Source organism: Novipirellula artificiosorum, from assembly GCF_007860135.1.
GTDB classification, from domain to species: Bacteria; Planctomycetota; Planctomycetia; order Pirellulales; family Pirellulaceae; genus Novipirellula_A; species Novipirellula_A artificiosorum.
The window spans coordinates 1-115343 of record NZ_SJPV01000006.1; the positions used below are offsets into that span (position 1 = coordinate 1).

Genomic DNA, 115343 nt, shown 5'->3' on the forward strand with positions numbered 1-115343 from the left:
ACTTGGGCCATCAGAGCTCGGATAGAAGAATGGGGAACCGGATCGTTTAAACGCAAACTCAATCAACAACCACCCCAACACAACAGTCACTTGACAGCAGCAAACATTTCATAGAAGTGGACGAGGCCACGAGTCCTGCAACACGGGACTCGTGGCCTCGTCCACTACCAAAGTCGTCACTTGTTGTTCACGCGATGCTTACCGTTTTGTTGCGGTCACGATGGCTCGCAGCGGCGCGGGATGGCCTTCGACGGTACGGGAAGCATCGTCCGGGTCTAAGAAATCCGCAAGGGATTCAAAGGTCATCCAGTCCGTCCGACGTTGCTCGTCGGACGTCGTTAGGGTGATATCGATGCATTGGACATCGACGTAACCGCACCGCGTCAACCAGCAGCTTAACATGGGCACCGACGGGATGAACCAGACATTACGCATCTTTGCATAGCGACCGGTCGGGACGAGGACTTCGGGTTTGCAGGAATCCACCACCAACGTTTCGAGCACCAATTGGCCGCCCGGGCGTAGGGTTTCCGCAAGCGTCTGCAAATGATCAATGGGACTGGTCCGGTGATACAGCACGCCCATGGAAAACGTCGTATCGAAAGCGCCGAGCGATTTGGGTAACTCGGTATCGGTCAAGGGAACGACAAAATGCCGTTCCGGCATCGGTGCGAACCGACGGATCACTTCGAATTGCATCACGTAGAGCAAATAGGGGTCGCAGCCGAGGACCCATTCGGCTCCAGCCTCGAGCATTTTCCAGCCGTAGTAACCATTGCCGCATCCGACGTCCAAAACCGACTGACCCCGCAAATCGATCGCCGAGCCGATACGGTCCCATTTCCAATTCGATCGCCATTCTGTATCGATGGGTATCCCCAAGACCTCGAAGGGGCCTTTCCGCCAAGGATGAAACATTTTGAGCGTTTCTCGCAGGTCTTCACGTTGCGTTTCGCTACAGTTGCCGAGGACCTTGACGACATCGCCGCGGGAGTCGAGGGTTACATCGGGACCGTCGGGAAGCTGTTTCCATGCTCGCTTCCACTTGTCCAGGTTACCATGCTTTGCTGGGAAAAAACGATCTTCACATAGCGATCGAATTTCATCCGCGCAGCACGACCCGTCACGTTTTCGGAGCAGCTCGTACAAGGCGTTGCGGTCGAATAAGGTCATGTGGGCTGCTCCGACTTGACCGCCAAGACGGAAACGAAGTTGAAGCACTGAAACCACGGCGCCACACAACCGAAACCGACATCGCGAAGCCGCGCGACGTGTGAATCGGTCGTCTCGGGAAGCAAGCGGTTTTCCAACGCCGTTCGTTTTTGTGCGATTTCCAAATCGCTGTACCCGTGTGCTCGCTTGAAGTCATGGTGCAGATCGGTGAGCAAGGCTTGTTGAAGCGGGTCTTCAAAACAGATCTTCTCGGACAACAGGAGCGCTCCGCCCGGAATCAAGGCGTCGAACACCGATTGCATCAAAGCCGTGCGATCTTCGATGGGAACAAATTGCAAGGTCAAGTTGATCACGACAAACGATGCATGGTCCAAGGCGAACTCACAGATATCCGCTTCGTGAACCTGAATGCGACAGCCGCTCGGCGGTTGTGCATTGACGATGCTGCGAAGCCGCTCAACCATGGCGGGGGCATTGTCGATTGCATGAAGGATGCAGTCGGGTGGCGCCTGGGGCTGCATCAGCAGGGTCGCGGCTCCCAAAGAGCAACCGAGGTCGTAAACATTGGTGTTTGGCAGGATAAATCGACTCGATAACTGCTCGATCATGGACAAGATCGAAGCGTAGCCGGGAACCGATCGAGCGATCATGTCTGGAAAAACGTCTGCGACAGCATCATCAAACGTGAAGTCGCCGACACGTCGTTGAGGAAGCGAATAGATCTGGTCTTTCGTCACGGAGCTTATCCTTAAACGCACTTACCGAGTTGTACCCACATGCTCTTGATGCACGCGGTTGCCAATTTTGAAGGACAAGCTGACCGTTGCGGTAGCCACCAACACCGCAGCGGCAATCAGCTGTGTCGTTTGAATCGACGTGTGCTCGGCAAGCTGCCCCCAGAGGATCGATCCGGAAGTCATTGAAAATGCCATTGCCGTCAAGAAGCATCCCATTCCCCTCGCTCGCATCCGGCCTGGAAGAGTCATTTGTGCGGTTGCGTTCAAAGTTGTCAATGTCATCATCCACGTTGCCCCCATCAAGAGGGTCGCCAAACAGACGATCCATCCCGTTGTGGACCAACCGGTGACCGCCAACCCAAGTGCAAAGAATGCCATGGCCACCGCAATGGTCCGATCCGCTCCAAACAGACGATGGAGCCGGGGCAAGATCCACGCGGCAACAACGGCTCCGACACCAACGCATCCTACCAGGAAACCAAACCCCCCAGCGTCCCAGCCAAGTCGTTCCTTGGCCACCAAAGGAAGGAGTGACCATAGCGCATTGGCTGGCAGGATAAAGAGAACCACGCCGATGATCACGTGACGCATGGTCTTGTTGATGACAACAAAACGAAGCCCTTGATACATCGCCATGCGGAACGACAACCCGCGAGTGGATTCGCGTCGGTCGCGTCGCCACATCACCAGCACCGCAACGACTCCGGCGAACGACAACGCATTCATCGCGAACGCGATCCAAGCTCCTGCGGCGGCAATCAAGATACCGCCAATTGCCGGTCCCACAGCGCGGGCGAGGTTAAAACTGATGCTGCCCAACGCCACGGCACGCGACAGTTGATTCCTGGGTACCAATTCTGGAACCGCGGCTTGCCAAACCGGAACATGAACCACCATTCCGATGCCCATCACCACAGTCAGCGACAAGAGCATCCACGCGGTAATGACGCCAGAAAAGGTCAGCAGGGATAACGTGGCGGTCGTGGCGCAAAGGACCAACTGCGTCAGGATCAACAGCCGACGTCGATCCACACGGTCTCCCAGCACACCGACGGGAATTGCCAAAAACACGATCGGCGCCGCCATCGCGGTCCGTACGGCCGCGACCATGGAAGGGGAAGGATCGAGCGAGGTCATCAGCCACCCCGCGCCGATCTCGTGAATCCACGTGCCAAGGTTGGACGCCAAGGACGCGATCCAAAACGCTCGAAAGAGAGGATTGGCAAGCGGTTGCCATGCAGATCCCGCGAGACGATTGGATGAGGGGGGGGGAGTCAAGAAAGAAGGCGGGGCAAGCGAGAAACAAGCGGGGATAGAAACCAGTGAATACCATCGCGACCACTTTACGATCTAGGATGGGAACTTGGCTAGGCCCTGCGAGCAGGTTGGAAAACGCGTCCACTAGCTATTCTCTAAGACCCAGTGAGTCGCAACCCTTGCCAATTCAGCGGTATGGCTGAGCGCCAATTTATCCTTGATTCGTGATCGATAGGTCTCGATGGTGTTGGGGCTCAGCCGCATCCCTTCGGCAATTTCACTCGTCTTCATCCCTTTGCCAATGTTAACGAATACCTCTAATTCGCGATCCGATAGCACGTGCGACGGGGATCTTAGCTCGGCCTTTCCCCCCTGAGACAACCGCTTCAGAATCTTCGCAGAGAACTCGGGGCTGAGAAAGACCTCACCCGCCAAGATGGTCCGGATCGCATCAATCATCGTTTCATGAGCGTGTCGTTTATTGAGGTATCCGTTGGCGCCGGCATGTAACGCACGTTCGGCGTACAACGAATCGTCGTACATCGACCAAACTAACAATCGCACATCGGGAAATCGAGTTCGAATTTCTTTGACCAACTCAATGCCGTTTCCCGATTTGAGCGAAACGTCGATGACCGCAGCATCTGGCTTTTGTTGCTCGATCACCGCGAGTGCATCCTCAACGTCTTCGGCTTCGCCACAGACTTCCAAATCGGGTTCCAGCCGGATACGCATCGCCAACCCTTCACGAGTAATCGGATGGTCGTCGACGATCATCACCGTAGACATTGCTTACCGCCCTTTCTAAACAGAGCCTATGGATCTGGCACGATACAAGAGACAATTGTGCCTCGATGAGCTCCCGATACAATGGACATCCTACCACCAATGACGCTCGCTCGGTATCCCATGGATCGCATTCCGCTGCCCAGGCTTTCCCGATCCCTTGGGTCAAAGCCGGCGCCGTTGTCGGAGATCCTCAGCTCACAGAAGCCATCCTCACACTGGATTGCGATTTCGATTTCGGTCGCACTGCCATGCCTGACAGCGTTCGTAATCGCCTCCTGGGCAATTTGGTACAAGTGGGTTGCTGTTTCGCCGCTCGAGAATGCCACCGCCGGGCTGAGGGCCATTGAGCATTGGATCGGGTGCAACTCGGAAACTTGGGATGCGAGTTTGGATAATGCGGACACAAGACCTCGGGGGTCGATACAGACGGTGTTCAGCGGCCGGTTCGCTACTTGCTGAGCATGTTGCGATACATGTTGATGCCGGCGGGGCCGACCAAGACGACGAAAATCCCGGGAAAGATGAACAAGACCAGTGGAAAGATCATCTTGACCGCGGTCTTGGCTGCCTTTTCTTCTGCAATTTGTCGGCGTTTCGTTCGCATCGAATCGCTTTGCACTCGAAGTGCGTTTGCGACACTCGAGCCAAACTTGTCCGCTTGGATCAAAATGGAAGCGAGTTGCTTCAGATCGTCCACACCACTGCGTTGGCCGAGAGCCTGCAAGACCTCGGAACGAGGTCGACCGAACTGTAGTTGTTGGTTGGCAACGCTAAATTCTTCACCAATCGATTTATGGCTCTTGGACATCTCTTCAGCCACTTTTCGCAGCGCTTGGTCCATTCCCAATCCCGCTTCGACACAAACAACCATCAAGTCAAGTGCGTCCGGTAAGCCGAGGAAGATGGACTCCATCCGCCGCTTGGCCAAGAAGCCCAGGATGAATTTGGGAAGCATGAAGCCAACCACCAGCCCCCCCAGCAGCTTGAGCAACATGGGCTGCGTCAAACCATCCGCGAGAATTCCGAAGACTCCCCCAAAGAACAGGCCCACGACAGCAATGATCAATTGGATGCCCTTGAACACGATCGGCGCGGACTCGCCACGGAAACCGGCATTCATCAAAATCTCCCGCAGCGTGCTCATCTCCTTTTCGCTACCGCGAACCGTATCGGCAAGGGGGGAGGTGGCCTTTTCCAACGCGGCGGCGAGCGCCTGGTTCTTTCTCTTTTTTAGATCTTCTTCCGAAAAGACCTCGTCGCCGCCTTTGCGGCGGCGCATGGCATCGAGTCGTGCTTCGGCACGAGGTTTATCGTCACCACTGACTCGTCCTAAGATGAACCAAGCAAGAGCGGTCACACCAAAAAAGATCGCGATCGACGTGATCGTCACTGGGCTGAATGCAAGAGCGAACATGGCAAAGGTATTCATAAGAGGGCGTTCCTGATAGAACGATCGGCGGACAAAGTCGAGGTTAGTTTGGTGCAGGGATGGCGTTGGGAGATTCGTTAGACCTTGATCGTAATGATCTTCTTGATCACCAAGGCCCCAATGATCTGAGTCACCAGTGCGATGCCGAGCAAGTATCGACCAATTTCATCGATAAACAACATCATGACGTAGTCGTAGTTCAATTTGAGCATCACCAGGAACAAGACCGGTGGCAGCGCTAACAGTACGGCACCACTCATTCGGCCTTCACCCGTCAGCGCTTGGATTTGCCCATGGATTTGCAGTCGCTCGCGAATGATGTAACCAATCTTGTCCAAGATTTCGGCTAAGTCACCACCGGTTTGACGCTGCAAAACCACGGCGGTTGCAAAGAACCGAAGGTCCATGTTCGGGACGCGAGCCGCCATGCCTTCGATGGCTTCGTCGAGCGGAATCCCAAAGTTCTGTTCTTCAAAGGTCCGGCCGAATTCGGTTGCCAACGGAGCTTCCATTTGCTTGGCAACCAAGTCAAAACCGGCATTCAGCGAGTGGCCAGCGCGAAGCGATCGACCAAGCAGCTCAAGTGCCTCAGGCATTTGTAAACCGAACTTCGCCAAGCGACGTTTGCGCTTCATCAACAACCAGCCAACCGGTACGGTCAGGAAGGCCAAACCGACGAGTGGAGCGAGTAACTTGGGTACTGGCGCGAGGATGCACAAGCCAAGTCCCGCCGCAAACGACACCAAGCAGATGAAGGCATACTGGGTTGCCGGCATCTTGATGTCGGCTTGTTCCAAGTAATCGCTCAGCCCCGGCAATTCCTCCAAGAACCTGGCGAATCGATTTCCCGAGCCTTCCGAACCGGAAAGCAGCAACGATTTGTACTCGGATTCTTCGACGCCGCGACCTCCGCGTCGCGATGCCATCGCGGCCAGACGATCTTCGGCCGACGTCGAATCGGTTCCCGGCATCATGATGTTGATTGCAAACGCAACGAGCGATGCAACAAACACACCGACGGCGATTACGATGACGATTCCGCTCATGACAGTAACGCTTTAAGACTAAGGGGAGATTTCTTGAAACTCGAGGAGAAACACCACGCGGCCCAGGTCTTCACCATGGGCCACGTACGAAGAATGCCTACGCCGGCATAATGACTCGCTCACGAAATGCACTGCTCGGCAACCGAACACCGGCGGACTCCAATTTTTCCATGAACGATGGACGAACGCCGGTGCACTCGAAATGCCCGAACGCTTTGCCTTCGTCGTCGATGCCCTTCTGCACGTACCGATAGATGTCCTGCAGCACAATCGTGTCTTGTTCCATTCCGACCACTTCGGTAATCGCCGTGACACGCCGCGGGCCTCCCTGCAAGCGGTTGGCCTGGATCAGGACGTCGACAGCACCTGCGACTTGTTGGCGAATGGCTTTGACTGGTAATTCGAATCCCGCCATCATCACCAACGTCTCCAAACGAGCGATCGCATCGCGAGGGGTGTTGGCGTGAATTGTCGTCAATGACCCATCGTGACCGGTGTTCATGGCTTGCAGCATGTCCAACGTTTCCCCACCGCGGCATTCGCCGATGATGATACGCTCAGGACGCATACGTAAGGCATTCTTGACCAAGTCGGTTGCCGTAACCGCACCGGTTCCTTCGATGTTGGGTGGACGCGTCTCTAACCGAACCACATGGTCTTGTTGAAGCTGCAACTCCGCAGCGTCTTCGATCGTGACAATCCGGTCGTCATGACCGATAAACGAGCTGAGGGTGTTCAATAGTGTTGTTTTCCCCGAACCGGTACCACCCGCGATGATCATGTTCAACCGTGCTTTGATACATCCCTCGAGCAGCATCACCATCTCAGGCGTGAAGGCTCGGTAGTTCAGCAGGTCTTCGAGTTTCAGTGGATTGCTACCGAAACGACGAATGCTGACCGCCGCTCCGTCGAGCGCCAGCGGTGGAATGATTGCGTTGACACGCGAACCATCTTCGAGACGAGCATCCACCATGGGACAGGTCTCGTCGACTCGACGGCCAACCTTGCTGACGATCCGGTCAATGATCTGCAGCAGATGTTTCCCGTCGCGGAATTCGACGTCGGTCTTCTGCATCCGGCCGCCTTTTTCCACATAGATGTTCTTCGGGCCATTGATCAAAATGTCGCTGACCTGCGGGTCCTTCAGGATCAGTTCGAGTGGACCGAGGCCAAGCACCTCGTCGAGCACTTCATCGACGATTCGTTCCCGCTCTTGACGATTCAGCAGGGTATCTTCGGCGTCGCAAAGGTGCTCGACGACCAAACGGATCTCTCGAGTGAGCGTTTCGCCCTTGAGGTCGCCGACACGTGAAAGGTCAAGCTTGTCGACCAACTTGCTGTGGATGCGACGTTTAATGTCCTCAAATTGCTGTTGACGATTGACTTCAGGTCTTGCTGTCTGTGTGCCAGTTCGCATAGCTGGAAAATCCCCGGATAAAACCGATTGCTTTGTTTTGATCAATTCTGCGCGTTCCCCCGGTTTCCAAAACAAGCGGCCAAACGCAGAGCACTCGTGCAGGGTCGCTTTCCAAGCTGTCGCTCACCATCGTGATGGCGAGGTTTCCTCAAGAAAGTTTGCTCGGAATCCAACGACCCAAGCAAACATAGAACACAATTAAGGTACACAACGCCCAACCGGTACATATTGACGCAAGAAGTGGCAGCAAGCGGATGATGCGGTTGCGGAGAGGCGGAGGGGCAGCGCTACGACCGATACCACCGTCAAAGTCGCACGCAAGAGGAGATCCATTGAGTCCATTCGCAAGCATCATGGTGACGCACTGATTCTGCGGACGAGCCCTATTTTTTGGCAAACACCCGTTTAAGTTCATCGAGGCTGGTCAAGCCTCGTGCGACCGTCAGCACGGCTTCGGCTTGGATGCCGCGATGCCCTTCGGCCTTGGCGATCGCATTGAGTTGGCCGATGTCACGGGTTTTGATGATCGCATCGCGCAGTTTTTCTCCCGGTTTCAACCATTCGAAAATTGCGATGCGGCCCATGTAACCCCGAGCGTTACAAACATGGCACGGTGTGATGGGGGCTGGTTTACCATTGGCGTCCACTTGTTCTTCAATCGGTGGCATGACAAACGGTTGATACAGCGCGGCAACTCGCCCTGCGGGAATGCCCAATTGTTTGAGAAGTTGGGGCGGTGGTTCAAACCCCACTTTGCAGTTGTCACAAAGCCGACGCACGAGTCGCTGGCAAAGGACGCCGCCGGTCAGCTTGGCGATTGCCTTGGACGACTCGGGATACTTTGCAACCAATTGAGACAAGGCTTCCATCGCGGTGGGTGCATTCAATCGCGTCAGCACGCTCTTGCTGTGCTTTTCCGCCTGCTCGAGCGAAATTCGCATCGACTCGTTCTCAGGAAGCTCCGGGAAGACCAATACGTCGGGCTCTTTCAGGATCATCCGCTTGAGCAGTGCCAGTTGCTCGATCTTGGTATCGCCACCGTAGAAGTTCGCACTGACGTTAATGATTTCGGGTTCGGGTTTCAACTGATCTTCGAAGGATTGGTAGTCACGTACGAATTTATCCGCCGCATCGACCGCGATACTCCAAGTGGTCGTGAGTCCTTCGCTCTTGGGAGTGCTGATCACCACAAAGTTACCGGGGCGGTTAAGTTGTTCTTTGAGCGACGCGATCATTTTGTCACGCATGCCAAGATCGGCCAGGTTCGAGAACGGAATCTTTTCCGCTTCGATTTTTGCCAGTACCCTTTCGCCTGTGGGGACGCCTTGCGATTGAATCGACAACTTGAACTTGTCCTTGCCCATCTTTAAGCCCATTTTGCCCGTTTGTGAACTGCGGCGGTCAGCCGGGTTCATTAAGCAGAGCTGCTTGATGGCGTGCAACATTGCGTCACCCGATTCTCGATCCAGCGGCGGAAGCTGTTCCCAGGTTCCATCAATTTGGTATCGCAGCGCACAGGCGGCTTGCGAGAAGTCCATCAACACGTGGGTCGCACGCATTTGGATGGCATGGGCCAATTGGCCACCTGCGATGGGATAGCCGGCACCTTGACGAGACGTGATCAGCAGCGACTGCGATTGCGTTTTGTCTTTGATGTTGGGAAGGAAATCGACGGGAGCGACCGTTTGCCAAAGTTGCAGTTCGGGTTCTTGTGCCATGGTGGCTTCTAAGCCTTTTTAGAAAATCGTAGGGCGGCGTGGCCGCAAAGAGCGAGCTTCCGCTCGCAGACAAAATCGCCGCACCAAAACAAGCATTCGCCCGATAACGGATGCCGTCGGGATGCGCGAGTGAGACTTAAATGATCCCCGGTGCTTTGACATCGATGCCCTTGAGGGCCATCAACAAGGATTCTTTGTTCGGTGCGACGGCGAACGCGGTGGGGCGGTCGATCAACTCATCATCGATCAACTGCTTCAAGCTCATCGTAAAGTCTTGCATGCCCTCTTCGGCACCAATGCGAATGGCGTCTGGCAACTTGTTGTCGTTCCCTTCGAGTACCAACTTCCGGATCATCGGAGTGAACGTCATCACTTCGCAGGTGGGAACCCGCGAGACGCCAGGCTTGATACTGCGGAGCAACTTCTGGGCCACGATCCCTTTCATATTGAACGCAATGGCCGAGCGAATCGCGCCGTGCATTTCTTCGGGGAACAAGTCCAAAATACGACCGATGGTCGTCGCGGCACTCGACGCGTGAATGGTTCCGAACACCAAGTGTCCCGTTTCCGCCGCATGAATCGCTGTCATGAACGTTTCTTCGTCACGAAGTTCGCCCACCAGAATGATGTCGGGGTCTTCGCGAACCGCGTGTTTCATTCCGATCGAGAAGTCTTTGACGTCCTGACCGATTTCTCGTTGGTTGATCAGACTTTTGTCTTCCGTGAACATGAACTCGATCGGGTCCTCGAGCGTGAGGATATGTTTGCGATAGATGCTGTTGATGTAATTGAGCATCGAGCCGATCGTCGTACTCTTCCCGCTACCGGTCACCCCGGCTAGCAGCACCATGCCTTGGTCATAGTGGCACAGGCTTTCCATCGAATCGGGTAGGAAAAGGCCGCGAAAATCGGGGATCCAGTTGCTAATCCGGCGGGCCACCAATCCGATATTGCCGAGTGATTTGAGCATGTTGACGCGGAAACGCCAACGAACGTCATCGACGACGCATTGGTGGGAAAAGTCGGCACCGCCCTCCTCTTCAAAGATATGCAAGTTCCGATCGTCCATCATCGGGATCAGCAAGTCGACCATCTCTTCGTTTTCGATGGGCGGACGGTTCAAGGGCTTTAACTCGCCACCAACACGCACCATGGGGGGTTGCCCGACCTTGAGGTGCAAGTCAGAACCTTCCAGCTTCACAAGCGCTCGGAAAATCTTGTCCACCTCCAGTTCTTCGTTTTCATGAAGCAGGCTCGATTTGAGCCGGGCCATCGTGACGGCACGCTTCAACTCGGCCTCGGCTTGAGCCGAAGGTGGGATGGGAGCCGGCTTGGGACCTTTCGAATGGGACATCAGCGTCAGTCAAATTGAGAAACGAGGGAAAATCGCTCGCCGCCAGCGTTCGTCGTGGCGCGAGCGTGGATTGTAAGCGGAAGACGATAGAAAAGAAGAGTGAGCCTATTTTAGGTAGGTCGTGAAATCGCTCAAAGTACTTTTTCGGATTCGGCAGCCAGTCGATCGAAATCAGTACGAGCCAAACACCGGTTTTCGCGACAAAAACGTCTGTGTTGGCCCCACCCAGGCGGTCAAAAAGAAGCTCGCTGGGGCAGGCAGGCTCAAAAATCACCGGCAATGCTCTTTCGAGATTTTTCAAATTTTTGCTAAAGCATGGCAATCGATTCAATTTCCTTGACTTTTTCGGTGTTCGAAATGCGACGAATCTGCCTCGCAGCCTGCTGCCTCGCAATGGCTTTGACCCTTGCCGGCTGTCGCCAAACCTCTTCCACGACTGCTGGTAGTCCGCTGACGCCCATCGGACCGCTCGCTCCCGTGGGCCTGACTCCGGTTGGAACGCCAACGACCCCGTCCTCGGCGATGGGCTCCTTTAGCGCCCCGACGCGTGTCCCGCCGCCACCGAGCAATTCGGCAAACACACAAGCGGGTGGTTTTGTTCCCTACGGACAAACGTCGTCGATTGCTGCACCCCCGGCGGCTGCCTACGATTCGTTTGCAGGGAATGCAGCGACCCGTTCAACCAGCACCTTCTCAGCCGGAACACAGCCGATCGGTTCCGGAGTCGCGACCGTGGGCTGGACCGAAACGAACACCGACATCCGCTCTGCACCCGTCCATCCCAACGCTTACGCACAACCCGCTTTGCCGCAGTCGCCATCAACTGCCCCCCCATCCAGCGGGCTGCAGTTTAGCGGGATGCGAGTGAACGACTTGACGGGGGCAACCTCTTCCCCATCGTCCTACGCGGCGGCCCCGATGGTCGCAACCGGTCCTACCTCAGGCTTTGCACAAGGTTACTACCCACCGTCGGTCGATCCGGCTGCCAGCGTGGCCTACCCGCCGAACCAGCCGTCTTTAGCACCTCTGTCGGTACCGGTGTCGGCACCGCTGTTGCCACAATCGGTCGGCACTCCAGCGAGTTTCCCTGCCAATGGGCCAACCACCGATCCGATTGTCACCCGTTCGAGCAGCTCAACGGGGACGCCAACCAGCGACAATGATCTGCCGTGGCGTCGTCCTGCCGCACAGTATTGAGACGCCTTACCAAATCATCTTCAAGCCAGCGTGCAGGCCGTGCCAGGTGATGTCATGGAACGCAGGCGTCTGCGTTGCCGAGTCAAAGAAGGATTGCGAATTCGATTGCTCCACGGCGCCCACGGCGTCGGAAAGGAATAGGCCTTGGTAAGCGATTTGAAGTGATGCCCAAGACGACACCCATGCATGGCCACCGATTTGCAAGTCGACCAGTGAAGTGTTGGTGTCGATGGTGGACTCGGCAATCATGCCACCGACGGTAAAGAATGCAAACTCGGTGTCAATCCCTGGCACTTGTCGACTCAGATTGAAAAAGGTGGCAGCGACGCGGTAACCCAGTTTCATTTCAGGTTCAACGATGTCACTGGTCGCCATCAACTCGCTCGAGTCGCTGTACACCATCGGAAAGGCATCGGGGGCAACCCGCAACAAGGCTAATCCGCCGACTTCGGCGCCAAAGGTGGGTTCGTAGCAATAGGGGGCCGGCAAATCCAAGTTATGAAAACTGTTGATTGGCGACGCGTGGCGGGTGTAGCTCAGATCGTTTTGAACCGGTTGGGGATCCGCGTAAGCCCATTGTCCAAGTGCCGGGCTCGAATGGGTCCCTAACCCGAACAGCATCAGGCACGCGAACAGGTGCGACGCCGGTTTGAAATGAAAACAGCATCGCGCCGCAGCGGTTTTGCATCCGTCCATGGATAGGCAGCCTTGCATGAAGGCCCCTTTGTGGTGGCCCCTCGATTAGGATTGTTGATTCATACGCATTCAGTATCGTGCGAGAAAGTACTGTCGGATTTCCATTGGTGAACGGCAAGAAGCCAGGTACCGATTTGGCGCTAGAAATCCCTCTCCTCGTTCATCGGTGGCTAACGCCATTCCGCTCACGTCTTCCCCACGCGGTTGCTAGGAGTTTCGGCAGCAAAGAATGTGCCGATGAACATGTTTTCCCTCGGAGCAGGGGATATACTGATCGCCAGCGTCGGTATTCCGTACAGCCCTCAGAGCCTGACATCGCCCCTTACAAAGAGAACGATTTTACGAGTTGCAATGACACTCTTCTATTCTGACCCGATTTTTCAAGAACACGAGACTGGCGACCATCCCGAGAACGCGGGTCGCATCATGCCGGTGCTGCGCTACATGCACTTCGTCTCGCTCGACGCACTTTGCAAGCGGCCCGCATGGGACGGGGCGACACCCGAACAATTGCAGCTTGTCCATACACCCGAGCACATTGCTGGGGTCGAACAGATGGCAGCCAGCGGTGGGGGTCAGTTGGATCCCGACACGGTGGTCAGCGCGCGTTCTTATGACGTGGCCGTGAAGGCTACGGGGGCGGTGGTCAACGCGGTCGAGCGGGTGGTTCGTGGTGAAGACAGCAGCGCATTCTGCTTGTCTCGGCCCCCCGGCCACCATGCCTTGGCAGACAAAGCCATGGGTTTCTGCTTGTTCAATAACGTTGCCGTTGCAGCTCGCGTGGCTACCGAGGTGTTGGGTCTCGAACGTGTCCTGATCGTCGATTTTGATGTTCATCATGGCAATGGAACCCAAGCGATTTTTTGGGAAGATCCCAAGGTCGGTTTTTTTTCGATGCATCGATCGCCTTTTTATCCTCACACCGGAATGAAGGACGAAACCGGTGCGGGGGCGGGTGCCGGAACGACTTGCAACTTGCCGATTCAGTTCGGTACCAACCGAAAAGAGCAGCTCGAACAATTTGCCGCGGCATTGAGGAATTTTGCCGAGAAGATCTCGCCACAACTGGTGCTCGTCAGCGCAGGATTTGATAGCCACCGGCTCGATCCGGTTGGATCCTTGGGGCTCGAAAGCGAAGACTTTGCGACGATGACCGATGAGATCATTCGCATCGCTCAGCGGCACGCCGATGGCCGAATCGTCAGCGTCCTCGAAGGAGGATACAACCCCTTGGTTTTGGCGGAATGTGTTGGGCAGCATCTCGAAGAACTCGTGCAACACGACTAGTCCTTGCTTATCCCTGACTGCGGACCGATGTAGTAGAATCGACGTTGATTGCTGAAATTTGAACACTGACCTGATCCTTACTCCGTGAACGATTGAACATGAGAACAAAACGCCTCTTCACTGCTGCTGTGGCGGTCTTTTTTCACTTCCTTTGTCTTGCCCACGGCAACCACGCGGTCGCGTCCGAAAAGCCGATGAATATCGTCGTGCTTTACGCCGACGATTGGCGACACGACACGCTGGGTGTTGCTGGAAATCCGGTCGTGCAAACACCCCATATCGACAGTCTGGCTCGGCAGGGCATCCGCTTTACCCACAATTGCGTGACGACATCGATCTGCGGTGTCTCGCGAGCAACGTTGTTTACCGGCCAATGGATGGCTCGCCACGGCAACCGTGCCTTCAGTGCGTTCAAGACCCCTTGGGAAGAAACCTACCCCGGGTTGCTGAGAGAAAACGGTTACTACGTCGGGCAAGTCGGCAAGTGGCACAACGGTAAATTCCCCGCAGACAAATTTGACTTCGGAACGTCCTATTACGGAACGCACTGGATCACCGAGCCGGACGGCAGCAAGATCCATGTGACGCAGAAGAACGAAAAAGATGCGATGCGTTTCCTCAAGACACGCCCCAAGGACAAACCGTTCTGTTTGACAGTCGCGTTCTTCGCAACGCACGCCGAAGACAAGAATCCCTTGCAATTCTTACCGCAGCCCGAAAGCATGAGTCTGTACCAAGATGTGACGATTCCCGTTGCACCGAACGCAACCGACGAATCGTTCCGCAGGTTGCCATCCTTCATCGCCAACGAAAAGAACGAAGGTCGAAACCGTTGGCATTGGCGTTTTGATACGCCTGAGAAGTATCAAACGATGATGAAGAACTATTATCGGCTTGCCACAGAAGTTGATTCGACTTGCGGCGAAGTGCTCGAGGAATTGAAGAAGCAAGGTGTGTTGGACGACACGCTCGTTATCTTCACCACCGACAACGGTTACTACCATGCCGAACATGGCTTGGCCGACAAATGGTACCCGCATCAAGAAAGCATCCGAGTCCCGCTTGTTATTCGCGATCCGCGAATGCAAGCCACGAAAGCAGGTCAGACAAACGACGACTTTACCCTGAACGTCGATTTGGCTCCGACCATCCTTGCCGCCGCCGGTATTGAAGCACCTGAGCGAATGCAAGGACACGACATGTCGGCACTTTACTTGGCGGACCAGCAACCCGAATGGCGGACCGAGTTTTTCTATGAGCACCCGACGTTCAAGAGCATTGATTTCATCCCCTCCTCCGAAGCGCTGGTGCAAAAGGAGTGGAAGTACTTCTATTGGCCCGACTTTGATCGCGAGCAGCTATTCCAGCTGATTCAGGACCCGCGGGAAGAAAACGATCTTGCCGCCGATCCGCAATACGCCGAGCGTCTCGCAAGCATGCGAAGCCGCTTCAACGAACTCAAAGCGGAAGCCCCTTAGTTTTGGCGGATCCGGATGAATTGGACCGACATAGGTGGGATGGTGTAGTCAAAGTCCTTTGCGACTTTGATTTGGCTTTCCTCGGGCGCCACGCGATCAGGAGTTTCGCGGTCATTCTCTTCGTCTTTCTTCCCGGTCAACAACGTTAAGGTCGCGATGGGATTGACCGCGTCCACTCCTTCCAAATGGATCCCTGTCGAGCAGGACTGGTTGGTGGGATTCACAACCTTGACGATCACGTCTCCTGTCGCATCCTCATGGCTGGCGGCGACATGAAGGGTCGGCTGGGTTTCTTTGACGTCGTGAATCCGTTCGCCATTGAGGAAGCATTGGATCCGACCTGGGGAGATTTCGACACGGACGTCATACCAAACGCCCGATTCGACGCGGCCTGGGCAGGAGGCGACCATCATCTTTCCGTCCCGTTTGCCCTGGACCGCTCGTTCAATGCCATGCCGAGTGTTGTTCCAACCCGCAATGTTCCACCAGTAATGGCTGCCCGATTCCTTGTTTCCAAACAGGATCAAGAAACCCTCGTTGCCTCGGATTTTCTTGGCTCTCAGGCTGTAGACAAGGTTGGGTGAATGGAATCGGGTTTGGCTAAGACTCGTTGCCGGTACTGCAGCGGAGTCCGATTGCAAGTAGCCTCCATCAACGATCGAAAAATCACCCTCCTCGACGACCCAGTTGGCTGACCCGTTGGAAAAATCGTCGCTTAACAGCGACTTGTTTCCGTCGCTGACTTGAATATCGTCGTAGATCGATTCGGTTGCCCAGGTGCCGACCCCCACTTGGCCGATGGCGGGAGGGTTGTCTTCGCTCGGTGCCAACGTGAACTCGGATTCGTTCTTCAAATAGTGATCGCCTTTGTTCACGCTGAACAACTGCTGCACGTAGTAGTTTGGCGTTCGGACAACCGATTTCTCGTCAAACCAAATCAGATCGGCTGCCTGCCACTGAGTGAAGCCGTAACGGGCAAACAACGGAGCATAGGCGGTCATTTGCACGATGTCGGCGTTTCGCTCAATCCCGGTCAAATAGACCGCTTCGGCCACGGCGTTGTACAGCCGGTTGCCACGCGAGGCATACTCGCCGACGAAGATCTTCGTCTTGCTGCGATCGAAGTCATCGAAACGATCGGCGTTGTCGATGAACCATTCAGGTGATTCGTAGTAGTGCTCGTCGGAAAGCTCACATCCTTGGCGATTCATGAACTCATAGATCGGGATTTCGTGCCCTAAGCCCGAGGTGCCAACAATCTTGATCTCCGGAGCTTGCTCACGAAGTGCACGGACAAAGTGCGGAAAACGTTCTTCGAATTCCGCGGTGTGGTGGTCTTCATTGCCGAGGCCAATGTACTTCAAGTGGAACGGTTCAGGATGCCCCATCTCGGCTCGGATCTTGCCCCACGTGCTGTCCACCGGACCGTTTGCAAATTCGACCAAATCGGTTGCGTCATCGACCCACTCTTGCAGTTTGCCCATCTCGGCATTTTGAAACGGTTTGCGGAATCCACAACTCACACCGACGGGCAAAATGGGGAGCGGCTCCGCACCGATGTCTTCACACAGCTGAAAGTATTCGTAGTAACCGAGTCCGTAGGTTTGGTGGTAACCCCACAGATTCCAATTCGGTTTCCGCATCGCCACATCACCGACGGTGTCCTTCCATCGGTAGGCGTTGTCGAGTCCTTGGCCGTGGGCGATACAGCCACCCGGGAAGCGAAACACCGCAGGTTTCAAGTCGACCAGTGCTTGAACCAAATCCGCGCGCAATCCGTTTTTGCGACCGTTGTATGTTTTGCGCGGGAACAACGAGATCATGTCCATGCAGACGTCACCGGTGCCACCGAGAGTGAGCAGCAAGCGAGCGTCGTTGACGGTCGCCGAAGGCGAAAGGGACACCTCGTAGCGGGCCCACTGATCGGTCAGTTTGGGAAGGATTGCTTTTGCAATCGGAGCTGACTCGGACTCAAGCGAAATCGTCACGGGCGAATCGAAGTCGCGGGTCCGCTTTGCATAGAACGAAAAATCGTAGCGATCGCCCTCGACGACGTAGATGCCATCGAAACCTCGGTTGGCGATCCCAACACCGTCGCCAGGTTTTTGAATGCGAATCTGCACGTAGTTCGTGTTGTGAGTGTTGAGCGACTCGGAATGCTCTACCGACAGGTCGCATTGACCGCCCCCCGTTTCCACCTTGTCCCAAGCGTAAAGTGGGCGAAACGAGTCCCGACGGTTATTTCGTCCCTGCACCGGATAGTATTCAAAGGACCGGTTTTGGACCAATTCTGCGTACAACCCACCATCTGCTGCATAGTTGATGTCCTCGTAGAACAGGCCATACAGCGATTCGGACAACTCGACCGTTGGCTGATCGACGTGAACGGTGATTTGACCCACGTTCGCTTCGCTGGCGGCCACGGGATCGTCAGCATCGACGAGGCCAACACCGGCAAGCAGAAAAGGGTAGACCAAAAGCAGGAGGGGCGGAGTCAGTCGTCGCATGGCTCTTGTAGGCTCGCTTTGAGTTGGAAAGCTGGGGAGGTGTGAGTCGCCGGGAAAGACGATCGCCCCTGAATGGCTTCCAAGATACCTACGAAGGACCCGCTGGATAAGTTAAACCGTGCGCAAAAAAGTATTGCTTTTGCGCAGGGCGACGCTTTGCTTTCAGCGCATGCAAAACGCCCTTAGAGAGTCGCAACTTCGAAGGGCGTCTGGGTCGTCTTCGCGTGGGCGAACTATTCGCGTGGGCGAATGGCTCCGGTCAAACCGCTGTAATCGACACGGTCGGTGGTATGCCATAGCGGTTGACCGAGTTCGACTCGGCGACGCAGCACTTCGATTTTCTCACGGCTGCCTGCGGGGGCATCGGTGGGTTCGAACTGCTCGTCTTGATGCGGGACGAAATCTTCATCGTGCCCGTATCGCAAGATGGCCTCAAATACGTTCTTGCAATGACTCATACTTTTGTTCTCTGCTCCCAACGGTCCCGTATGTGAATCCCGAACAATACGAAACCAATAACAGTTCAAATCTCAAAATGTCCAAATCCAATGGACGACGGCTTACTTCACGACGTGATTATTGACTTGATCGCGAAAGAGTCAAGAATTTTGTGTAAACAATCCCCTAGTGTGACTCGCTGCGAGGCTCTGCCGGTGGCGTGTCGCGACCGAATATCGCAAAAAAACGGCAAGGATTGAGATTTCGTCACTCCGGGGGACGACTTCGCGGTGGATCTGTCAAGGGGTCTTAGTCTTGCCTTGCGCGTCGATGACGGTCCTTGGTCAGACTTGCCAGCCGATCGAGTGTTGCCCAGGAGGCCCTTGCCAGCATGGCGGCGGGTTGGCCCGACGTGCTCTTGCGTCACAATGGCGGACTTGTAGTGAGCATGGAAAATATTTTTTTGCCGCTCGACATTTCCTCCCTCTCTCGGAGTGTACGTTCTGTGTGGATCCAGCAAACCCTGCGGCTTCCGGCCGCCCGACGTGGTTTTCACTTGGTCACTCGCCACATCACCGACGCGATCCCTCAGCTTTCGACGGTTCGCGTTGGATGGATGCAAGTGTTCCTTCAACACACCAGCGCGTCGTTGACGATCAATGAAAATGCCGATCCGGATGTCCGCGTTGATTTTGAAACCGCTATGAACCACGCGGTGCCCGAGACATTGCCGTATGTTCATACCTTAGAGGGCCCCGACGACATGCCGGCGCATGTCAAGGCATCGATGCTTGGCGCCAGCGTGATGATTCCGATCGCCGGGGGACGCCTGCTACTTGGCACATGGCAGGGAATCTACCTTTGTGAACATCGCGATCGCGCCAGCGGCCGAAACATCGTGATCACGATTCAAGGGGAAACGGAGGGATAGTCTCACCCCTCCGCTTTGCGGTGATCGATCGACGGCTTCGGCACTGCTGCGAGGAACACCCTATTGGTCTTCGTCTTCTCGGAGGTATTCAAAACCGGTCCGCTTGTCAACGGATTCATAGAAACCCCGCAACACCTCGTTCGCAGAGCCTCCGCCAGCCAACATCGCCATCATCCGCTCACGAGGCTCTTTGAAGCGGGCCTTGAGTGCGTCCAAGTCTGGTTGGAAGCCGGTGGTTTTGACGACGTAGACGACCCGCTCTGGCTGGTTTAACGCAACGCCGCATGCTCCCACTTCGGACTCAAAGACGGTTTCCATAAACGCCTCGCCGACGCTGTCCAACTCTGGGACATTTCCGATCGAAGCACCTTGGAAGCCGAATGAATCCATCCAGCTGAAGGGGCCGAGTCCCGTCAATAGTTGATCTTTTTGATCCTCTGGGAGGAAATCGACCAAGTCCTTGCCTGCGGCAGCATTCGCATCCGCAGCCAATTTCTCTGCGTCGGCGATTGCCAATTTGCGAGCTTCCTGAAATCGAATGGCCTCGATCACTTCCGCGCGGACCTCGTCGAGCTCGGGCGTGTAGGCGTCGGTCTGGTCGTTTTTCCAAGAAACATAGATGCGTCCCGCGCGATCATCGACCGTGCGAAGGGGGGAATGTATTTCTTGCCGCGGTACCGGTTGGCCTTGTTGCGTGACGCCGCCGTACATCATGGTCACGAACGAGGGGCCCCGCTGCATTTGCTGCGATCCAACCTCCAATGAACTGGCGATCGGTTCGTCCGCAATCGTCAGTTCGCTATGCGGACCAATCGCAGCGTAACGGAACCCAAGCGCTTCCCCCATAGCCTTCAGGTCGAGGGGGGTCGGCGGGTCTGATTTTTGTCCAATCGAAACATTGCTATCGTGGATCGCTTTCTGACCAAAATAGCGACGCATTTTGGAATCGAGCTCGATCACGGCCGAATTCATTCGCTCCATCGCAATTGGCCGCGCTAAGGAATCCGCGATCTGGTTGCGGACCTCCTCAAACGATTCGACCTCCGATACTTCTTCCGTTTCTGCTTCTGCAGGTGACTCATCCGAAGTGTCCGCTTCCTGCGCCATCGGAGCATCGGATGGCGAATCGAGTTCGGCCGATTCCACAGCTGGTTCCGATTCCGCATCGGCCTGTTCGGCTTCGGCGGGTTCCGCAGCTGGCTGCTCCTCCATCTCCGGTTCGGCAGCGGGTTCTTCGTCTTCTTCTTGCATCGAGACCAAACGGACCCCATTGGCATGCATTGATCGAATCCGATCGCGGCTTGACTGATCCTCCTCTACCGGGGCGGGCGCATCGGCAGCGGGCTCTTCGGCGGTTGCTTCTTCAGCGGTTGCTTCTTCAGCGGTTGCTTCTTCAGCGGTTGCTTCTTCAGCGGTTGCTTCTTCAGCGGTTGCTTCTTCAGCGGTTGCTTCTTCAGCGGTTGCTTCTTCGGCGTTGGGCTGCTCGCCGTTTTCCGCGGCAGACGCCGGTTCCTGTTCGGTTGGCATCGCAACATCGACCGTTTCGGATTCCAAAACCTCTACTTCGGTATCCAAGCCTCCCCCCATCGCCGCCTCGGCAGCCGTATCGTCGGGAATCTGGAACTCGCCGCCGGCCAATCGACGTTCGTATTCGGCTCGTAGTTCCTCTTCGCTGAACTTGGCCGCCTCTTCATCGATGAAGGTTTGCAGGTCAGCCACCAGGTATTCGAAATTCGCCGTGTACCGGCGGTGGAACGCGGGATCGGGCGATTGGTCGTAGGAGTCAACGTCTTTGCCCGCTTCGTAGACCTTCTTGATTTCCGCCTCGCTTGGTGACGCGTTGGTCTTGTCGACATAGTCGCTAACCAAAACGCCGTAGGCGTCGACCGTCGCTTCGCGGTTGAGTTTCAAGAAATTGTGCCATTCCTCGGCGGGGGTCATGATTGGCATTTGTCCTGCCGCCACCGTCGCAAAGCCGCTGCGTTGGTACAGGTCGGCAAGCAGATGGTTGCGCAACTGTTCGTACAAATGCACTCGCCCCATTTGGTTCCGCGTGCTTTGCATCAACATCGCGTCGATTTCCCCGTCGCTCATCAAGCCATCGGTGAACGAGGACAACCAGGAACTGATGGCGGTATCGTCCAGCTCAAAGCCAGCCTTTTTGGCTTCCGATGCGAATTGCAGGGTTTTCACCGATAGCCGTTCACTCGGCATTTCGCTGATTCCCAATGCGGTGATCTGGCCGTTCTGCGAGTCATAGCGAAACCCGGGTGTTTTGGGGATTCCACTGCGACGAATCGTTTCTTCGGCCAATTCACGTAAGAACCGGACGGTGGATTGGTGGTTTCGTGTCAGATAGGCAACACGCCCCTCCGAAATGGTTTTGCCGTCAAAGGTCGCCAATTTGATTTGGTCACCAACTCCCTGGTTGCGTTGCAGGTAGGTCTGCAGGGCTGGGAGGACGACGAACGAGAACATGGCCAACCCGATCAGCACGACCATGAGTGGCTTGAGGTTTCTGCGAAAAATTTCAAACGGACTGTTGTTCATGACGTTTCTTTCTGAGCAGCCGAGGGGCAACGGTCAAAATCCGTGTTCCGCCAGACTGTCTAACAAAATGTTTTTTTGTGAAATATCTTCAAAACTGCGGGTTGGGGAACGCAAAACGAGCGTTTTTGTCTCTTCAGTGATCTTGACAATCCGCCGCGATCGACCAACTCTCTCTCAGGTCAGAACCAGTCGAGAGGCTGGAGAAGTGGCAAATCCACGAAACGAAAGCGTATCGCCCCCCTTTTTCCAGGGTCAAGGCGAGAATCGCCGACAATCGTGTTTTGTACTTTGTTTTGGTCCTTTTCGTCTAACCCACAACCGCGTCGATTTTTGTATGGCTAACAGCACGGGCAGGAGTTTGGTGATCGTCGAATCACCAGCAAAAGCGCGCACGATTTCAAAATACCTTGGCAAAGGGTACCAAGTCGAAGCGAGCATTGGCCATATTCGCGACCTTCCCGGCGGTGCAAAAGAAGTTCCGGAAAAATACAAAAAAGAGCCGTGGGCCTATCTCGGAGTGAACACGGAAAACGACTTTGAGCCGATCTACATTGTCCCCGCGGACAAGAAAAAGCAGGTGAACAAGCTCAAAGAGGCGCTCAAAGGCGCCGACAACCTCTATCTGGCGACCGACGAAGACCGTGAAGGAGAGGCGATCAGTTGGCACTTGCAGGAGATTCTAAAACCAAAAGTTCCAGTCCACCGACTCGTCTTCCACGAGATCACCAAAGAAGCGATCCAAACAGCGATCGAATCCCCGCGACAGATTGACGCAGGACTTGTTGACGCTCAGGAAACGCGCCGGATTCTCGACCGTCTTTACGGCTACGACGTTTCCCAATTGCTCTGGAAAAAAGTCGGCCGGGGATTAAGCGCCGGCCGTGTCCAAAGCGTCGCGGTCCGTTTGATCGTAGAACGTGAACGGGAACGGATTGCGTTCCATGATGCCACGTATTGGGACCTCGAAGCGGCTTTCGAGACCAGCGATCGCGAATCGTTCACCGCAATGCTGACAAGTGTCGATGGGCGCAGAATTCCAGCCGGAAAGGATTTCGATGCAACCAATGGCAAACTAAAAAATGCCGATTTTTTGCAACTGAACGAATCCGAAGCGACCGAATTGGCCGCACGGCTTCGGACGGCCGAATTCAACGTCACCAAGGTGGAGGTGAAGCCGTTTAGCGAACGACCGAAAGCGCCGTTTACGACCAGCACGTTGCAGCAAGAAGCGAACCGCAAGCTTGGCTTCACGGCAAGGCGTGCGATGCAAGCCGCCCAAAAACTGTATGAAAACGGTTACATCACCTACATGCGTACCGACAGCACGACGCTCAGCAAGGAAGCAATCGGTGCTGCTCGCGATTTGGTCCGAAGTGAATATGGCGACTCGTTCTTGCATCCGACGGTCCGGGTGTATGCGAACAAGGTCAAGAATGCTCAAGAGGCTCACGAAGCGATTCGGCCAGCGGGGACTCCGTTTCGCGTTCCCCAAGCGGTTCGCGGTGAACTCGATTCCGATCAATTTCGTTTGTTCGAATTGATTTGGAAACGAACGGTTGCTTGTCAGATGGCAGATGCGAAGAAACAACGCATCAGCGTCACGATCGAAGGGGATGGCGCGGTTTTCACTGCATCGGGAACCAGTATTCTGTTCGAGGGTTTTCTACGTGCTTACGTCGAAGGCAGCGATGACCCCGAAGCGGAATTGGCCAACAAGGAACGACTGCTACCGGCGATGAGTCAACAGGATCGCTTGATGGCCAGCAACATCGATCCCAAGAGTCACACCACGCAACCGCCGTCGCGGTACAGCGAAGCGGCGTTGACCCGAACGCTTGAAGAAAAGGGGATCGGCCGACCGAGTACGTTTGCGTCGATTATCGACACGATTCAAAAACGGGATTACGTCTACAAAAAGGGGACCGCGCTGGTTCCGAGCTGGACTGCTTTTAGCGTAATTCGCCTGCTCGAAACTCATTTCGGCCCCCTGGTCGATTATGAATTCACGGCCCAAATGGAGGATTTCCTCGATACGATCAGCCGCAAAGAGGCTGAGCGACTTGAGTACCTGAAGCGATTCTATTTTGGCGATGACGGGGCGGAAGCGAACGGCGAAGCGATTGGATTGAAACCACGTTTGGAAAACAAAGTCGAGGAGATCGATCCGCGGACTACGGCGAAGTTTACGCTCGGAACCCCGACCACAGGCGAGCATCGTGAAGAGGTCTTTGTTCGGGTTGGAAAGTATGGCCCGTTTATTGAACAAGGGGAACGCAGAGGGTCGATTCCGGACGGTCTTGCGCCGGATGAAATGAACCTCGTCAAGGCACTCGAATTGCTCGAGCAAAGTGCTGTCGAGGAAGAGCCCTTGGGGATCCACCCGGAAACTCAAAAACCCATCTACGTCAAAGTCGGCCGTTTCGGACCGTACATTCAATTGGGTGAAAACGACGACGAAGAAAAACGAAATCAGTCGCTGTTGAAGGGAATGGCGGTCGAAGATTTGACACTGGAAACGGCTTGCAAGCTGCTCTTGCTTCCGAGGACCCTCGGGACGAATCCTGAAAACGGTGAGCCCGTGCAAGCGTTTGATGGACGCTATGGACCGTACGTCAAATGTGAAAAGGAAACCCGCTCGCTGCCGGCAGGCGTCTCGCCATTGGAAGTGACCTTCGACGAAGCGATCACGCTGCTGAAACAGCCCAAGACCCGTGGCAGGGCTGCACCAAAGGAACCGCTGCGAACCTACGAAAAGCCCTCGCCGGTGACCGAGCAAGAGGTCAAGATTTTGGACGGTCGCTACGGTCCCTACGTGACCGACGGGGAAACGAATGCATCGTTGCGAAAAGGCATGGAGCCGAATGAAATGACGTTCGAAGCGGCTTTAGATTTGCTGGCGGAACGTGCAGCCAAGGGGCCGACTAAGAAAAAGAAGAAAGCGACCAAGAAAAAGGCGACCAAGAAGAAGGCCGCGAAAAAGAAGTCGGCGAAGAAAAAAACGACCAAGAAAAAGGGCACCGTGAAGAAGAAGTAACTCCCGCTCTCGCAATCCTCCCCACCGATTGCTAAACTCCCGCTGACCGGAACTGAATTTTCTATTTCCCCTGAGAACCCTCTTTGAGACGTGTTCTCCTTTCCCCAAAGTGAGCTTCCTACGATGGCAGGCATCGAACGTGTTCGTGAAATCCGACGGCTTCGTAAACGACGAAAAAAGACCCGTAACCTCCTCGACCGTGCGAAAAAGGGGACGATGGAGAATAGTGAAGTCATTCGCAAGCTACGCAAGTTGACCCCGGGATCCGAAGTGATCATCGAGCGAGAAGGATTGAAGGGCTAGGCGTTTGAAACGGTCGCTTCCGGTCGCCGATTGCAGCGGGTGCGGGGCCTGCTGCATGCATATGGGCTACCCCGCCTACCTTCAAGCGACGGAGCAGCGTCCAGCGGAAGAGCACTGGGTGAGCATGCCAGCCGAGTTGAAGTCGCAGTTGATCGAGTACATGGCATCCTACACCGTGCCGGAGGACCAGATCGATGGCCCCTGCATTTGGTTGGATCTGGAAACGCGACGCTGCAGGCATCACGAGCATCGACCACGGGTCTGTCGTGATTTCCAGGTGGATGGCAAAGGCTGTCGCGAGTGGCGAAAGCACTCCGCCCGTTATCTATCGGCTGCGACCTCCGACGTGTTGTTGTAGAGGACCAATTTGTCGAGTCGTAGGTTGCGGTCGCCGCTCGGTGAGCTGTAGTCGTTGACGAACTTTAAGGCCAAGTCATGTTTGCCGGAGGGCAACTCGACTTGAAGCGGGTAAGATCGCCAACCTTCGGTGGTGAGTTGAACCTCGCCGATCTTGGATCCATCCAGATGGATTTCCACAAGCGGGCCGATTCCTTCGGAAGCGTCTCCTGCGGCGACCAAATCTCCGCGGTACACTCCCGCACGGGCCACTTCGATGCCCGTGGCAATGTATCCGTTTGACCCCATGTAGGCGGTGCTACCATCGGCCGAATACCACGAGATGCCCTCTCCAGGCGTCATCTGTTCGCATTCCAGTGTGATTGCCGATCGTGGGGTGAAGTCGCCACCGAGTGCGGTCAATAAGGAACATACGTGACGCGATGCCTTGCGACCGTTGTCCGTTTCGGTATCCCAACGGATGCGGTCAAACACGATACGTCCCTCGCCGATATCTTGCGTCACCACCGCAGCCGGCGCGGTCAAGAAAATCGTGTCGTCTGCCCGTTGATCACGCGCAACCAACACCTTGTCGATCACCAGATTCCGATCTTCGTCGGGGGGGGCAGCGCCATCGTTGACGAAGGACACGACCACGGGATGCCGTCCCTTTTCAACATGGCCGACGATTCCATAATCCTTCCAATCCTCGCTGTCGAGTTGGACGCTACCGAAGGGCTTCCCGTCGATTGAGATTTCCGCGATCGGATAGACACCCTCGCAGACGGTTCCTTGAGCTCGGATCCCCACGGCATATTTGCCTGACTCGGGGAACTCGAGCTCACCGCTGGCTGAACCGACGGTGGCAAACATGATTCCCGACTCGACCGAATGCACAAATTGGCCCACAGTCTTCCAGGATTCAATTTCGTGAGCTGTCGCTTTCGCTGTGTCAAACGACGATCCGAACACGCCATCGACCATGTCGCGCGATGGCGGTTGACGTGTCCAGCTCTCACCGGGTTGCTTGATGGTCCAATACAGATCCTCTCGCGTAAAGACTTCCGAAAGCGGGTGGTCGCTTTCGGCCTGTGAGACGGCTCCTGCAAAGGGTTGCATCACCAACTCGATCCCACTGGCTTGGCGGACCAAGCCCATCGTCTGGGCGTTGGGTCGATGCACCAACAGGTTGCCACCGCGTTGGACAAACTCGCCGATCTGTCGCGCGAGCGGTTGGTTGTTCGGCAACTCACCATGCAGAATCAGCAAAGAATAGCCACCCAAATCGATGCCGTCGGTGTTCGTGGGAGCCACAAAACGGAGTCCGAGGTTGGAGAGCGATTCGCGGTAATCCGCATCGCTGCCTAGGACCAGGGTCTTCCGCTCCGTTGGCTTGTAGTGATCGAGATACCGAAGCAGGTTGCCAAGGATTTCGCCTGCGGCCGGTTCGCTGCGTGCTTTTTCGATCAGTTTCAATTGGCAGTGCACGATCGACCCTCGTCCGAGTGGGCGATCCAACAGCGGTGCGTGAGCGATTCCGGTGTCGGAACCCGAAACCACGACCGAAATCGCTGATCCGGTGGAGGGTCGAGGCAATTCGTGATCGGCCACCAAATGGTCACCACGCCAAAACTTCAGATCATCCGCCTCGACGCCGTCCAGTGCCGGGTGGCTCGGACGTTGCGGAAACGTCATCGTCGAAGTCTGGGGGGTGGGTTCTAAATCAAACAGGCCCTCGGGGTAAACATCTTGACGCAGCACCAGGACCCTCCCTCCTCGTCCCACAAAATCCATCAATGCACCTCGCTTTGGATTGACGCGACCGACGACCGGGGCCGTTTTTTCGGCCTGATCGAGCGACCCGGCGCCGATCACCAAGACATCGACCTCGGGTGCGATGGATTGAATGGAATGGATGTCAACCACCTCGATCTTCGATTCACTTAGCAGCTTCGCCGTATCACCCTTGGGGTCATAGAGTCCCAGCGTCGATTGCGTTTGAGGCAGTCGCAGTTTTGGAAAGACAGCATAGTCATGAGTCTCGTCAAAGACCCTTGTTCCACTGTGCGAGAGAGTGACCTGCCAAGCCAAGGGTGTCCGAGAATCCACCTCTGGCATTGGAAGTTTGACCGTTAGCATCTGCTTCTCGCCCGCCTCGACGGTAACCGTCTTGCGATCGGAAGCCAGCGTTTTCTCACCTTGCTTGAGCGTCCACTCAAAACCAAGCGACTGCGCATCCATGGATTCGTTGAAAATCTCTACGCGGCGATTCACTTTCTCGTTGCTGTAAAACCGTTTGTCGTAGTCCAGGCAGTACGCGGCGAGCGGTTGGTATGCAGTTTGATGAGCTCGATAGAGCGGGTTGCTCTCATCAAGTTGGTTCTCACCCACGGTCCACGGGCACATCCCCCCTGCTTCCTGATGCCGGAAGGCTAAGACTTGCATCTTCCATGCTTCCGCTTTCCCCAATTTCTCGTACTGGTCCAAATCGCGGTAAGCTTCGTCCCCGAAAAAAACCGTGTGAGGGGCTGGCGTTCCCGACGGCACCCACAAGAATTCGCCGATGTACAAGGGTTTGTCTTTCTTCCAAACATACGGTTCGGTCAAAAAACCCGACCATGTGTGCGGGCTGAACGGCTTGTCAAGCCAATACGCTTCGTTGGGCCAGCACGTGTACTTTGGGTACTCGTGGACGTAATGCATCCCGATCGCATCCGCGACACCCTCGGGATCTCCATCGGATTCGAAATAGATCGGACGCGTCGGATCCCATTGCTTGGCCATCCGTCCGACTTTCGCCAAACCAGCAACGGCCAGTTTGGTCTTGTCGGCGCTCGAATAGGCTTCGTTGTCCATGCTCCACATGATCACGGAGGGACGATTCTTTTCTCGCTCGATCATCGCGTGAATCGAGTCAGCGTAGTTTTTCCAATAGCGGGGGTCGTCATAGCAGATGCAGTAGGGGTCGTGCCACATCGGCCCTTCGATGATCATCAGCAGTCCGAGTTCATCGGCCACGTCATAGTGAACGCGTCGCCAAGGTTGTGTGTGCGTTCGAAAAACGACGATGCCCGCTTGCTGAAGTGCCTGCCATTTTTCGCGGACTTGTTCGGCTGTCATCGGTTCGGTCGGAGGCCACCAAGAGGTGCCGAGCAAATTGATCTTTGAACCATTGAGAATGTAGCGGTGCTCTTCGATCCAAAATTCACGGAAACCGAATCGCGTCCGCAATGCATCACCTGTCGAGAGTTCAGTTCGCAAGTGATAGAGGTGCGGATCTTCCGGTGACCAATAGCGAGCGTCGGTCCATGGCTGCGTCAACGTGATGGAACGTGTTTGACCGGCGGGGATCGTCAGTTTCTCCGTGCCAAGCCGCAGCACCTCGTGTTGCCCTTCTTCAACGATGGCGTTTATCTGCACCTCGACGGCGTCCGTTGACTCATTTGCCAGTTCGTACTCGACCACCAATTCCTGGTTTCGAACCGACGGTTTGATGAAAACGTTTTTGATGTAGACGGCGTCTTGAGCGGTTAGCGTCACATCGCCCCAAATCCCATAGTGATCGTAATAGCCTCCGATCGGAGCGATGACTTTATCGGTCACATAGCGTCGAGGCCGCTGCCATGACGGAAGCTCACTGAAATCGAATCTGCCTTCGGAGAAGACGCCCGTCCAATCATGAAGTCCGACCGCGATCTCGTTAGGTTGGTCAAAGCGAATCGCATCGGTCACATCCAGATCAAAAGCGTCATAGCCGTTGAAGACGCCACCCACATGCTGACCATTGATCCATACACGGCTGTTGTACTTCACGCCGTCAAAATGGATCTTAATCCGTTTGCCTTGCATCGAAGCCGGCATCGTGAAGGTGCGGCGAAACCAAGCGCGTTCGTAGTTGTAACCACGGAGCGTTCCTGGGACGATGGTTGGCTGCCAGACCCCAGTTTGTGGCGGCGTGTCGAGTTCCTTGACCTTCTGGTAACTCCAGTTGCCGTCGAGCGTCATTTCGATCCGTTCCGTTGCCAGACCGGACGCGAGCATCGACAGTAGAATCGACAGAGTGATTGATAGCCGGAGCATTGGCCAGTTCCATGGTGGGTTTGGGGCAGGAAGACAGCGTTAACCTAGCCTATTCTGGCCACACTTGCCCTGCTATGGGCGGCAAAAACAATAACTTCCGCATTTGACTAACCTATAAAAGCAAGGGAGTTTGTTTGAATCGCGGTGGTTTTGCTGCCGTCTTTGATGTGGAATGATTCAAACGAACTCCCTTGCTTTTGTAGGTTATGCGGCCTGATGCTACGACCGCAAACCCTGTTTGTCGTGGTCTTTTTTGGCATCGAAACGAATTGGTATGCGGGATACAATGACAGCCACATCAATTCGATCCCTTCTCTTTTTTCGCGTGAGGCCAAGGATGGCAGTTGGTTTTTCTGAAAAGTACGATCCTGAGATTGAACCGTCGCTCTGCAAGTTCTACCACACCTTGTCGGAGAAAGATCGACGACGCTACGCAGCGATTGAGGCGAGATAACTAGGGCATGGTGGCATCAAGTATCTTGCCGACCTCTTTGGCTGTCATCGATCTACGATTGCAAACGGACTCGCGGAACTCGATACGATGGACTCTTCCGAAACGGATGGACGAATTCGTCGAAAGGGCTTTGCGATGCAGGTGGCAGCAACAATTGTCGTCACCACATTTTCAAGCAAGATTTGCAAGAGCTTGTCGACGAGATTGGCATTGAGATACGAGTCGCTCACTATCCGACATACTGTTCCAAATTCAATCAATCAAGTAAGTCAAATGCGGAAGTTATTGTTTTTGCCGCCCTATGCAACGTAGCGATAGGCCGTCGATTTGGGGTACCCGTCGTAGAAACGGCGAATCCAATGTCGTCCCGACCAGTTTTCGAGATGACGTTGCCAACCGAGTCGCTCGAGCAATCGATCGCTGATGGATTGGTTGGTCACATGAGCGACGATGGCGGACGTGCCACGTATCCGCGCGACTTCGTTCAACAATTCCACCGCTCCAAGGAACGACTTGTATCCGGATCGATAGCCGCTGCGGATATAGTCGAGCGTCAAAAAACCGGACATTCCCATCGGCTGGTGATAGTCGAGCCAGCAAACGTCGTCGTCCATGCGGCCATACTTGGCTTGCCACCAAACCTGGGCGACCGAGACATTTCCGGCAGAGAGTCGATGCTGAATTTCGACGAACCGTCCTCCACACATGACGATCCGCGCGCACCGCCAGCGACGAAGTTGGTCTGCGCCGGTGGTCAGGTTTGTAACGGTTCCGAGGCGAAACATGAGCCCTTTCTCAGCGTGGGAAAGCGATGGATGCGAACGGACATGCAAACCTAGCACATCTTTTTGGCAACCTTTTTGCGCAAACACGACGATTCGCAAACTCTTGATTCAGAATCGATTGGCGGCGTAGGGTGCTGCGGGCAAATGCGTCGGCTCACCGGCAATCATTTCGCCAATCATCCGGCCGGTCGCTGGCGCCATGCTGAGACCGAGCATGTTGTGGCCCGCCGCAAGGTAGACATTCGAAAAGCTGGGGCAACGATCAATGATCGGGGTGCTGTCGTACGTCATCGGTCGCCACCCGCACCACGTTTCGCTGAACTCCGCCGGAAAATCACTCTTTAAGTACTGCTTCGCAACGCTTGTCAGCAATGCGACTCGCTTCGGGTTGATCGTTGAATCGTACCCAATGAACTCCATCATTGATCCAAGTCGCAGTTCGGATTGCCAAGGCGTCACCGCGACTTTGTGCTGGGGGAAGATCATGGGAGTGTTTGGGCACACCTCAGGCCGAGGCATGGTGATCGAGTACCCCTTGCCCGGTTGGATCGGGATCGCAAGACGCAGCATCTTCTCAAGTTGAGGCGTCCAAGCGCCGGTTGCAATCACGAAGTGGTCGGCAGCAAGCTGCTGGGTCGACAGCGAGACATGATCGACCCATCCCCCCGAATCATGCATCGCCGTCAGTGTTTGTTGTTCGAGAAACTCGACCCCTCGCTCACGCAGCGAATCACGCCAAGACGCGACCAGCCGATCGGGACGCAGGTGTGCATCCCGCTCGAAATACCACGCCCCCGCAACGTTGTCTCGAAGCGCCGGTTCGAACTCCAGTAGTTCTTTTGCCGACATTTTTCGAGCGGGTTCCTGAAAGTCACGTCGCAACAATTCGTCGGTAGAGGTGTAGGCGTCCCATGCATCTCGATCTTGGTAAACAAACAACAAACCCTGTTGCGTCCATTCGCACTTTAGTTGGTGTTTGTCGATCAACTCGTGGTAGAGTTGCATTGCCGAGGTTAGCAGCGGATGGATCGCTTGTGCGGATTCGATGCAGTTCGTTTGGTTGCAGCGCCGAGCAAAATCGAGAAGCCATTTCCATCGTTGCGTGTTCAAGCCAGGCCGGATGCGCAGCGGAGCATTCGGTTTCAGCATCGCCTTGAACGTTTTTAGTAGCGCGCCCGGTTCCGCCAGCGGCAACGCGTGACTCGGGCTGATGTAGCCACAATTGCCGTGCGAACAGCCGCCACCCACTCGGTTTTTGTCAACGACGGTGACGCGATAACCGCGAACATTCAGGTAGTGGGCGCAGGCGATGCCTACCACGCCTCCACCGACGATCGCGACGTGACCGGTTGCCTTCAAACTGGGATTCCGTAACAGAAGGGATCCTCGGGGTCGAGGATCAATTGGGTTTCAGACGTTACCGATGCGGTGCCGGTAATACTGGGAAGGATCACTCCGCCCGATGCTGCAACGTAGTCCGACAGCGAATCATCATGGGCAATCCCCAGGTTACCGAGCGATTTCAACTCGGACTCCGTCGGCAACCGATAGCGAGTTTCAAAGTGGGTTCCAATGATACTTTCTTGTCGCCACTTCTTGCCCGGTTCGAGTTTGCCGCTCGCCGCCAAACAGGCCGTTCGGGCACAGGTTCCCGTCCCGCATGGTGATCGGTCCCATTGACCACCAGGACAGAGAACAAAGTTGCGCCCATCGACCGGAGAGGTTTCACAATAGAGTTCGACGTGATCGATGGTTTGGCCAGCGTGCCCTGTGATGCCTTGGTCTTCGAGGGCTTGCCGGATCGCACGCGTGAGCAAGAGAAGGTCGTCGAGATGCTGGGGCCGGATTTCATCGGGTTCGCGGCGGACCAAAAAGAACCAATTGCCCCCCCAAGCGATATCACCAACGACTTGCCCGTGTCCAGGAACATCCACCGCCACCTCGGTTCGATACCGATAGCTAGGGATGTTCTCAAAGGTGACGCGGTTCATGTCCTCGTCGAGGTCGAAACCGATGACCCCAACCGGAGTTTCCAAGCGATGTTTTCCAGGTTCGATGCGGCCCAGATGAGCCAACGTCACGGCAACGCCGATCGCGCCGTGGCCACACATGCCAAGGAAACCGACGTTATTGAAAAAGATCACGCCAGCGACACAATCGGGGGCGGAGGGTTTGCAGAGTAGGGCACCGACCATCACGTCGCTGCCGCGGGGTTCATTGACAATCGCACTGCGGTAGTGGTCAAACTCGTTCTCAAACCGTTGCCGCCGCTGCAGCAGCGTCCCTTTTCCGAGGTCCGGTCCGCCGGAAACAACCAATCGTGTCGGCTCCCCTGCGGTATGAGAATCAAAAACAGAAATGCGTTCAACGCGTTGGACAGTGTCTTTCATGTCAATCGAAAAAAGGAAACACCTAGGGCGAATCGTCAATGCCGGTAAAACGAAGCTTACTGAGGTTGCGAATGCGTGTAAATAGTCCTGCCGCGGGCATCCCATTGAAGAGCCCGCGAGCGAATCCAATTCTATCGTGCAGCAATGGGCACCCGCTTTTCGCGATGAACCAGGCTGTAGACGCAGGGAATCAAGATCAAGGTGAGTAGCGTTGATACGGCCATCCCGCCGATGAGTGCCCGAGCGAGCGGAATCATCGCCTCGTTCCCTGGACTCAAATAGATCGCTAAGGGCAGCATCGATGCGATCAAGGTCAGCGAGGTCATCAGGATCGGACGCAACCTGACCTGGGCGGCGCTGAGGGCCGCATCGATCGCGTTGAGACCCTCGGCCCGACGCCGGTTCGCGAATTCAACCAAGAGAATGGCGTTGTTCACTACGACGCCAATCATCATCAACGTCCCCATCAAGGACTGGATGTTCATCGTCGTGTCCGTCAAATACAGAATCAACAACACGCCGCCGAGCCCCAGCGGCACCGACAAGATGATGATCAAGGGATCGAGGAAAGATCGGAACTGAGCCATCAGCACCAGGTAGACCAAGACGGCTGCGACCATCAATCCTGCTCCGAGCATTTGCATGCCATCGTGCATGGTCACGGTCGGCCCGCGGAGCGATACGGACACGCCCGAAGGCAATTCCAGGGCATCAATCGCCGTTTGTACGTCTCGGGCAACCGACCCCATGTCACGTCCGACCACATTGACGTGGACGTCGTTCACGCGGCCAATGTTGTAATGACTGATCTCGGCCGGAATCGTCACGCGTTTGACCGTGGCCACATTCGAAAGCGGAATCGTGACCGGACCCTTTGGGGTCGTTAATGACAAGGGGATATTGCGTACCTCGTCGAGTGACCTCAGTTGATTATTTGCATATTGGACGCCCATGAAGAAGTCGGTACCCGACGCCGGATCAATCCAAATCGTTGGAGCGTAACCGACGCTCGATCCCATCGCGGTCAGGATCGTTTGGGCGATTTCCTGCTGGTCGAGCCCCAGGTACTTTGCTCGCGTCCGGTCGACCTGGATATCAAGTTGCGGGTAGTCCAGTGATTGAGCAATTTGAACATCGGCGGTCCCGGGAATCAGCGCTACCGCTGCAACAACCTGTTCGGCGACCTCACGACATTGCTCGACCGTTCCTGCTCCAATTTGAACGCTGATCGGTGTCGGAACTCCCTCGTTCAACGCCATGTTGACGATGCCACCGGAGACAAACAGAAACTGCTCTAACGGGTAGGATTTCGCGAACGTTTCTCGTAGTTCCGCGACATACTCCGAAGTGCCTTTGTCACGGTTTTCTTGTTTGAGATTGACAATGATGTAAGCCGTATCGGGGCCTGAGTTCGAACTGAGCACCGTTGAGAATCCAGCGCCTTTGCCCACGGGCATCCCAATGTTCGAGATGATCGTCTCAATCTTCTCTGCGGGAATGATCTCCTTGATCGACTCCTCGACGCGCGCTACCAACTCTTCCGTTTTCTCAAGTTTCGTTCCCGGCACGGTTTTGAGTCGAATTTCGAATGACCCAGAGTCGACGGAAGGAAATAGCTCAGTGCCAACCTTTGGCCACAGTAAGAAAGATGCCCCGACAGCGACCAGAATCACCAGCGTCACCAATCCCGGTGCTTTCAACAACCGACGAAGCAGTCGTCCATAGGCGTTTGGCGTTGCGACGCGCGACGAAGTGTGCGGTTCCGAATGCTGATGCTTTTCACGAACAAACGTCGCACAAAAAGCGGGGACGACCGTGATCGCCAAAATATACGAGGCTCCAATGGTCATCGTTGCCGCCAACGACAGCGGTTCGAATAGGTATTTGATCATTCCGGTCAAAAAGACCGCCGGCAGGAACACGGCAAGCGTCGTAATCGTTCCGGCAAAAATGGCGCCCGATACTTCCGCGGTCCCATCCATGGCCGCGTCCGCCGGGCTTTTGCCCATCCGTTGATGTCGGATCACGTTCTCGACGACCACAATTCCGGCGTCGACCACCGTGCCGATCGCCAAGGCAATGCCGCCAAGCGTCATCACGTTGATCGTGTTGCCGGTGAAGGCAAAGCCAAGAGCACCGATTAAAATCGAGAGCAGAATGATCGAGACAATGACCAGCGTCGGCAGAAAACGTCTCAAGAAAATGATCACCACCATGGCCACCAACAAGGTACCCAAAAGCAACTGGAAATAGAGATTTGAAATCGCTTTTCGAATGTAGCCCGACTGATCGGAAACCAAAGTCACCTCGGTGGCCTCTGGAATGTCGCCACGTTCTTTCATCTTCGGGATCTCGGCATCCATCGCAGCGTAGATCCGGTCGACGGTCGCAATCGTGTTCTCGCCAGGTTCGCGGAGCAGGGGACAATACACGCTACGGTTGCCGTTAACGCGGACAATGTTGTACTGAATCGCAGCATCGTCCACGGTCTGCCCCACATCACGTACAAAGATCGGCTTGCCATCGCGAACGGTGATCGGGATGGCATCAATTTCAGCCGGAGTGGGCAACGTATTGATGGGATGAAGAAGGAAATCCGAATCGCCGATCACGGCGGTCCCTGCGGAAAGCACCAAATTGGACTTGCGAACCGCTTCAACGACATCGGACGCGCTGATCGAATAGGCCTGCAATTTGACCGGATCGACGTAGATCATCATCTGCCGAAACTTACCTCCAAAGGGGTGAGGAATTTGCACCCCCCTCAATCCGCCCATTTTATTGCGGACCGCGTAGTATCCAATCTTGTAGAGCTCCGTTTCACTTAAACCTTCCCCGCCGATCGCGGCGAGCACCACCGGAAGATTTGCTGGCTCGCTGCGGAGGGTGAATGGCCATTCGATTCCAGGCGGCAAGTGAAACATATCACTGGCTTCCAAGTTGACGATGTCATTCATCGCCGAGCTCGGGTCGGCACCCGGTTGGAAAAAAATCTTGATCACGGCTGCACCCGGCAGCGTGCGAGATTCTTGATGCTCGATATGTCCAGCCAGCGTTAACGCACGTTCGACTCGCGAAGTGACCGACTTTTCCATCTCGCCGGTCGGCAAGCCTGGGTACGAAAAGAAGCTGACGACGACAGGCTTCTTGAAATCAGGCAAGATGTCGACCGTGATTCCGGGGATCACGGCAGCACCCAGCAAACACAATGCGATCGCTGCCGCTAAGACAGCGTAGCGATTGGCAAGAGAAAAACGGATCAGACTCATAAGGTTGGGTTCTTTCGTGCCGTTTTCAGTTGATCACGACGACCTGTTGGCCATCGACAAAGCGTTGCAAATGAGCGTCAATGACTTGGTCGTTGATATCGAGGCCCTCCATCACTTCAATGGTCGAACCATCGTCATCGCCAATTTTGACGTCCGCACGAGAAACGATTCCGTCGGCATCGATCCGATAAACGTAGGGTTGCCCATCAGCCGAGAATCGAAGGGAACTGGCCGGAAGCGTTTTCGCGTTCGCATGGACCGAAAGCTCGATGGTCGCTTGACCAAACATCCCGGGGATCAGTTTTCCATCGGCATTTTCCCACTCGGCTTCGACCAACATCGTCCGTGTGGCTTCGTCGATTCGTCCGGAGGTGCGAGTGACCGTCGCAGAAATCGTCTCGTTGGGAAAGGCAGGGAACGAACACACCAACGCGTCGCCACGGTCCACCCCTGCGGCTTCACGTTCGGGGACAAACGTATGGATCCGAACGCGACTGACTTGATTAACAAGGAACAGCGCGTTTTGGGATTGTGCGGACGCTCCGACCAAGTCACCCAGATTGGCAAGTCGTTGACTGACAACGCCGTCGAAGGGTGCCTTCAACACGGCGTAATCAATCATCACGCGAAGCTCTTGAAGCTCGGCCTCGGCGACGCGAGTTTCCGCCTTGGCTGCATTCAAATCCGCTTCGGCCTGAGCCAATTTTGCTTTGGCGACCTGCACGTCCGCTTGAGCGGCTACCACGGACGAATCCGCAGCCGATCGGGCTGCTTTCTGTGAATCCAACCTCATGCGTGCTTCGTCAAGCAGACGAGCTTGGATCGATTGACGGTTTACGAGGTCATCGGTTCGGTCATGTTCGGCTTGCGCAGCTGCTACGGAGGCTTCCACGGCCACCTGCTTGCTCTTGGCCTCACGGATCCGAGCCTCGGCTGCATCGACGTTCGCTTGGGCTAATTCGATACCTGCCATCGCTTGCGTTTGCTTGGCCTGACGCTGATCGATTTCGGCTTGCATGACCTCGGCACGCCGTTCCAACTCGGGTACGGCAACCTCGGCCAATCGATCGCCTTCGGCAACCTTGTCACCGATGTCAACGGCAATCGATTTGAGGTAGCCTGAGACTCGTGGATGTATTTCCACCGAAAAGTAGGGCATCACCGTTGCAGGTTGAACGGTCGTTTGTATCGTTTCGGCCGTTTGCACGGAAACGACGCGGACCGGCACGGGGGCTTGGCCCAACGCGGGGAAAGGAATGCACGCGGACAGCAGCCCAAAGACCACGCGATTCGCGCGAGAGGAAGAGGATAGGAACAATTGCATCGAAACAACTCGGCGTGTAGCAGAGTAACAGGACAGACATCAGGTTTTCGCTGTCTGAGTATAGCTGGACGAAATGGGTTGTCCGTCAAATTATCCGATTATTCGTTCTCGGCAAGCCAGTCCCAGCGCCCGCACAACCGTTACGACGCAAAGAATGAGTGCAGGATGGATAGCGTGCGTCCGATCGAGGATGTTTGGGAGGACTTGGCGCGACTCGCCTTGTTTTTCCCATTGATCCTTGCCGATGAGTCCTCCGGTTGGTAACTGTCTCGCCTTTCGGAACGCCTCTGAGGAATCCCATGCAAAGAACGATAACGCGGAATGCTGGCGTCTTGACGTTCGTAATGATCCTCAGCGGCTGCGCGGGCCAAACCTTCCGGCAGACCCCGATCGTGAAAGCGGTGTCGCTCCCGACCGTCAGCGGAACCTCGAAGATCGCCGAAGCGGATGCCTTGGTTGATGCGGATGCGATTGCGGAAGCGGTTGCCATTTCGGAAGCCGATCCGATCGGTCTGTCTGCGACCGACCCCACATCGGCCATGACGGTCCAAACGGTTCGCTTTGTCGAGCCCGTGGTTGGCGATGAGGTTTCGTATGATGAGACCAGCGACGGAATCCCGATGGATTTCCAGACCGCTTTGGCGATGATTGGCGGCGACCATCCGACGGTTGCAGCGGCTCGCTATCGGGTCCAGGCAGCCTATGCGGAACTCCAACAAGCAGAGGTGCTTTGGTTGCCATCGATTCAGATCGGTGGCAGTTTGCATCGGCACGATGGAACGCTTCAAGCGAGCAATGGATCGATCACGGATGTCAATCGCAATTCCTTGCAGGCCGGTCTCGGTGCCGGAGCGGTTGGAGCTGGGTCAACGCCGCAGCCCGGCATCGTGGCACAATTTCACTTCGCCGATGCGATCTTTCAGCCGCGAATAGCACAACGAACCGTTTGGGCTCGCCAGCACGGACGAACGGCGGTCTACAACGCACAACTGCGCGACGCTGCCGTGGCATACAACCGCTTGCTTGCCGCGAAACAACGGTTCGCTGTTTTGATGGAATCGGAGCAACGGCTTGCGGAGTTGACGAAACTCACCACCGACTTTGCAGAAAGCGGCGAGGGGCTGCGAGCGGATGTCGATCGAACGGAAACGGAACAACGGTTGGTTGAAGGTCGACTTGAACAAGCCAAAGAACAAATCTCTGTCGCATCCTTTCGTCTTGCCGAGGCACTGAGTCTGCAATTCGGGATGACGATAGAACCAACCGACCCGATGATGGTGCCAATCGAACTCCGCTCAACGATCGCGGACCCCGCATCGAATCCGGACTCGTTGATTGCGATCGGGCTATCCAATCGACCCGAACTCAAAGAAGCCAATTGTTTGGTCGCCGAAGCGATCGAGCGGTATCAGCGAGAGAAGTCGGCTCCGATGGTACCGAGTGTTATTCTTGGACTTAGCCAAACCGGTTTCGGTGGTGGGCTCGGCGATCATCTTGGTAGTTTCCATGATCGAACCGACTTGGATGTGTTGGCGGTGTGGCAAATCCGCAATCTTGGATTCGGCGACCGTGCGGCGGCGTGTCGAGCGGCCGCCATCTCGCAACAAGTTCGGGCGGAACAGATCCGTCAAATGGATCGGGTGGCCAGAGAAGTTGCCGAAGCCAACGCACAGATTGGATTCCGAGACGCGCGGATCACGATAGCTCAAAAAGCGATTGGTGCGGCCGAGAACTCAAAACAACGAAACCTCGATCGCATTCGAGACGGTCAAGGGATCCCGCTTGAAGCGCTGCAGTCGTTGCAAGCACTGGAAGCGGCTCAGATGGAATACATTCAGGCAGTCACCGAGCACAACGAAGCCCAATTTCAATTGCAATGGGCACTCGGTTGGCCCATCACTTAAAACGGGGAATGCGGGCGCAAGCTACTTCCTCAACGTCTCGGCCAAACGCTGCATCAGCGCTTGCTTTTGACGATTGTCGTCAATGCTCCCCAATCGGCCGTTCAGGTCCAGCATGAACTGGGCGTAAACGTTATGCCAATCGCGATGGGTTAGCGACTCGTCCAGTCGGGGTTCGGTGACGCCGGCCAGCACCGGTTGCGTTCCCGCAATCAGTTCGAAGCTCTCGTCGAAGTGCGGCATCAGAATTTTATCTCGCTCGAGGCCTCGCTTGTCGAGTTCTTCTCGCATCACGGCTCTTGCATCGTCTTCACCGTGGTTCAAGAACAATGCGGTGTTGACGGGGCCGCGCTCAAGCACCCAATCGATCAACTCGGCTTGATCGGCATGAGCCGAGTAGTTGCCGAGCCGGCGGATCGCCGCTTCGACCTTGTACTCTTTTCCATAAATCCGGACCCGCTTTGCACCGCTGGTGATGATTTGCCCGAGGGTCCCCGGGGCTTGATAGCCGACAAACAGAATCGTCGAATTACGTCGCCAAATGTTGTTTTTCAAATGGTGTTTGATCCGGCCCGCCGTGCACATCCCGCTCGCAGAAATGATAATGGCCCCTTGCGAGACATGGTTGATCGCTTTGCTCTCTTCGACGCTTTCGACAATATGAAACCGCCGATGTCGAAAGAGTTTTGACTCCTCAATCTCAACATCTTCCAACGCAGCGGCATGTTTGATGAACACCTCCGTGACTTTCCCGGCCAGGGGCGAATCCAAGTAGACGTCACATTCAGGAATTTGACCGGTCGACAACAACGTTCCGATATCGTGCAACAGTTCCTGACTTCGCTCGACGGCAAAAGAAGGGATCACGACATTGCCACCCCGTTTCAAAGCAACGGTGAGTTCCTCCCTCAACATCTCTCGGCGTTTTTCGAGCGTGTAGTCCTCACGGTTGCGGTCCCCGTACGTGCTTTCGCAGACCACGTAGTCAAACCCGGCCGGCGCGTCGGGTTCAGGATGGAACGCTTTTTCATCCGGTCCCAAGTCGCCAGAAAACAGCATGCGAATCACTTCCTCGGAGTCGGCATCCTGTAAGTTGATTTCGGCAGATGCGCTGCCGAGAAGGTGGCCGGCGTTCCATAGCCGACATCGCACACCCGGCTCTGGTGTAAACCATTGTGCGTACTCCACCCTTTCAAGTTGCTGCAGCGTCTGTTCGGCGTCGACCATCGAGTAGATCGGTTCGATCAGCGGTTCTCCCTTCTGCGCAAGTTTTCGGTTGAGACGCTCGGTGTTCGTTTCTTGGATGTAGGCAGAATCCTTTAGCATGAATTCCAGTAAATCGCAGGTCGCTTCGGTAGCGAAAATCTTACCGGTAAAACCTGCCTTCACCAATTTTGGCAGCAACCCGCTGTGGTCAATGTGGGCATGAGTCAAAACGAGGAAGTCGACGTTGGATGCGTCGAATGGGAATGGCTTGTAGTTCAGACTCTGAGTCGTTTTGGTACCCTGGAAGAGCCCACAATCGACCAAAAAACAGGTGTCGCCGCTTTCCACACGGGAACAAGAACCGGTCACTGTGCCCGCGGCACCACAAAAAGTCAAAGTCGCCATAGTGCAGAACTGCTCGGAAATTCGATGGAAGAACAAATGAAGGTACGCTCTTTGTACCACATTCCCAAAAGCAATTGGGGGATCCGATCGGGAACACGATCGCATTCCCGGAACAGACGGGCCATCGTCGGTTGCCGGGCCAGTAGTGTTACTCGCGAAAAGGGTCCGTCTTCCGTCGGCGGGAACGGTTCGCTTGCGGACGGATCTCCTCCCTCACTCTGTTTGAAAAGATCTGGCTATCGAAACCCGTTGTTGGCTGGGTCGCTAGATGAGTGTTGGCTGGGTCGCCGGACGAGAACGTTCGGCTGGATGCCATGCGGCTCGCCTTCGCGTTACGCGAAGGTCCAAGCAGGGAAGCGGCGAGTCGAATTGCAACGGAAGGGCCCGCAACTGCACGGTTGCCGTTGCGGGTTGGGATTGCATTGTTGACAAAGCAACTGCGAAATTTCATCGCAATCAAGCGGTTTTGAAAACAGGTAGCCCTGACCAAAGTTGCAGCCCATCGATTGCAATTGGCTCCGCTGCGCTTCCGTTTCAATCCCTTCGGCAATCACATCAAGGTTGATGCTATCTGCCAACGCCAAAATCGTTCGAACAATGGCCGTGTTTTCTACCGAATGGAGCATTTTTCCAATGAAGGAACGATCAATTTTGAGAACATCCAAAGGCAACTTGTGCAACAGCGCTAACGAAGAGTAGCCTGTTCCAAAGTCATCGATTTCGACTCGAATGCCGCTTTCGCGAAGCTCGCATAACAGTTCCACTCCCACATGCAAATTCTCCATGATGGCGCTCTCCGTGATTTCAATTCGCAAGCAATCGGCTGGCAAACAGGACTCGTGAAGCGCTGCTCGAATTTCATCGGCGAGCCCCTTTTGGGACAACTGTTTTGCAGACAAGTTGAAATTGATCGAGAGGTCGTCCACGAACCGCGATGACGCTTTCCACTCTGCCATTTGCCGACACGCGATCCCCAACAACCTCGATCCAATTGCTCCGATCAGGCCCGTGTCTTCAGCAATCGGGATAAACTGGTTCGGCGAAACGTCGCCGAGTCGCGGATGTTCCCACCTTGCCAACGCCTCGAAACCCAACAGCGTGCCCGAAGACAAATTGACAATCGGCTGATAACGCAGGTACAGCTCATCGCGTTCGAGAGACCGACGCAGCTCACTTTCGAGTTCGAGCCGAGCTCGCGCCGCGTCGTGCATGGCCGGATTGAAAACTTCAAAATGTGATTTGCCGTTTTGTTTGGCCTCGTACATCGCCGTATCGGCTTCTCCCAACAACTCGTCAGCGGTCACGTGTCGGTCGCTGACAAAGCTGATGCCAATACTCGCACTGGTAAACACCTCATGACCGTCGGAGAGCGTAAAGGGGGTCGAGATTGCTTCGGCAACACGTTGGGCGACACGTTCGGTCTCACGCTGAGACTTTACCTTTTCAAGTAAGATTGCAAACTCATCCCCGCCAATTCTGGCGACGATCGACTCGCATTCCCGAACACAGGACTCCAATCGTTTGGCCACACGGATGAGCAATTGATCGCCTGCTCCATGGCCGAGACTATCATTGACCAGTTTGAAATTGTCCAAGTCAAAATACAGAACCGCGTACTTTTCCTCGTCTAGACGGCCGACTCGATCAATCGTCCCCTGCAAACGATCTCGAAACAGCAAACGATTGGGAAGTCCCGTCAGCGAGTCGGCTACTTTTCCTTCCGTGATATCCGTCAAGGAACCAGCAATCCGTGTCGCCTCCCCACGATCGTTACGTACCGCGAGTCCTCGACACAGCATCCAGCGGTAGGTTCCGTCGCTGTGCAGCATTCGCAGCTCCGCTTCGAAATGCGGGATCTTCCCGGCGAGATGCAAATCAAAGGCTCTCTGGACGCGCGGCATATCTTCGGGATGACTCCGGCTGAGCCAAGCCCGCGTCGAATCCAGCGAATCGGATTCGTCCATTCCAAGCATCTGCTTGCCGCGTGGAGAAAAATAGACCTCGCTGGTCATCAGGTCCCAGTCCCAAAGCCCATCGTTGGCCCCTTGCGATGCGAGCGCATACCGCTGCTCACTCTCGATCAGAGCAGACTGCAAGTCCCTCAACTTCATTTGGGTCTCAAGTCTCGCGATGGTGACATCGGGATCAATCGGCTTCGTAATGAAGTCATTGGCGCCAGCATTGAGCGCTCGAACAACCTGTGACCCATCGCCGTCGGCAGTGACCATGATGACGGGCAGCACCACTTCGCTTCGCTTTTCTCTGATCTGACGCAGCGTTTCGGACCCGTCAAGCACGGGCATGACGATGTCCAGCAAGACCAAATCGATCGGAAGCTTCTCAATGTATTGGAGCGCCTCCTCCCCGTCCGACGCAAGAATCGTCTGATAGCCTTTCTGAGTCAAAAGATGGGAGAGGATTTGCTGATTGATTCGTTCATCGTCGACAATCAGCACGACTCGAGAATTCCGATCGGAATTTCTTTTGGTGCCAGCACGACCGAAAACACGAACAACGTCAGGCGACGTCGGTTCGATTGTAACGGTTGCAGTCGTGGCAGCTAGAAGTGACATTCGTTCGTGGTCGGATATCAATGCGATCGTAAATTACATACGTCCCTCTACATGATTTTAGGGTAGGCCACGAATTGATGTAGAGCAAACAACTACATCCGGCTACTTATTGCCCACATCTCCCGAAGTCGACAGGCGTTCCAATCACAGCCGGAATGATCGGTGCAAGCGATTGATTTTCCCGTCGTGTCGCGATCGGATGATCAACAACCGACTTCTAAATGGTATCGCAGGGTGCTTGAAGACGCCCCCCATTCCTCTTGCGGCAACCTAAGTCGTTTTTATTGTTACAACTCGACCTTCTGTCCTGACTAAACCTGTGACCGCATTCAAATTCATCCGCTTGAGTTCCATGATCTTGTTGGCCACCCTAGCAAGCGGAATCGGCTGCGCCACCCCTCGTAAGCAACAGCGGACGATCGTTGCTTCGCAGTTCGATGAACCGAAGAAGACGCCGAAGCCGTTGACGGCGTCCATCGCGTTCAACCGCAGCGCCGAAGTTGAGGTTTCGGCCACACCGGTCTCGTACAATGAACGGCCGATCGTCGCCCCCGTCGAGGCAAACACAACGGTCGTCTCTGAGTACTTCGTTCGAAAATGGAGTGAATGGCAATGTGTTGAGTCGGCCATCACAAACCACCGCCGAAACGATGTTGCCCACCACCGCATCCATGTATCGATGGCGCAACTGCGACAAGCGGAATCAACCTTTTGGCCTCAATTGACCGGGAACTTCTCGGTTACCAGGATTCGGCAGGGCATCGATACAAAGGTCCCCGCTTCCGCATTCGGAGTCCCTTCACCCAATCTGATCAGCATTCCCCTCACCGGGGAACAAGTGGAGACGGCGACGTTGGACGCGACCCTTCCACTGTATGTTGGCGGAGCTCGCAAGGCGGGTATCTCCATCGCGGATGCAGGTCTAAGGATTGCAAAACAGGAAGCGAGGTTAACGAATAACGATGTCGTTCGTGTCGCACGTCGAGCCTATTTCGGCACGATTCTGACCCGACAAATGCTCGAACTTGGGCTGGAAACCGAGACGCGATTGCGGGTCACCCAAGAGATGACGCAAGGTCTGTTGGACTCCGGTTCCGAAATGGTCAACCGGACGGACTTTCTTCGCGGCGAAGTGGTCATTGCGAGCGTCGAGGCCATGATTGCCGAAGCAAACGCAAAGGCTCAACTCGCGCGAACTGCGTTGGCGAACGCTGTTGGCGCAGACGCAAGGCAGGAAATTGATTCTGTTGAAGCGGTTCTTCCCTATCAGCCAATCAACATCGATCTTGAGGAGATGACCGCCGAGGCTTATGCATTCCGGCCGGATTGGAACCAGATGCAAGATGCCGTTCGAATTTCGGCCTCGCAAGTTGATCTCGCCAAGAGCGGTCTGTACCCAAAATTGCTCGCCTCTGGGGCGCTGATTCAAGCGTCGGACGATCTCGGGGGGGCCGGTGTCATCACTCCGAATGGCGACAATTGGCGGATCGGCCTATACGCACAAGTTCCGTTGTTCACTGGCTTCAAAACCATGAATGAAATCCGCCAAGCGAAGGCCCAGTATTGTGCTCGCCAATCCGAACGAATGCTGTTGCACGACGGCATCGGTGTCCAGGTCAAAAAAGCCTATATCGACTTGATTCAGGCGAGAGATCAGATCGCTGCAACTGACCGTGCCTGGCAGCGAGCCGTTGAAAACCGGCAGCTTCTCATTCGCGGCTACCAAATCGGCATGTCCGAGAGCAAAGACGTGATTGAAGCACAGATGACAGAAACGGCAATGAAACGAGAAAATCTGATGGCATTGTACGCATGGAACGTGTCGCTCATTGAATTGGACTACGCGACCGGACATTGCATCGAGCAACTACTGCCGTAGCAAGCGAAGCAACAAAGGGTCGAGGGTAAGGACGAAGCAATGCGACAAGAGCACTTCAAACAGAAAACGTGTACTCGTGACGCCACGGCGGTTCGCTCTTGCGCCGTTGCCAGCGGTTTCCTATGCTGCATGAGCCTGTTTCTTGCCGGCGTCCTTCACGCCGAGATTCGACCGATTCGCTATTCAGGCCCCGTATCGGCTTGGCCGGAGGTCAAACGGGCTGACCTGTTCACCGCGTTTCCAATTTATATGGAAGAGATCTCGCAAGACCTCGGTTTAGCGGTCGAAGCACTCGTTCCCGAAACTGCCGCACAGATTCCCCAGCAGCTGGAAGGTAACGAAATTGATGGGATCATGGTGCAGTTCACCGATTTGGTTCGGCTACAAAACGATTTAGAAATCGAACCGGCTGTTTGCGTGGTTCAAGGTGGTCAGAATAGCGAGCAGATCTACCTGATCACCGATCCATCCTCGAAAAGCGTCGCCGATTTGGAAGGATCAAAGCTGATTGTTCCCAGTAATCGAGAGTTCCCCCAGTACTTCCTGCAATCACTGATCGACGAAGCGTGTCAAACTCGTCCTGAGTCGTTTTTTGGAGAGATTGAGTCGGCCGAAAAACAAGTCAATGCAGTGATCAGCGTCATCCGGCGTAAGGCGGACGCCTGCCTCGTCACACGCACGACGTTTGAAACGATGCAAGCGATGAGCCCTCATCTGACAAATCGCCTGAATGTCGTTGCCAAGTCCCCTGAATACCCCCGCGCAACGCTCGCATTTCGAGGCGGGTTTGATCGCCAGATCAAGGAGCAAGTGATCCTGTTTCTGACGCATGGATTCAAGAAGAAGGCTCGAACGCGTCAAGTTTTGGTTCTGTTCAAGGTCGAGAGTTTTTGCGTCTACGATGCGGGGCTGTACCAAGAGGCCAGAGCAATCGTTGAAAAATTTGGAGTCAAACCAACGGACTAACCGTTCGGCACCAAAGCAATGTTATCCATCCACGCAAACCGACCTAACGACAAAGGGACTCCAAAGGTGCCTGCGCTGGCGCCGTTCAAGTTCAGCGTCTTCACGAAGCTGATGCTTCCAATGACGGTGATCGTCATTGGCTGTATCGGCTTCATGTTCTTCTTTCGAGTCAAAAGCCAGCAAGCGGCGTTGTATGCTGCCGTGGAGGCTCGCAGCACGACCCTAGCCAGTTCACTGTCCGACACGTACGCAAAGTCTCTGTACCGTGAAGACTACGACGTGGTCATCAACCATACGATGGAGGTGCTGGCGGCAAATCCCGACATCCAATTCATTGTCATCGAGGCCAATGGCGACACCCTCGTGTTCTCAAAGGATGGGTATGATTTTTTGCCCGAGGGTGAAGCCCCTCAAACGCTCGTAGGCAGGAGAAGCCATTCGACGGTGGGAGACCTTCATACGGATGGAGTGGATCTCGGTCGATTTGAAATCCATCTTAGCCTGCACGATTTTGACCGTGAAATCGCCAGCATGTACCGTCGCTCGATCTACGAAGTCGTTGCCTGCTTCGTTTTGGTCCTTTCGGTTTGTTGGTTCATCGCTCAGCGTTTGACGAAACCGATTCGCAACCTCGAGCAAGTGATGACTCGGATGACCGAGGGAGATCGCTCTGCCCGAGCGACCGTCGACAGCGATGATGAAATCGGAAGCATGGCGATCGCCTTCAACAAAATGCTCGACAAACTCCAGTTAACCGAAGCGTCTCTTCTCGACTCGAATCAGACGCTCGAAGAGCGAGTGCTGATGCGAACCGAGGAGTTGAGTCTGATCAATGCGAAGATGGCTCGTGAAATCGAACAACGCAAATTGATTGAATCCGAACTGCGGCAAAGTGAAGAGAGGTATGAACTTGCGGTCAATGGCGTCAACGAGGGCATCTGGGACTGGGACCTCGTCAAGTCAGCTACCGGATTGGTGAGCTATCGATCCGACCGCTTCAAGCAGTTGCTCGGCTATGAACCGGAGGACAAGCTTGGACACTTCTCCGAATACGTCCTTGCTGAGGATCTTCCCGATGTGAAGGATGCCGTCGCGAAGCACATTGCATCGCAGACGGCTAGGCTCGATATCGAATTTCGCGGGATTACCAAGTCAGGAGCGTGTCGCTGGTATCGCGTACGAGGCAATTGTATCCGAGACGACCAAGGAGTCCCGATTCGGATGGTGGGTTCCTTGACCGATATCGAGGTCGAGAAGGAATCACAAAAGGAACTGGCTCAGCTCCATCAGGAAATGGTCTGCATGTCTCGTCAGGCGGGAATGGCAGAGGTTGCGTCGGGAGTGCTCCACAACGTGGGTAACGTCTTAAACAGCGTCTGCGTCTCCGCTGCGGTGGTCACCGAACAACTCGAGTTGTCCCGTGCCTCTCAACTTGGAGAGATCGCGAGCATGCTTGAACAGCATGCCGATCATTTAGGTTCCTTCATCACCGAGGATGACCGTGGACGGAGAATCCCGAGGTACCTTGGAACACTTGCTAAAAATCTGATGGCGGAACGAGCGGTCACGATGGAGAACATCGATCGTGTGTGTGACAAAATCGAACACATCAAGGAAATCGTGTCTCGTCAGCAAGAGTTTGCTCGCATCGGTAGCGTTGAAGAGCAGCTTGATCTGCGAGACGTGCTCGACGACGCCATTAAAATGCATCAAACCAGCCTGGAGCATTGCGGAATCGCTCTGGTCCAAGAATACGAGACGTCCCCGAGCGTGTTTTCCGATAAGCACAAGCTAATGCAAGTCCTCGTCAATTTACTGGGAAACGCGAAGCAATCGCTCAACCAGAGCAACGCAGACGGAAAGAAAATTACCGTCCGCCTTGCGATGGTTTCGGAAGATCGAGTTTCCGTCGCCGTGATCGACAACGGCATCGGAATCGCCAAAGAGCACCAAGCCTCGATCTTCACACATGGATTCACAACCAAGCAGGATGGCCACGGCTTTGGCTTGCATAGCTGCGCCTTGGCGATGGAGCAACTCGGCGGCTCCATACGTTTCGCGAGTGACGGTGCTGGCCTGGGAGCCGCATTCATCCTCGAATTACCCCTGATTCACTCGATGGCAGAGAGCACATCATGATCCCTTCCGATCCGATCACCGACCCACTCCGAATCTTGCTGGTGGACGACAACCGATCGATCCATGAGGACTTTCGTAAGATTCTATTACCGCGAGAGTGCGGGCCCGTTTCCGAAGATGAAGAAGCCCTGTTCGGAAAGGCCGAACCCAGCGGACCTGCTGTTCGGTTTGAAGTGACCTCGGCCTATCAAGGTAAAGACGGATTCGAGTTGGTTCAGAAGTCGATCCAGCAAAAGCAACCTTACGCAATGGCTTTTGTCGACATCCGTATGCCGCCGGGATGGGATGGAGTCAAGACGCTCGAACACATCCAAACCGTGGACGAGGACATCCAATTTGTTATCTGTTCGGCGCATTCCGACTATTCATGGCGAGAGCTCGTTCGGAGGTTTGGTCACCACGATCGCCTGTTAATTCTAAAGAAGCCTTTTCACAATAGCGAAGCACTCCAAATGGCTTGGACGCTTACACGAAAGTGGGAACTCAGCCGCGCAGTGAAGCAACATCAAGCGTCCTTGGAAATGAAGGTCGAGGAAAAGACAGCCGAGTTACGGAATGCCTGTGCGGCGATTCAGCAACAAAAACGAGTCGTGCTGAGTCAAAACGCGAAGCTCGAGATACTCTTTCGAGACGCTCAGGAAGCACAACATGTGGCGGAATCTGCAAACCGTGCCAAAAGTGAGTTCCTGGCAAACATGAGTCATGAAGTTCGCACGCCAATGAACGGCATCATTGGGCTTTCCGGACTGCTGCTAAAGACTTCGCTGGACGACACCCAACGCAGGCATTTGGAGATGGTCCAATTCTCTGCGAATTCTCTGATGAGTGTCCTGAATGACATCCTCGACTTTTCTAAAATCGAGGCCGGAAAGCTTGAACTGGATCCAGTCATCTTCGATTTAAGAGAACTCGCCGGAGATGTCATGAAGTCGTTTGGTCTGCGTGCCCACCAAAAGGGGCTTGAACTGACCACGCGAATTCGGCCTGCGGTCCCCAAAATGCTCGTTGGGGACAGCGGAAGATTGCGTCAGGTCTTGGTCAACTTGATTGGCAACTCGCTCAAATTCACGCATCAGGGCGAGATTTCGCTTACCGTCGACGTTGAACAACGCCGGGCGGATGTCCTTTCGTTGCACTTCAAAGTCGAAGACACGGGAGACGGAATCGATCCCAAAAAACAACAAATCGTCTTCGATGCATTTACACAAGCCGACGGAACGATGACCCGGCGATATGGCGGAACCGGACTCGGGTTGGCGATCACCCGCCGAATTGTCGAAATCATGGGAGGACGTGTTTGGGTCGAGAGTGAACTCGGCAAAGGAAGTGCCTTCCAGTTTGTCGTGCAATTGACCGTCGCTCCGGTTGAGGCAAGCGAGAGCCTTCAATCCGCCAAATGTTTTGCATCGCTCGACGGTTTGCGTGTCTTGATCGTAGATGACAATGCGACGAACCGACTCGTCCTTGAAGAAATGACACTCGCTTGGCAGATGACCCCGAGCGTCGCAAGCGGAGGGCAGGAAGCGATTGAAGCACTTGTTGCAGCGAACGAACAAGGCCAACCCTTCTCACTTGTTCTCCTCGACGCCCACATGCCCGAAATCGACGGGTTCCAAGTGGCCAAACGAATTCGCAACGAGCTGGGGATGCGCGACTTGGCGTTGATGGTGTTGAGTTCCGATGACACCTGTGGTGCCGTGGAACATTTCAAAGAGATTGGGCTTGCAGCTTTTTTTGTGAAGCCGATCAAGCAATCCGAACTGCTGGATTCCTTAGTCGCCTTGACTCAGACTGCAGCGACCGATCGAGAGCCAGCAAACTCTTGGAACCGTGAATGCTCTGACATCAGCAGGCTTCAGCAGCCACGGATCCCACCACTAAGAATCTTGCTTGCCGAAGACAATTTCGTCAATCAACAGCTAATGATTCGACTGCTGGAGCAGGATCAACATCGAGTGACGACAGCAAATAACGGCCGGGAAGCGTATGAACTATCGAAGGCCCAGATCTTTGACGTCGTCCTGATGGATATTCAAATGCCAGAGATGGATGGTGTCGAGGCGACCCTAGCCATCCGAAAAGACGAGAAGCATGGGGGCAGGCGATTGCCAATTGTCGCACTGACAGCACATGCGATGAAAGGTGACCGTGAGAAATACCTGGCAGAAGGAATGGACGCCTACCTCTCCAAACCTATCCATGTGGATGCCTTGTATTCCGTGTTGGCAGAAATCGGTGACCAGATGTCTCCATCCAAGAGCGTTCCAACGGGTCAACGCATGGAAGAATTGGTTGATCTGGAAGGCTTGATGAAACGAGTGGGTCATGACAAAGAGTTCTTAGCCGTGATGTCCGATGTCTTTAGACAAGATTGCCCAAAGCATCTTCGCGAAATGCGTTCGGCACTTGCCGACAACGACAACGTTCGGTTCGAAAAAGCCGCCCACACCCTGAAAGGGAGTGCAGGAAATCTTGGCGGACTTCAAGTACGCAGCGCGGCGGCCAACCTCGAAGTCTTGGCGCGTCAGGGAGAATTGCCAGCAGCAGATGCCAAGATTTCCGAACTGGAATCAAGCATTGACGACCTAATCGAAGCCTTAAGCGTCTTGAGCCGGTGATCGCCTGCGACTCTCGATCGCAGGACCAGGGAACCAACTGCGTGCGTAAGCCGCAGGGAGGGGGCGACCATCGAACCAGAGACGACTCGGTCGGGATCTGACTCTACTTGCGATCCACCATGAAGCTGCCATTGTCGGCAACGTCAAACAAAGGACGGCAATAGCGACCACATCCCATGGGACCACCGGGGCGGTAGATCAACCCCAACGAGATGTTCCACGATTCTTCTTGATTGCCACCACTGTTGGACCCTTCGTTGGGAATCAAGAAAGAGGCACCCGTCGCCAGCGACAGGTTTTGACGAAGCGGCAAGCTCAAATTGGCGCCCAACAAACCGTCGTCTTGATCGGTCCAGCCTGCGAAGGCGTCCCATGATCCTGCATTGTGAAGCAGCCGGCGATAGAACAAGCGATATTGATCGGTGGGCTCAAAGGTGATGGTCGACGAAACATTGGATCCGGCCGCATTGCGAACGACCGTATCGGAGGTGTCGTCACCGAGGCCCGCCATGAACTGCATCCCCCACACGTGACATTGATTGCTGACCCAACTCAATTCGCCACGAAGCTGAGTCAAGTCGCTTTGGAAATACCAATCATCGTTTAGATAATCAAAGACCAACCCGTACTGCAAACCGTAGTCGACACGTCGGAACAATCCGGCGGTGAGGAAGACTTGATTCCGTTGCTCGCTCGTAAATTCGGCACCTGACAAATTGCTCTGCGTAGCGCGAGCCCCCAACTGCAATGCGAGATCCCAACCGAACAATCGCTTCAAGGACCGACCTTCGTTGAATCCTTCATAAAAACCAAAGCTGCCTGAACCGACTCGGTCGTTGCCATTCGTTCCGTCGGTGTTCGCAAAGCTAAGCGGCCCCTTGAATCCTTGCACACCCGCGAAGAAATCAAACCGGCACCATTGAATTCGAAGCAACGGCAAAAAGATTGGAAAAGTCTGTACGTTACACACGGAATCGCAAGCGCCATCACAATAGTCGCCACAAGCGCCGCATGCCATCTCCGCACCGCACCCTGGCTCGAAGTACTCCGTGCCACAAACGGCCTCGCCGCCCCAGGTCGCCTCATAGCCACAACTGGGTTCAAAACCGCACATCGGCTCCACACCACAACCGGGTTCGATGTACTGTGTCTCAATGCCACAGACCGGTTCGGCTCCACACGTGGCGCCGCTACAATCACAAACAGGACCTTGACAATCGCAGCCGCCGTAAAACCCGGCCTGACGGACGTCGCTCGGCTGCCCCGTTCGCTGGATAAGCGGTTCGGATGGCATTTCAGTGATTACGTTTCCCGTTGCCGCTTGCGACACGAGCGAGCGACGCTTGGCAACGGGATTGGCCGATGTTTTGGGCTGCCAAGTCACACGCGAAGCGTCCGCCTTGCCGGAGGGGGTTCCCATTCGCAGTCGGTTTTCAACGCCTTGGGCGTCGGCGATTTCGAAACCGAGAAACATACCAACGATTGCGGTAGCACAAGCAAACCGCAGCGATGCGTTCGCCACGGCAATGAGCTTTGCTAGCCCCGTTTGTTTTGCAAGCATTGAGGAGTTGTACATTGGCGATGCCATACCGTTGCCCCTGGGAGGTCATTCGAAAGTGGACCGGAAAACCGCGGCGCAGTAGCCCTCCGGCCACAGACGCGTGGATATCCACTCTTAGTCATCGGACCGCTACGACCCGGACAATGAGAAAAACTTGCCTAATCCCTATTTTTTCACAGCTGCGATCTGAAATGGTTGAGCCGAACGGGGAGAGCCTTTTCAACTCCATTGCTCTGTCGACTTCCGCTACAGCCCCAACTCGAAAATTGAATCTGAACAGAGCACCGGCGTTGACGTTTGCGAAAACGTGGACCGCGTCGCTTCGGCGTTACCAATCGGCCAGCGGACCGCGGGGCGTGGTGGTGGCATAGTGGTGCTGTTGATCACAGAACGCATCGGTCATGCCCGCCAAGTACTCGCCCACGACTTTCGCCGCTGGGTGGCTCTGTTGCCGTTGTCGAAACCGTAGCGGCAGACGGTTGGGATCGCGCAATAAGAGATCAAACAATTCGCTCAGCCGATTGGCGGCCGAATCGCGAACGGGGATCAAGCGGGCGTGCCGGTAAACGGCGTTGAACAAAAAGGATTCGAGTTCCTTGCGTTCTCGTTGCAGCGTTTCGCCATGATGAAACCGTATCCCGAGATGCTGAACGTCTTCATGGTTACGTCCTTCGAGCGAACGGACCAGCTCGACGGCATGACTTAGTAGCTCACTGACCTGCAAGTCAATCAATTCGTGAACAAGCGATTGACGCAATTCACGAATGGGAAGCATTCCATGTTGCTCTCGCACGTTTCCGAGAGCTCTTCGGACAATCGCCAATTCGGACAGCTCGTCGACCGATAACAGCCCCATTTGAAGCGCATCGTCGACGTCATGAGCATCGTAGGCGATGGAGTCCGCCGCATCGACCAATTGGACCTCCAATAGCGGTGACCTTCCCACTTCGGCTTCGGCCTTGTGAGCACGGACATCCTGGCCAGCCAACGTTTCACGCGATAAGTTGAGTCCTGAAAACTCACTGTAGCGTTGTTCGAGTTCGTTCACGATGACCAAGGCGAACTCATTGTGTGAAAAACCGCCCACATCGGCCATGCGTTCACTCAGCACATCCTCGCCACAGTGGCCAAACGGTGGATGCCCGATGTCGTGCATCAGCGCGAGCGCCTCCGTCAGATCTTCGTTCAATCGCAACACGCGAGCCATCGTGCGAGCCACCGAAGCGACTTCGAAAGAATGCGTCAAACGGGTACGATGGTAAATCCCCATCTCGCCAGTAAAGACCTGCATTTTTCCGCTTAACCGTCGAAACGCGCTGCTGTGCAAGATTCGGTCACGGTCACGTGCAAATGGCCCCCGGTAGGGGTGTGGCATTTCGTGATGCAAACGACCCTCCGTGTCGCTGCTATGCATCGCATAACTCGCCAACAACAGGTGTTCGCATTGATCATACAAACGCAGCCCGTTCATCGTCACCTCACCCCGACGCCAGATCGAGCAAGCGGGGCGACGCGTGGAGCCGTTTCCATCGTGATCGCTCTCGAAAACACCGGATTCCTGTATAAATCAATCTCATTCTCTCTTGAAGGAGTAGTTTAGCGAGAAACCAGCAAAGGTCGATCCCGTTGATTCGGCAAGGCAGGACGACTCGTGAAAGGTTGTCGTGACCGATAGACTGCAATGCGCAGGTGTGTGCTCGGGTGAAAACCGGCCGCGTCATCGCAGCAGCCTAGCGGCTGAACTCCAACACGTTCTTATTAAGGATTGATTCTTGCCGACCGCATCGCCTAACCGCAAACGTGTTCGCAAAGCGAGCCAAAAGACTCGCGTGGAGAACTGTATCCGGATACGCGGTGCGCGCGAGCATAACTTGCAGAACATCGGCGTCGATATCCCTCGCGACCGGTTGACGGTCGTCACGGGGGTCTCGGGCAGCGGGAAGAGTTCGTTGGCATTCGACACGCTGTTTGCGGAGGGCCAGCGGCAATATATCGACAGTCTGTCTGCCTATGCGAGACAGTTCCTCGATCAAATTCCGCGGCCTGATGTGGATTCCATCGAAGGTCTTGCACCGACACTCGCGATCGATCAGAAGCCGGGTTCGACACATGGCCGAAGTACGGTGGCGACGATCAGCGAAATCTATGACTACCTGCGACTGCTGTACGCTCGCGTGGGAACGCCCCATTGTTCGAATTGCCATTCCGCCATTGCGAAACAGTCCCCTGAAACGATTGTCGATTCCCTGCAGTCGCTGCCCGAGGGAACCAAGTTGGTCTTGATGGCTCCGATGGTACGTGGACGACGCGGGGTGCATCGCGAGGTATTCGACACGATTCGCCAATCCGGTTTGCTGCGAGTTCGTACGGATGGCGAAACCTATTTGCTAGACGACGTTCCCCAGCTCGCGCCTCGAAAGAACCACACCATCGAAGCGGTTATCGATCGCTTGGTGATACGACGCGAGTCGGATTCAAGGCTTCGCGAAAGTGTCTTGTTGGCTCTGCGGCTTGGCAAGGGACTGGCCTCGTCGCTGATCCAAAGCGATTCCGGCGAATGGAAGGAATCGATCTACTCCACTGCGATGGCATGTGTTGAATGTGGTGCCAGCTTCGAAGAAATTGAACCACGAACCTTTAGCTTCAATAGTCCCTATGGCGCGTGCCGTACCTGCGATGGACTGGGCCACGTGGACCTCTCCAATCAAAAAGGGGTTTGTCCTGATTGTTCGGGTGCACGGCTGCGGAAAGAGGCGTTGAGTGTCACCATTGCCGGTGTCGCGATTAGTGAATTGACCTCCATGCCGCTCGATGCGGCATTCGCTTGGATATCGCGGATCGGACATTGCTTGTCGACGGTTCAATCGGCGGTTGCACAACCGATCGCGAGCGAAGTTGCCAAACGGTTGTCGTTCTTGCAACGAGTCGGAGTCGAGTACTTGACGCTAGATCGGTCGGCCGATTCGCTCAGCGGCGGAGAATTGCAGCGGGTCCGATTGGCAACCAGCATCGGTAGCGGATTGGTAGGTGTTTGCTATGTTCTTGATGAACCCTCGATTGGGTTGCATCCGGCTGATCACGATCGTTTGATTCAGTGCATCAAGGAGCTACAACAACAAGGCAACACGGTGATCGTTGTCGAGCATGACGAAGCGACGATGCGTGCGGCGGATTACCTCATCGACATGGGGGAAGGCGCCGGCAGCAGCGGGGGACGGATCATTAGCGAGGGAACGCCCAAGCAAGTCGAGAAGGATCCCAACAGTTTAACGGGACAGTATTTGTCGGCAACCAAACGCATCGCTATCCCTGCAAAACGCCGCAAGCCAAAAAAGACACAATGGTTGACGCTGAGTGGCGTGCAGACACACAATTTAAAGAATGTCACGGCACGTATCCCGCTCGGTCTGCTTGTCGGCATTAGCGGCGTTTCAGGCAGCGGCAAGAGTTCACTCATTAACGACACGCTCGCACCTGCGGTGGCGACTCATCTGGGGTTGCAGTCGGATGCCCCCGGACCCTTTGCAACGATCAGCGGAGCGGACTTGGTGGACAAACTGATCCTGATCAACCAGTCACCGATCGGTCGCAGTCCACGAAGCTGTCCGGCAACCTATTGCGGGGTGCTCGATGAAATTCGTAAGGTCTTCGCAGCGACTCGCGACGCCAAGACTCGAGGTTTCAACGCCAGCCGGTTCAGTTTCAATGTTGCGGCGGGACGTTGTGAATTATGCAAAGGGCTCGGCATGGAACGGATCGAAATGAACTTCTTGAGTGATTTGTTTGTCACTTGCACGCGTTGCAATGGGAAACGATTCAATCGACAAACCTTGCAGGTTCGTTTCAAGGGAGCCTCCGTGGCCGATGTGCTAGCAATGAGTGTCGATGAAGCGGCTGCGTTCTTTGAAAACGTCCCCCGCATTGAAAGGCAGCTTCGCTCCCTGCAAGCGGTCGGGCTTGGCTATCTTCATCTGGGGCAGTCGAGTACGACGCTAAGTGGAGGCGAGGCTCAGCGGATCAAGCTGGGAACCGAATTGGCGCGTGCTTCGACCGGACGAACACTCTATCTGCTCGACGAACCAACGACCGGTCTGCATTTCCAAGACATCGAGCGTTTGGTGTCGGTTCTGCAGCAGTTGGTCGAATCCGGCAACACGGTTCTGGTCATCGAACATCAATTCGACTTGTTGGCGGCTTGCGATTGGATCATCGATCTGGGACCCACCGGGGGGACGGAAGGCGGAGAGATCCTTTGCGAGGGAACCCCCGAACGAATCGCTACCGACCCAACGACGTCAACAGGCAAGTATCTAAGTCAAGTGTTGAACCGATGAATGTCTCTGCGCCAAACCAACGAAGACATCCGATCAGCGTTCCTAAGAAGGTGCTCTTTGCCGCGGTCGTTACGATCGCGTTTTTTATCGTGCTCGAGGGTGCATTGGCATTGCTGGGTGTGCGGCCAACTTCGGAAACGAAAGACCCGTTCGTTGGCTTTTCAAACAAAATGTCGCTGTTTGAATCCTTCACGGACGAGCGTGGCCAAACACAAATGCAGACCCGTCAGAACAAGTTGATTTGGTTCAATGATCAACGGTTCTTGAAGACCAAGCCGGCCAAGACACGCCGTCTGTTTTGCGTCGGCGGATCGACCACCTATGGACGCCCCTACGACGACGCAACCTCTTTTTCCGGCTGGCTGCGAGAGCTACTTCCGGTTGCCGACCCCTCGACCCAATGGGAAGTCATTAACGCGGGTGGCATCAGCTACGCGAGCTATCGGGTGGCAGCCGTAATGGAGGAATTGGCTCAATATGAACCCGATTTGTTTGTCGTCTATTGTGGTCACAATGAGTTTCTTGAACGTCGCACCTACCAAGAAATGTTCGAGCATTCGGGATTCCTGATCGATGCCGCCTCGGTGCTAAGCAAGACACGGACGTGGACGCTGTTTGACCGGGCAATCCATGGTAATCGTGAAGTACCGGCCACGGTTTTACCGGGCGAGGTTGACGAAAGGCTCAACCATACCATTGGCCCGTCCGACTACCACCGCGACGACCGTTGGCAGCAGGACATACTGCATCATTTTCGATTCAACCTTCGTCGAATGGTTTCGATCGCTCGACGCGTTGGCGCTGAGGTCGTTTTCGTCGTCCCAGCCTCAAACGAAAAAGACTGTTCGCCATTCAAGAGCGAAATGTCGAGTGACGTGACTCTCGCGGACCGCAAACTCCTCGACGACCTCTATCAAAGCGCGTTGTCGAAAGCGGCCGATGGCAGCCTCTCCGAGGCCATTGTGATGCTCGAGCAGGCGCAGCAAGTCGATCAACGGGTCGCATTGGTCGATTACCAATTGGGGCGATTGGAATTTGAACAAGGTGAGGTCTCGAAGGCTCGTGCTTCCTTTCAGCAAGCGATCAACGAAGACATCTGTCCGCTGCGAGCAACCGAATCGATTGTCGAAGCGGTCCGGTCCTTTTCGCAAAACAATGACATGGTGTGCGTTGATTTTGACCAACGGCTACGAAGCTGGTGCAATACAGAACATGGGCATTCGCTTTTGGGCCAAGAGTACTTTTTGGATCACGTTCATCCCACGATCCAGGCACATCGTCACCTTGCGCTGTGGTTGATCGAAACCATGCAAAACAGCGAAATCATATCCGGCAAGTCAATGAGTCAGCAACAAATCGATGCCGTCAGCGAGCGGGTGGAAAGCCAAATCGATCTGACGAAGCAAGGTGTTGCCATGCGGAACCTCGCAAAGGTTCTACACTGGGCGGGCAAGTTTGACGAAGCTGAACCGCGAGCCCAGGATGCTATCGAACTGCTCGGAGGGGATGCGGAGAGCCAGCTGATCCTGGCCGATTGTTACCGTAACACATATCGTATCGAAGAATCCGTTGAAGAGTACAAGCGATTGCTCGATGCGAATCCGCTCTACGCTCGAGGCTGTCTGCAATACGGTGACCTGCTGCTCGAATTGCAGCAGTACGAAATGGCTCATGACTTTCTCGCTGTGGCGGCAATAGGATTTCCGATCGGCAGCCGACATCACTTCCGTGCTCAGCATTCGCTTGGGACCTCGTATTTGAAGCTTAGCGATTTTGACCATGCGATGCCAATCTTGGAATCTTGTTTGCGTGAACGTCCGAATGACCCCAACGTGCTCTTCGACGCTGCGCAGTGCAAGGCGGGCTTAGGGGACTCCGCATCGGCCATGACGCTCTACCGACGAGTCTTAGACCTTGAACCCAATGACATCGAAACCCAAATTAATCTGGGGTACCTTCTGCTCGAAAACAAACAGCCCAGGGAGGCGATTCCCTATTTTGAAGCGGCGATCAAAGCCTCCCCTCAAAATCCCAGGGCTGCCGCAGGGCTTAGCGTTTGCCGACAGCTGATCGATCGTTAGTTCCAGAACAGCCCCTTGACGCATGCCGCGGTGGCTTCTTGGACGCGGTCCGATTAGAATGGCGATCTCGCTTCAGCTTGAATTGGTGTCACTCGCCACGAACTGATCGCATTGAGTTTTTGGGGAAAGCATTGTTCAGCACCACTCGCCGGTTTCAATCCATTGTGCTTGGTTTCGCAGTGACGATTGCGGGACTTTGCTTGGCTCATGTTCCAATGGCAACCGTCTTGTGTGGCGAGAACGCGGTTCGTTTCAATACCGATGTTCGGCCGATCCTGTCAGAGAACTGCTACTACTGTCACGGGCCTGATGAGCAATCGCGCCAAGCAGGGTTGCGACTCGATACCGAACAAGACGCCAAGGAATACGCGGTGGTGTCTGGCGACGCCGATGCCAGTGAATTGTACCTGCGGATGACGTCGGAGGATCTCGATGTGGTCATGCCGCCGCCTGACTCCGAGCGTTCGCTCAGCCAAGCCCAGATCGAAACGATTCGCCGCTGGATTGACCAAGGGGCACCCTATCAAGGGCATTGGGCATTTGAAGCACCGAAACGTGGCGAAGTCCCGGCATGGATCGACGGGTATCCGCCTCACAACGTGATCGACCGATTTGTACAAACGCGTCTCGCAGAACAAGGACGAACCCAATCACTCGAGGCCGATCGCGAGACACTCATTCGGCGGGTCACGTTTGATTTGTTGGGCCTTCCCCCCACACTTCAACAGATCGATGATTTCCTCGGAGACACGTCGGACGATGCCTACGAGCAATTGCTAGACCGATTGTTGGCTCAAAAAGAGTTTGCGGAAAGGATGACGGCGGATTGGCTCGATGTGGCTCGCTACAGCGATACCTATGGCTATCAAGTCGATCGGGATCGATACGTCTGGCCTTGGCGAGATTGGGTGATCGAGGCCTTTCATCGAAACATGCCCTACGATCGCTTCTTGACGCTACAACTCGCCGGTGACTTGCTGCCGAATGCTTCCCCAGACCAAATCCTTGCCACGACGTTCAACCGGTTGCATCCTCAAAAGGTCGAGGGCGGCAGTGTGCCAGAAGAGTTTCGCATCGAATACATTGCCGATCGCACACAAACGGTTGCCACGGCGATCATGGGGCTGACGATGGAGTGTTGTCGTTGTCATAACCATAAATACGACCCGCTGAGCCAAAAAGAATATTTCGAGTTTTCTGCTTTCTTTGACAACATTGACGAAGCGGGATTGTATTCCTACTTCACCGATTCGGTTCCGACCCCCGCCTTGCCGCTGCCCACCGAGCAGCAGCAGCAACAACTCGTCGCTGCGCTTAAGGAACTCGATGAAGCCAAGGCTGCCTATTGGGAAGCGATGGATGAGCAGACGTCGGCGGCTAAGTCTTGGGCCGACCAGCCAGGGGCCGGCCTTGATGACGGGGCGTTGGCGACACCTGTTTTGAATCTGACCTTTGAAGAAAACGTCGAACCGCCGAACCAAACGGTTTCCGCTGCAAGAGGAATGGGGGTGAGGTTAACCGGTGACGATCCGATCAACACCACCGTTGGAAACTTCCACCGCTACGATCCGTTCTCGGTATCGTGTTGGATCAAGACCCCCGATGTGAAGCCGCGTGCGGTGATTTTCCATCGATCACGAGCTTGGACCGATGCCGCGAGCCGAGGTTACGAGCTATTGCTGGACGAGGGCCGTTTGAGTTGGTCCTTGATTCATTTTTGGCCGGGCAATGCCATCAGCATCCGTACGGTAGACCCGATCCCCACGGGTAAGTGGATGCACGTTGTTGTTACCAATGAGGGTTCAAGTCGCGCAAGCGGGCTGAGGATCTACGTTGAGGGTGTCGAGGCGAGAACAGAAATCGTTCGCGACGCATTGACGAAGCAGATCACTGGGGGAGGTGAAGCGGGCGATCACATCACCATCGGTGAACGTTTTCGCGATCGTGGCTTTAAAAACGGAGAAGTTGACGAGTTTTCCGTCTATGACTGTCAACTCAGCCGCCTTGAGATCCGCATGCTTGCGAGTGTAACGCAAACGAAATCGGTTGATCCGCTTGCGGACGAACTTGTCGAACACTACCTGGCACGCTTGGACGAAACCGTCCGTCAGGCCCGACTTCGAATGCATGAGTCACGCAAGTCCCTTTGTGCGATCGAGGATTCGCTGCAAGAGATCATGGTGATGCGAGAGCTGCCGGAGCCGCGGCCAAGCTACTTGCTTGCTCGCGGTTCGTATGATCAGCCTGTCGAACAAGTTTATCCCGGTACGCCGCAAGTGTTGCCGCCGTTTCCCAGCGATGCCCCTCGCAACCGACTGGGACTGGCTCAATGGTTGACCGATCCAAACCACCCGCTCACCAGTCGCGTCGCCGTGAATCGGTTTTGGCAAATCTGCTTCGGCGTGGGACTGGTTCGGACTCCCGAGGACTTTGGCAGCCAGGGGATACCACCGACGCATGCCGAACTGCTTGACTGGTTAGCCGTCGATTTCATGGAGAGCGGCTGGGATGTGAAGGCATCGATGAAGCAGATCATGATGTCAGCCACTTATCGCCAATCGTCGCAGCCTTCCGATGCGACCGGGGATCGCCTGGATCCTGAGAATCGGCTGCTGGCCCGTTTCCCGGCTTATCGATTGCCCGCAGAAATGCTGCGAGACAATGTGTTAGCAATCAGCGGACGCTTGGTGGCGACGGTAGGGGGACCACCGGTAAAACCCTACGAGATCGAGGAATCGTTCAAGCCATCGAAACACGACAGCGGCGATTCGCTCTACCGGCGAAGTCTCTACACGTATTGGAAACGCACCGCACCCGCGCCATCCATGGTGGTTTTGGACGCTGCAAAACGGGATGTCTGCCAAGTCAGACGCGAACGCACCTCGTCGCCGCTGCAAGCATTCGTCCTCTGGAATAGCCCGCAATTCGTCGAGGCATCGCGAGTGATGGCGCAGCGGCTGATCTCGCAACATGGAAAGGAAGTCGACCAGATACTTGTCGACGCGTTTCGGTTGACCACCAGTCGGCGACCCAGCCCCATTCAGTTGCAGACGCTGCAGAAGTTGTATCGCACCCAGCGAGATGATTTCGTTCGATACCCCAAACGGGTTGAAGCGTTCTTGGCAATCGGTGAAGCGGACAACGAACCAGGAATCGATCCGCCAGCGTTGGCAGCAACGGCGGTGGTAATCGGCACGTTAATGAACTTTGACCTGAGTGTGATGAAACGCTAAACAGGAGCAATCATTTAAAGATGGCAGGTCTTTTACAAAACAGCGACCGACGACGTTGGTTGCAGAACATGGGAATGGGCTTCGGCGCGTTGGCTGCAAGCCAACTGTTGCACGCGGAAGGGGCACCCCGTAACGGTGGCGTTCTTTCGTCGCTGCACCATGCGGCGAAAGCAAAGCGAGTGATCTTTTTGTTCCAAGCAGGAGCCCCCTCCCAATTGGATCTCTTCGATTACAAGCCTCTCTTAAACGAACGGCACGGGACCGAGCTTCCCGACTCGGTCCGTCAGGGCCAACGATTGACCGGGATGAGTGGAAACCAATCAAGCCTGCCGCTGGTCGGCTCTCCGTACAAGTTCGCTCAGCATGGTGAGAGTGGTGCGTGGTTGAGCGAATTGATGCCCCATACCGCTTCGATCGCCGACGAATTGTGTATTGTCAATTCGATGTACACCGAGGCGATCAACCACGGACCGGGGGTGACGTTTATGCAAACCGGCAGCATGTTTCCCGGCCGCCCCAGCATGGGAGCATGGTTGGATTACGGCCTCGGAACCGAGAACGAAGATTTGCCTGCCTTTGTGGTGATGGTTTCAAAGAACAAGAGTGGCCAGCCGTTGGTGTCACGTTTGTGGGGCAGCGGTTTTTTGCCCAGCCAACATCAAGCGGTTTCGTTTCGCAGTGGGAAAGACCCGGTTCTGTACCTCAGCAACCCAGCCGGAATCGACGCGGACAGTCGACGGGCCGCATTGGATGCACTTAACTCACTCCATCAATCACAATTGCAGATTGGCGCCGATCCCTACGTGGAAACTCGTATCGCGCAGTACGAACTGGCATTCCGAATGCAGAATTCCATTCCCGAGGCAACCCATTTTTCGGACGAACCCGATTCGATCCTCGACGAATACGGCAAGGACGCTCGTGATCCGGGAACCTTTGCGGCAAATTGTTTATTAGCCCGCCGCTTGGTCGAACGTGGTGTCCGTTTCGTCCAACTTTACCATCAAGGCTGGGATCACCATGGCGGACTCACAAAGGGGCTTCCCACGCAATGCCGCGATACGGATCAGGCTTCCGCCGCATTGGTCAACGATTTGAAACGCCGCGGTCTGCTCGATGATACGTTGGTGGTTTGGGGAGGCGAATTTGGACGGACCAATTACTGCCAGGGCAAATTGACGGCAAACGATTTCGGCCGTGATCATCATCCCCGTTGCTTTACCCTTTGGATGGCGGGCGGAGGGATTCGCGGTGGAACGTCGCATGGTGAAACGGATGAATTTGGCTACAACGTGGTCGATCGCGGCGTACACATCCACGATCTGCACGCCACCCTGTTGCATCTACTCGGGATCGATCACGAGCGATTGACGTTCAAGTACCAAGGGCGACAGTTTCGACTGACCGATGTCCATGGAAAGGTGGTGAAGGAGATCTTGGCGTAGGATTGCCAACAAAGGGGTCTGTGTCACCGCAGCGGCCAGCTCTAGACTTGGGCCCATGTTCCAACTCGTTCACCCATGAAGGAATCCCCATGCTCCCCATCGAGAAATTCACGTTCGGCGTAGGCGATCGTTTTGCCCATCAAGCCGGCGCGCAATTGCGCGCCTTCGAGCAACTCGCCAACGATGGTGTCGAGGTCACACCCGTTTGGAATAAGTCGAATCGCGAACACACCTTCGTGGGTTCCCAGCCACAAAGCGTTTATGACGCAGCCAAAACGGCGGTCGAGGAAAGGGGATGGAAGAAACCCTGGCACATCGACGCGGACCACATTCAATTGGCAACGGTCGATCCCTTTTTGCCGTGCAGCGATTTTTTTACCATCGACGTTGCCGATTCGATTGGGAAAGCGGCTTCGGCGGACGACGTCAATGCGTTCGTGGAGGCTCATGGCGAACTGATCGGGACGCTCACGCTCGACGGCTTGTCATCGCCGCTACAAGTGTCCAAACAGGATGTCAAGCGAGTGGCCCAACAGTATTTATTGGCGGTAAAAGAAGCCGCTGAGATTTATCGTTACATTGCTGCTGCAAAGGGGGCGGACCATGTGATCGCGGAAATCTCAATGGACGAAACCGACAATCCACAAACGCCGCCCGAGTTGCTCGTGATCTTGGCCGCGATCGCGGACGAAAAGATCCCGGTGCAAACCATCGCACCGAAGTTCACGGGGCGATTCAATAAAGGGGTCGACTACGTCGGTGACTTAGAACAGTTTGAACGAGAATTCAGCGATGATTTGGCGGTGATCTCGCATGCGGTGAAAACCTACGGCTTGCCCGAAACCCTAAAACTGAGCGTTCACAGTGGCAGCGATAAATTCAGTCTCTATCCGATCATTCGCCAGTGCTTGAAGCGAACCGGTGCGGGCTTGCATCTCAAAACGGCCGGCACCACTTGGTTGGAGGAAATTATCGGCTTGGCAGAAGCGGGGGGCGATGGACTTGCGTTGGCCAAAGAGATCTACTCTTATGCTCTCGAGCATGTTGACGAGTTTTGTGCTCCCTACGCCAGCGTGATCGACATTGACAAAAACAAGCTTCCCGACGCCGACACGGTTAACGCTTGGTCCGGACCTCGACTGGCCAGTGCGATTCGGCATCTCCAGGACAACGAGCACTTCAATCCGCATATGCGACAACTGCTTCACGTCTCCTTCAAAGTTGCGGCGAAGCAAGGATCGCGTTACACGGATTTGTTAAAGGCGAATGAAACAATCGTAGCTGGTGAGGTGACCAAGAATATCTACGATCGACATTTACGGCCGCTGTTCGTCGGCAGCTAAGCCGACGTTATGTCCTATTTCGCTTCCCGATTGATCGGTTCATCAACAATCACGGCAGCCGGGAAGTCGGCAGCCTGTTTGCCGCCCCGATCGTCCCATCGCTTGTTTTGCGAATTGCCCTGGGGTTGGTTCATGGGGATATCCATCCCTCCCGCGTCACCAAGCATCGCGTACAACCGGTCTTCCATCTCTTTCGCGATGGACTGGAAGTCGGGATCGGCGATCAAGTTCTTCGTTTCTCCGGGATCGGCCGTCAGGTCATACAACTCATCAACATCCCAAAGGCCGTAGTAGGTGATGTATTTGAACCGGTCTCCGCGGAGGGCGAATTGGGTTGGTGATTGTGGGAAGTTCTTTTCCCAATAGTAGACATAGAGAAAATAGTCTCGCCATTTCATGTCGGGACGGTTTGGCAGTTCCAAGAAGCTCTTGCCATCCATGTACTCCGGTGTTTGCAGTCCGGCTGCGTGCATGATCGTCGGCCCGACATCGATATTGCCAATCACGGATTCCACAACCTTTCCGCCGTCGTAGAGCTCGGGGCACTGCATCATCATCGGGACCCGAATCGATGCTTCATAAGAAACTCGTTTATCGATCAAACCATGTTCGCCCCACATGAAGCCATTGTCTCCCATGTAAATCACCAAGGTCGAATCGTAGAGCCCCATCTCTTTGAGCTGGTTAAGCACTCGGCCAACACTCTCATCCACGGCAAGCAGTGACTCGCAATAACGCCGATACAGATAGTCGAGCCCATTGTTGCTGTGATACGAAAAATCAATTCCGTGCCAACTGTTTTTTTGATCGCGAACCCAACGCGGTGCGTTGTTCTCGGCCGTGATCTCCTCGCCACGAGGCAAGAAGCTCAAGTCGACGTTAGCATACCGGTCAAGATGCCGATCGGCTGGCGTAAAGTTCGCATGAACAGCTTTATGGGAAAGGTAAAGGCAGAATGGCTTGTCCGAATCTTTCTGTTCGTCGAGCCAATCGATCGCGTAGTCGGTCAATTCATCGGTGATGTAACCTTTCTGCTTCACTCGCTGGCCATTAACGTTTAATGTGTACTGGGGCCCCGGTGGCCAATAGTTGCCTTGGCCACGAAAGCTAATCCAATGATCGAATCCGGGTCGCGGATCGTCGTGCTCGCCCCCCATGTGCCATTTGCCGATGAATGCCGTGGCATAGCCCGCCTGTTGCTTTAAATATTGAGGGAAGAAAATCGTGCCATCCGGAACGGCACGATTGTTGTCGATCACCCGGTGCTTGTGCGTATACAGGCCCGTCAGGATGGATGCACGGCTTGGCGAACACAGCGAAGTCGTCACAAAGGCGTTCTTCAAATGGACGCCGTTGTTTGCCAATGAATCGAGGTTCGGTGTTTCAAGAAAGGGATGCCCCGTGAATCCCATGGCATCAAAACGATGATCGTCCGTGAGGATGAATACCACATTGCGAGGTTTAAGGTTCTCGCGCTTTCCCAACTTCGGTAATTCGGGAATCTTCGTATCTTCAGCCGACGCACCCTGCCACGTCCCTGCGACGACAATACCTAGAAGACAACAGGCGGGAATGAGCAAACGAAAACGCATTGGGAGGACTCCGAGGGGAAGGTAAAATAGCGGACGAGGAGGGGCGCACACCCTTTTCGTCTCACTATAATAGCCGAAGTCGTCCGCCAAGGGTGGGGGCGATCGATTGGCCACACTTTCATCGGACGAGTCCAAGAAAAAGACCATGAAGAGAATTCTATTCGTTTTCCTATCGTTTCTATCTGTCGCCAATCTTTTTTCTCAGGACTATCCCTTTCAAGACACTTCGCTCACGGACGATGCACGTCTCGAAAACCTTGTTTCGCTACTGACGCTTGAGGAAAAAATTGACTGCTTGTCGACGCAACCGTTTGTTCCCCGGCTGGGCATCAACCACCCCGTCCGCATCATCATCGAAGGTCTCCATGGGGTCGCGCTGAGCGGGCCGGCGAACTGGGCCCGCACCGGAAAGGGGGCCTCCCCGACCACAACGTTCCCTCAAGCGATCGGTTTGGCGCAAAGGATGCCGTCGGTGAGGGGGTTCAAGTGATTCATGCAGCCAACAACAAGGGCGACGCAGCGGTCAACGCGGCACGGAACGCAGAGGTCGCGATCGTTTGTGTTGGCAATCACCCGCTAAGTCACGGTTTGGGCTGGGGAAAGAACGTGGTGGCAAGCGATGGCCGCGAAGAGGTCGACCGAGAGGCGATTTCACTCGAGCAAGAGGACCTTGTGAAACTTGTCAAAGCAGCCAACCCAAACACCGTATTGGTCGTCATCTCAAGCTTCCCGTATGCCATTGCGTGGTCGAAACAGCATGTCCCTGCGATTGTGCATCTGACGCAATCCAGCCAAGAACTTGGCAACGGCTTGGCAGATGTACTGTTTGGCAAAACCAGTCCCGCAGGTCGGTTGGTCCAAACTTGGTCGTCGTCGATCGATCATCTGCTTCCCCTCTTGGACTACAATATTCGCAACGGTCGAACGTACATGTACGACCAGCACGATCCGCTGTTTCCGTTCGGACATGGCCTGGCTTACACCACCTTCGACTACTCGAACGTAAGTAGCCCCTCAACGCTTCGGGAAAGGGAGTCGGTCACGATTGGCTTTGATCTGACGAACACAGGGAATGTGGACAGTGACGAAGTGGTCCAGTTGTACGTTCGCTTCCCGCAATCCAAGGTCGAGCGACCGCGGATCGCTTTGAAGAGCTTCCAGCGTGTGTTTGTTCCCCAGGGCGAAACCATCGCAGTTTCGCTACTGCTTCGCGCCGAAGATCTGGCCTATTGGGATGTTGAGAGCAAGAGTTTCACGCTCGAACCAGGACCCATCGACTTTTTTGTTGGGTCGTCGTCTGCGGATGCAAGAATCAGCGGCCGAATCATCGCGGAGTAACTTGGGCCATTCTTGCCCGCTCCAAGGACGCACCGGTCAGGGCGAGAATCGATGTCCGGTTGAACGGCTCGGTCACCCGACGCCACGGAATCGATCGATGCGATGAAATGCGTCCGGCGCGAGCCTGTCGCATTTTGCGACAGGGGTTCCAAAAAGGACTCCGAGTTGCAAACTTTCGGAAAATTTTACAATCGAACTGGACTATTGGCGGACGGGGGGGCTGAGCGGCTATTATAGACAGGTTGGGGGTAAGTCGTGGTCGGTCAACACGTTACTGCTTCTTGCTGCATGATTCTTCTCCGATTTGTTCGTTTTGGCACTCTATTTCCTCTGTGATTGAACTGGTCAGTTAGACGACTGCCAAGTTGCGTTAGCTGGATCGTTCTTTTCAACTCGGAACGATCCAAGTTCCCCAAATCATGTAAGAATACGTGAAACAGGCGAAAATTCGTGAACTCTTGGCAGTTTTTTCTGGTCAAATGAAGGGACGAGGTTATCGTTCCACGCGTATTAAGTTAGTTGGCTGACGGCAAGGAGTCGTCAGCGGTCTCCACGAGGTTCGAATTGTCGTGACTTGGGTCATGATGATTCGCTGACGCTTGAGGGAGGCACGTAGTTTTCGTCCTAGGGAGAGGGCGATACCCGGGCAATACCGGTATCCAGTCGAGCGACCCGCCGGGGCCGCAGGGATAACATCGACAGGGGATATCACAGCACTGGGAGTAGGGACCATGGCGATGCACGAAGAATATCGCGACGCAAAGGTAAAGGAACTTCGAGATCAGTTGACCCGATTTGCCCCCAAGGCGAAGAAGGTCGAGCAAGCGGGATTGGCGGAAAAGCTCTATGCCGAAATCGAGCCCGACCGCCCGTATTCGTTTGACTACCTTTGCTTTCGCATCACCAACTACCGGCCCGAAAAGCCGGGCCGACACAATATCGAAGCGGTCGATCTCAAGCACGACCTGCGGTTGTTGATCGAAGACCTGAGCGATTCAGCCGAGGTCTCGATCACCGAGATTACCGAACCGGTCCACACCGTTGAAGATTTGAGCAAAATGTTCCGCGTGTCGACCAAGACAATCAGCCGATGGCGTGATTCGGGACTGGTCAGCCGCAAGTTGCTTTTCGGTGGCCGTAAACGGGTCGGTTTCCTGCACAGCAGCGTTGAGTCCTTTGTCGCCGCCAACCGCGAAAAAATTCGCCGTGGTGAACGGTTCAGTCAACTGACCGATGACGAAAAAAGCGAGATGATCGAACGCGCTCGCCAGTTGGTTGAGGGTGGGGCCAGCTTTTCAGACGTGACGCGTCAATTGGCCGAACAAATGGATCGCAGCCCAGAAACCGTACGATACACGTTGAAGAACTTCGATGCCGATCATCAGCAATTGGCAATCTTCCCCAATCATCGTGCCACCCTTACCGAGGATGACAAGCGAGCAATCTTTAAGCTCTCGGTTCACGGTGCAACGACGGCCCAACTGTGCAAACGTTTCAAGCGAACGCGCTCAAGTATCCAGCGGATTTTGCTGGAGATGCGAATGCATCATGTGATGGAATTGCCACTCGACTACATCTACAACGAAGACTTTGATGATGCCAGTCGAGAACAAGAGTATTTGGCGCCGGTGCCGGAAACAGGCGCTGCACCCCGCAAGGCTCGGGTACCCAGCGGATTGCCCAGCTACTTAGCAGCATTGTATGACGTTCCGCTACTCAGCCGGGACCAAGAGTATCACTTGTTCCGCAAAATGAACTACTTGAAGCACCGAACCAGTGTGCTTCGTGAGAGCCTCGAAACGGCGGGCAGTGCAAAGTCGGCCGTGATGGATCAAATCGATTCGTTGTACGAAGAAGCGGTTCGGGTCAAGAACAAGATCGTGCAGTGCAATTTGCGATTGGTGGTTTCGATCGCCAAGCGACATGTGGCGAGCACCGACGACTTCTTTTCCTTGGTCAGTGACGGCAACATGTCGCTCATTCGGGCCGTGGAAAAGTTTGATTACTCGCGAGGCAACAAGTTCAGCACTTACGCTTCCTGGGCCATCATGAAGAACTTTGCCCGCACCATCCCGAGCGAATTCAAGCACCGCGATCGATTCCGCACCACGACCGAAGAACTGTTCTTGGCTCGCCAGGACGATCGGCTTGATCCCTACGCCGAGGAAACGGTCCAGCGGTCACGTCAGCGTGAACTCTCGAAGATTTTGGATCGCTTAGACGAACGCGAACAAAAAATCATCACGGCACGTTTCGGACTCGGACGCGGAAATGAACCGCTGACGCTGAAAGAGGTCGGCGAAGAAATGGGCGTCACCAAAGAGCGAATTCGTCAACTCGAAGCGCGGGCCTTGTCCAAGCTCCGTGAAGCGGCCAACGAAGCCAAAATTGACGTTGAATTGGGCTCGTAGCAGACCGTCAGCATTGAATTCTAAGGTAGTGGATTTCGCTAGAAATCCGTCACTCAAATGTTGTTAGGGACTTCTGGCGAAGTCCACTACGTCCCAACTCGCAGTTTTAACCTTGACGGTCCACTGGTCAAGGTCACCAGGCGTAATAGGGCCAGGGGCCTTGCCCTGCTTCGCCTGAAGGGACTTCGATGAACCCATCGCTTTGGCCGAGTGAAACTAGGTCTCCTGAACCTTGGCTTTGCACCGGTTCCGCGACACCCTGGCCGACAAGCTTGACAAGCCGCATCCAATGGAGCGGCAACGTTTTTCGGCCCGCATTTTGAAGCCGAACCACGGGGCGTGGTGGATTCCAATCCGTCTGACCACTCATTTTTGCCAGCAACGGCATCCCAAATCGCATCGCACCGATGGTCGCGCTAACGGGATTGCCGGGCAAACCGAGCAGTAGCTTCCCTTCATCCGTTGCGGCCCCGAGGATGGGTTTCCCCGGCCGGATCGGAAGCCCATGGAACACGATCTTGCCACCGTTCTCGGCAATCACCTCTGGCACATAATCGTAATCCCCTTTGGATACGCCTCCCGTGACCCAGATTGCGTCGGAAGTCTTCATGCATTGGGCAACCGTTTCCGCGAGCGCATCGCGGTGATCTCGGCAATGTTCCACGGCAATCACTTCGATCCATGGATGAGCCGACACCAATGACGTCAACGAAACGGCATTGCTGTTTCGTAACTGCCACGGCTCGGGTGGAACCGATTGGAACCGTCCGACTTCGTCACCGGTCGTGAGAATGGCAAGTCGAACGGGCGCAAACCAATCGGCTTGGTACGCACCAAAGTTCGCCATCACCGCAGCTTTTGCTGCGTCGAGTTTCACCCCGCCGCGCAACACGACACTCCCTGTGGACGCGTTCTCGCCGGCTCGACGGATGTTTTCCCCCGATCGCGTCTGCAGCGCCGAAGCACGGAACTGAATTTCATGTTCGGTCTCTTCGATGTCTTCGCGTTTGACCACCGCCTCGCATGCATCAGGGACGATGGCACCTGTAAAAATGCGGACAACGCCGCCTTCCGTCATTCGGGGCGGAGGCGATCCAGGAACACTTTCTCCCGTCACGGGCACAGGATCACGGTCGAGGTCGCTCAGTCGAATTGCATACCCGTCCATTGCAGAAACGTCCGCCGCTGGACTTGGGCGATCGGCCACGATGTCCGATCCAAGGATTCGACCTGTGACCGGTTCGGCATTGCTTTGCTTCGCCATGACGTTCAACCGGGCGGCAAGTTCACCGACGGCGGTTTCGGGGGCTGTGTCGTTCATCGCTTTGGCAGAGTGTCCTCGAGGTCGGTGGGCGTATTGACGTTCTTGCATGCGGTCTGTTGAAGCGGCACCGCTTGATACGGTTGCGTGCGGATCCAGCGGAACAGGCTTCGCTGATCGCTGTGAGCGAGTTGATGGAGTTCGTTTTGCAATCGAGTGGGGTAAATCGCAACCAACGGCTGGATGGAGTTGTGGTTTTCAGTGGTCGCGCACACGATCATCTCTGGGAACTGGTCCCAACGGTGCAGCAACCCCCGGAGATGCTCTGCGGTCAAGTCAGGCATGTCCACAGGCGTGACGAAGCATCCTTCTTGTTGCTGCTGGGCGGCCAGGTCGACCGCAGCAGCGATCCCCGTGACGGGACCTCGATAGGCGACGGGATCGGGCAGAATCGAGCAACCGGTCGACGCATCCGTACCTTCCGACTCCGCCGCCGAACCCGAAATGCAAACCTGACCGCAAACTTCTCGCATCCGCCCGACCGCATGTTGCAGAAACGTCATTCCGCTCGGATGGAGCAACTTCGCTTTGTCGGTGCCCATCCGCGACGATCGACCTCCGACCAGTACGATGCCTAGCAATCGGCTATTCATTGTCTTGCTTGCGCAGCACGTCTTCGACCCACGACCGGGCTCGCATCATCGTCGGAAACCCAATCGTTGGCGCGGCGACCATCGCAACATGTCTCAGCTCGGCGGGTGTGCACCCCGCCTCGAGCGCTTTGCGAGTGTGAGAATGTGCCGCTCCCTCCAGTCCCGCGCCGATTGAGATGGCAAGCTTGACGAGCGAAACCTCCTTGGCGGAGAGCGGACCTACGCTTCGCGCGGCTTCGCCAAACGACTCGTACGCCTGCATGTATTCGGGGAAATCTTGATGCATCTGTCGATAGGGTTTCGGAATCATCAAATATCTCTGGTAGGTGGATTCTGGCGGCTGGATTCTTTCCGAGCAAAGCTAACGTGAACGCCGTCGACGCTCGCGTTCGAAGCGGATTCCGCATCCAACAGGGACGGTTTCCGAAATCTCAGGCCTTTCCATTTTTAAAAGCGACTCGATCACCGAACGAACATAGTGCTTGGTGACCTTCTTGCCATCAGGGCTGTCGTCCAACGAGCCCATGTAGACAATCTTTCGATCCTTGTCCAAGACAAAAAATTGAGGCGTGTGGATGGCACCGTAGTCTTTCGCAATCTGCTGGGACTCATCAAACAAATACGAAAACGGAAACTCCTTTTTTGCCGCCCGCTGTTTCATGGCCGGCATCCGATCTTCTTCGTTGGTGTTCACGTTGATCGCGACGACCACGACACCTTTTGATTCATACTCTTGCTGCAGTGCGATCACACGGTCCTCTGCATCGACCGCGTAGGGACAACTATTGCAGGTGAAGACGACAACAACGACATCGCGATCCTGTAAATCAGCAAGTGAATGCGGTTTGTCATCCGTCCCGATTAAGTTTTTCCACTCGGGCGCGGTGTCTCCAACGTCAACGACTGTGTTGTAGTCGGCTGCAGCAAGCTCCGCCGCTTCCATCGTTATCATGAGTAGAAAGCACAGGCAAAGACATGCTTGAGAGGTTCTCAATGTCATCTATTTTCCTTCTTCTGTTTCGAGAATTTTCTGCACAAGCGATTGCATCGTGTAGGGGTTCGCCTCGGCGTCGACGGTGTAGCCAAGGGATCGCAACGTTTCCGAAGTCACAGGGCTCAGGCTGGCAACACGCGAATGCTTTATCGATGCACCGAACATGCGATGCAGATTCTCAGCCGTTGCACTGCTCGTCACGGTGATCCAATCGATTTTTCCATCGGAGGCGAGCTCAAGGATTTTCGCGTCCGCGGAAACCACGTCCGTGTGCTGGTATGCGGTCACCTCGCTGACTTCAGCCCCGGCCGCGCTTAGCGATCTTGCCAGCACGTCTCGGCCACGACTGGCGCGAACCAGTAGGACTCGTTTTCCGCTGACTTGGTCCGAGAGGGCTTCGGCAAGCGATTCGGCGCGGAAGTCCTTGGGAATCCAATCGGCACGCAAGTGAAAATCTTGGAGTGCTTCCGCCGTTTTTTGCCCGACGCAAGCGATTTGACACGTTGCGAACACGCGCGTGTCGAGATCGAGAGCAAGAACCCGATTCAAGAAAAAACGGATGCCGTTACGGCTACTAAAAACCACAAAGTCCTGTTCGTGCAACTGGCGGATCGCCGCATCCACCGCGGCCCAGTCGGTCGGAGGTCCGATGGCGATCGCGGGTTGAACCAGGACGGTTGCACCGAGGTCCCGCAGCAGCCCCACCAACGGATCGACTTGATCCGATGGGCGCGTGACCAGAACGCTTCGCCCCAGCATCGGTCGCGGTGCGATCCAACTGCGTGTTTCGGCAAGCTCCGCGACAGGCCCGAGAATGACAATCACCGGCGGTCGGATTTTGCTCGCGGGCGTCAAACGATCCGCCACCTCGTCAAGTCGGCAGTGAAACGTTTGTTGGTCCGGAAGACTACAGCGTCGCACGATCGCTGCGGGAGTGCCGGGCGATTTACCTGCATCGATCAACGATCGGGTCCAGTGTCCGGCGGTGGTGACCCCCATGTAGATGACGAGCGTTCCCGGAAAACGGGCCAAGGCGTCCCAGTCGAGCGCCGATTCCGCCTTCCCCGGCTCCTCGTGGCCAGTGACCAGGGCAACGGCCGATGCCAGTTTTCGGTGTGTGATGGGGATTCCTGCATACGATCCCGCAGCGAGTGCCGCGGTAATTCCCGGGACGATTTCGTACCGAATGCCCGCATCGACCAACGCATCGACCTCCTCGGTCGTTCGCGCAAAAACCGCTGGGTCCCCTCCCTTCAGCCTGGCGACGGTGCGTCCCGCCATGGCATGAGTGATCATTGCATTGGCGATTTCGTCTTGTCGCCAAATTCTTTGCTGGCCATGCTTTCCGACGCAAATATGCTGGGCCGAAGGGGCCTGATGCAACAATTCGACATTGCTCAATCCGTCATACAGCACGACGTCGCTGCGACCGAGCAACTCGGCACCGCGCAGCGTCAATAACCCGGGGTCACCGGGGCCTGCGCCAATCAAGTACACCATTCCACTCATCGGGTCCATTTTCACCTTTTTCGGTGACTCTGGACAGATGGCGGCCAGCTTGGCATACTATCGAAACCGATCCATTTCTTATGTGTCCATCCGGGTGCCGCCGATACCCCAATTAGAGGGTTGTTCGGGAGCGTCCGCCGAGAGAACCAGAACCAAAGATGCCAAATACCCAAAGTTCAAAGAAACGACTCCGCCAAAACGGCAAGTTGCGATTGCGCAACCGAGCGACCAAGAGCAACATGCGTTCGACCATCCGCAGCGTACGCGAAGCTGCCAAGGAAGGTGACGCGGAAAAAGCTCAGACGGCGTTTCGGATTGCTGTAAAGAAGCTTGATCAAGCTGCCAGTAAGAACGTGATCCACAAGAACGCTGCTGCACGAACCAAGAGCCGCTTGAGCAAGTTGGTAAAGGAAGCAGGCGCCAAGGCGTAGAACGCCGCCCCTTTCTCAAGAAATCCCCGCTCCAGAAATCCCACGAGCCCTCGTTGGAGTCCAGGCGTTAGCCTGCTTACGAGGGCTTGTTTTGCGTTTGCTAGGCTGGATGATTCGTTGGATTGGTAGGCTTTAGCCGATTGCGTACTGGATCCTTGCTGAATCGGCTCAAGCCTACGACTCCAACGTGCGCAGTCTTTTTTTGACTCAATCGGTGTAAGCTGATTGCATACAAAGCGTTGCGGGGAATAGGTTTGGGACGGATGAATCATCCGGCGTAGGCCTGGGCTGGCTTGCGTGGTGCCGAATCGTTCAAGGGTACAGTCGCCAACGGAATGGCGTGATCAGACCGGCGGTTTGCGTACGTTTCTTGGGGGGTGCGGAACGGTTGGGAAGTGTGGAGCGAAAAGCGGGCTGCTTTCTCTACCACACCAGCCCCGCGTCGCCGAGACGATTCTTGGTTTCTTGCATCAAGGCATCTTCGTCCGCTTCGGTGTCGGCGACATAGGTCACACTGAATCGCAAAAAGGATCCAGCATCATCCCAAGGTACCGTGACGATTCCAAACTGCTCGATCAAGTGGCGAGTGGCATCCTCGGCTTTCGCGAACGAGGCTCCCGACTTCGTGCCGCTCGGTGATTGGGCGTACAAGAAGTACGTACCACCCGGCAATTGGCATTCAAAGCCACATTCGTTGAGTGTAGCGACCAGTTTTTCGAGCCGACGACGATATTTGGCATTGATCCGATCGGGAATCGCGTCGTTGTCAAGTGCCGCTGCCGCCGCTTTCTGAGTGGCCATGAATTGTCCGCTGTCGCTGTTGTCTTTCACATCGGCAAATGCAGACACAATTCGCTCGTGCCCACACACGAATCCCATTCGCCATCCGATCATGTCGTAGCCTTTGCTCATCGAGTGGACTTCGACGCCGACATCCATAGCCCCGGGTGTTTGCAGAAAGCTGAGTGGTTTGCCATCGAACGTCAACAACATGTGTGCCGCATCCTGGACCACCACGAACTGCTTTTCCTTGGCCAACGCGACCACTTTTTCGTAAAAGGCCTGCGTCGCCGTGGCTCCGGTTGGCGAATTGGGGTAGTTGAGCACCAGCATCTTCGTGCGCCGATAAATGTCCTCGGGGACCGCGTCCATGTCGGGCAGGAACTTGTTTTCAGCAAGCAGGGGAAGCCGAAAAACCTCACCTCCGTAGTACCGGGTATGCGTCCCTGCGACGGGGTAACCGGGGACCGTCATCAACGTCACATCACCAGGATTGATGAAGCAAGCCGGCAACATCGCATAGGCCGGCTTGCTGCCGATCGAATGGTTAATCTGGGTAGCCGGGTCCAAGGTGACGCCGAACCGACGCTGCATGAATCGAGCTGCCGCCTGCTTGTACTCCATAATCCCGTTGTCCGCGTAGCCACGGTTTTCGGGCTTGTTGACCTCTTCGTTCATCACCTTGCGAACGGAGGGATCGGCCATGCAATCGTTTTCGCCGATCCCAAAGTCCAGCAATTTGCGATCGGGATGCTCTGCCATTGCTTTGCGTTTGGCTCGCTTGATCTTTTCGAATTTGTAGATTTCGTTGTCCTTGCCGTAATTCGCCCCGCCGATGCGATCGGCGAACAAGGATTGGAAATAGGGGTCAGTGTTGGTCGTTTCCGAAGCAGCAGTGGACATGTGAATCGATGAGGCGTTGTGAAAGAAAACGGGCAGGCGAAGCAATCTCGATAGGATTGTGAGTCGTTAGGTTAATTCTGATGGCGGGGAATCAACAGGGGGCAGAAATGGCGACGCAGAATTGCCCGGTGACAGCGGATGCAACGTCGACTCGATGTGTTCGTCACTGGCTTGCTGGTCCAATGCGATTTGGCAGCGGCGAGCGAATCGGTGCAGGAGCAGCGGTACCGAAATCGCTGCAAACACCGCCGGAAGCAGCGCGAACAATAAGGACTCTGATTCTCCTGCAAGCAAGCCAGGAACCGCCAAGCAAGCAAACCCCGACAAGCCACCGGCACAGCTGCCGAACAGTCGAATGGACCGAGGCGTCCAGGGTCCACCGCTGGGAGCACGCCAGACGCTGATCCAAGCGCATGCGGGCACGACTGGCAGGGCAGCAAACGCGGCAAACAACGCCCCAAACACAAAAGCTAACCCGGCCCCCATGAACATCGAGGCGAAGAACTCGGGGATTTCCGAGCCACTTAGCATGAATAGGACGCTCAGCAAGGAAAAACCGACCACCGTGACGCCAAACAAACCGCCTGAAACCATCACCATCACGATTGTGTTGAAAACGACCGAACACGTCGTCACCAACCGCGGTACCGTAGGCAGCGATTCGATCACCGTCGTGCTGCTATCCAAGACGGTCGGAGCATATGGATTGACGTTCGTTTCTGGTTCCATCGATTATCCCGTGCCAAGATCGCAACCGAGAGGTTATTGTAAGGGAAATTCACTGATGGATTTCAGCCCGCCCGCGATTCTTTCCTCTGACCCTGACTTTCATGCCAACCTCGCAACACACCGCCGACGTCGATTCGATGCGTGCTCAATACGAAGAACTGGCCGAGCTAGCCGGGTCGTTGGCTCACGAGATCAAGAATCCGCTGTCGGTTATCCATATGAATATTGATCTGCTAAGCGAAGATTTGACTGAAATTGAATCGCCCATTAGACGTCGATCGCTCGATCGGGTCGATATCGTCCGCCAACAATGCGAGCGAATGGAGTCGCTGCTGCGTGACTTCCTGCGATACGCTCGACTTCGCGACATCGATTTGGTCCCCGGCAACTTGAACGATCAGATCGAAACGGTGCTGCGAGCTTACCAGGCGCAAGCCGACATGGACGACATTGATATCGAAAAATACCTTGATCCGGACCTGCCGGCGATCCTGCTGCACAGCGATTCGCTACAAGCGGCGTTGATGAACTTGGTCAAAAATGCGCTCGAAGCGATGGAGCCGGGTGGCCAACTGTGGGCGCGCACCTACACCACTCGCACAGGGGTCGCACTCGATTTGATCGATACGGGCAGTGGCGTCGATGACAATACCGTGCTGCATATGTTTGAGCCGTTTTATACGACCAAGGATGGCGGTTCGGGGCTTGGGCTACCCACCGCACGGAAGATTATCGAAGCACACGGTGGCCGGATCAGCGTTCAAAGCGAATTCGGCCGCGGCACCAAGTTTGTCCTCGAATTTCCGGTGCCCAAGCGGCTTGCTCGATAAGCGATGCTTGGCGAGATGGCGGCGACCTGCTCGTTACTCGACTTCACGGCGCCGGTTCTTGCCCAACCTGGATGACGATCTTCCCGCGATCGACTCCCGTTTCGATCCGACGGTGGGCGTCGGCGGCCTGCTGGAGAGGAAACAGCCGGTCGATAGTGACACTCATTTTCCCCGCTTCGATCAGTTCCACCAACTCACGAAGGTCCTCTCGGCAGGGCCGAGCCAGCATGATCGTCCCTTTTTTTGAGAGGAGTTTGGTTGCGATGCTCATGATCGCCCCCGAAACACTCGGTTCGGTGGAAACGTATCGACCGCCTCGACTCAACACGTTCCGCGATTTCGAGTAACTGCTTTTTCCAGCCACATCGAACACCAGGTCCCATATTTGGTTGGAATCGGTGAACGTTGACTGCTTGTAATCGATGAAGTGGTCCGCTCCGATCGAGCGAACAAAAGATTCATTTGCAGCACTCGAAACGGCGGTCACTTCCGCGCCATAGGCCTTGGCGATTTGGACCGCGAATGCTCCGACGCCACCACTTGCCCCGTTGATCAGGACCTGCGTGCCCGAGCGAATTTTCCCATGATCTCGCAGAGATTGCAGCGCCGTGCTAGCGGCCAACGGTATCGCCGCGGCCTGTTCGAAGGACAACGAATCAGGGATTTTCGAAACGCCGTTGGCCGAGCACCTGGCATAGGAGGCGTAGCCACCGCCGTACTTGTCGCCCAGAAAAGCCATCACGCGATCGCCCGGCATAACACCGCACGTGCTCGGTGCGAAGAGAACCGTTCCTGCCACATCGTAGCCAGGAATTCTGGGGAAGCCGCCCGGTAAGATGTAGCGTGCGTCCCCGCGACGCAATCGATAGTCAATGGGATTCACGCCCGCTGCGACAACCCGAAGGATCAACTCGCCCGGCTTGGGCAGAGGAGTTCTTGTTTCCGTCAATCGCAGCACGTCGGCGCAGCCATATCGGTCGTAGGCAACCGCTCGCATCGTCTTGGGCAGGCAGGAGGGCATTTCCTCAGGCTTTGGCAAAGCAATGCCAGTGTCGTTGGCACCGACCTCAGGGTTTTCAGGTTGCATGCTCCAGGCTCTCGCTCGGCGTCAATGGATTAGACAGGTGGGTTGCGTCAGGCCCATGGTACAGGCATCCTCGCATAGAAAATATCCTAAAAGGTGCCAGCCACTATATTGAGACGCGATGATACCCATTGCGGGTGCGGAGGGCGACCGAAACCGGATTTTCGAACCCGGAATTCCTTCGCCAATGCGTCACGCAATGGTCTCGCAGCGTTCGGGGGCGGGATCATGCCAGGAAATCAGCAGCCAACCGTCTCGGGCGCGCGGCGAAGCCTCTACCCCGGGAATCGCGAAGGCTTCGTAACTATCTCTAGCTGACAAAACAGGCCGATGCCGATTGCTGGCCTCGATACCACCGGTGACCTGTTCGCTCCGCTTCAGCTCGCATCGTGTCAGGTCGCCCCGCACAAGACGATTTGCCGAAGTAACGCTGCCAATGCCAGACCAAATCACGCCACATCGACGCATCAATGCCCACGTCCGACAGCGTCCTGCCAAGGGATGTGGGGATCTTTGCCACGATCCCATCGACACGTTGCTGTGCCGTCCAGCGTAACAGTCGCAAGTAGTCTCGCATCGATAGATTCAAAAAGCCACGATCACTCGCCCGCAGTCCATCCTTATGAACTTCGGCATCCGCTGACAATTTCTCAGGATGCATTGTCAGCGGGGCCAGCCAGCTATCGCGTCGCACACGCCGGCCACTCGGGTTCTGCTTCTTCGCTTTTCGCTTTTTGCGAAGCTCATCCACCGGTGTTTCCCTCATTTCCTTGCCTGCTTGCTCGGTCGGTATCGGAACAAGGTCAAAGGCTGCCGAAGAAATCTCTTTGCCTAGCTCGCCTTCGATTCGGTCGTATGCCGAAGTGTGTGGTGAAGCATCGGGGGTTTCCGTCATCGCAGCCCGAACGGGGTTCAAGTCAACGTACATTGAACAAGCCAACAATCCAGCTTCATCGACGATTCGCTGTGCCTTAAAGCGACCTTCCCAAAAACGCCCCGTGCAATCATCTTGCTTGTTTGCCATCCTCGCGATCGGCTCCGCCAAAGCCCGCATGAACCAAGAAATATCCGATAGTCGTTTGCGTACTTCCGCCAATCGCTCTGCATCCTGAACCAGCATAATGACGTCATTTTCGGTCGGTTCAGCCAAGTGCTCGTCGATCCTACGACCAGGAAAGACCTTGAGCCAGCGGATCGCAACGTCGCGATCACTCCAAGCGGCCACCACATCAGGCCGATTGCGGAGGATTTGGTGCAGGTGATTGCTCATGACCGCGTAGGAGAGCACATCGACGGCAAAGACAGAGGCCAACGCCTCCATTCTTCTGCGTATCCATTCTTTGCGAAACGAGTAGTCCTGGCCAGAAACTAGGTCGACCCCGGCTAGAAACGCCCGTCGGACACATCGTTGCACAACGTGGACAATACAAACATCACCGGGATCAAACTGTTCCAGACGAGTAGGGCGGGGCATGGGTAAGTCTCCTGTAGTCCAAGGAAGTCATCAATCTACCACAACGAAAACCAGCTGTCGAGTTGGTGGGTGGCACCTAATAATGCACCTAATAATGCCTTATACAAACATCACCGGGATCAAACTGTTCCAGACGAGTAGGGCGGGGCATGGGCAAGTCTCCAGTAGTCCAAGGAAGTCATCAATCTACCACAACGAAAACCAGCTGTCGATTTGGTGGGTGGCACCTAATAATGCCTTTCTGCAAGCTTGCGTTTGGGTCGTCGCACGATCTACAATCCATCTTGGTCGTCGATGTGATTGATTCTGCAACGGGTTTGTGGAAATCCACGTGCCGCAGCAATATTCAACGTGCGATCGGCAGAGGAGAATAAGTTGACAAAGCAGATCTCAGGCGAGCGAAAGACCGCATACTATTTTGGCATAGGCCTGACCGTGATAGGTGGCTTGATGTTCTTCTCTGTGTTCGTCACCGCGGCAATGAACTTCGGCGACTTCAGCAACTTTGAGTCCAATGCTCGATCCAGCATGTTTCGCGGTGTTGGTGGAATGGCGCTGCTCATCGTCGGTAACATCATTCGTAGCATTGGCGCGCGAGGATTGGCTGGGTCCGGAGTCGTGCTGAATCCGCAGCAGGCGCGATCCGAACTGGAACCTTATAGTCGTATGGCCGGTGGCATGGTGAAGGACGCGTTGGAGGAGGCCGAGGTTGAACTGGGTGCAGGAAAACCGGAGAGAGTGGTCATGTTAAAATGCCGAGAATGCGGGAAATTGAATGAGGAGGATTCCAAGTTCTGTCAAGAGTGCGGAAAGCCAATTTGAGGAAGGTCCTAGCGAGCGGTCTCGAATCGACCGAACATTCCCAAACTCTAAATAGTCTGTACAATGTCTTGCTTAAGCAAAACGCAGAGTGCGGTAACCAGCCCAGGTGGTGGAATTGGCAGACACAAGGGACTTAAAATCCCTCGACCGTTAGGTTGTGCGGGTTCGAGTCCCGCCCTGGGCATCTGTGGAGAAAGGAGTCGCTGACGGCGATCAGCGCAATGACGGATACGCCCTCCCTGCGGCACATCTCATGATTCTCGAATGAGCGAGGCGTCCACGAAGGCCCTAGGCAGCGTTTTCGGAGTTTTGCCCCTCTGCTCGCGTTCGCAGTGCCCGCCACTTTTCGATCTCTGATAAGGGGTCGATTTTTGTTGTGGCGAGAGCTTCAAGATCCGTCCGTTCCCAGAATCGTGATCCTGTAGAATTGGGATTCGGGGATCGAACACACTGTCCAAAATCGCATAGCAAAGAGACATGAAAATCCGTTCGTTGCGGCTGTCGGCAGGCGTGACCTGTCTTGTCAGTTAGTGCTTGGTCTGTGGCACGTTTTCGGATGAGATATCGGTGGACCTCAAGTCAAAAACCAGCAAGGTTGCTGGGCATGCGGAATCTGTGACGCGACATGGAAAAAACAATCAACGACTGTCCGTCAGATCCGGAAAACGGTGCCGTAGCTGACAAAACCCCATCATGATTGGAATGACCCGATGCCATCGACCCTTCCTGCGAGCATCTTCAACGATGTCCTCGGCCCCATCATGCGGGGCCCGTCCAGTTCACACTCTGCGGCTTCGGTCCGCATTGCTCGATTAGCACGAGACCTCGCCGGAGGCCACGTGGATCATGCGCTGATTGAATTTGACCCCAACGGCTCGCTTGCTACCACGCATGCGAGTCAAGGGTCCGACTTGGGACTTTTTGCTGGGCTGCTTGGCTGGGAAGCGGATGACCCGCGTTTACCGGAGGGGCACAAGGCGCTTGTCGAGCAGGGCGTGGAGGTGGAAATTGTCGTGCGAGCTATCGGCGCGACGCATCCCAACACCTATCGCTTGACCGTCACCAATCGGGAACTGGGCGCCACGCATGTACTCGAAGCCGACTCGTTGGGAGGCGGGATGATCGTGGTCCATCGTATCGACGCGTTGGACGTCGAGCTGTTCGGTGATCAAATCGCGCACGTCTTCGGCGGAGCGGACGGGGCGCTGCGAGTGCAAATTGGGAAGGGGGTCGCGCTGGAACGTCAGGGGAATGAGCTCTGGGAGCGTCGGCTCAACCGGGTGCTTCCGGTCCCAACGCCATCGGGGCTGCGGTTGCCGTTTTCGAGTGTGGCGGCGATGACCGCCCAAGCCGACCCGACACAGCGTCCGTTATCGGCTTGGGCGCTCGAATACGAATGCGCCCGAGGTGGCCTGGATGAGAGCGAGGTACTTTCGCAGATGAGCAAAATTCGCGACGTCATGCGAGGTAGTATCGACGCCGGTCTCAACGGCACCGATTGGGGCGACCGTATTCTGGGCAATCAAAGCGCTGGCTTTCGGTCAGCGTGGGATCAGGGGCAGCTGCTTGACGGCGGGATGCTCAACCGCATGGTGCTTTATGTGACCGCACTGATGGAAGCCAAGTCGGCAATGGAAGTGATTGTCGCCGCCCCAACGGCCGGTTCCTGCGGCCTTTTTGCTGGGACCTGTCTCGCAGCAGCGGACGCCTTGAGCCTCGACGATGGCCCGACGCTGAGGTCGATGCTCTCGGGCGGGTTAATTGGCGTGTTTGTTGCCCTCCGTTCCAGCTTTGCTGCGGAAGTGGGAGGTTGCCAGGCTGAGACGGGGGCGGGGTCGGCGATGGCCGCTGCCACGTTGGTGGAAATGATGGGCGGCAATGCAGCCCAATCCCTTTCGGCAGCCAGTTTGGCGCTGCAAAATGTGCTGGGCTTGGTTTGCGATCCGGTAGCCAACCGAGTCGAAGCGCCATGTCTCGGTCGCAATGTTTCCGGCGCCTCCAATGCCTTGGTCAGTGCCAACATGGCGCTGGCGGGGTACGATGCCTTGATTCCCTTCGACGAAGTTCTCGACGCCCACCGCCAGATCAGCCAATCGATGCCACGTGAACTACGCTGTACGGCACTAGGAGGACTGTCGATCACCCCCACTTCCAAGGCCCTCGAGCAGCGTCTTTGCGGCGGCTGTGACTCGTGAAACGCGAATCCTGTGCACGTTTAAGAACAACACGTACGCGGGAACCGTGGATGAAACGTCTCGCCTTGCCCATCGTATCGGAAACAGGGTGGTTCATCCATTCAGTCAGGTGTGCGAAGCGCCAATCACGGCGTTGGATTGGGTTCACTTCGATGACGAATCAACCCACGAGCAGCGATCACAGCCAAACCGGCCGTCGCAGGTGATCGCATTCGCATGTTGGTCCAATACACCGCATGAACCGCAGACAGCGTAAGGAACAGGGTTAGAATGGCCCACCATCTTGCATCAAAAACTTGGCGCCCGATGCGGCCGAGCCCGACCACAAACGCGATCGACAATACACCGTAGTAGGTGGTCACGGCGACGATGGGAAGCCACGAGCGAGCGGGGGTCGAATGGGGCATCGGGGTCCACAACCGGGCCAGCCGCACCACACATGACCACACAAACATCCTGGGCTGGCGTTTGATCGTTGCCATCGCAGCCTCGTACGCGACTTGGTCCTCTCCGTGCTCCGTCATTGATGAGGGAGTTTTGATCGCGACCGGTCGATCCGCCCAGTCTTGTTGCCAAAACTCGAGGCGATTGGGATCGCCTTCAAACCGGTGATCGTAAGCAGCCAAGAAGGGACTCGCATCCCAAGCTTGTGTGAAAGATCCGTCACGCAAGTATTCGTAAAAGGAGGGGTTATTCGCCAGCAGCAGCGTGTAGCCGCCATGTGTGGTCGCCCAGACCGGATGACCGACCGCTCGGACATTTCGGGCGGTCCAAGCCCCCACCGTTACCGCCACGACCGCGCCCGCAGCGAGGGGCATCAGCATGCGGTGGCGAAAAGATGTGCGAGTAGACCACAAAAGGCAAGGAATCAACAAAACAGCCCAAACCAAAAAGGTGGGCCGACACAGGTAGGCCAGGGCCAGTAAGAGTCCCAGCAGAATGGCCCAGCCAATGCTTGGAAACGGCACCAGCTTGCTGGCCCAGAGCCAAATCACCCCACTCGCAAGCGCCACCGCCAAAGTCTCGGTCATGACCAGGCTCGATTGCTGCAACAAAATGGGGTCCACGGCGACCAATCCTGCGGCCACGATACTGACCAGCCCGATTCGCCCCCCGTCGATCAATGTCTGACTTATCGATAGAGTGCATGCAACCGTAACACTTCCGAGCACAACATGCAGCAGACCAACGAGGCCAAGGTGGAGGCCTTGATCGGTCACGAGCCAGGACAGCACGTAGGGATAAAGCGGTGGCCGAAATGCGGTCGCCTTGGCTGTCGGATTCGCCGCTTCATCGCTGGGCGAGGGTAAACCGAAAACGCCTGTCGTGGATAACGTTTCAGCAATCAGCTTGTAGGCGTCGGGATCTTGACGAAGTTGGTCAGGATTGACCAGCAACGCGGATCCACGGACGATGAGCGTGAATGCGAGCAGCGAAAAAACCGCGGTTCGGTAAGTGCATCGTACGGATCGCAATTTCAGACACGTTAGATTTGTAGAAGTATTGGATTTTGTTTAGACGAACAGGATTAAGGGTAACGTCGTGGCGAACTTGCCGCGAGTGAGCATGATGATCAAACGAGAGGTTTCCAGACCGTTTGTCGCGAGAGTCACGGAGAGGCTGATTCGATCTCGTACGCACTTCGCAATTTTGGGACTGGTGATCGTCGCGATTGCGTTGCCCTTTTCTCGCAATTTGACGCTCGATCGGAGCCTTACCAATCTGTTCGCTGCTGATGATCCCACCTTGCTCGACTATCAGCAGTTGCAGCAATCGTTCGGAGGAAATGCGGTCGCGATGCTCGTCTATCGTGACGCGAATTTGATGTCTCGTGAGGGAATGATCCGAAACCAAGAAATCTCGCAGTCGGTCGAGGGCTTGCCAGGAGTCAATGGGATTTTGTCTCCGTCGACACTGAATGCGGTGGTCGACAAGATCCGGCCTGGGCAGTTCTTCTCGAGATCATCCCTCCAGCCATCGCTTGCACAAAAAAACAATGCGGTCGCGAGAGGCATCGATTTGATCTTTTCAGGCTATACGCATTCTCGCAACCATTCGTTTGCTGCGGTCGTCGCGATGTTGGATCCCCATCATCCGCCGGAGACGATCGCTGGAATGCAGCGTTTGGCCCATTTGTTGGCCAAGCGGTATCCTGGTGAGGTAAGCGATGCTGTGTTGGTCGGAGAACCGGTCTTGATCAACGACGGTTTCGACTTGATTGAACGAGACGGTCGCAAATTGGCCACGGTAACGTTGCTGCTGCTTAGTCTGGTTGTCCTCTTCACATTGCTCGATTTTCGATTTGTGCTGCTGACCGCCGTGGTGGTGGTCTGGTCGGTTGTGGTCGCTGAGGCAACTTCCGTCGCATTTGGTATCCATCGATCGTTGGTCTCTACGATCATGACGGCGATCGTCACCGTCATTTCCGTTGCTGCGGTGCTGCACTTGGGCGTTCGATTTCAAAAAGCACGCGTCAAGGGACGGTCGACCAAGGAAGCGTGCCGTCGATCGTTTGCTCTGCTGCTGGTCCCCATTTTTTGGACGTGCATGACGGATGCGGCTGGGTTTGCCGCTTTAGCGTGGTCACGCATTTTGCCCGTTCGGCAATTTGGAATGATGATCGCAATCGCATCGGTCACTGTTTTCATCGCGATCTTGCTTTTTGCGGCTACCGCGATGATGCTTCCTGATTTGCGGGTTGCGTCGTCCCTCCAGCGAATTCAGAGACGGGCGACCGGATGGACCCGTCGGCAGTGCATTCGTCTGGCTTGCCTGTTTGTTGCTCGCCGCCGAGCGGTGATGGCCGGTGCCGGTGTTGTGATGCTGCTTTGCATCATCGGAACCTGGAACGTAACGCCGGAGACGAGTTTCTTGAACAACTTTCGTTCTAGCAGCCCAATCGTTGTCGCTTATGAACAAGTCGAGAAGGACTTTGGCGGTGCTGGAGTTTGGGATATCGTCTTGCCAGCGCCAAGCGAATGGACGCGAGATTATTTTAAACAAGTCATTGAACTCGAGAACAGGCTGCGACAGATTGACGCGAATGGTGCACAGTTGACTAAGGTGTTGAGTATGGCTGATGCAGATTTGGTCGCCAGTCTCGCACCGTTGTTGCGGATCACGCCACCCTCGGTGCGGCTTTCCGCAATGCGAATTGCGATGTCCCATTTCGTTGACGCGCTGCTGACCGAGGATTCGCAGAGTCCGAAAATGCTGCGAATCATGCTGCGCAGTGAAGAGCAGTTACCGGCCGAGCAAAAAACGGAATTGATCCGTCGCGTTCAACAGATCGTTGCCGAGCACACTTCAACAAAGGCCTGGCAAGAAGCACTGGGTGATGGCCCGAGTACGCCTCCGCGAGTGACCGGATATTACGTCCTGATGTCACGACTGGTTGCTCAATTGGTGGGCGATCAATGGCGATGTCTGTTGGTTGCTGCCGTCCTTGTCTGGCTGCTGCTATGGATGGCAACTCGGTCGCTGCGACTGTCTTTGGCGGCACTCTTACCGAATCTGCTGCCCGCGTTTGTGGTGTTGGCCGCAGCGGGATGGTTTGGCGGCAAGATCAACATGGGGGCAACGATGATCGCAGCGGTATCGATCGGCTTAACGATCGATGGTTCGGTCCATTTGCTGGCTGGGTACCGACGTTTGCGCCAACGCGGCCACACCACCGTTGCCTCGGCGACACATGCTGCTGGGAACGTGGGAGTCCCCATTCTCTTGGCGACGGCCGCGTTGGTGATCGGTTTTAGCGTCTTATCGACAAGTGAGTTTGTGCCGACGGCAACCTTTGGCATCTTGGTCGCCGCGACGTTGCTGCTTGGAACGGTGGTCAACTTGACTTTGTTGCCAGCGTGCATCGTGTGGATTGACAAGAACGAATAAGAAACGGGGCTCTTGCCTACGTCAACAACGCACCGACCGCGTCGGCCTTGACCAATTCACGTGGTTGATTCAAGTGGTTGTAGACGATGGTTGCTGGATCAATTCCAAAGCTGTGGTAGATGGTCGCCAACAATTCAGCCGGATGGACCGGGTCTTCCAGAGGGGCGGACGCGGTCTTGTCGCTCTTGCCGTGCACATAGCCACGTTTTGATCCGGCACCCGCCATGACGGCGGTGTAGCAGTACGGCCAATGGTCGCGACCATCATCGCTATTGTTATTGCCGCTGGTGCTGACCCCGCGCTGAGGGCTGCGGCCAAATTCGCCAACTGCAATCACAAGGGTGTCTTCGAGCAAGCCTCGCGCATCCATGTCGGTGATTAAGGTGGTCAAACCGCTGTCAAGCATAGGAGCCGACTGATCTTTCATCCGCTTGCTCAACCCCGTGTGGTGATCCCAAGAATGGTTGTCGCTATTAGCAACCTTCGGCCAAACCACTTCGACCACACGCGTGCCCGCTTCGACTAATCGGCGAGCCAACAAACAACTCTGCCCAAATGTGTTACGCCCGTAGGCGTCGCGAGTCGCGTCGCTCTCCGCTGAGAGGTCAAATGCATCACGTGCTCGGCCGGAAACGATCAGTGACAACGCTTGGTCGTAGTATTGGTCCAACTCAAATGACTCGACGGCTTTGTTGATCTCTGGCATTTGAGCGTTGAGCAGTTCACGTAACTTTGCTCGGCGTTGTAGCCGAACACTGAACACCTCGGGTCGCAGTCGCAAATCATCGATGAGGATCCGATCCATCTTGTTCATGTCCATGTCATCGCCGGCGGGATAGAGCGTGTAGGGATCATAGGACTTCCCGAGAAAACCCGCGGTACCACCTTTGCCGATCACGTTGGATTCTTGTAACGGTCGAGGCAGCATCACGAATGGCAGCATGGGTTCATCAACTGGTCGCATCTTGACGATATTGCTGCCGAAATTGGGGAAATCCTTTGGCGACGGCGGTTCCAATTGGCCGGAGGGGCTGACCTTGTCCGTCGTATAGCCGGTCATCATCTGATAGATCGCAGCCGTATGGTTGAACAAGCCGTTCGGCGTGTAAGACATCGAGCGAATCATCGTGAAACGGTCGTTGACCTGGCTCAGTTTTGGCAAGTTCTCGGTGAATTGGACGCCAGGGATTTTGGTGCTGATTGGCTTGAAGATGCTTTTCACATTATCGGGGACATTCTGTTTCGGATCCCAAAGATCCAAATGACTTGGGCCGCCTTGCAAGTAAACCAAAATAATGCTCTTCGCTTTCCCCCATCCCGGTCCGCCAAGCGACGTTTCCTCTCCGCGGGTCTGCTGCAACTGCAGCAGCGTCGGCAGTGACAATCCTAACATCCCACAGCCACCGACCCGCAAGAAAGTTCGCCGAGTTGCCCGCAAGTGCGGATCGCAAAGGTCTTTGGCTTTGAAGCCTTTGAAGGACAACATGGTTTCGTTCCTTAGTGGTTAAACAAAAACGCGGGGCTGTTGATGAGTGCCCAAACGAGGTCCTCGGTCGCGGTCAACCGTCGATTGGTCTGTTGCTGCGTGCTTGCCGCAAGATCGCTACGAAGTCGAACGAGCGCCGGGGCATCGGGTGTTTCGACGGACAAGGACTCCCGTCGCGATTTCAGCTTCTGCAACGGCACATCCGGTGGCACCGGCTTGCGAGCCTCGGCGACCACCGTACGAAGCTCTGCCAGCGTCGAATCGGTCGCCCCGGCATAGTCGACCAACACCTTCGTCGCCGCGGCGGTACGGTCTGCCTTTGCGGTGGCCAATACCGCAGCAATGGATTCGCTGTATCCGAGCGGAATGTCCCCCTCCGCCGTGGTTGCTGAGATTCGCAGACGCCCGATTCGGTGCATATCGGCACTGTGGAACTGATGTAGCACCAACGTGAATCGAGTGTCGGCCTCGTTGTGAATCGGCTGTTTCAATTGGAAGGTGGCCCAGTGGTCGATACCAAACGCTGCGGCAACGGCCCATCCTCCATTGCCTCGGGTTTGTCCGTCAATCGCTTGTTCGACGGCGTAACTGTCTTGAGCGAAGTCCGCCTTTGCAGCAGCGATCGCTAGCTTATCGCCGAGGCCTTTTTGTTCTGCGGATGCCCGATAAATTTCGATTTCCGTCAGCACAAAGTTTCCATTCTCGCCGAGTCCTGGCCCCCCTGCCGGTAACTCGGCGGATGCCAACGTTTCAAGACGAAATCCAGTGATGTCCGTTAGACTTGTTTTGAACTCGATCGTGTAAGTTCCCTTTTCGGCTTTGCCGGACACCCGGATCGATCGATCCGGTTGAAACGCGAACACGGTATCATTGGACGCGATCGCTTTGGTTGCCGTAAGCGGATGCCACTCTACCGAAGTTTCGCTGCAGAACCTGCCTTCGATCGATTCCGCGAGTGCGTTTTCTGCTTCCTGCAAAGCCTTTTCGGCCGCAGTCACTCGATGTTTCCTCGCCTCTTCAAGTCGAAGTCGTTCAGGTGCGATCAACTGTTCACGATCCGAGATTTCCTTTGCCGTTGCTGCAAACTTGGCAAGTCGAATCATTTCAAGTTCGGCTTTGTCCCGTTTCCACTCGGACTCTGCCCTTGCGACTTCGTAGGCTAACGCATCGTGGTCGGACATGATTTGATCGCGAATCTGGTCAACCGCTGCCTGCTCTGCAGCGGTTGGAAAACGGCCCAATGCTCGGACAAAGATCTCTTCGACAAGCATTCGATCTTCAGGATGCTGTTTGACTAACTCGGCTAACTCGTTTTGCTGGCCTACGATTGCCGAGGCGACGGTGGGTCCGCTGACCAAGGCCATCACAGGCCCGAGTTGCAGCTCGGAGGACCGTTCGCATTCGCAGGCGCTTTCTCGAACCGGTCGGCCAAGATTTTGCAGGAAGCCGTCTGCCAATTCGATCCCGGAATCGGTCACCGCCGCCGCTCGCGTTCCCTTCGGCATGCCAGGGATTTCGCTCACCGCTCCCGTCACTTGATGCACCGTGTCAAAAATCACTTCGGCAGGCAAACGCCGTGGAATCGCGTGCGAGTAGTTAAGTTGGTCGTCGTCGTTGAGCGGGTTGGTTTCGATGCTCAATTGGTACGTTCGGCTGGTGCAAATCAACCTCAACATTTTCCGAGTGTCGAACCCCGAATTGATGAATTCCCGGGTCAAGAACTCGAGCAATTTGGGATTGCTTGGGGGGTTTCCCGCGCGAATGTCGTCGATCGGCTCGATCAACCCGATTCCCATCAAGTAGCCCCAAAGCCGATTCACGTAGCTGCGAGCAAAGTACGGGTTGTTTGCATCCGTGACCCAGCGAGCCAAGATTTCGCGTCGTGTCCGATCGGTGTCGCGTTCGAAGGGGACCTCAAAAGGGAACTCCGGTGCAACGACTTTTCCTGTCCTGGCATGCGTGACTTCGCCTTGTTGCTTGTCGACCACGATTTCAAACAGCGGTTTCGCACCCTCCACGGCACTTCCGCCCACTTTGCGTTTCCCGGAAGCGGGATCCGTCTTCAGATCAACCTGCGCAAAAAATGCGCTGAGTTCGTAGTATTGGTCCTGAGTCCATCGTTCAAACGGATGGTCATGGCATTTGTTGCAGTTGAATCGAATGCCGAGGAACAGATGGGTGGTGTTCTCCATCGTATCCTCCGCGGTCCGTAGCGTCTTGAAATACGATGCGGGTGGATTGTCATGGTTCGACCCGCTGGCGGTGAGAATCTCGGCTACGAATTGGTCGTAGGGCTGATTGTCGGCAACTCCATCGCGAATCCACTGGCGGAATCTCGTGCTTCCCTCGACGCCGAGGAACTTTCGATTGACCTGCAGCAGGTCCGCCCATTTGTTGGTCCAGTACTCGACAAAATCATCACTGCCGATCAGCTCATCGACCATTCTCGTCCGTTTGTCTTGGCTTGAAGATTCATCCCTTAGAAAGGCACGCACTTTGTCACTGGAGGGCAGCAAACCGGTCAAGTCCAAGTAGACCCGTCGCAAAAACGTCGCATCGTCACACAGTTCACTCGGAACGACTTTGACGCGTTTCCATTTCGCGGCAACGAGTTCGTCGATCGGAGTCCATGTTTCGAGTTGTGGCTCTTTGTACTCGGGGCGCTTGCCCATCACCGTCAACGTGGTTGCTGCATAGGCCCCCTCAAAGCGTGCTAGAATCGGGGCCTCGCCACGGCGGATGGATGTCAATAAGCCCGACCGGTTGGTGGTGGCGACTTCCGTGTTACCGCTTTCGACAAACGACTCTGCCGTGACGTCACGTTTACGACCGTCGCGATAGGTGGCCGTGATCCGAATTTGTTGTCTGGAACCGATCGACATCACGACAGGATTGATGGGGGAGATCTCGATGGAGGCCACTCGTGGTGACTGGAAATCAATCTGGCTGCCGTCCGCGATCCAACGTTTTAGAATCGCGTGATTCGGATCGCCCTGTTTCATCAACACACCGCCTTGGTGTGGAGTCAAGCCGAGCGGTTTACGCAGCATCAACGAATCGTCAGGGGATGCGGCGTCGATGCGTCTTGACGCAAGGTCATCCTTCAAGGCACGCAAATCGAACACGGGATCGTAGCCGCGAAGCGACAATTTGAATCCGTTTTTCCCTTTCTGCGCACCATGACAAGTCCCCTGGTTACAGCCCAACCGACTCAAGACGGGATTGACATCATGGATGTAGTCGACAGCACCCGAATCGTTGCGAGATTCCACTCCCGAAACGGAAACCGACACCGTCTGTGAAAGCGAGCCAAGACGAACACGCAATTCGCCCTCTCCGTTATCGGTTGGCCGAATCAGCCCCGTGGGGGTCATCGCAAGACACGATGGCAATTGTATTTCGCAGTGCCGCGTCACATCGAACGAAGTCGCATCACCGTCGGATGCCATGATGACCAATTGTGAGTAGGCATAGGGTGTGTCGAGGGTGATCGACGCAGGGTAAACCGTAAGCAAGCGAACGGAATCAAGATCGATGGGCGACTCGGAGGTTGCATGATCCGGTCGCTCGGCTTGCGCCTCGGTCCATGCTTTTGCATCAAACCCGTCGCTCGCAACCGCCAGGTTGTTGGCTTTGAAAACCGCCGAGTATTCGCCCGTCAATTTCCCATCTGGGTCGAGTCGACGTACGTTGCCGTCATTCGCAGTGAATAGCAGTGAATTGTCGGGGGCGAAGCGGATCGCATAAACGGCCGCCTTGGAGGTCTTCCAGCGAGCCGTTTCGACAACCGGTTTCGACAGATAGGCCTCGACAGCTTTGTTCTCGTCGGGGCCACGCTCGGAGGTGCGTTTGGCGAGGATCTTCTTCAGTTCGCCGTCGATCATTCCCGTGAAATCGTACTTCCACACACGGACTTCGCTATTTCCATCAAGAGTGGAAGCCGCGGCGAGCCGTGAACCATCGGGGCTGACCGCAACACCAAAAATCCGCCCCGGCATTTCGGGCATGGCGCGGATCAGGTTCGCATCGTCGCCGATCTTTCTTTCCGTTTCGCGGAACACCCGATAAACCTTGGCGATGCCATCCGAACCGCCGACGAGGATCTCGTTCCGCTGAGGATGCACCGCGATGCTATTAAGTCCACCGGAAAGGGCTCCGGGCGTGATCGATGTCACGTTGTCCACGAAGCGTTCCGTCTCGACTTCGGTTAACTTGCACGACATATCGCGAGCGACCGAAACCAAGTGTTGTCCGTCCGGCGTGAAAACGGTGTCGCGAACCCAGTCTTCGTGGGCGCCTTGGAATAGCACTTGAGTTCCCGTTTTCACTTCGATGGCTCGGACCGCGTTGTCCGCAGCCCCAAACGCAAGCATTGAACCATCAGGCGACCAACTGGCACCGCACAGTGCGTCGTAGGTGAACAGTCGCGAGAGCGACAGTTCGCCCGATACAACGTCCCAAATCTGTACTTCACCCTGTACGGCTGGTGTTCCGCCCACGGCTGCTAATCGCTCTCCATCCGGTGAAAAACGAACCGTATTGATGCGAGGACTGATCCCGATCAGCCGAGCCGCAGGTCGCCCCGATTGAGCGTCAAGCAAAACAACTTCATGAAAGCCTGCCACCGCAATCCACTTGCCATCGGGCGAAACATCCACCGACGGCAGCGAAGGGAAACCGATGTAGACCGGGGGATGGGAAGCATCGTAGCTTGAAGTCGATTCGGGCAGCGAATCATTTTTGGCCCCTTCGGCGATCCACCGAGTGATGGTGTCGATTTCCCCATCGGTCAAAGCGGGGAAGGGCGGCTTAGGCATCTCGGCATGCCCGTTGACGGGAACGATTTGCTCAAGCAAATAGCTTTCGTCCGGCGCTCCCGGAACGATCGCGGATTGTCCCGTCTCACCACCGCGCAGCAGCGAATCAAAATCCGACATCACATAGTCGCCAAGCGATTTGGCTCGCTGATGGCAACCCCAACACTTTTCTCGCAAAATCGGTTCCACGTTCACTGCGAAGCTGATGGCTTCGGCAGCGGGTTCGGTCTCGTCTGCGGCATCCGCGATGCCACCCAAAACGAGTACACCACTGCAAAGGAGAGTCACGTAAGCGAGTAGGTGGGGGACCCGGCTTCGGTTCATCGCATCGCTCGTACTAAGGAAGGCTGGTTAGTCTACGCATCGACGAGCCGACAAAGCGAAGGGCATGAAGAAGCGCAAGGAAACAAAGTTGACAGACGCCAGTCCTGCGACCGCGGCGAACGACGCGTCAAACGTGCAAGCTGGAAACCTGTCAAGCACTGTGCGTCGGACGCAGCGACCGCGGGTAGCCCAGGAATGGGCGAGCGGGAGTGGTTTGGCTTCTCTTGGGTGGTTAAAGCCCCACTAAATGAGGATAGTGCGATCTGCAGTCCTCGTCAACCATTTTCTTTCGGTGTAAACTCGGGCCGAGCAAGCAAACGGTAAGAGCGTCTTCAGACGATTTCACGAAAGATGAAACCTAAACTACCGATCGCTTGCACCCACCTTCCTGTCCCACATTGCTACTAGAGGAACCCCAATGTTCAAACGTGTTTGTTTGTCCCTATCCGTCGTTGCTGGTCTCTGTGCTTCGAGCGTCGTGAACGCCGAGGAATATTTGAACGGCATTGAATGGAAAACTCCGCCCGTTGTCACTCCTGGTGAAAACAATTCGGATCCGCCGTCGGATGCCGTGATCCTGTTTGACGGTTCGGACTTAGCCGAGTGGAACAACGGAGAGAACTGGAAGGTCGAAGAGGGATGTGCTGTGACGGGAAAAGGCGTGATTACCAGCAAGGCGAAGTTTGGTGATTGCCAATTGCACATTGAATGGTCCGCTCCGAACCCACCCAAGGGCACGGGACAGGGACGCGGCAACAGCGGTGTCTTTTTGATGGGCCGTTACGAGATCCAAGTGCTCGACTCGTACGAAGACGAGACGTATCGGGACGGTCAAGCCGGGGCGATCTACAAGCAAACGCCTCCGAGTGCGAACGCAATGCGACCACCGGGCGAGTGGAACACTTACGACATTTTTTGGACGGTTCCTAAGTTCGACGATGACGGAAACCTTGAATCGCCTGCATACATTACGGCAATGCATAACGGTGTCTTGATCTTGAACCATTTTGCTTTGCAGGGTGATACGCCTTACAATCGGCCTCCCAAGTACACCGCGCACGAACCGGTTGGCCCGATCGGTCTTCAAGATCATGGCAACCCCGTTCGTTTCCGCAATATTTGGGTGCGTGAATTCAAGCCTGCCGAAGGTGAACAAGTACGCGATCCCTACATCCGAAACGGCGACAAGGAAACTCCGATCAAATAGGTTTTTGGTCGACTGATGAATCACCGCCAGCGCGTTGCACTGGCGGTTCTTTTTTCCACCCACCGGCAACCCTGATGAACCGTTTTCTCTTTTTGGCACTCTGCTTGTTGAGCGGGTATGGTTTGGCGATCGCTCAAGAAGCCGCCTTCTCTTCAACCGCGTATCAGACCGAGCGGGATATCCTGTATCGAAGCGGCGATGATTTGACGGACTACATGACCGAGCGGTGCCGGTTGGATCTTTACTATCCGCGAACCGTCAAGGTTTTCCCAACGATCGTCTGGTTCCATGGCGGCGGTTTAACAGGCGGAAACCGCTCCATCCCAAAAGAGCTGACCGATCAAGGCGTGGCGGTGGTTGCCGTCAACTACCGGCTCAGCCCCAAGGTGCAATCACCCGCTTACGTGCAAGATGCTGCGGCAGCGGTTGCTTGGACGTTCAACCATATCGACCAGTATGGTGGTTCCAAGGATCGCATCTTTGTCAGTGGTCACTCAGCGGGCGGCTACCTCACCAGCATGCTGGGTTTGGACAAACGATGGTTGGCCGCTCATGACATCGATGCAAACCAGATCGCAGGATTGGTTCCCTTCAGCGGCCACACCATCACGCATTTCACGGTGCGCAAAGAGCGTGGCATCGGTGGGACCCAGCCGGTCGTCGATGAAATGGCTCCGCTCTTCCACGTTCGTGATGACGCCCCTCCGCTGCTGCTGATTACGGGGGATCGTGACATGGAAATGCTCGGACGCTACGAAGAGAACGCCTACTTGTGGCGAATGATGAAAGAAGCCGGGCACGAGCACACCGAGCTATACGAACTTGAGGGGTTTGACCACGGCGGCATGGATGGCCCCGCCTACGCACTCTTGTTGCGCTTTGTTCAATCGATCAGCAAACGACGCTAAAGCAGTCCCGCCCAGCGTTTGAAAACCCCCCGCCTAAGAACCTATCTCAATGATCCATCGCCTCCTACTTGCCCTTTTGGCCGTGTTGGCCGTCCTTTCTACGCCACAATTCGGTGTTGCGGAAACCCCCTCGGTCACTTTCGTCACTCGTCCGTCGATTGACCAAATCAACCAGCATTACGTCAGCAATCGTGTTCCCTTGGTGCCCAGTTCACTGATCGGGCTTCCAGTTGGATCCGTCGAACCGGACGGTTGGCTCCGTGTCTATTTGGAAAAGCAACGAGATGGATTGACGGGAAATTTGGGACGAATCAGCGCCTGGCTGCAAAAAGACGATAACGCTTGGTTAAGCAAAGATGGTAAGGGCAAATGGGGCTGGGAAGAGCTACCCTATTGGCTGAAAGGCTACGGCGAAATCGCCTATCGATTGGACGATCCCGAGATGATCGCCGAGACAAAGATTTGGATTGAAGGTGCTCTGAATTCACAACGGCCAAACGGTGACTTCGGTCCCGACCATCGCATGAACGACGGCTCTCGCGATTACTGGGCCAACATGATCATGCTGTACTGCCTGCAATCGTACTATGAATATGCTCATGACGAGCGAGTGCTCGACTTGATGGCCAAATACTTTCACTATCAAGGGTCCGTTGCCGACGAAGCGATGTTGACCGGTTACTGGCAACACATGCGTGGCGGTGACAATCTATACAGCATCTATTGGCTGTACAACCGCACGGGCGACAAGTCGTTGTTGGAGGTGGCCGAGAAGATGCATCGCAACACCGCCGATTGGAGGATGAACGACACGCTTCCGAATTGGCATAACGTCAATGTTGCTCAAGCGTTCGGCGAACCGGCAACCTACTATCTACAGACTCATGACCCGCAAGACTTGCAAGCGGCATACAACAATTTCCACGAAATCCGTCGACGCTATGGGCAAGTCCCCGGAGGCATGTTTGGCGGTGATGAAAATTGTCGCGAGGGTTTCGATGATCCAAGGCAATGTGTGGAAACCTGTGGAATGGTCGAGCAAATGCTCTCGGACGAACTGCTAACACAGATTACGGGTGACACGTTCTGGGCGGACAACTGCGAAGACGTTGCTTTCAACACTTACCCAGCAGCCGTGATGCCCGATTTTCGCTCGTTGCGTTATTTGACCGGCCCCAACATGGTCATCAGCGACCAACAGAACCATCATCCAGGAATCGATAACGGTGGTCCGTTCATGATGATGAACCCGTTTAGTTCGCGATGTTGTCAACACAATCACTCGCACGGGTGGCCGTATTACGCCCGCAACTTATGGGCCGCGACGCCGGACAATGGTGTTTGTGCGTCGATGTACTGTGAAAGTAAAGTGAACGTGAAAGTCGGCGATGGTACCGAAGTCACGTTGAGCGAACAGACGCATTACCCTTTCGATGAACAAATCCAGATTACGGTCAACACGCCCAAGCGAGTGACGTTCCCCTTGTACATGCGGATTCCGGCCTGGTGCAACGATGCGCAGCTCAGCATCAATGGCGAAAGGATCAACGCCAAACTTTCCGGAGCTGGTTACGCAAAGATTGATCGCACTTGGAATGACGGCGACAAGGTCACGCTACGGCTGCCGATGCAGATTCGCGTTCGCAATTGGAAACAAAACCACGACAGCGTCAGCGTCGACTTCGGCCCGTTGACGTTTTCGCTACGGATTGATGAGCAGTACGTCAAGTTCGAAAGTACCTCGACCGCCATCGGCGATTCCAAATGGCAAGACGGTGTCGATACGGCCGCTTGGCCGTCGTGGGAAATCCATCCTCAGTCGCCTTGGAATTACGGATTGGTTTTGAACGCAGACGACCCCAAACGGTCCTTCGAACTTTTGCGTGGGGAATGGCCGGCAGACGATTTTCCGTTCACGCTCGATTCGGTCCCGTGGTCCATGCGGGTGAAAGCCAAGCGGATTCCCCAGTGGACCGTGGACCGGCATGGACTGTGTGCCGAATTGCAGGACAGCCCGGTCTCGTCCCATCAGCCGATCGAGACGGTGACGCTGGTCCCCATGGGGGCAGCCCGACTTCGCATTTCTGCTTTCCCGGTGATTGGCGAAGGGGAACGAGCTCACAAGTGGACGGCGCCGGCAATTCCCCAGCCGCCGCTGTACGATGCCAGTGCATCACACGTCCACGGCAGCGACTCGGCGGATGCGATGTGTGACTCGCTCGAACCGAAGCGTTCTGGGGATCAAGCAACCGAGCGGATGACTTGGTGGGACCACCGCGGCAGCGAAGAGTGGGCGCAATACGATTTCGCAGGTCCGCGTGAGGTGTCGGAGGCGTCGGTTTATTGGTTTGACGATACCGGCAAAGGAGAGTGCCGTGTTCCCGCGTCGTGGAAATTGCTCTACCGCGACTCGGGCGAATGGAAGTCCGTGCAGCTGATGGACCGCTCCAAGTACGGGACCCAGCAGGATCAATTCAATGTTGTCGCGTTCAAACCGGTGACGACGGATGCGCTGCGGTTGGTCGTCAAACTGCGTGACGGCTTCTCGGGCGGCGTGTTGGAGTGGAAGGTTCGCTAAACGGTTGCTTGGCATCGTTTCTTGTCGATGCCGTGATCCCTGATTGCGAGGGGAAACGAGACGTTTTCTGGACGCTGCTACTTCAGCTTCCGATACAACGTTTTGCGATCGACTCCGAGAATCTGTGCCGCTTGAGTACGATTTTGGTTGACGGCGTTCAAGACATGATCAATGTAGCGTGCTTCAATCTCTTCGAGTGACACCAGTTCAGTGGGATCGTCGCCACCGATAAACACCGATCCGCGACGAAAGTCGCAGATTTTTTCGGGCAGGTCATCTACTGTCACCGTATCGTAACGCGTCAATGCCACGGCCCGCTCGATGACGTTTCGCAGTTCTCGCACGTTGCCGGGCCACGAGTATTCGAGCAATTTTTCTGCCGCAGGCTCGGCAATCCCCAATATCGGCTTGTTCGCCTTCGCCGAAAATTGATGGATAAAGTGATTCGCCAACGCCAAAATATCGGCGCCTCGAGATCGGAGCGGAGGCAAGTGCAATTGAATAACGTTGATACGGTAAAACAGGTCCTGGCGAAAACGCCCTTCTTCAACTGCCGCTTCCAAATCGCGGTGGGTCGCTGCGAGCACGCGGACATCGAACGCAATCTCACGGTCGCTGCCGACAGGCCGTAATCGGTTCTCTTCGAGTGCTCTCAGTAATTTGACCTGCATCGACATTGGCATGTCGCCGATTTCATCGAGCAACAAGGTGCCGCCCTCGGCTTCGAGAAACAACCCGCGACGGTCGTGGCGCGCATCGGTGAAGGCGCCACGAGTATGGCCAAAGAGTTCGCTTTCCAGCAGCGTTTCCGACAAGGCGGTGCAGTTGACCGCAACGAAGGGTTGCTTTGACCTCTCGCTGTGTCGATGAATCGATCCTGCGACCAACTCTTTGCCTGTTCCACTTTCGCCGGTAATCAAAATCGACGCGTCCGACGCAGCAACGCGGAGCAATTGGTCATGCAGTCGTCGCATCGGCTCGCTCTCGCCAAGCAGTTCGCCAGCTCCGAAACCCTGCGACGACTTCGATTGCAGGATCCGGATCTGCCCTGTCAGTTTGCGTTTTTCAATGGCTCGTTCGACCGCAATGGCAAGCACCTGCATCTCGACCGGTTTGGTGATGAAGTCGTAGGCACCGCTGCGGATCGCTGAAACCGCAGTGTCTAAACTGCCGAACGCCGTCATCACGATCACGGGAACATCGGGACGAAGTTCAGCAATTTGTTGGCACAGCTGCAATCCCGTCGTGCCAGGCATGCGGACATCGGTCAACACCACATCAAATTCAGTATCTCGAATTTTCGTCATTGCGTCGGCGGCGGACTGACACGACTCGGTTGCGATGCCACGTAATTGCAGTGCCGTTTCCACCAATTCACACATGCTTTGTTCGTCATCGACGATTAGCGCGCGTCCTTCCTTACTCATCAAGTGTCTCCCTCGGTTTCCGATGCTTTGGGACGTGATGGAGCCGGCAGATAGATCGTAAAACAACTTCCGGCACCCAGTTCACTTTCGACCTCAATTCTCCCACCGTGCTCCTGAACGATTCCATGCGAAATGGAAAGTCCTAACCCGGTTCCTTGTCCGATGTCCTTGGTCGTAAAAAAAGGCTCAAAGATATGCTGTTTGTCTTGTTCACAAATTCCGGAACCATTATCCGATATGGCGATCTTCTGGTAGCCGACATTCGAATCCGCGTGACTCAACGAGATCGTGATGGTTCCATCCTGCTCGATCGAATGAATCGCATTGACAATGAGATTCATCAGCACCTGTTGCATCTGGCTGGCATCCACTTCGGCGATCAGCGGATGGTCAGGTTGAACAAAGTCGATACGTACCTTCTGCTTGGCCGCCAATGGTTGAGCGAGGCTCACGGTTTGCTCGATCAGTTCGCCGAGAGGATGCGCGGATCGATCGGGCGTGCTTTGCCGTGCAAAATCGAGAAGTTCGCGAATGGTTTTGGTGATCCGATGGGCTTCCGATTGAATGGCCATCGCGCTCTCCGCAATCACCTGCTGCTGAAGTTGGCCGGCTGCGATCAATTCGGCACGGCCGCTGATGACATTGAGCGGGGTTCCGATCTCGTGAGCAACGCCCGCGGCTAACCGTCCGACGCTGCTCAACCGATCGGAATGTCGCAACTGTTCGACCGCGACGATTCGCGATTCCGTTTCCGCTTCCAAGCGAGCACGTTGGTTTGCCAATTGATCGCACATCGTATTGATCGCGGTGGCAAGACCGCCGAGTTCGTCGTTTGACTTCAACTTGATCGGATCGCCAAAGTCCCCGTTGCCCACCCGCTCGACTTTCTCGATCAAATGATGCAAGGGCCGGCCAACCATGGCAACGCCGCCGATCAGGATCACAACGCCGGAAAGGGTTGCGACCCCAAGCAGTGCCATGATGGAAGAAAGCAAGGAACGGTGCAGGCGGGCGTCGGCTTCCGTATCGGGTGCTGAAATTTCAATCCCCTCACTAATGCCCGAGGCAGGATCGACAGACTCTGCGTTGGAGACAAGCGGCACGTAGGTGTAGATCGTATGCGTCCCGGTCGGGTCAGGCATACGGACCGTCGTGACCTCTTTGGTCGTTACGATTAATTCGCGGGGAACCAACGGTTTTCGGTTTTCAGCAAACGGTTCCGTGGTCACCAGCGAATCAAACTCAACCAACCGAATCCGCATATGACGCACTTGGCTGGTGGACCGCGAGATCACCTGTTGCAGTTGTTGTGCATCCCGTTGTTGGATGGCTTCGCGAAGCGATGGCTTGAGCGCCGCGGCTAAATCCGACGCGTAACGTTCGTGTTCCGCGAGTGCCAATTGACGATCGTTGCGGATCGTCAGATAGGCGAACAACCCGACAATCAATAGCAGTCCGACAAGAAACAGCAGAATCAGTTTGGCAGCGAGTCGCATGACCAATCACGAAAAAGAGGGGACGAATCGTTAGACCGTTGGTGCGGAGAGGGTGGGGAGTGTTTGGAATCGTCCGGTCCACCCTACCGGCGCATCCGCCGCGTCAAAAACAGCAGACAAGCTTCTGCTTGTTGACCGAGTTGATTGTATCGAACAAATCAGAAGCCTGCCGCCAAGAAACGAGAGCGGTTGGCGTTGGACTTGGAGGGGGAGAGAGAGTCCAGACGCCAACCGCTTCGATGAGACGCCCTGCGACGAAATCACGGGCGATGCTGCTGCGGTCTCAGTAGCCAGTCGGTTACGACTTGATCACGACGAATCGCGAACCTTGGTCACTGCGAACCAGCAGCAGCACGCCGTCCGCTTCCTTCTTACGATTCCTGGCTATCGCCGCTTCGAAATCCTCAACGGTTTTGACCCCTTGACGATCGACCTGCGAAATCACCATGCCTGGTGATAACCCCGCTCTGTCGGCTGGGCTACCATCGGCGACCGCCGTCACGACCACGCCTTCGACCCCTTCCACACCAAGTTGCTCTGCCACATCCGCATCGACGGGCGCGATTTCCAGCCCGAGATTTTCCATCCTTTTGCTTTCGGTCGGTCCACCCCCCGCGTCCATCTGGGTTGCAAAATCACCGGTTTGCTCGGCCGCTTCGAAGGTCAATTCCATCTTCTTTCCGTCTCGGACGACTTCAACCGTTTGCCTGCTGCCGATCGCAGCCCGTTCGACGATCAGTTGCAAACCTTGCGGCGTCGAAACCGGTTCGTCCCCAAACCGCACAATCACGTCGCCAGATTTCAAGCCTGCCTCTGCCGCTGGCGTGCCCGGGAACACGTTGGTCACCACGACACCTCCGCGAGGCTTCACGGACAGTTGTTTCGCCAGATCCTGTGTGACGGGCTGGATGCCGACACCCAAGTACGCTCGTTTGACGGTTCCCGTTGCGACCAATTGATCGCCAACCCAATCCGCTAAGTTTGAGGGGACCGCAAACCCGATCCCTTCGTTTCCTCCACTGCGTGAATGGATCGCCGTATTGATGCCAACGATTTCACCACGCAGGTTCACCAACGGTCCACCACTATTGCCTGGGTTGATGGCAGCGTCGGTTTGCAGAAAGTTTTCACGTGCCGTGATGCCAATGCCGCGATGCTTCGCGCTGATGATCCCAGCGGTCACGGTGCTTTCGAGTCCAAACGGTTGCCCGAGCGCGAGTACCCAATCACCGATTTCCACTTGATCGCTGTCGCCCATGATGGCGGCAACCAGATCCGTTGCTCCGTCAATCTTGACCACCGCAACATCGGTTTTCGGATCCGTCCAAACATTCGTGGCAACAAACTCACGACCGTCTTGGGTGCGAACGATCACTTCGCCGCCGCCAGCAACCACGTGGTTGTTGGTCAAGATGATCCCGGAGGGATCGATGATCACGCCGGACCCAATCCCGGCACTCGGGGTCGGTTGGCCTCCGGGGCTCCGCTGGGATGGCATTTGGAAGCGACGTCCCTTGAACATCTCGTCGCCAAACATGTCTTCGAAGGGAGTTCCCTTGAAGGGGTTTTGTCCGCTAAACGGATCACTTGAAGGGCGAACGTTTTGTTTTGCGTTCCATGCGACCGAAGGCCGGTTTTCGATGGCAACGACGGCTGGCAGAACTCGATTGGCAACCGTGCGAAACGCGCTCGACAGCGAGTTTGCCGATTCGATCGCCTGTGCTTGTTGTGGCGATAGGTTTGCCAACGGATCTTTGATCGTTTGGTCCGCGCTGACGTAGGCAGCACCGGCAAAAAGTCCAACCGAGGCGGCAAGGCCCAAGCCAGCGGTCGCCAACTTGCGACGTTTGAGATTCGTATTCTTCATTGCGATGGTTTTCCTAGGGGGAAGAAAAAAAGGAGTGGTCGATTCCAATCGCGACCGCAGCGGTTTTCATCACCCGTTCTGCGAATCAGCGAGTGCTGACGCAGTGGAATTGCACACAGCGTGCCAATCGAAGAAACCTTGCAACTTGCCGTGTTTTTCCGCTTCGCAGAGACGGCCCGACGAGGCAGAGTGCCTCGGTGGGGCAGAATGCCCCAGAAAGAAGATGCGGCTGGCGTTGATGTTCAAGCTTTCGCTTGCTGCCGCTTCATTAGGATGCCAAGTCCTTCAGCTTGACATCCTCATTCGCTCCACACACGTCTCGATTGCCCGAAGGATTCGGACAGTCCGAAGGCGTATTTTCCTCCGCGTTCGCTACCAAGGGCCACGCACGTAGTAGACGCCGAATTGATCGGTGTGACTTGGCCAATTTGGAGTGGCCCGGAAACTGCCGGGTTGCGCTGCGCCCGGTGAATTCGCACTGCGGCCGAATTGGTGGTGAATCGGATACATCAAGTTTTGACTGACACCCCACGAGAGCGTTTGACGCATGTGCGCCGTCGGGGGGACAACCAACGCGGTCGGTTGGCCATAGTTTTGATAGTAGTACCCACCATGCCAGGGGCGATTGGCCGCAAAGTTTTGTTGCCAAACTTGCGTCATCGCATACGGATCGCCCGCAGCCACTTCGTTGTGGTTAGAGAAACATCCCGCCAAGGTCGTCAGTAAACCAGCGGTGAGAAGGATACGTCGAATCATGACTATTCTGCCGAAGAAAAATTTGAATGGGGGTGAGAGACGATTGAAACCGAGCGAACGTTTCGTGCCGGTCGGCTATCGAGGAATCCGCAAGTAATTCCAATAGAAGTTGCTGGCGGCTTGGCGAACCGGAGGACTCCAATAAGTCGCTCGAGTGCGATTCATACCTCGACCATTGTCATAGTAATTGTGGAATCGGTTCTTGTGCGAATAAAGCAATTCTTCGGGATAGAAAGGCTGGTACGTAAAAAACGTATGCCCAACGTTCGGCGGCACAGGAACGGGCGACAAATACATCTGAGCGTTGGTTCGGTTGCAGTTGCCTTGGGTGTAGTTGTTGTAGAACAGGTCCGGTTGACCGTATTTGCGTTCCAGACAACCGATTCCATCACCGTAATCACCGACGTCGTAACCACCAAGGCCCAATCCATCGCGACCCAGGTCGCCCACATAGCTGCCCGATCCGCAATCGCCTGACGGGCAAGATCCCGATTCGGTGGATCCCGAACCTCCAACCACGGTATCGCTGACGACATGGGATTCGACGATGCGTTCTCCCCGGCCGAGCCTCTGGGCCGCTGCCGAACCCGATGTCGTGGCAATCACGGCCAAGGCAGCCGTGCAGGCAATCGTATGCATGAAATGACGTTTCATCCTGCGGTTCCTCCTGAACCAGATTCAATCGAATCGGAAATGATTCCGATAACCCTTCTGTCGTTGTGGCATTTTGACCGATGGTTTCCTTCCGTGGACACGACCAGCCTTACCGCCATGTTTCGGATCCATAGCACGATTTGCATGACCTTTGTAATCGGCCTCGTCCCGCTTCCCCTGATCAGCGGTTTCGCTACGACGGGTCCGATCGCTATAACCCCACCCTGAGACCAAAATCTCTCCTCTTCACCCATCGAGCTAAGTCGCTCTAAAGCGTACAAATTACGCAGAGCGGTAAAGACCCACTGCCGCCAATGCTCGCTTGGTGGTGATTCAGCGGGCGAGAACAAGCATTCGCCCCTATGACTGAGCAGCAGCGGCGCGGCCGCTGACCGAAAGACAGACCAGAAAAGGACTTGCAAGCGTGGCAAAACGCTCTAAACGCACTTCGAAATCGACGTCCAAGCGGAAATCCAAAGCCGATTCGAATGGATCGCTGTTTGACGCCGTGGACGATCATCTCTTGACAGCAATTCCTCTTCGCCAAGCTGCCCAAGTCCGCTATTTGAACTATTCGCTCTCGGTGATCACCAGCCGAGCACTTCCGGATGTCCGCGACGGGCTAAAGCCGGTTCAAAGGCGAATTTTGTACACCATGAGTCAGCAGGGGCTTACGGCGACCGCCAAGCACCGCAAGTGCGCCAAAGTCGTTGGCGATGTGATGGGCAATTACCATCCGCACGGGGATAGCTCGATTTACGAAGCGCTGGTCCGAATGGCTCAGCCGTTTTCACTCCGAATGCCGCTGATTGACGGTAGCGGGAATTTTGGCAGTGTCGACGGAGACAACGCCGCAGCGATGCGGTACACCGAGTGTCGGATGACTCCAATTGCCAGCGAGGTTCTGGCTGACTTGGCGACGCGCACGGTCGCCTTCAAGCCGAACTACGACGGTAGCCGCGAAGAGCCGGTGGTGCTGCCCAGCCGCGTACCAAATCTGCTTGTCAACGGAGCAACGGGGATCGCCGTCGGCATGGCGACCAATATTCCCCCGCACAATTTGAAGGAGGTTTGCCAGGCGTTGCTGAAACTGCTTCGGGATCCGGAGATCAAGGACTATCAACTTGTCGCCAACGATGCGGTCCAAGGGCCCGACTTTCCGACGGGTGGCCAGATCATCAACACCAAAGAAGAGCTGCGAGAGATTTACAGCATCGGCCAAGGGACGATCAAGCTGCGCGGGACCGTCAAGCTGAACGCGAAATCACGCAGTGGCAAAGTGCTGCAAGTCGATTCGATTCCGTTCGGTGTCAACAAATCGGCGCTGGTGGAACGAATTAACGAATTGGTGTATTCGGGCAAGCTTCCGTTGGTCGTGGAAGCTCGCGATTTGTCGACAGACGAAATTCGTATCGATCTGCTACTCAAGAAAGACGCCGATGAGAACAAGGTGTTGGCCTATCTTTACAAACACACCGATTTTCAAAAGAACTTCAATGTCAACCTGACCTGCTTGGTGCCAACGGAAAACCCCGAGGTTGGGGCACCAAATCGTTTGGGTTTGAAAGAGATTTTGTGGCACTTCTTGCACTTCCGCTTGAGTGTGCTGACCAAGCGGCTCGAGAACGAACTCGCGAGCCTCGAACGTCGGATTCATATTCTCGAAGGATTCGCGCTGATCTTCGATGCGCTCGATGAGATCATTCGGATCATTCGGAAATCGGAAGGCAAAGCGGATGCGGCGGAAAAAATCATGCAGCGGTTCCCGGCTGCCAAAGGTGGCTTGGACGCCGAACAAACGGATGCCATCCTTGAATTGAAACTGTATCGGCTCGCCCGCTTAGAAATCAACATGATCCTGGACGAGCTGAAGGAAAAACGCAAGCGAGCTGGGGAGATCAAGAAATTGCTTGCCGACGACACCAAAGACTACGGTGCGTCGGGACGCTGGAAGATCATCCGGACGGAAATTGAATCGCTGATCAGCGACTACAGCAAGGACTTGCGAGCGAAACGACAGTCGATCATCGACACCGTGGCCGAAGAGCCAGAATACACCGCCGAGGATTTCATCGTAGCGGAAGACTGCCACATCATGGTCACCAAGGATGGATGGGTCAAACGCCAAAAGCAGATTGCCGACCCTGGTAAGAGCCGGCTCCGGCAAGGCGATGAAGTCTTGGCATGTGTAGCGGGCAGCACGCGGGAATCGATTGGGCTTTTTTCCTCGTTAGGCGTTTGCTACACCGCTCGGATGATCGACATTCCTGCGTCCACCGGATTTGGCGAGCCCATCCAAAAGCTCTTCAAACTCAAGGATGGCGAGCGGATTGTTGCAGCCTTGTCGTTCGACCCGCGGATTATTAGCGACATCAAGGAAGATCCCAAGAAACCCAATCTGTGTCCCGAAACACACGCCTTAGCCGTCACATCGAATGGGTTTGCGTTGAGGTTTGGTCTGGAAGGTTTCAGCGAACCCTCGACACGAGCCGGACGACGATTCGCTCGGGTGAAACCCGGTGCATCGGTGATCGACGTCGCCGCCGTTCATGGCACCGAAGTGATTTTGGCGGTTACAGAAAATTGTCGCGCCATGATCTGCTCGGCCGAGGACGTGAACTATTTGTCAGGTCCTGGAAAAGGTGTCACGCTGATTCGAATCACCGCCGATGACCGAGTGCTTGGTTTCAAACCCTCCTCGGGCGATCGAGACTTGATGACCGTTCAAACCAACCGTGGTGCCAAGAAAACGATTTCGACCGCCAAGTACCGCATCACGTCTCGGGGCGGCCGAGGCAACGAAATTCAGAAGAACGGCAAGATCGCCGAGATCATCGTACCACCGATCGCTGCACCTGAAACCTTTGAAGATTAGTCGGACAAAAGAAACGCATGAGCACGGTTACGAAAAGTTATAGCGCAAAAGACATCACCGCTCTGGAAGGTCTTGATCCGGTCCGCAAACGGCCAGGGATGTACATCGGTGGTGTGGGCATGTCAGGCTTGCACCATCTGATTTGGGAAATCGTCGACAACTCGGTCGACGAAGCCATGAATGGCCACGCCAGTGAAATCACGGTGACGCTGCACAAAGATGGATCGAGCATCACGGTCAGCGACAACGGTCGTGGCATCCCCATCGACAAGCATCCCAAAACAAAAAAACCGGCACTTGAGATGGTGCTCACCGTGCTGCACGCAGGCGGGAAATTTGACGGTGGCAACTACAAAACCGCAGGCGGTCTTCACGGCGTCGGAGCCTCCGTGGTCAACGCGCTGTCGAAGGAATTGACCGCCGTAGTTCGCCGCGACGGTGCCCAGTATCGAATGATGTTTGAGCGGGGACGACCCAAGTCGGGGTTGCAAAAATTGAAGGGGGCCGTGCGCGGCACCGGAACAACGATCAGTTTCACTCCCGATCCCACCATTTTTCCAAAAATTGATTTCGAGAGTGCCACGATTCGCGCTCGATTGGAAACGGTCAGTTTCCTACACCGCGGCGTCAAGGTCACTTACGTTGACGAAGTGAACAAGACCAAAGAGACGTTCCTGCACGAGCAAGGGATTGTCGACTATTTGGCAAAAGTTCTGAAAGATCGCGGCGCGCGACCGATCCACGAAGCACCGTTTGTGTTGCGTAAAGACGACGACATTCGCATGGAGCTGACCCTGCAATGGACCGAATCCACCGACGAGCACGTTCGCAGTTATGTCAATGGCATTCCCACAGGCAGCGGCGGAACGCATGAAAACGGACTTCGCAGCGGACTCAACAAAGCGGTTCGCAACTACATCGACACCCATAGCTTGACGCCCCGCGGAGTGAAAATCACGCACGAAGACATTCGCGAGGGCTTGGTCGCGATCCTTTCGCTGTTCATCGCCGATCCACAATTCCAAGGCCAAACCAAAGACCGATTGAATAACCCCGAAATGCAGGCCGTGGTGGAAACGTCAACGCGACCGGCCATGGAACAGTGGATGAACAACAATCGTTCAATCGCCGATTCCGTGATTGCTCGTATCATTGCAGCGGCGCGAGCTCGTGCGGCGTCACGGGCCGCATCGGATGCGGTGTCACGAAAAGGAGGGGCAAAGCGAACGATGTTGCCCGGCAAACTCAGCGACTGCTTGGCAAGCGGAAAGGCGGAATCGGAACTGTTCATCGTCGAAGGCGATTCGGCCGGCGGCAGTGCAAAACAGGGACGCAATCGCAACTACCAAGCTATCTTGCCGCTACGGGGAAAGGTACTCAACACCGAATGCGCGACACTCAAGAAGATCATGGAGAATAAAGAAATCCAAGACATGATCTCGTCCCTCGGTTGCGGGATCGGCCCCAATTTAAACTTGGCTGGCTTGCGTTACAAGAAAATCATCTTGCTCGCCGATGCGGACTCCGATGGCCATCACATCACGACACTACTGCTCACCTTCTTCTATCGCCATATGCCTGCACTGATTGCCGAGGGGAACCTGTTTATTGCGGTCCCTCCGTTGTATCGCATTGACATCGGCAAGGAAACGCATTGGGCGAACGACGAAGAACATCGCGAGCAGATTTTGGCAGATCATGGCGGCCGAGCAAAACCCGAGATCACACGCTTCAAAGGGCTCGGCGAAATGATGCCCAAGGTGCTTTGGGAAACGACACTCAATCCGCAAACACGACGATTGCTAAGGGTGGAAGTCGATGATCACCTCGAAACCGACCGAGTGATCAGCGACTTGATGGGCCGTGATGCGTCAGCGAGGTTTCGATTCATCATGGAACGTGCCGAAGACGCCGAAGAGATCGACGTGTAGAGCAACGCGTGGCATTTGGGATCCGGATAAGGGAGGGATGTTGGCGTGAAGATCGATGCTGTGGAAGTCTTTCCGATGTGTTATCCGACGAAGGGCTACTTCAAGTTCTTCAAAGGAGCATTCGGGCAAATGGGGCGAGCCGCCGTGACGGTGAAGGTCACCGCCGACGACGGGACCGTCGGATGGGGACAAAGCGTTCCCATCGTGACCTGGAGCTACGAAACACTCGAAACCGCAACCATCGTGCTTCGAGACTATTTTGGCCCCTCCCTGATCGGTATCGATCCACTCGACCGCGATGCGATGGAACGAACCCTCAATGGAGTGCTAGCCAACGGTTTCTCGACGGGCATGCCAATCTCTCGGTCAGGACTCGACATCGCAACACATGACTTGGCCGGTAAGTTGCAAGGAAAGTCATTGGCCGAACTTTGGGGGCGACCCGTGGGTGATGCCATCACACTGAGCTGGACGCTCAATCCGAAGAGCCTCGACGAGACCGAACGGCTGATCGACGAGGGGCGACAACAAGGCTACCGACATTTCAATATCAAGGTCGGGCCAGATCCCGATTTTGATGTGCTCTTGGCTCGGCAAGTTCGGCAAAACGCACCCGACGCATTTCTGTGGGCGGACGCAAACGGCGGTTATGAACTCGACGACGCGCTGCGGGCCGCGCCGTTGTTAGCGGATGTCGGCGTCGACGTGCTCGAAGCCCCACTTCGTCCCAATCGGTTTCGCGGTTACCAAGCACTCAAGCAACAAGGTGCGCTCCCGATCTTGATGGACGAAGGAGTCGTTTCGGTTGTCGAGCTCGAGGAATTCATCCGTTTGGGAATGATCGACGGAGTCGCGATGAAGCCATCAAGGTGTGGAGGCCTTCATTCGGCGCGGCGACAGATTGAACTGCTCGAGCAGGAAGGGTTGATGTGGCTGGGTAGCGGATTGGCGGATCCCGATATCTCGCTTGCAGCCACGCTCGGACTGTACGCCGCGTATGGTCTTACAAGGCCCGCCGCACTCAACGGCCCTCAATTCCTGGCTGCCGACGTGCTCGCAAGCCCCATCGTCACCAAGAACGGAACGCTGGAGGTCCCAAACGGCCCCGGACTTGGTATCGAGGTCGACGAGTCCAAGCTGATCGACTTGATGCAACCCCCAAAGTAACGAAAGGTGCATGGGTAACCGGCTCTAGCTGATTTGAGGTCGATGTTGGATCGGTTTGTCAAGATATTGATTCGCGCCGTCGTCATCGACGAACACTTCCTTGACGGGATCCCACTGTAATTTTCGTCCGGTGTGGATCGCGATGTGTCCAAGGTGTCCAAGTGTGGTGACGCGGTGCCCCACTTCGGCCGGTTCAAGGGTCTCTTGACGACTGCGAACGCTGGCCAGGAAATTTTCTTTCTCGCCCTGCAGCGGAAAGGTTTGATCAACCTGGGTCAAATCGATATTCAACAGCGACTTGGGCTCCGCATCAAATTGAGTGAAGTCGGCGCGAACCCAACCTTCATCGCCTTCAATCAAGAAATAGGGTTTCTCCGTTCGATAAATCCATTCTAAACCGTCCGCGAATTTGTATTGAATGTTGAACTTCAAGAGCACATTCCAGAAGCTCTCGGGATCTGGGTAGGTGCCCGTCGCTTCAATTTCGACCGGACCGGTTCGCTCGGTATCGGTCGCCCACATGGCGCCATTATTGAGGTGTGTCCCCCAATTGGTGATCATGCCATCACAATAGTAGAGATGTCGCATCCATCCCGGCCGCTCATACGACTCAGGAGTATGGACGCGTTTGAGCGTGTAAGGAGCTCGCGGCGCGGGACCTTGCCATCGCTCGTAGTCCAATCCGATTGGGATCGGCATCTCGGGTTGCTGTGGACAAGGAATGTCGGATTCGGGAACACAGGTGGTCACACGACGAACCCTGCCGATGTGTCCGTTGCGGACCAAGGTGGTCGCTCGGTGGGCCGATTCGCCGCTGCGAAACTCGCTATCAACTCGAAAAATTCTTTTCTGTTCGGCCGCAGCTTTGATTAGTCGCTGACCTTCCGCAATCGTTCGCGTGATGGGCTTCTCGAGTGCAACATCTTTACCCGCTTTCATTGCGTCCAGCGCCATCTGACAATGCCAATGATCAGGCGTCGAAATCATCACAGCATCAATGTCGTCGCGTGAAAGCAGGTCTTGATAATCCAAATGCTGGTCGACATGGCTGAGCGTGCCTTTTGCCTTTCCCGACGTGTATTGGGTTTTGATTTGATTCACCGCGTTGTTGCGCCGCCAATCGTCAACATCGCAAACGGCCATGGCTTGGACTTCGCCGGTCCGCATAAAAAGCGGGATATTTTTGTAGTAGCATTGACGTCCACAGCCGATAAACCCCATTCGGATGCGTTCGCTGGCAGCCGTGGCTCCATCGCGTCCAAGCGCCGTCGCGGGGACAAAGGACGCGCCGAAGGCTGCGGCAAATGTCGCACCGACTACCGTGGAAGTGTTCGCCAGGAACTCTCGGCGAGTGGGAACGGATTTGCGAATCATGGCGGGACTCCTGAGGAAAATAGGCAGCGGAGAAAGCAGCGCCGAGTTTACCGCGATCAACACACCCAAACTAGTCTTGACCGCTAAACCGTGCCGTGAAACAGCGTTTCACGGCTGATTTGTCGGCAACCGGGGCGGATTGACACAGCCCTCTCTTGACGGTGGAGGCTTCGCCTTAGTAGTCAATCGTTTATGAGTGTAGCCGACACGATTGCTCCTCCAGGGCCCGTTCTACCGAGGCCTCGGCGCTGGGAAAAACCGATGGACGCGTTGATGAACGATGCGGATGTGCGTTGGTTGCGCTCGCGTGAACCCTTCGCTGCGATGAACGCCAAGGCGTTTCCACGTAACGTTCCCCTGGAAGGGATCTTGCGATTCGACTGCAAACTCCGCCGCTCAGAACCGGGCGAAATCATTTATCGACAAGGTGACTACGGCGGCAGCGCATTTTTGGTCTTGGCCGGCAGCGTCCGTGTCGTGATGGATCCATTGCCCGACCAACAACTTGGGCGACAGGTACCTGAGGGGCAGCATCGATGGTTCCAACGAATTTATCGGCGACTGTTTCGACCAGCGATTGAGGAATACCGCCCACCCAGTCAGATCTCGCTGTTGGATACTCCTGGTGGCAATCCGATTCGCAGAGTCGATGGTCGGACCGCGATCTTCTTGCAGGACTTCGACGCGATCTTGCGCGACAAACGAACCGTTTCGCTTGGGCCGTCGGAGTTGTTTGGCGAAATCTCGGCAATGTGTCGTTTGCCAAGGACGGCCAACGTCATCGCTGAAAACGAAGCGACGCTCATCGAGATACGATGGCAAGGCTTGCAAATGCTGCGTTGCGATCAACGATTTGCAGCCGACTTGGACCTGCACTACCGAACCACTTGGTTGCCGTTGCATTTGAAATCGATCTCACCGTTTCGCAACCTGCCCGACGACAACCTGACACGGCTCGCCGACGCTTCGGTGCTGAGGTCGTTCGGACACCATCCGTGGGACGATGACTTGAAACGAACGCGGCGGTTGCCGGTCGCGGAACCAATCAACTCGGAACCAATCAACTCGGAACCGATTATCGCCGAAGCAGGCCGTACGCCGACCGAGTTGATCTTCATTCGAAACGGTTTCGCAAGAGTCACGCGACAAGCTGATCCTGGGCATCGTGATTCGTCGATGCTCACCACGTCGTATCTTGGCAAAGGTGATGGATTTGGTCTCGAAGAGGTAATCGGCAACGCGACGCGGCAGCATGGATCCGCCCCGATCCCGTTGCAACACTCGTTGCGGGCTGTCGGCATCACCGACACGATCGGGATCCCCGCGGAAGTGTTTGCGGCAGAAGTGCTACCCTGGCTACCGCCGCAAGACGCTTCGCAGCGCGATCACGCCACGTCCGTCTCTAGCGAGCGACTTGATTTCATCATCGCGAATCGCTTGAACAATGGGACCGATGCGATGGTGATCGACTTGGACCGGTGCACCCAGTGCAACGATTGCTTGAAGGCCTGTGCCGAGGCCCATGACGGCAACGCTCGATTCGAAATCATCGGACCGGTGCACGCAAACCATCAATTTGTACAAGCGTGCATGCACTGTGCCGACCCCGTTTGCATGATGGGGTGTCCGACCGGGGCGATCGCTCGCGATCCAGCAACCGGATCCATTCGAATTCATGAACCGATCTGCGTCGGTTGTGGCGTTTGTGCGGAGGGCTGCCCGTACGACAGCATCCGGATGGTGACACCACGCGATCGGAACGGCCACGTCTACCAGGACGCAGAGACGGCGAAACCTGTGCAGAAGGCGACCAAGTGTGATCGCTGCCACTCGCGGCCCAGCGGCCCAGCGTGCGTTTCGGCGTGCGGGCAAGACGCGTTGGTTCGGATCGATTTGACCGATCCTTCACCACTCGATTC

Annotated in this window: 75 protein-coding genes, 1 tRNA gene and 1 pseudogene (1 of these 77 running past the window's edge); 34 read left to right on the forward strand and 43 right to left on the reverse strand. The window is 55.4% G+C overall.

Going from position 1 to position 115343, the window contains the following annotated elements; all coding sequences use genetic code 11:
• Nucleotides 1-198: 198 nt before the first annotated feature.
• The 10 genes from cmoB to Poly41_RS17010 form a co-directional block, all read right to left on the reverse strand.
• Nucleotides 199-1173, reverse strand: coding sequence for a tRNA 5-methoxyuridine(34)/uridine 5-oxyacetic acid(34) synthase CmoB (cmoB, locus tag Poly41_RS16965; RefSeq protein ID WP_146527930.1), 975 nt, complete (start codon nt 1171-1173; stop codon nt 199-201).
• Complete coding sequence (gene cmoA, locus Poly41_RS16970; protein WP_146527931.1) at nt 1170-1910, reverse strand: carboxy-S-adenosyl-L-methionine synthase CmoA; 741 nt, start codon at nt 1908-1910, stop codon at nt 1170-1172. The genes cmoB and cmoA overlap by 4 nt, the downstream gene beginning before the upstream one ends.
• A 21-nt stretch (nt 1911-1931) precedes the next feature.
• Nucleotides 1932-3188, reverse strand: a complete 1257-nt coding sequence (locus Poly41_RS16975; protein ID WP_261344902.1) for an MFS transporter — start codon at nt 3186-3188, stop codon at nt 1932-1934.
• Nucleotides 3189-3311: 123 nt separating this feature from the next.
• The gene (locus tag Poly41_RS16980) at nt 3312-3956 is read right to left on the reverse strand and encodes a response regulator transcription factor (RefSeq protein WP_146527933.1); all 645 of its coding nucleotides are present in this window, start codon (nt 3954-3956) and stop codon (nt 3312-3314) included.
• Between the two features lie 26 nt (nt 3957-3982).
• A complete protein-coding gene (locus Poly41_RS35715; RefSeq protein ID WP_146527934.1) occupies nt 3983-4300 on the reverse strand; it encodes a sensor histidine kinase in 318 nt (105 codons plus the stop codon).
• A gap of 104 nt (nt 4301-4404) precedes the next feature.
• The gene (locus Poly41_RS16990; RefSeq protein WP_231615722.1) at nt 4405-5370 is read right to left on the reverse strand and encodes a type II secretion system F family protein; all 966 of its coding nucleotides are present in this window, start codon (nt 5368-5370) and stop codon (nt 4405-4407) included.
• A gap of 92 nt (nt 5371-5462) precedes the next feature.
• Nucleotides 5463-6431 carry a type II secretion system F family protein gene (locus tag Poly41_RS16995; protein ID WP_146527936.1) on the reverse strand — a complete coding sequence of 323 codons (969 nt, stop codon included), beginning with the start codon at nt 6429-6431 and terminating at the stop codon, nt 5463-5465.
• Between the two features lie 97 nt (nt 6432-6528).
• Entirely contained in the window at nt 6529-7848 is a 1320-nt protein-coding gene (locus Poly41_RS17000; protein WP_146527937.1) for a CpaF family protein, read from the reverse strand.
• A gap of 383 nt (nt 7849-8231) precedes the next feature.
• Nucleotides 8232-9566, reverse strand: coding sequence for an ATPase, T2SS/T4P/T4SS family (locus Poly41_RS17005; protein ID WP_146527938.1), 1335 nt, complete (start codon nt 9564-9566; stop codon nt 8232-8234).
• Between the two features lie 136 nt (nt 9567-9702).
• Nucleotides 9703-10839 (reverse strand): type IV pilus twitching motility protein PilT, encoded by a 1137-nt coding sequence (locus tag Poly41_RS17010; RefSeq protein WP_390621448.1) that lies wholly within the window; start codon nt 10837-10839, stop codon nt 9703-9705.
• A 438-nt stretch (nt 10840-11277) separates the two neighbouring features.
• Here Poly41_RS17010 and Poly41_RS17015 point away from each other — a divergent pair, with 438 nt between their 5' ends.
• Nucleotides 11278-12117, forward strand: a complete 840-nt coding sequence (locus Poly41_RS17015) for a hypothetical protein (protein WP_146527940.1) — start codon at nt 11278-11280, stop codon at nt 12115-12117.
• 6 nt (nt 12118-12123) lie between these two features.
• On the opposite strand, the gene Poly41_RS17020 is transcribed toward Poly41_RS17015, so the two are convergent.
• Nucleotides 12124-12813 carry a hypothetical protein gene (locus tag Poly41_RS17020; protein ID WP_146527941.1) on the reverse strand — a complete coding sequence of 230 codons (690 nt, stop codon included), beginning with the start codon at nt 12811-12813 and terminating at the stop codon, nt 12124-12126.
• Nucleotides 12814-13050: 237 nt separating this feature from the next.
• On the opposite strand from Poly41_RS17020, the gene Poly41_RS17025 reads away from it, so the two are divergent.
• Together Poly41_RS17025 and Poly41_RS17030 are read left to right on the forward strand one after the other, a co-directional pair.
• Nucleotides 13051-14100, forward strand: coding sequence for a histone deacetylase family protein (locus tag Poly41_RS17025; RefSeq protein WP_231615723.1), 1050 nt, complete (start codon nt 13051-13053; stop codon nt 14098-14100).
• A 98-nt stretch (nt 14101-14198) separates the two neighbouring features.
• The gene (locus Poly41_RS17030; RefSeq protein WP_146527942.1) at nt 14199-15578 is read left to right on the forward strand and encodes a sulfatase family protein; all 1380 of its coding nucleotides are present in this window, start codon (nt 14199-14201) and stop codon (nt 15576-15578) included.
• Here the strand turns inward: Poly41_RS17030 and Poly41_RS17035 are convergent.
• Both Poly41_RS17035 and Poly41_RS17040 read right to left on the reverse strand, forming a co-directional pair.
• The gene (locus Poly41_RS17035) at nt 15575-18085 is read right to left on the reverse strand and encodes an alpha-L-arabinofuranosidase C-terminal domain-containing protein (RefSeq protein WP_146527943.1); all 2511 of its coding nucleotides are present in this window, start codon (nt 18083-18085) and stop codon (nt 15575-15577) included. The two genes, Poly41_RS17030 and Poly41_RS17035, sit on opposite strands and share 4 nt — an antisense overlap.
• Before the next feature lie 233 nt (nt 18086-18318).
• Complete coding sequence (locus Poly41_RS17040; RefSeq protein WP_146527944.1) at nt 18319-18543, reverse strand: hypothetical protein; 225 nt, start codon at nt 18541-18543, stop codon at nt 18319-18321.
• A gap of 428 nt (nt 18544-18971) precedes the next feature.
• On the opposite strand from Poly41_RS17040, the gene Poly41_RS17045 reads away from it, so the two are divergent.
• Complete coding sequence (locus tag Poly41_RS17045; RefSeq protein ID WP_146527945.1) at nt 18972-19454, forward strand: secondary thiamine-phosphate synthase enzyme YjbQ; 483 nt, start codon at nt 18972-18974, stop codon at nt 19452-19454.
• Nucleotides 19455-19514: 60 nt separating this feature from the next.
• Here Poly41_RS17045 and Poly41_RS35935 read toward each other — a convergent pair whose 3' ends face one another.
• On the reverse strand, nt 19515-22004 hold the full coding sequence (locus Poly41_RS35935) for a hypothetical protein (RefSeq protein WP_231615724.1): 2490 nt from the start codon (nt 22002-22004) through the stop codon (nt 19515-19517).
• 334 nt (nt 22005-22338) lie between these two features.
• On the opposite strand from Poly41_RS35935, the gene topA reads away from it, so the two are divergent.
• From topA to Poly41_RS17065, 3 genes are all read left to right on the forward strand, one after another.
• A complete protein-coding gene (topA, locus tag Poly41_RS17055; protein ID WP_146527946.1) occupies nt 22339-25038 on the forward strand; it encodes a type I DNA topoisomerase in 2700 nt (899 codons plus the stop codon).
• Nucleotides 25039-25161: 123 nt separating this feature from the next.
• Complete coding sequence (locus tag Poly41_RS17060) at nt 25162-25341, forward strand: DUF6800 family protein (protein WP_146527947.1); 180 nt, start codon at nt 25162-25164, stop codon at nt 25339-25341.
• A 4-nt stretch (nt 25342-25345) separates the two neighbouring features.
• Nucleotides 25346-25699, forward strand: coding sequence for a YkgJ family cysteine cluster protein (locus Poly41_RS17065; RefSeq protein ID WP_231615725.1), 354 nt, complete (start codon nt 25346-25348; stop codon nt 25697-25699).
• On the opposite strand, the gene Poly41_RS17070 is transcribed toward Poly41_RS17065, so the two are convergent.
• Nucleotides 25663-29757 (reverse strand): carbohydrate-binding domain-containing protein, encoded by a 4095-nt coding sequence (locus Poly41_RS17070; protein WP_146527949.1) that lies wholly within the window; start codon nt 29755-29757, stop codon nt 25663-25665. The two genes, Poly41_RS17065 and Poly41_RS17070, sit on opposite strands and share 37 nt — an antisense overlap.
• Nucleotides 29758-30261: 504 nt before the next feature.
• Here Poly41_RS17070 and Poly41_RS35940 point away from each other — a divergent pair.
• A pseudogene (locus tag Poly41_RS35940) lies at nt 30262-30459 on the forward strand (ISAzo13-like element transposase-related protein); the annotation flags it as partial.
• Between the two features lie 51 nt (nt 30460-30510).
• Here Poly41_RS35940 and Poly41_RS17085 read toward each other — a convergent pair.
• The 5 genes from Poly41_RS17085 to Poly41_RS17105 form a co-directional block, all read right to left on the reverse strand.
• The gene (locus tag Poly41_RS17085; protein WP_146527950.1) at nt 30511-30996 is read right to left on the reverse strand and encodes a hypothetical protein; all 486 of its coding nucleotides are present in this window, start codon (nt 30994-30996) and stop codon (nt 30511-30513) included.
• 108 nt (nt 30997-31104) lie between these two features.
• Complete coding sequence (locus tag Poly41_RS17090; RefSeq protein WP_146527951.1) at nt 31105-32355, reverse strand: NAD(P)/FAD-dependent oxidoreductase; 1251 nt, start codon at nt 32353-32355, stop codon at nt 31105-31107.
• Nucleotides 32352-33386 (reverse strand): proline racemase family protein, encoded by a 1035-nt coding sequence (locus Poly41_RS17095; RefSeq protein ID WP_146527952.1) that lies wholly within the window; start codon nt 33384-33386, stop codon nt 32352-32354. The genes Poly41_RS17090 and Poly41_RS17095 overlap by 4 nt, the downstream gene beginning before the upstream one ends.
• A gap of 131 nt (nt 33387-33517) precedes the next feature.
• Entirely contained in the window at nt 33518-36655 is a 3138-nt protein-coding gene (locus Poly41_RS17100) for an efflux RND transporter permease subunit (protein ID WP_146527953.1), read from the reverse strand.
• Nucleotides 36656-36680: 25 nt separating this feature from the next.
• Nucleotides 36681-37979 (reverse strand): efflux RND transporter periplasmic adaptor subunit, encoded by a 1299-nt coding sequence (locus tag Poly41_RS17105; protein WP_146527954.1) that lies wholly within the window; start codon nt 37977-37979, stop codon nt 36681-36683.
• 299 nt (nt 37980-38278) lie between these two features.
• On the opposite strand from Poly41_RS17105, the gene Poly41_RS17110 reads away from it, so the two are divergent.
• The gene (locus tag Poly41_RS17110) at nt 38279-39883 is read left to right on the forward strand and encodes a TolC family protein (protein ID WP_146527955.1); all 1605 of its coding nucleotides are present in this window, start codon (nt 38279-38281) and stop codon (nt 39881-39883) included.
• Between the two features lie 21 nt (nt 39884-39904).
• Here Poly41_RS17110 and Poly41_RS17115 read toward each other — a convergent pair whose 3' ends face one another.
• Both Poly41_RS17115 and Poly41_RS17120 read right to left on the reverse strand, forming a co-directional pair.
• Complete coding sequence (locus Poly41_RS17115) at nt 39905-41491, reverse strand: MBL fold metallo-hydrolase (RefSeq protein ID WP_146527956.1); 1587 nt, start codon at nt 41489-41491, stop codon at nt 39905-39907.
• Between the two features lie 332 nt (nt 41492-41823).
• Entirely contained in the window at nt 41824-44064 is a 2241-nt protein-coding gene (locus tag Poly41_RS17120) for a putative bifunctional diguanylate cyclase/phosphodiesterase (protein WP_146527957.1), read from the reverse strand.
• A 319-nt stretch (nt 44065-44383) separates the two neighbouring features.
• Here Poly41_RS17120 and Poly41_RS17125 point away from each other — a divergent pair, with 319 nt between their 5' ends.
• From Poly41_RS17125 to Poly41_RS17140, 4 genes are read left to right on the forward strand one after another with little or no spacing between them, the layout of a single operon-like run.
• The gene (locus tag Poly41_RS17125; RefSeq protein WP_146527958.1) at nt 44384-45943 is read left to right on the forward strand and encodes a TolC family protein; all 1560 of its coding nucleotides are present in this window, start codon (nt 44384-44386) and stop codon (nt 45941-45943) included.
• A 39-nt stretch (nt 45944-45982) separates the two neighbouring features.
• Entirely contained in the window at nt 45983-46909 is a 927-nt protein-coding gene (locus Poly41_RS17130; protein ID WP_146527959.1) for a phosphate/phosphite/phosphonate ABC transporter substrate-binding protein, read from the forward strand.
• A gap of 18 nt (nt 46910-46927) precedes the next feature.
• Entirely contained in the window at nt 46928-49048 is a 2121-nt protein-coding gene (locus tag Poly41_RS17135) for a sensor histidine kinase (RefSeq protein WP_146527960.1), read from the forward strand.
• Nucleotides 49045-51666: a response regulator gene (locus Poly41_RS17140; protein ID WP_146527961.1), complete on the forward strand. Its 2622-nt coding sequence runs from the start codon at nt 49045-49047 to the stop codon at nt 51664-51666. Before Poly41_RS17135 ends, Poly41_RS17140 begins: the two co-directional genes overlap by 4 nt.
• Nucleotides 51667-51769: 103 nt before the next feature.
• Here Poly41_RS17140 and Poly41_RS17145 read toward each other — a convergent pair whose 3' ends face one another.
• Together Poly41_RS17145 and dgt are read right to left on the reverse strand one after the other, a co-directional pair.
• Nucleotides 51770-53242 carry a DUF6666 family protein gene (locus tag Poly41_RS17145; protein ID WP_146527962.1) on the reverse strand — a complete coding sequence of 491 codons (1473 nt, stop codon included), beginning with the start codon at nt 53240-53242 and terminating at the stop codon, nt 51770-51772.
• 313 nt (nt 53243-53555) lie between these two features.
• Complete coding sequence (dgt, locus tag Poly41_RS17150; protein ID WP_146527963.1) at nt 53556-54698, reverse strand: dGTP triphosphohydrolase; 1143 nt, start codon at nt 54696-54698, stop codon at nt 53556-53558.
• Between the two features lie 301 nt (nt 54699-54999).
• Here dgt and uvrA point away from each other — a divergent pair, with 301 nt between their 5' ends.
• The 5 genes from uvrA to Poly41_RS17175 all read left to right on the forward strand — a co-directional run bounded on the left by uvrA (nt 55000) and on the right by Poly41_RS17175 (nt 65663).
• On the forward strand, nt 55000-57561 hold the full coding sequence (gene uvrA / locus Poly41_RS17155) for an excinuclease ABC subunit UvrA (RefSeq protein ID WP_390621445.1): 2562 nt from the start codon (nt 55000-55002) through the stop codon (nt 57559-57561).
• Nucleotides 57558-59642, forward strand: coding sequence for a tetratricopeptide repeat protein (locus Poly41_RS17160; RefSeq protein ID WP_146527964.1), 2085 nt, complete (start codon nt 57558-57560; stop codon nt 59640-59642). The genes uvrA and Poly41_RS17160 overlap by 4 nt, the downstream gene beginning before the upstream one ends.
• A 131-nt stretch (nt 59643-59773) precedes the next feature.
• Nucleotides 59774-62875: a DUF1553 domain-containing protein gene (locus tag Poly41_RS17165; RefSeq protein WP_231615726.1), complete on the forward strand. Its 3102-nt coding sequence runs from the start codon at nt 59774-59776 to the stop codon at nt 62873-62875.
• A gap of 20 nt (nt 62876-62895) precedes the next feature.
• The gene (locus tag Poly41_RS17170) at nt 62896-64320 is read left to right on the forward strand and encodes a DUF1501 domain-containing protein (protein ID WP_146527965.1); all 1425 of its coding nucleotides are present in this window, start codon (nt 62896-62898) and stop codon (nt 64318-64320) included.
• An 89-nt stretch (nt 64321-64409) separates the two neighbouring features.
• Nucleotides 64410-65663, forward strand: coding sequence for a tagaturonate epimerase family protein (locus Poly41_RS17175; RefSeq protein ID WP_146527966.1), 1254 nt, complete (start codon nt 64410-64412; stop codon nt 65661-65663).
• A gap of 14 nt (nt 65664-65677) precedes the next feature.
• Here Poly41_RS17175 and Poly41_RS17180 read toward each other — a convergent pair whose 3' ends face one another.
• On the reverse strand, nt 65678-67255 hold the full coding sequence (locus Poly41_RS17180) for a sulfatase family protein (protein WP_146527967.1): 1578 nt from the start codon (nt 67253-67255) through the stop codon (nt 65678-65680).
• A 145-nt stretch (nt 67256-67400) separates the two neighbouring features.
• Between Poly41_RS17180 and Poly41_RS17185 the strand changes: the two genes are divergently transcribed.
• The 3 genes from Poly41_RS17185 (at nt 67401) to Poly41_RS17195 (ending at nt 71004) form a co-directional block, all read left to right on the forward strand.
• Nucleotides 67401-67745 carry a hypothetical protein gene (locus Poly41_RS17185; protein WP_146527968.1) on the forward strand — a complete coding sequence of 115 codons (345 nt, stop codon included), beginning with the start codon at nt 67401-67403 and terminating at the stop codon, nt 67743-67745.
• Nucleotides 67742-68593 carry a glycoside hydrolase family 3 C-terminal domain-containing protein gene (locus Poly41_RS17190; protein ID WP_146527969.1) on the forward strand — a complete coding sequence of 284 codons (852 nt, stop codon included), beginning with the start codon at nt 67742-67744 and terminating at the stop codon, nt 68591-68593. The genes Poly41_RS17185 and Poly41_RS17190 overlap by 4 nt, the downstream gene beginning before the upstream one ends.
• Before the next feature lie 737 nt (nt 68594-69330).
• On the forward strand, nt 69331-71004 hold the full coding sequence (locus tag Poly41_RS17195; RefSeq protein WP_146528241.1) for a sigma-70 family RNA polymerase sigma factor: 1674 nt from the start codon (nt 69331-69333) through the stop codon (nt 71002-71004).
• 133 nt (nt 71005-71137) lie between these two features.
• Here the strand turns inward: Poly41_RS17195 and Poly41_RS17200 are convergent, their stop codons facing one another.
• From Poly41_RS17200 to cobA, 5 genes are read right to left on the reverse strand one after another with little or no spacing between them, the layout of a single operon-like run.
• Complete coding sequence (locus Poly41_RS17200) at nt 71138-72325, reverse strand: molybdopterin molybdotransferase MoeA (protein WP_146527970.1); 1188 nt, start codon at nt 72323-72325, stop codon at nt 71138-71140.
• On the reverse strand, nt 72322-72918 hold the full coding sequence (gene mobA, locus Poly41_RS17205) for a molybdenum cofactor guanylyltransferase (RefSeq protein ID WP_146527971.1): 597 nt from the start codon (nt 72916-72918) through the stop codon (nt 72322-72324). The genes Poly41_RS17200 and mobA overlap by 4 nt, the downstream gene beginning before the upstream one ends.
• Nucleotides 72911-73228, reverse strand: a complete 318-nt coding sequence (locus tag Poly41_RS17210) for a carboxymuconolactone decarboxylase family protein (protein ID WP_197231405.1) — start codon at nt 73226-73228, stop codon at nt 72911-72913. The genes mobA and Poly41_RS17210 overlap by 8 nt, the downstream gene beginning before the upstream one ends.
• Nucleotides 73229-73279: 51 nt before the next feature.
• Entirely contained in the window at nt 73280-73870 is a 591-nt protein-coding gene (locus Poly41_RS17215) for a thioredoxin family protein (RefSeq protein WP_231615727.1), read from the reverse strand.
• A 48-nt stretch (nt 73871-73918) separates the two neighbouring features.
• Complete coding sequence (gene cobA / locus Poly41_RS17220; RefSeq protein ID WP_231615728.1) at nt 73919-75430, reverse strand: uroporphyrinogen-III C-methyltransferase; 1512 nt, start codon at nt 75428-75430, stop codon at nt 73919-73921.
• 149 nt (nt 75431-75579) lie between these two features.
• Here cobA and rpsT point away from each other — a divergent pair, with 149 nt between their 5' ends.
• Nucleotides 75580-75852 (forward strand): 30S ribosomal protein S20, encoded by a 273-nt coding sequence (rpsT, locus tag Poly41_RS17225; RefSeq protein ID WP_146527973.1) that lies wholly within the window; start codon nt 75580-75582, stop codon nt 75850-75852.
• 423 nt (nt 75853-76275) lie between these two features.
• On the opposite strand, the gene Poly41_RS17230 is transcribed toward rpsT, so the two are convergent.
• Together Poly41_RS17230 and Poly41_RS17235 are read right to left on the reverse strand one after the other, a co-directional pair.
• Entirely contained in the window at nt 76276-77535 is a 1260-nt protein-coding gene (locus Poly41_RS17230) for an LL-diaminopimelate aminotransferase (protein ID WP_146527974.1), read from the reverse strand.
• 66 nt (nt 77536-77601) lie between these two features.
• Complete coding sequence (locus tag Poly41_RS17235) at nt 77602-78264, reverse strand: hypothetical protein (RefSeq protein WP_146527975.1); 663 nt, start codon at nt 78262-78264, stop codon at nt 77602-77604.
• Nucleotides 78265-78365: 101 nt separating this feature from the next.
• Between Poly41_RS17235 and Poly41_RS17240 the strand changes: the two genes are divergently transcribed.
• Nucleotides 78366-79094 (forward strand): sensor histidine kinase, encoded by a 729-nt coding sequence (locus Poly41_RS17240; protein WP_146527976.1) that lies wholly within the window; start codon nt 78366-78368, stop codon nt 79092-79094.
• Nucleotides 79095-79137: 43 nt separating this feature from the next.
• Here Poly41_RS17240 and Poly41_RS17245 read toward each other — a convergent pair whose 3' ends face one another.
• Together Poly41_RS17245 and Poly41_RS17250 are read right to left on the reverse strand one after the other, a co-directional pair.
• Nucleotides 79138-80181 (reverse strand): NAD(P)-dependent alcohol dehydrogenase, encoded by a 1044-nt coding sequence (locus Poly41_RS17245; protein WP_231615729.1) that lies wholly within the window; start codon nt 80179-80181, stop codon nt 79138-79140.
• 307 nt (nt 80182-80488) lie between these two features.
• Complete coding sequence (locus Poly41_RS17250; protein ID WP_146527977.1) at nt 80489-81652, reverse strand: transposase; 1164 nt, start codon at nt 81650-81652, stop codon at nt 80489-80491.
• Nucleotides 81653-82027: 375 nt separating this feature from the next.
• Here Poly41_RS17250 and Poly41_RS17255 point away from each other — a divergent pair, with 375 nt between their 5' ends.
• The 3 genes from Poly41_RS17255 (at nt 82028) to Poly41_RS17265 (ending at nt 84669) form a co-directional block, all read left to right on the forward strand.
• On the forward strand, nt 82028-82474 hold the full coding sequence (locus tag Poly41_RS17255) for a zinc-ribbon domain-containing protein (protein ID WP_146527978.1): 447 nt from the start codon (nt 82028-82030) through the stop codon (nt 82472-82474).
• Nucleotides 82475-82574: 100 nt separating this feature from the next.
• Nucleotides 82575-82658: transfer RNA gene (locus tag Poly41_RS17260), tRNA-Leu, on the forward strand.
• A 526-nt stretch (nt 82659-83184) separates the two neighbouring features.
• The gene (locus Poly41_RS17265; protein ID WP_231615730.1) at nt 83185-84669 is read left to right on the forward strand and encodes an L-serine ammonia-lyase, iron-sulfur-dependent, subunit alpha; all 1485 of its coding nucleotides are present in this window, start codon (nt 83185-83187) and stop codon (nt 84667-84669) included.
• Between the two features lie 125 nt (nt 84670-84794).
• Here Poly41_RS17265 and Poly41_RS17270 read toward each other — a convergent pair whose 3' ends face one another.
• A complete protein-coding gene (locus tag Poly41_RS17270; RefSeq protein ID WP_146527979.1) occupies nt 84795-86144 on the reverse strand; it encodes a glycosyltransferase family 39 protein in 1350 nt (449 codons plus the stop codon).
• 91 nt (nt 86145-86235) lie between these two features.
• Between Poly41_RS17270 and Poly41_RS17275 the strand changes: the two genes are divergently transcribed.
• Nucleotides 86236-88557, forward strand: coding sequence for an efflux RND transporter permease subunit (locus tag Poly41_RS17275; RefSeq protein WP_146527980.1), 2322 nt, complete (start codon nt 86236-86238; stop codon nt 88555-88557).
• Between the two features lie 16 nt (nt 88558-88573).
• Here the strand turns inward: Poly41_RS17275 and Poly41_RS17280 are convergent, their stop codons facing one another.
• Nucleotides 88574-90043 carry a DUF1501 domain-containing protein gene (locus tag Poly41_RS17280; protein WP_146527981.1) on the reverse strand — a complete coding sequence of 490 codons (1470 nt, stop codon included), beginning with the start codon at nt 90041-90043 and terminating at the stop codon, nt 88574-88576.
• 11 nt (nt 90044-90054) lie between these two features.
• Entirely contained in the window at nt 90055-95184 is a 5130-nt protein-coding gene (locus Poly41_RS17285) for a DUF1549 domain-containing protein (protein WP_146527982.1), read from the reverse strand.
• Between the two features lie 418 nt (nt 95185-95602).
• Between Poly41_RS17285 and Poly41_RS17290 the strand changes: the two genes are divergently transcribed.
• The 3 genes from Poly41_RS17290 to Poly41_RS17300 all read left to right on the forward strand — a co-directional run bounded on the left by Poly41_RS17290 (nt 95603) and on the right by Poly41_RS17300 (nt 99877).
• A complete protein-coding gene (locus Poly41_RS17290) occupies nt 95603-96391 on the forward strand; it encodes a 3-keto-disaccharide hydrolase (RefSeq protein ID WP_146527983.1) in 789 nt (262 codons plus the stop codon).
• A 74-nt stretch (nt 96392-96465) separates the two neighbouring features.
• Nucleotides 96466-97299 carry an alpha/beta hydrolase gene (locus Poly41_RS17295; protein WP_146527984.1) on the forward strand — a complete coding sequence of 278 codons (834 nt, stop codon included), beginning with the start codon at nt 96466-96468 and terminating at the stop codon, nt 97297-97299.
• A gap of 49 nt (nt 97300-97348) precedes the next feature.
• Nucleotides 97349-99877: a beta-L-arabinofuranosidase domain-containing protein gene (locus tag Poly41_RS17300; RefSeq protein WP_146527985.1), complete on the forward strand. Its 2529-nt coding sequence runs from the start codon at nt 97349-97351 to the stop codon at nt 99875-99877.
• 77 nt (nt 99878-99954) lie between these two features.
• On the opposite strand, the gene Poly41_RS17305 is transcribed toward Poly41_RS17300, so the two are convergent.
• The 5 genes from Poly41_RS17305 to Poly41_RS17325 form a co-directional block, all read right to left on the reverse strand.
• Nucleotides 99955-101304: a sigma-54-dependent transcriptional regulator gene (locus Poly41_RS17305; protein WP_146527986.1), complete on the reverse strand. Its 1350-nt coding sequence runs from the start codon at nt 101302-101304 to the stop codon at nt 99955-99957.
• On the reverse strand, nt 101304-102800 hold the full coding sequence (locus Poly41_RS17310) for a sensor histidine kinase (protein ID WP_146527987.1): 1497 nt from the start codon (nt 102798-102800) through the stop codon (nt 101304-101306). The genes Poly41_RS17305 and Poly41_RS17310 overlap by 1 nt, the downstream gene beginning before the upstream one ends.
• A gap of 298 nt (nt 102801-103098) precedes the next feature.
• Nucleotides 103099-104667 (reverse strand): Do family serine endopeptidase, encoded by a 1569-nt coding sequence (locus tag Poly41_RS17315; protein WP_146527988.1) that lies wholly within the window; start codon nt 104665-104667, stop codon nt 103099-103101.
• Nucleotides 104668-105039: 372 nt separating this feature from the next.
• Nucleotides 105040-105423: a hypothetical protein gene (locus tag Poly41_RS17320; RefSeq protein WP_231615731.1), complete on the reverse strand. Its 384-nt coding sequence runs from the start codon at nt 105421-105423 to the stop codon at nt 105040-105042.
• Nucleotides 105424-105498: 75 nt separating this feature from the next.
• Nucleotides 105499-106077: a hypothetical protein gene (locus Poly41_RS17325; protein ID WP_146527989.1), complete on the reverse strand. Its 579-nt coding sequence runs from the start codon at nt 106075-106077 to the stop codon at nt 105499-105501.
• 424 nt (nt 106078-106501) lie between these two features.
• On the opposite strand from Poly41_RS17325, the gene Poly41_RS17330 reads away from it, so the two are divergent.
• From Poly41_RS17330 to Poly41_RS17340, 3 genes are read left to right on the forward strand one after another with little or no spacing between them, the layout of a single operon-like run.
• A complete protein-coding gene (locus Poly41_RS17330) occupies nt 106502-108952 on the forward strand; it encodes a DNA gyrase/topoisomerase IV subunit A (protein ID WP_146527990.1) in 2451 nt (816 codons plus the stop codon).
• A gap of 17 nt (nt 108953-108969) precedes the next feature.
• Complete coding sequence (locus tag Poly41_RS17335; protein WP_146527991.1) at nt 108970-110883, forward strand: DNA gyrase/topoisomerase IV subunit B; 1914 nt, start codon at nt 108970-108972, stop codon at nt 110881-110883.
• A 45-nt stretch (nt 110884-110928) separates the two neighbouring features.
• A complete protein-coding gene (locus tag Poly41_RS17340; protein ID WP_146527992.1) occupies nt 110929-112050 on the forward strand; it encodes a mandelate racemase/muconate lactonizing enzyme family protein in 1122 nt (373 codons plus the stop codon).
• A gap of 24 nt (nt 112051-112074) precedes the next feature.
• On the opposite strand, the gene Poly41_RS17345 is transcribed toward Poly41_RS17340, so the two are convergent.
• Nucleotides 112075-113424, reverse strand: a complete 1350-nt coding sequence (locus tag Poly41_RS17345) for a Gfo/Idh/MocA family protein (RefSeq protein WP_146527993.1) — start codon at nt 113422-113424, stop codon at nt 112075-112077.
• 261 nt (nt 113425-113685) lie between these two features.
• On the opposite strand from Poly41_RS17345, the gene Poly41_RS17350 reads away from it, so the two are divergent.
• On the forward strand, nt 113686-115343 hold the 5' portion of the coding sequence (locus Poly41_RS17350) for a 4Fe-4S dicluster domain-containing protein (RefSeq protein ID WP_231615732.1). It continues 22 nt past the right edge of the window; 1658 of the gene's 1680 nt are visible here — the first part of the coding sequence; the start codon lies at nt 113686-113688; the stop codon falls past the right edge of the window.

Bases quoted from the DNA above. Each gene is read 5' to 3' on its own strand.
- Poly41_RS17245 (WP_231615729.1), bottom strand. From the start codon at position 80,181: ATGCAACCTGAAAACCCTGAGGTCGGTGCCAACGACACTGGCATTGCT.
- Poly41_RS17240 (WP_146527976.1), top strand. From the start codon at position 78,366: ATGCCAACCTCGCAACACACCGCCGACGTCGATTCGATGCGTGCTCAA.
- cobA (WP_231615728.1), bottom strand. From the start codon at position 75,430: ATGGACCCGATGAGTGGAATGGTGTACTTGATTGGCGCAGGCCCCGGT.
- Poly41_RS17025 (WP_231615723.1), top strand. From the start codon at position 13,051: ATGAACATGTTTTCCCTCGGAGCAGGGGATATACTGATCGCCAGCGTC.
- Poly41_RS17015 (WP_146527940.1), top strand. From the start codon at position 11,278: ATGCGACGAATCTGCCTCGCAGCCTGCTGCCTCGCAATGGCTTTGACC.
- Poly41_RS17040 (WP_146527944.1), bottom strand. From the start codon at position 18,543: ATGAGTCATTGCAAGAACGTATTTGAGGCCATCTTGCGATACGGGCAC.
- Poly41_RS17335 (WP_146527991.1), top strand. From the start codon at position 108,970: ATGAGCACGGTTACGAAAAGTTATAGCGCAAAAGACATCACCGCTCTG.
- Poly41_RS17235 (WP_146527975.1), bottom strand. From the start codon at position 78,264: ATGGAACCAGAAACGAACGTCAATCCATATGCTCCGACCGTCTTGGAT.
- Poly41_RS17135 (WP_146527960.1), top strand. From the start codon at position 46,928: ATGTTATCCATCCACGCAAACCGACCTAACGACAAAGGGACTCCAAAG.
- Poly41_RS16995 (WP_146527936.1), bottom strand. From the start codon at position 6,431: ATGAGCGGAATCGTCATCGTAATCGCCGTCGGTGTGTTTGTTGCATCG.
- Poly41_RS17200 (WP_146527970.1), bottom strand. From the start codon at position 72,325: ATGAACGACACAGCCCCCGAAACCGCCGTCGGTGAACTTGCCGCCCGG.
- Poly41_RS17020 (WP_146527941.1), bottom strand. From the start codon at position 12,813: ATGGACGGATGCAAAACCGCTGCGGCGCGATGCTGTTTTCATTTCAAA.
- Poly41_RS17315 (WP_146527988.1), bottom strand. From the start codon at position 104,667: ATGAAGAATACGAATCTCAAACGTCGCAAGTTGGCGACCGCTGGCTTG.
- topA (WP_146527946.1), top strand. From the start codon at position 22,339: ATGGCTAACAGCACGGGCAGGAGTTTGGTGATCGTCGAATCACCAGCA.
- Poly41_RS17295 (WP_146527984.1), top strand. From the start codon at position 96,466: ATGAACCGTTTTCTCTTTTTGGCACTCTGCTTGTTGAGCGGGTATGGT.
- Poly41_RS17265 (WP_231615730.1), top strand. From the start codon at position 83,185: ATGCCATCGACCCTTCCTGCGAGCATCTTCAACGATGTCCTCGGCCCC.
- Poly41_RS17140 (WP_146527961.1), top strand. From the start codon at position 49,045: ATGATCCCTTCCGATCCGATCACCGACCCACTCCGAATCTTGCTGGTG.
- Poly41_RS17095 (WP_146527952.1), bottom strand. From the start codon at position 33,386: ATGAAAGACACTGTCCAACGCGTTGAACGCATTTCTGTTTTTGATTCT.
- Poly41_RS35935 (WP_231615724.1), bottom strand. From the start codon at position 22,004: ATGAACAACAGTCCGTTTGAAATTTTTCGCAGAAACCTCAAGCCACTC.
- Poly41_RS17045 (WP_146527945.1), top strand. From the start codon at position 18,972: ATGGAAAATATTTTTTTGCCGCTCGACATTTCCTCCCTCTCTCGGAGT.
- Poly41_RS17215 (WP_231615727.1), bottom strand. From the start codon at position 73,870: ATGATAACGATGGAAGCGGCGGAGCTTGCTGCAGCCGACTACAACACA.
- Poly41_RS17000 (WP_146527937.1), bottom strand. From the start codon at position 7,848: ATGCGAACTGGCACACAGACAGCAAGACCTGAAGTCAATCGTCAACAG.
- Poly41_RS17170 (WP_146527965.1), top strand. From the start codon at position 62,896: ATGGCAGGTCTTTTACAAAACAGCGACCGACGACGTTGGTTGCAGAAC.
- dgt (WP_146527963.1), bottom strand. From the start codon at position 54,698: ATGAACGGGCTGCGTTTGTATGATCAATGCGAACACCTGTTGTTGGCG.
- rpsT (WP_146527973.1), top strand. From the start codon at position 75,580: ATGCCAAATACCCAAAGTTCAAAGAAACGACTCCGCCAAAACGGCAAG.
- Poly41_RS17180 (WP_146527967.1), bottom strand. From the start codon at position 67,255: ATGCGTTTTCGTTTGCTCATTCCCGCCTGTTGTCTTCTAGGTATTGTC.
- Poly41_RS17175 (WP_146527966.1), top strand. From the start codon at position 64,410: ATGCTCCCCATCGAGAAATTCACGTTCGGCGTAGGCGATCGTTTTGCC.
- Poly41_RS17115 (WP_146527956.1), bottom strand. From the start codon at position 41,491: ATGGCGACTTTGACTTTTTGTGGTGCCGCGGGCACAGTGACCGGTTCT.
- Poly41_RS17145 (WP_146527962.1), bottom strand. From the start codon at position 53,242: ATGTACAACTCCTCAATGCTTGCAAAACAAACGGGGCTAGCAAAGCTC.
- Poly41_RS17230 (WP_146527974.1), bottom strand. From the start codon at position 77,535: ATGTCCACTGCTGCTTCGGAAACGACCAACACTGACCCCTATTTCCAA.
- Poly41_RS17310 (WP_146527987.1), bottom strand. From the start codon at position 102,800: ATGCGACTCGCTGCCAAACTGATTCTGCTGTTTCTTGTCGGACTGCTA.
- Poly41_RS17280 (WP_146527981.1), bottom strand. From the start codon at position 90,043: ATGTTGTCCTTCAAAGGCTTCAAAGCCAAAGACCTTTGCGATCCGCAC.
- Poly41_RS17130 (WP_146527959.1), top strand. From the start codon at position 45,983: ATGCGACAAGAGCACTTCAAACAGAAAACGTGTACTCGTGACGCCACG.
- Poly41_RS17110 (WP_146527955.1), top strand. From the start codon at position 38,279: ATGCAAAGAACGATAACGCGGAATGCTGGCGTCTTGACGTTCGTAATG.
- Poly41_RS17105 (WP_146527954.1), bottom strand. From the start codon at position 37,979: ATGCAATTGTTCCTATCCTCTTCCTCTCGCGCGAATCGCGTGGTCTTT.
- Poly41_RS17305 (WP_146527986.1), bottom strand. From the start codon at position 101,304: ATGAGTAAGGAAGGACGCGCGCTAATCGTCGATGACGAACAAAGCATG.
- Poly41_RS17250 (WP_146527977.1), bottom strand. From the start codon at position 81,652: ATGCCCCGCCCTACTCGTCTGGAACAGTTTGATCCCGGTGATGTTTGT.
- Poly41_RS17275 (WP_146527980.1), top strand. From the start codon at position 86,236: ATGATGATCAAACGAGAGGTTTCCAGACCGTTTGTCGCGAGAGTCACG.
- Poly41_RS17005 (WP_146527938.1), bottom strand. From the start codon at position 9,566: ATGGCACAAGAACCCGAACTGCAACTTTGGCAAACGGTCGCTCCCGTC.
- Poly41_RS17300 (WP_146527985.1), top strand. From the start codon at position 97,349: ATGATCCATCGCCTCCTACTTGCCCTTTTGGCCGTGTTGGCCGTCCTT.
- Poly41_RS17010 (WP_390621448.1), bottom strand. From the start codon at position 10,839: ATGGCCCGGCTCAAATCGAGCCTGCTTCATGAAAACGAAGAACTGGAG.
- mobA (WP_146527971.1), bottom strand. From the start codon at position 72,918: ATGAATAGCCGATTGCTAGGCATCGTACTGGTCGGAGGTCGATCGTCG.
- Poly41_RS17030 (WP_146527942.1), top strand. From the start codon at position 14,199: ATGAGAACAAAACGCCTCTTCACTGCTGCTGTGGCGGTCTTTTTTCAC.
- Poly41_RS17290 (WP_146527983.1), top strand. From the start codon at position 95,603: ATGTTCAAACGTGTTTGTTTGTCCCTATCCGTCGTTGCTGGTCTCTGT.
- Poly41_RS17210 (WP_197231405.1), bottom strand. From the start codon at position 73,228: ATGATTCCGAAACCCTATCGACAGATGCATCAAGATTTCCCCGAATAC.
- Poly41_RS17325 (WP_146527989.1), bottom strand. From the start codon at position 106,077: ATGAAACGTCATTTCATGCATACGATTGCCTGCACGGCTGCCTTGGCC.
- cmoB (WP_146527930.1), bottom strand. From the start codon at position 1,173: ATGACCTTATTCGACCGCAACGCCTTGTACGAGCTGCTCCGAAAACGT.
- Poly41_RS17120 (WP_146527957.1), bottom strand. From the start codon at position 44,064: ATGTCACTTCTAGCTGCCACGACTGCAACCGTTACAATCGAACCGACG.
- Poly41_RS17195 (WP_146528241.1), top strand. From the start codon at position 69,331: ATGCACGAAGAATATCGCGACGCAAAGGTAAAGGAACTTCGAGATCAG.
- Poly41_RS17320 (WP_231615731.1), bottom strand. From the start codon at position 105,423: ATGATTCGACGTATCCTTCTCACCGCTGGTTTACTGACGACCTTGGCG.
- Poly41_RS17185 (WP_146527968.1), top strand. From the start codon at position 67,401: ATGAAGAGAATTCTATTCGTTTTCCTATCGTTTCTATCTGTCGCCAAT.
- Poly41_RS17035 (WP_146527943.1), bottom strand. From the start codon at position 18,085: ATGCGACGACTGACTCCGCCCCTCCTGCTTTTGGTCTACCCTTTTCTG.
- Poly41_RS17285 (WP_146527982.1), bottom strand. From the start codon at position 95,184: ATGAACCGAAGCCGGGTCCCCCACCTACTCGCTTACGTGACTCTCCTT.
- Poly41_RS17085 (WP_146527950.1), bottom strand. From the start codon at position 30,996: ATGTTTCGCCTCGGAACCGTTACAAACCTGACCACCGGCGCAGACCAA.
- Poly41_RS16980 (WP_146527933.1), bottom strand. From the start codon at position 3,956: ATGTCTACGGTGATGATCGTCGACGACCATCCGATTACTCGTGAAGGG.
- Poly41_RS16990 (WP_231615722.1), bottom strand. From the start codon at position 5,370: ATGTTCGCTCTTGCATTCAGCCCAGTGACGATCACGTCGATCGCGATC.
- Poly41_RS17060 (WP_146527947.1), top strand. From the start codon at position 25,162: ATGGCAGGCATCGAACGTGTTCGTGAAATCCGACGGCTTCGTAAACGA.
- Poly41_RS17100 (WP_146527953.1), bottom strand. From the start codon at position 36,655: ATGAGTCTGATCCGTTTTTCTCTTGCCAATCGCTACGCTGTCTTAGCG.
- Poly41_RS17345 (WP_146527993.1), bottom strand. From the start codon at position 113,424: ATGATTCGCAAATCCGTTCCCACTCGCCGAGAGTTCCTGGCGAACACT.
- Poly41_RS17070 (WP_146527949.1), bottom strand. From the start codon at position 29,757: ATGCTCCGGCTATCAATCACTCTGTCGATTCTACTGTCGATGCTCGCG.
- Poly41_RS35715 (WP_146527934.1), bottom strand. From the start codon at position 4,300: ATGGCCCTCAGCCCGGCGGTGGCATTCTCGAGCGGCGAAACAGCAACC.
- Poly41_RS17160 (WP_146527964.1), top strand. From the start codon at position 57,558: ATGAATGTCTCTGCGCCAAACCAACGAAGACATCCGATCAGCGTTCCT.